100 protein-coding genes (2 of these 100 running past the window's edge) are annotated in these 114,481 nt (G+C 71.3%); 57 read left to right on the forward strand and 43 right to left on the reverse strand.

Features of this window, described 5'->3' with window-relative positions:
* Positions 1–718, forward strand: partial view of an alkaline phosphatase D family protein gene (locus Pph01_RS12440; RefSeq protein WP_204073208.1) — the end only. 965 nt of this gene lie to the left of the window's left edge; the window shows 718 of its 1,683 coding nt (coding positions 966–1,683); its start codon lies off the left edge, out of view; the stop codon is at positions 716–718.
* Positions 719–746: 28 nt separating this feature from the next.
* On the opposite strand, the gene Pph01_RS12445 is transcribed toward Pph01_RS12440, so the two are convergent.
* Positions 747–986, reverse strand: coding sequence for an anti-sigma factor family protein (locus Pph01_RS12445; RefSeq protein ID WP_204073209.1), 240 nt, complete (start codon positions 984–986; stop codon positions 747–749).
* Positions 983–1,681 carry an RNA polymerase sigma factor gene (locus Pph01_RS12450; RefSeq protein WP_204073210.1) on the reverse strand — a complete coding sequence of 233 codons (699 nt, stop codon included), beginning with the start codon at positions 1,679–1,681 and terminating at the stop codon, positions 983–985. Before Pph01_RS12450 ends, Pph01_RS12445 begins: the two co-directional genes overlap by 4 nt.
* A gap of 163 nt (positions 1,682–1,844) precedes the next feature.
* Between Pph01_RS12450 and egtA the strand changes: the two genes are divergently transcribed.
* Genes egtA through egtD form a run of 4 tightly spaced genes read left to right on the forward strand, consistent with a single transcriptional unit; the run spans position 1,845 to position 6,161 of the window.
* Positions 1,845–3,128 carry an ergothioneine biosynthesis glutamate--cysteine ligase EgtA gene (gene egtA, locus Pph01_RS12455; protein ID WP_239116639.1) on the forward strand — a complete coding sequence of 428 codons (1,284 nt, stop codon included), beginning with the start codon at positions 1,845–1,847 and terminating at the stop codon, positions 3,126–3,128.
* Positions 3,125–4,435 (forward strand): ergothioneine biosynthesis protein EgtB, encoded by a 1,311-nt coding sequence (gene egtB, locus Pph01_RS12460; protein WP_204073212.1) that lies wholly within the window; start codon positions 3,125–3,127, stop codon positions 4,433–4,435. The genes egtA and egtB overlap by 4 nt, the downstream gene beginning before the upstream one ends.
* On the forward strand, positions 4,435–5,193 hold the full coding sequence (gene egtC, locus Pph01_RS12465) for an ergothioneine biosynthesis protein EgtC (RefSeq protein ID WP_204073213.1): 759 nt from the start codon (positions 4,435–4,437) through the stop codon (positions 5,191–5,193). The genes egtB and egtC overlap by 1 nt, the downstream gene beginning before the upstream one ends.
* Positions 5,190–6,161 (forward strand): L-histidine N(alpha)-methyltransferase, encoded by a 972-nt coding sequence (gene egtD / locus Pph01_RS12470; RefSeq protein WP_204073214.1) that lies wholly within the window; start codon positions 5,190–5,192, stop codon positions 6,159–6,161. Before egtC ends, egtD begins: the two co-directional genes overlap by 4 nt.
* A gap of 42 nt (positions 6,162–6,203) precedes the next feature.
* Here egtD and Pph01_RS12475 read toward each other — a convergent pair whose 3' ends face one another.
* Complete coding sequence (locus Pph01_RS12475) at positions 6,204–6,500, reverse strand: hypothetical protein (RefSeq protein ID WP_204073215.1); 297 nt, start codon at positions 6,498–6,500, stop codon at positions 6,204–6,206.
* A gap of 276 nt (positions 6,501–6,776) precedes the next feature.
* On the opposite strand from Pph01_RS12475, the gene Pph01_RS12480 reads away from it, so the two are divergent.
* Both Pph01_RS12480 and Pph01_RS12485 read left to right on the forward strand, forming a co-directional pair.
* Entirely contained in the window at positions 6,777–9,110 is a 2,334-nt protein-coding gene (locus Pph01_RS12480; RefSeq protein WP_204073216.1) for a peptidoglycan recognition protein family protein, read from the forward strand.
* A 250-nt stretch (positions 9,111–9,360) separates the two neighbouring features.
* Complete coding sequence (locus tag Pph01_RS12485) at positions 9,361–10,389, forward strand: serine hydrolase (RefSeq protein ID WP_204073217.1); 1,029 nt, start codon at positions 9,361–9,363, stop codon at positions 10,387–10,389.
* A gap of 46 nt (positions 10,390–10,435) precedes the next feature.
* Here the strand turns inward: Pph01_RS12485 and Pph01_RS12490 are convergent, their stop codons facing one another.
* Positions 10,436–12,454: a LamG-like jellyroll fold domain-containing protein gene (locus Pph01_RS12490; RefSeq protein WP_204073218.1), complete on the reverse strand. Its 2,019-nt coding sequence runs from the start codon at positions 12,452–12,454 to the stop codon at positions 10,436–10,438.
* A gap of 365 nt (positions 12,455–12,819) precedes the next feature.
* Here Pph01_RS12490 and Pph01_RS12495 point away from each other — a divergent pair, with 365 nt between their 5' ends.
* Entirely contained in the window at positions 12,820–13,236 is a 417-nt protein-coding gene (locus tag Pph01_RS12495) for a pyridoxamine 5'-phosphate oxidase family protein (protein ID WP_239116640.1), read from the forward strand.
* Here the strand turns inward: Pph01_RS12495 and Pph01_RS12500 are convergent.
* Complete coding sequence (locus tag Pph01_RS12500; protein WP_204073220.1) at positions 13,233–15,203, reverse strand: S41 family peptidase; 1,971 nt, start codon at positions 15,201–15,203, stop codon at positions 13,233–13,235. The genes Pph01_RS12495 and Pph01_RS12500 overlap by 4 nt on opposite strands.
* A gap of 227 nt (positions 15,204–15,430) precedes the next feature.
* On the opposite strand from Pph01_RS12500, the gene Pph01_RS12505 reads away from it, so the two are divergent.
* Positions 15,431–16,594 (forward strand): F420-dependent hydroxymycolic acid dehydrogenase, encoded by a 1,164-nt coding sequence (locus Pph01_RS12505; RefSeq protein WP_204073221.1) that lies wholly within the window; start codon positions 15,431–15,433, stop codon positions 16,592–16,594.
* Positions 16,595–16,619: 25 nt separating this feature from the next.
* On the opposite strand, the gene Pph01_RS12510 is transcribed toward Pph01_RS12505, so the two are convergent.
* Both Pph01_RS12510 and Pph01_RS12515 read right to left on the reverse strand, forming a co-directional pair.
* On the reverse strand, positions 16,620–18,080 hold the full coding sequence (locus Pph01_RS12510; RefSeq protein WP_204073222.1) for an outer membrane protein assembly factor BamB family protein: 1,461 nt from the start codon (positions 18,078–18,080) through the stop codon (positions 16,620–16,622).
* Positions 18,077–19,057: a hypothetical protein gene (locus Pph01_RS12515; protein WP_204073223.1), complete on the reverse strand. Its 981-nt coding sequence runs from the start codon at positions 19,055–19,057 to the stop codon at positions 18,077–18,079. Before Pph01_RS12515 ends, Pph01_RS12510 begins: the two co-directional genes overlap by 4 nt.
* 431 nt (positions 19,058–19,488) lie before the next feature.
* Between Pph01_RS12515 and Pph01_RS12520 the strand changes: the two genes are divergently transcribed.
* Both Pph01_RS12520 and Pph01_RS12525 read left to right on the forward strand, forming a co-directional pair.
* The gene (locus Pph01_RS12520) at positions 19,489–19,677 is read left to right on the forward strand and encodes a hypothetical protein (protein WP_204073224.1); all 189 of its coding nucleotides are present in this window, start codon (positions 19,489–19,491) and stop codon (positions 19,675–19,677) included.
* A gap of 84 nt (positions 19,678–19,761) precedes the next feature.
* Positions 19,762–21,174: a sensor histidine kinase gene (locus Pph01_RS12525; RefSeq protein WP_204073225.1), complete on the forward strand. Its 1,413-nt coding sequence runs from the start codon at positions 19,762–19,764 to the stop codon at positions 21,172–21,174.
* A 51-nt stretch (positions 21,175–21,225) separates the two neighbouring features.
* Here Pph01_RS12525 and Pph01_RS12530 read toward each other — a convergent pair whose 3' ends face one another.
* Complete coding sequence (locus Pph01_RS12530; RefSeq protein WP_204073226.1) at positions 21,226–21,594, reverse strand: VOC family protein; 369 nt, start codon at positions 21,592–21,594, stop codon at positions 21,226–21,228.
* 556 nt (positions 21,595–22,150) lie between these two features.
* Between Pph01_RS12530 and Pph01_RS12535 the strand changes: the two genes are divergently transcribed.
* Positions 22,151–23,998, forward strand: a complete 1,848-nt coding sequence (locus Pph01_RS12535; RefSeq protein ID WP_204073227.1) for an AMP-dependent synthetase/ligase — start codon at positions 22,151–22,153, stop codon at positions 23,996–23,998.
* A 77-nt stretch (positions 23,999–24,075) separates the two neighbouring features.
* On the opposite strand, the gene pgm is transcribed toward Pph01_RS12535, so the two are convergent.
* On the reverse strand, positions 24,076–25,716 hold the full coding sequence (gene pgm / locus Pph01_RS12540; RefSeq protein ID WP_204073228.1) for a phosphoglucomutase (alpha-D-glucose-1,6-bisphosphate-dependent): 1,641 nt from the start codon (positions 25,714–25,716) through the stop codon (positions 24,076–24,078).
* A 216-nt stretch (positions 25,717–25,932) separates the two neighbouring features.
* Between pgm and Pph01_RS12545 the strand changes: the two genes are divergently transcribed.
* Complete coding sequence (locus Pph01_RS12545) at positions 25,933–26,892, forward strand: MBL fold metallo-hydrolase (protein ID WP_204073229.1); 960 nt, start codon at positions 25,933–25,935, stop codon at positions 26,890–26,892.
* 52 nt (positions 26,893–26,944) lie between these two features.
* Here Pph01_RS12545 and Pph01_RS12550 read toward each other — a convergent pair whose 3' ends face one another.
* Together Pph01_RS12550 and Pph01_RS12555 are read right to left on the reverse strand one after the other, a co-directional pair.
* The gene (locus Pph01_RS12550; RefSeq protein WP_239116641.1) at positions 26,945–27,748 is read right to left on the reverse strand and encodes an SAM-dependent methyltransferase; all 804 of its coding nucleotides are present in this window, start codon (positions 27,746–27,748) and stop codon (positions 26,945–26,947) included.
* A gap of 79 nt (positions 27,749–27,827) precedes the next feature.
* A complete protein-coding gene (locus tag Pph01_RS12555) occupies positions 27,828–29,027 on the reverse strand; it encodes a sensor histidine kinase (protein WP_204073231.1) in 1,200 nt (399 codons plus the stop codon).
* Positions 29,028–29,330: 303 nt separating this feature from the next.
* Here Pph01_RS12555 and Pph01_RS12560 point away from each other — a divergent pair, with 303 nt between their 5' ends.
* The 5 genes from Pph01_RS12560 (at position 29,331) to Pph01_RS12580 (ending at position 33,464) form a co-directional block, all read left to right on the forward strand.
* Positions 29,331–30,296, forward strand: a complete 966-nt coding sequence (locus tag Pph01_RS12560) for a UDP-glucuronic acid decarboxylase family protein (protein ID WP_204073232.1) — start codon at positions 29,331–29,333, stop codon at positions 30,294–30,296.
* A gap of 77 nt (positions 30,297–30,373) precedes the next feature.
* Positions 30,374–30,832 carry a MarR family winged helix-turn-helix transcriptional regulator gene (locus Pph01_RS12565; protein WP_239116642.1) on the forward strand — a complete coding sequence of 153 codons (459 nt, stop codon included), beginning with the start codon at positions 30,374–30,376 and terminating at the stop codon, positions 30,830–30,832.
* The gene (locus tag Pph01_RS12570) at positions 30,829–31,635 is read left to right on the forward strand and encodes an ABC transporter ATP-binding protein (RefSeq protein ID WP_204073233.1); all 807 of its coding nucleotides are present in this window, start codon (positions 30,829–30,831) and stop codon (positions 31,633–31,635) included. The genes Pph01_RS12565 and Pph01_RS12570 overlap by 4 nt, the downstream gene beginning before the upstream one ends.
* Positions 31,595–32,425, forward strand: a complete 831-nt coding sequence (locus Pph01_RS12575; RefSeq protein WP_204073234.1) for an ABC transporter permease — start codon at positions 31,595–31,597, stop codon at positions 32,423–32,425. Before Pph01_RS12570 ends, Pph01_RS12575 begins: the two co-directional genes overlap by 41 nt.
* A 133-nt stretch (positions 32,426–32,558) precedes the next feature.
* Complete coding sequence (locus Pph01_RS12580) at positions 32,559–33,464, forward strand: DMT family transporter (protein ID WP_204073235.1); 906 nt, start codon at positions 32,559–32,561, stop codon at positions 33,462–33,464.
* On the opposite strand, the gene Pph01_RS12585 is transcribed toward Pph01_RS12580, so the two are convergent.
* Complete coding sequence (locus tag Pph01_RS12585) at positions 33,418–34,512, reverse strand: MGDG synthase family glycosyltransferase (RefSeq protein WP_204073236.1); 1,095 nt, start codon at positions 34,510–34,512, stop codon at positions 33,418–33,420. The two genes, Pph01_RS12580 and Pph01_RS12585, sit on opposite strands and share 47 nt — an antisense overlap.
* A gap of 32 nt (positions 34,513–34,544) precedes the next feature.
* Between Pph01_RS12585 and Pph01_RS12590 the strand changes: the two genes are divergently transcribed.
* From Pph01_RS12590 to hpnH, 8 genes are all read left to right on the forward strand, one after another.
* The gene (locus Pph01_RS12590) at positions 34,545–35,255 is read left to right on the forward strand and encodes a polysaccharide deacetylase family protein (RefSeq protein ID WP_204073237.1); all 711 of its coding nucleotides are present in this window, start codon (positions 34,545–34,547) and stop codon (positions 35,253–35,255) included.
* A gap of 405 nt (positions 35,256–35,660) precedes the next feature.
* Positions 35,661–36,479 (forward strand): squalene synthase HpnC, encoded by an 819-nt coding sequence (gene hpnC, locus Pph01_RS12595; protein WP_239116643.1) that lies wholly within the window; start codon positions 35,661–35,663, stop codon positions 36,477–36,479.
* A gap of 4 nt (positions 36,480–36,483) precedes the next feature.
* Complete coding sequence (locus Pph01_RS12600) at positions 36,484–37,332, forward strand: phytoene/squalene synthase family protein (protein WP_204073239.1); 849 nt, start codon at positions 36,484–36,486, stop codon at positions 37,330–37,332.
* On the forward strand, positions 37,329–38,660 hold the full coding sequence (hpnE, locus tag Pph01_RS12605; RefSeq protein WP_204073240.1) for a hydroxysqualene dehydroxylase HpnE: 1,332 nt from the start codon (positions 37,329–37,331) through the stop codon (positions 38,658–38,660). Before Pph01_RS12600 ends, hpnE begins: the two co-directional genes overlap by 4 nt.
* Positions 38,657–39,670 (forward strand): polyprenyl synthetase family protein, encoded by a 1,014-nt coding sequence (locus tag Pph01_RS12610; RefSeq protein ID WP_204073241.1) that lies wholly within the window; start codon positions 38,657–38,659, stop codon positions 39,668–39,670. The genes hpnE and Pph01_RS12610 overlap by 4 nt, the downstream gene beginning before the upstream one ends.
* Before the next feature lies 1 nt (position 39,671).
* Positions 39,672–41,600: a squalene--hopene cyclase gene (gene shc / locus Pph01_RS12615; RefSeq protein ID WP_204073242.1), complete on the forward strand. Its 1,929-nt coding sequence runs from the start codon at positions 39,672–39,674 to the stop codon at positions 41,598–41,600.
* Positions 41,597–42,505: a phosphorylase family protein gene (locus Pph01_RS12620; protein WP_204073243.1), complete on the forward strand. Its 909-nt coding sequence runs from the start codon at positions 41,597–41,599 to the stop codon at positions 42,503–42,505. Before shc ends, Pph01_RS12620 begins: the two co-directional genes overlap by 4 nt.
* A complete protein-coding gene (gene hpnH / locus Pph01_RS12625) occupies positions 42,505–43,509 on the forward strand; it encodes an adenosyl-hopene transferase HpnH (RefSeq protein WP_204073244.1) in 1,005 nt (334 codons plus the stop codon). The genes Pph01_RS12620 and hpnH overlap by 1 nt, the downstream gene beginning before the upstream one ends.
* On the opposite strand, the gene Pph01_RS12630 is transcribed toward hpnH, so the two are convergent.
* From Pph01_RS12630 to Pph01_RS12680, 11 genes are all read right to left on the reverse strand, one after another.
* Positions 43,475–44,287 (reverse strand): SDR family NAD(P)-dependent oxidoreductase, encoded by an 813-nt coding sequence (locus Pph01_RS12630; protein ID WP_204073245.1) that lies wholly within the window; start codon positions 44,285–44,287, stop codon positions 43,475–43,477. The genes hpnH and Pph01_RS12630 overlap by 35 nt on opposite strands.
* Before the next feature lie 60 nt (positions 44,288–44,347).
* Positions 44,348–45,169, reverse strand: a complete 822-nt coding sequence (locus Pph01_RS12635) for a carbohydrate ABC transporter permease (RefSeq protein WP_204073246.1) — start codon at positions 45,167–45,169, stop codon at positions 44,348–44,350.
* Entirely contained in the window at positions 45,166–46,131 is a 966-nt protein-coding gene (locus tag Pph01_RS12640) for a carbohydrate ABC transporter permease (RefSeq protein WP_204073247.1), read from the reverse strand. The genes Pph01_RS12635 and Pph01_RS12640 overlap by 4 nt, the downstream gene beginning before the upstream one ends.
* Positions 46,128–47,510: an ABC transporter substrate-binding protein gene (locus tag Pph01_RS12645; RefSeq protein WP_204073248.1), complete on the reverse strand. Its 1,383-nt coding sequence runs from the start codon at positions 47,508–47,510 to the stop codon at positions 46,128–46,130. The genes Pph01_RS12640 and Pph01_RS12645 overlap by 4 nt, the downstream gene beginning before the upstream one ends.
* 27 nt (positions 47,511–47,537) lie before the next feature.
* A complete protein-coding gene (locus Pph01_RS12650; protein ID WP_204073249.1) occupies positions 47,538–48,605 on the reverse strand; it encodes a glycoside hydrolase family 99 protein in 1,068 nt (355 codons plus the stop codon).
* A 186-nt stretch (positions 48,606–48,791) separates the two neighbouring features.
* Positions 48,792–50,543, reverse strand: a complete 1,752-nt coding sequence (locus Pph01_RS12655; RefSeq protein WP_204073250.1) for a substrate-binding domain-containing protein — start codon at positions 50,541–50,543, stop codon at positions 48,792–48,794.
* A gap of 48 nt (positions 50,544–50,591) precedes the next feature.
* Positions 50,592–51,479 (reverse strand): NAD-dependent epimerase/dehydratase family protein, encoded by an 888-nt coding sequence (locus tag Pph01_RS12660; RefSeq protein ID WP_204073251.1) that lies wholly within the window; start codon positions 51,477–51,479, stop codon positions 50,592–50,594.
* Between the two features lie 236 nt (positions 51,480–51,715).
* Positions 51,716–52,486: a GNAT family N-acetyltransferase gene (locus Pph01_RS12665; RefSeq protein WP_204073252.1), complete on the reverse strand. Its 771-nt coding sequence runs from the start codon at positions 52,484–52,486 to the stop codon at positions 51,716–51,718.
* Positions 52,487–52,689: 203 nt separating this feature from the next.
* Entirely contained in the window at positions 52,690–53,769 is a 1,080-nt protein-coding gene (locus Pph01_RS12670; protein WP_204073253.1) for a LacI family DNA-binding transcriptional regulator, read from the reverse strand.
* Positions 53,766–54,944: an MFS transporter gene (locus tag Pph01_RS12675; protein ID WP_204073254.1), complete on the reverse strand. Its 1,179-nt coding sequence runs from the start codon at positions 54,942–54,944 to the stop codon at positions 53,766–53,768. The genes Pph01_RS12670 and Pph01_RS12675 overlap by 4 nt, the downstream gene beginning before the upstream one ends.
* Complete coding sequence (locus tag Pph01_RS12680; RefSeq protein ID WP_204073255.1) at positions 54,941–55,864, reverse strand: ABC transporter substrate-binding protein; 924 nt, start codon at positions 55,862–55,864, stop codon at positions 54,941–54,943. The genes Pph01_RS12675 and Pph01_RS12680 overlap by 4 nt, the downstream gene beginning before the upstream one ends.
* 189 nt (positions 55,865–56,053) lie before the next feature.
* On the opposite strand from Pph01_RS12680, the gene Pph01_RS12685 reads away from it, so the two are divergent.
* From Pph01_RS12685 to Pph01_RS12700, 4 genes are read left to right on the forward strand one after another with little or no spacing between them, the layout of a single operon-like run.
* Complete coding sequence (locus tag Pph01_RS12685) at positions 56,054–57,340, forward strand: amino acid ABC transporter substrate-binding protein (RefSeq protein WP_204073256.1); 1,287 nt, start codon at positions 56,054–56,056, stop codon at positions 57,338–57,340.
* 22 nt (positions 57,341–57,362) lie between these two features.
* Positions 57,363–58,241: a branched-chain amino acid ABC transporter permease gene (locus tag Pph01_RS12690; protein WP_204073257.1), complete on the forward strand. Its 879-nt coding sequence runs from the start codon at positions 57,363–57,365 to the stop codon at positions 58,239–58,241.
* The gene (locus tag Pph01_RS12695) at positions 58,238–60,139 is read left to right on the forward strand and encodes a branched-chain amino acid ABC transporter ATP-binding protein/permease (RefSeq protein ID WP_204073258.1); all 1,902 of its coding nucleotides are present in this window, start codon (positions 58,238–58,240) and stop codon (positions 60,137–60,139) included. The genes Pph01_RS12690 and Pph01_RS12695 overlap by 4 nt, the downstream gene beginning before the upstream one ends.
* 1 nt (position 60,140) lies before the next feature.
* Positions 60,141–60,926, forward strand: a complete 786-nt coding sequence (locus Pph01_RS12700) for an ABC transporter ATP-binding protein (protein WP_204073259.1) — start codon at positions 60,141–60,143, stop codon at positions 60,924–60,926.
* 33 nt (positions 60,927–60,959) lie between these two features.
* On the opposite strand, the gene Pph01_RS12705 is transcribed toward Pph01_RS12700, so the two are convergent.
* On the reverse strand, positions 60,960–62,528 hold the full coding sequence (locus Pph01_RS12705; protein WP_204073260.1) for a phytoene desaturase family protein: 1,569 nt from the start codon (positions 62,526–62,528) through the stop codon (positions 60,960–60,962).
* A 108-nt stretch (positions 62,529–62,636) separates the two neighbouring features.
* On the opposite strand from Pph01_RS12705, the gene Pph01_RS12710 reads away from it, so the two are divergent.
* From Pph01_RS12710 to Pph01_RS12735, 6 genes are all read left to right on the forward strand, one after another.
* Positions 62,637–63,695 (forward strand): alpha/beta hydrolase family protein, encoded by a 1,059-nt coding sequence (locus Pph01_RS12710; RefSeq protein WP_204073261.1) that lies wholly within the window; start codon positions 62,637–62,639, stop codon positions 63,693–63,695.
* 120 nt (positions 63,696–63,815) lie between these two features.
* The gene (locus Pph01_RS12715) at positions 63,816–64,781 is read left to right on the forward strand and encodes an NAD(P)-dependent oxidoreductase (protein ID WP_204073262.1); all 966 of its coding nucleotides are present in this window, start codon (positions 63,816–63,818) and stop codon (positions 64,779–64,781) included.
* Positions 64,778–66,022, forward strand: a complete 1,245-nt coding sequence (locus Pph01_RS12720) for a M24 family metallopeptidase (protein WP_204073263.1) — start codon at positions 64,778–64,780, stop codon at positions 66,020–66,022. The genes Pph01_RS12715 and Pph01_RS12720 overlap by 4 nt, the downstream gene beginning before the upstream one ends.
* Before the next feature lie 26 nt (positions 66,023–66,048).
* Positions 66,049–67,509, forward strand: coding sequence for an NAD-dependent succinate-semialdehyde dehydrogenase (locus Pph01_RS12725; RefSeq protein WP_204073264.1), 1,461 nt, complete (start codon positions 66,049–66,051; stop codon positions 67,507–67,509).
* Positions 67,510–67,633: 124 nt separating this feature from the next.
* Entirely contained in the window at positions 67,634–68,764 is a 1,131-nt protein-coding gene (locus tag Pph01_RS12730) for a sensor histidine kinase (protein ID WP_239116644.1), read from the forward strand.
* The gene (locus tag Pph01_RS12735) at positions 68,761–69,411 is read left to right on the forward strand and encodes a response regulator (protein ID WP_204073265.1); all 651 of its coding nucleotides are present in this window, start codon (positions 68,761–68,763) and stop codon (positions 69,409–69,411) included. Before Pph01_RS12730 ends, Pph01_RS12735 begins: the two co-directional genes overlap by 4 nt.
* On the opposite strand, the gene Pph01_RS12740 is transcribed toward Pph01_RS12735, so the two are convergent.
* On the reverse strand, positions 69,408–70,091 hold the full coding sequence (locus Pph01_RS12740; RefSeq protein WP_204073266.1) for a DUF2306 domain-containing protein: 684 nt from the start codon (positions 70,089–70,091) through the stop codon (positions 69,408–69,410). The genes Pph01_RS12735 and Pph01_RS12740 overlap by 4 nt on opposite strands.
* A gap of 185 nt (positions 70,092–70,276) precedes the next feature.
* Between Pph01_RS12740 and Pph01_RS12745 the strand changes: the two genes are divergently transcribed.
* The 4 genes from Pph01_RS12745 to Pph01_RS12760 all read left to right on the forward strand — a co-directional run bounded on the left by Pph01_RS12745 (position 70,277) and on the right by Pph01_RS12760 (position 73,345).
* Positions 70,277–71,263, forward strand: a complete 987-nt coding sequence (locus Pph01_RS12745) for an NAD(P)-dependent alcohol dehydrogenase (protein ID WP_204073267.1) — start codon at positions 70,277–70,279, stop codon at positions 71,261–71,263.
* Positions 71,264–71,500: 237 nt separating this feature from the next.
* Positions 71,501–72,223, forward strand: coding sequence for a CPBP family intramembrane glutamic endopeptidase (locus Pph01_RS12750; RefSeq protein ID WP_204073268.1), 723 nt, complete (start codon positions 71,501–71,503; stop codon positions 72,221–72,223).
* 62 nt (positions 72,224–72,285) lie between these two features.
* Positions 72,286–72,609, forward strand: a complete 324-nt coding sequence (locus Pph01_RS12755; RefSeq protein WP_204073464.1) for a PadR family transcriptional regulator — start codon at positions 72,286–72,288, stop codon at positions 72,607–72,609.
* Complete coding sequence (locus tag Pph01_RS12760) at positions 72,599–73,345, forward strand: hypothetical protein (RefSeq protein ID WP_239116645.1); 747 nt, start codon at positions 72,599–72,601, stop codon at positions 73,343–73,345. Before Pph01_RS12755 ends, Pph01_RS12760 begins: the two co-directional genes overlap by 11 nt.
* Positions 73,346–73,370: 25 nt before the next feature.
* Here the strand turns inward: Pph01_RS12760 and Pph01_RS12765 are convergent, their stop codons facing one another.
* The gene (locus Pph01_RS12765; protein ID WP_204073269.1) at positions 73,371–73,889 is read right to left on the reverse strand and encodes a MarR family winged helix-turn-helix transcriptional regulator; all 519 of its coding nucleotides are present in this window, start codon (positions 73,887–73,889) and stop codon (positions 73,371–73,373) included.
* 219 nt (positions 73,890–74,108) lie between these two features.
* On the opposite strand from Pph01_RS12765, the gene Pph01_RS12770 reads away from it, so the two are divergent.
* Positions 74,109–74,531, forward strand: coding sequence for a hypothetical protein (locus Pph01_RS12770; protein ID WP_204073270.1), 423 nt, complete (start codon positions 74,109–74,111; stop codon positions 74,529–74,531).
* A 1-nt stretch (position 74,532) separates the two neighbouring features.
* Here Pph01_RS12770 and Pph01_RS12775 read toward each other — a convergent pair whose 3' ends face one another.
* Both Pph01_RS12775 and Pph01_RS12780 read right to left on the reverse strand, forming a co-directional pair.
* A complete protein-coding gene (locus Pph01_RS12775) occupies positions 74,533–75,690 on the reverse strand; it encodes an FAD-dependent monooxygenase (protein ID WP_204073271.1) in 1,158 nt (385 codons plus the stop codon).
* Between the two features lie 52 nt (positions 75,691–75,742).
* Positions 75,743–78,883, reverse strand: a complete 3,141-nt coding sequence (locus Pph01_RS12780) for an AfsR/SARP family transcriptional regulator (RefSeq protein WP_239116646.1) — start codon at positions 78,881–78,883, stop codon at positions 75,743–75,745.
* Between the two features lie 43 nt (positions 78,884–78,926).
* Here Pph01_RS12780 and Pph01_RS12785 point away from each other — a divergent pair, with 43 nt between their 5' ends.
* On the forward strand, positions 78,927–79,490 hold the full coding sequence (locus tag Pph01_RS12785; RefSeq protein WP_204073272.1) for an ArsR/SmtB family transcription factor: 564 nt from the start codon (positions 78,927–78,929) through the stop codon (positions 79,488–79,490).
* On the forward strand, positions 79,487–80,758 hold the full coding sequence (locus Pph01_RS12790; RefSeq protein ID WP_204073273.1) for an MFS transporter: 1,272 nt from the start codon (positions 79,487–79,489) through the stop codon (positions 80,756–80,758). Before Pph01_RS12785 ends, Pph01_RS12790 begins: the two co-directional genes overlap by 4 nt.
* Here the strand turns inward: Pph01_RS12790 and Pph01_RS12795 are convergent.
* Genes Pph01_RS12795 through Pph01_RS12820 form a run of 6 tightly spaced genes read right to left on the reverse strand, consistent with a single transcriptional unit; the run spans position 80,741 to position 85,253 of the window.
* The gene (locus tag Pph01_RS12795; protein WP_204073274.1) at positions 80,741–81,121 is read right to left on the reverse strand and encodes a type II toxin-antitoxin system death-on-curing family toxin; all 381 of its coding nucleotides are present in this window, start codon (positions 81,119–81,121) and stop codon (positions 80,741–80,743) included. The genes Pph01_RS12790 and Pph01_RS12795 overlap by 18 nt on opposite strands.
* On the reverse strand, positions 81,118–81,321 hold the full coding sequence (locus tag Pph01_RS12800) for a CopG family transcriptional regulator (protein WP_203881494.1): 204 nt from the start codon (positions 81,319–81,321) through the stop codon (positions 81,118–81,120). Before Pph01_RS12800 ends, Pph01_RS12795 begins: the two co-directional genes overlap by 4 nt.
* Before the next feature lie 52 nt (positions 81,322–81,373).
* Positions 81,374–83,506: a xanthine dehydrogenase family protein molybdopterin-binding subunit gene (locus tag Pph01_RS12805; RefSeq protein WP_204073275.1), complete on the reverse strand. Its 2,133-nt coding sequence runs from the start codon at positions 83,504–83,506 to the stop codon at positions 81,374–81,376.
* Complete coding sequence (locus tag Pph01_RS12810; protein ID WP_204073276.1) at positions 83,503–83,997, reverse strand: (2Fe-2S)-binding protein; 495 nt, start codon at positions 83,995–83,997, stop codon at positions 83,503–83,505. Before Pph01_RS12810 ends, Pph01_RS12805 begins: the two co-directional genes overlap by 4 nt.
* Entirely contained in the window at positions 83,994–84,683 is a 690-nt protein-coding gene (locus Pph01_RS12815; RefSeq protein WP_204073277.1) for a GntR family transcriptional regulator, read from the reverse strand. The genes Pph01_RS12810 and Pph01_RS12815 overlap by 4 nt, the downstream gene beginning before the upstream one ends.
* A gap of 39 nt (positions 84,684–84,722) precedes the next feature.
* Complete coding sequence (locus tag Pph01_RS12820; protein ID WP_204073278.1) at positions 84,723–85,253, reverse strand: VOC family protein; 531 nt, start codon at positions 85,251–85,253, stop codon at positions 84,723–84,725.
* Positions 85,254–85,397: 144 nt separating this feature from the next.
* On the opposite strand from Pph01_RS12820, the gene Pph01_RS12825 reads away from it, so the two are divergent.
* From Pph01_RS12825 to Pph01_RS12835, 3 genes are all read left to right on the forward strand, one after another.
* The gene (locus tag Pph01_RS12825; protein WP_204073279.1) at positions 85,398–87,578 is read left to right on the forward strand and encodes an alpha-ketoacid dehydrogenase subunit alpha/beta; all 2,181 of its coding nucleotides are present in this window, start codon (positions 85,398–85,400) and stop codon (positions 87,576–87,578) included.
* An 11-nt stretch (positions 87,579–87,589) separates the two neighbouring features.
* A complete protein-coding gene (locus Pph01_RS12830) occupies positions 87,590–88,933 on the forward strand; it encodes a 2-oxo acid dehydrogenase subunit E2 (RefSeq protein ID WP_204073280.1) in 1,344 nt (447 codons plus the stop codon).
* 153 nt (positions 88,934–89,086) lie between these two features.
* Positions 89,087–89,950 carry an aldo/keto reductase gene (locus Pph01_RS12835; RefSeq protein ID WP_204073281.1) on the forward strand — a complete coding sequence of 288 codons (864 nt, stop codon included), beginning with the start codon at positions 89,087–89,089 and terminating at the stop codon, positions 89,948–89,950.
* 129 nt (positions 89,951–90,079) lie between these two features.
* Here the strand turns inward: Pph01_RS12835 and Pph01_RS12840 are convergent, their stop codons facing one another.
* The 3 genes from Pph01_RS12840 to Pph01_RS12850 all read right to left on the reverse strand — a co-directional run bounded on the left by Pph01_RS12840 (position 90,080) and on the right by Pph01_RS12850 (position 94,344).
* The gene (locus tag Pph01_RS12840; RefSeq protein ID WP_239116675.1) at positions 90,080–91,789 is read right to left on the reverse strand and encodes a glycerol-3-phosphate dehydrogenase/oxidase; all 1,710 of its coding nucleotides are present in this window, start codon (positions 91,787–91,789) and stop codon (positions 90,080–90,082) included.
* A 147-nt stretch (positions 91,790–91,936) separates the two neighbouring features.
* Positions 91,937–93,445 carry a glycerol kinase GlpK gene (gene glpK, locus Pph01_RS12845; protein ID WP_204073283.1) on the reverse strand — a complete coding sequence of 503 codons (1,509 nt, stop codon included), beginning with the start codon at positions 93,443–93,445 and terminating at the stop codon, positions 91,937–91,939.
* Between the two features lie 59 nt (positions 93,446–93,504).
* Positions 93,505–94,344: an MIP/aquaporin family protein gene (locus Pph01_RS12850; protein WP_204073284.1), complete on the reverse strand. Its 840-nt coding sequence runs from the start codon at positions 94,342–94,344 to the stop codon at positions 93,505–93,507.
* A 309-nt stretch (positions 94,345–94,653) separates the two neighbouring features.
* On the opposite strand from Pph01_RS12850, the gene Pph01_RS12855 reads away from it, so the two are divergent.
* The 3 genes from Pph01_RS12855 to Pph01_RS12865 are packed head-to-tail and all read left to right on the forward strand — an operon-like array spanning position 94,654 to position 97,958.
* Positions 94,654–95,421, forward strand: coding sequence for an IclR family transcriptional regulator (locus Pph01_RS12855; protein WP_204073285.1), 768 nt, complete (start codon positions 94,654–94,656; stop codon positions 95,419–95,421).
* 57 nt (positions 95,422–95,478) lie between these two features.
* Positions 95,479–96,993 carry a glycerol kinase GlpK gene (gene glpK, locus Pph01_RS12860; protein WP_204073286.1) on the forward strand — a complete coding sequence of 505 codons (1,515 nt, stop codon included), beginning with the start codon at positions 95,479–95,481 and terminating at the stop codon, positions 96,991–96,993.
* A gap of 2 nt (positions 96,994–96,995) precedes the next feature.
* Positions 96,996–97,958, forward strand: coding sequence for an aldo/keto reductase (locus Pph01_RS12865; RefSeq protein ID WP_239116647.1), 963 nt, complete (start codon positions 96,996–96,998; stop codon positions 97,956–97,958).
* Positions 97,959–97,983: 25 nt separating this feature from the next.
* Here Pph01_RS12865 and Pph01_RS12870 read toward each other — a convergent pair whose 3' ends face one another.
* Positions 97,984–98,442 carry a hypothetical protein gene (locus Pph01_RS12870; RefSeq protein ID WP_204073288.1) on the reverse strand — a complete coding sequence of 153 codons (459 nt, stop codon included), beginning with the start codon at positions 98,440–98,442 and terminating at the stop codon, positions 97,984–97,986.
* A 240-nt stretch (positions 98,443–98,682) separates the two neighbouring features.
* On the opposite strand from Pph01_RS12870, the gene Pph01_RS12875 reads away from it, so the two are divergent.
* The 4 genes from Pph01_RS12875 to Pph01_RS12890 all read left to right on the forward strand — a co-directional run bounded on the left by Pph01_RS12875 (position 98,683) and on the right by Pph01_RS12890 (position 103,874).
* Positions 98,683–99,537 (forward strand): hypothetical protein, encoded by an 855-nt coding sequence (locus tag Pph01_RS12875; RefSeq protein WP_204073289.1) that lies wholly within the window; start codon positions 98,683–98,685, stop codon positions 99,535–99,537.
* Positions 99,524–100,672 (forward strand): helix-turn-helix domain-containing protein, encoded by a 1,149-nt coding sequence (locus Pph01_RS12880; RefSeq protein ID WP_204073290.1) that lies wholly within the window; start codon positions 99,524–99,526, stop codon positions 100,670–100,672. The genes Pph01_RS12875 and Pph01_RS12880 overlap by 14 nt, the downstream gene beginning before the upstream one ends.
* Before the next feature lie 85 nt (positions 100,673–100,757).
* Positions 100,758–101,183 (forward strand): GerW family sporulation protein, encoded by a 426-nt coding sequence (locus Pph01_RS12885; protein ID WP_204073291.1) that lies wholly within the window; start codon positions 100,758–100,760, stop codon positions 101,181–101,183.
* Between the two features lie 135 nt (positions 101,184–101,318).
* Complete coding sequence (locus Pph01_RS12890) at positions 101,319–103,874, forward strand: glycosyl hydrolase family 18 protein (protein WP_204073292.1); 2,556 nt, start codon at positions 101,319–101,321, stop codon at positions 103,872–103,874.
* 41 nt (positions 103,875–103,915) lie between these two features.
* On the opposite strand, the gene Pph01_RS12895 is transcribed toward Pph01_RS12890, so the two are convergent.
* Both Pph01_RS12895 and Pph01_RS12900 read right to left on the reverse strand, forming a co-directional pair.
* The gene (locus tag Pph01_RS12895) at positions 103,916–104,488 is read right to left on the reverse strand and encodes a hypothetical protein (RefSeq protein ID WP_204073293.1); all 573 of its coding nucleotides are present in this window, start codon (positions 104,486–104,488) and stop codon (positions 103,916–103,918) included.
* 3 nt (positions 104,489–104,491) lie between these two features.
* Positions 104,492–105,250 (reverse strand): bestrophin-like domain, encoded by a 759-nt coding sequence (locus tag Pph01_RS12900; protein WP_204073294.1) that lies wholly within the window; start codon positions 105,248–105,250, stop codon positions 104,492–104,494.
* Positions 105,251–105,528: 278 nt separating this feature from the next.
* Here Pph01_RS12900 and Pph01_RS12905 point away from each other — a divergent pair, with 278 nt between their 5' ends.
* A complete protein-coding gene (locus Pph01_RS12905) occupies positions 105,529–107,412 on the forward strand; it encodes a multicopper oxidase family protein (RefSeq protein WP_204073295.1) in 1,884 nt (627 codons plus the stop codon).
* Positions 107,413–107,433: 21 nt separating this feature from the next.
* Positions 107,434–108,096, forward strand: a complete 663-nt coding sequence (locus Pph01_RS12910) for an SDR family oxidoreductase (RefSeq protein WP_204073296.1) — start codon at positions 107,434–107,436, stop codon at positions 108,094–108,096.
* 42 nt (positions 108,097–108,138) lie between these two features.
* Here the strand turns inward: Pph01_RS12910 and Pph01_RS12915 are convergent, their stop codons facing one another.
* Complete coding sequence (locus Pph01_RS12915) at positions 108,139–111,018, reverse strand: ATP-binding protein (RefSeq protein ID WP_275412827.1); 2,880 nt, start codon at positions 111,016–111,018, stop codon at positions 108,139–108,141.
* A gap of 225 nt (positions 111,019–111,243) precedes the next feature.
* Between Pph01_RS12915 and Pph01_RS12920 the strand changes: the two genes are divergently transcribed.
* Positions 111,244–112,749 carry a HAMP domain-containing sensor histidine kinase gene (locus Pph01_RS12920; protein ID WP_204073298.1) on the forward strand — a complete coding sequence of 502 codons (1,506 nt, stop codon included), beginning with the start codon at positions 111,244–111,246 and terminating at the stop codon, positions 112,747–112,749.
* Positions 112,750–112,917: 168 nt separating this feature from the next.
* Complete coding sequence (locus Pph01_RS12925) at positions 112,918–113,265, forward strand: SPW repeat protein (protein ID WP_204073299.1); 348 nt, start codon at positions 112,918–112,920, stop codon at positions 113,263–113,265.
* A 169-nt stretch (positions 113,266–113,434) separates the two neighbouring features.
* Here Pph01_RS12925 and Pph01_RS12930 read toward each other — a convergent pair whose 3' ends face one another.
* Positions 113,435–113,860, reverse strand: coding sequence for an ester cyclase (locus Pph01_RS12930; protein WP_204073300.1), 426 nt, complete (start codon positions 113,858–113,860; stop codon positions 113,435–113,437).
* Positions 113,860–114,481 carry the final stretch of a sensor histidine kinase gene (locus Pph01_RS12935; RefSeq protein ID WP_204073301.1) on the reverse strand. 800 nt of this gene lie beyond the right edge of the window, so only the last 622 of its 1,422 coding nucleotides appear in the window; its start codon lies off the right edge, out of view; the stop codon is at positions 113,860–113,862. Before Pph01_RS12935 ends, Pph01_RS12930 begins: the two co-directional genes overlap by 1 nt.

Consider the following 114,481-nt stretch of genomic DNA (forward strand, 5'->3'; position numbering starts at 1 on the left):
CGACACGCGTCAGTTCCGCGACGACCAGGGCTGCGGCGACGGGTACGACGACTGCCCCGAGGCCGTCGACCCGGCACGCTCCATCACCGGCGCCGAGCAGGAGGCGTGGCTGCTGGACGGCTTCCGCAGGTCCCAGGCCCGGTGGGACGTCATCGGCCAGCAGGTCTTCTTCGCCCAGCGCGACAACAACGCCGGGCCGGCCAAGGTGACCAGCCAGGACGCCTGGGACGGATACGTCGCCTCACGTCAGCGCATCACCCAGGGATGGGTGGACGCCGAGGTGCGCAACGCCGTCGTGCTCACCGGGGACGTGCACGCCCACTGGGCCAGCGACCTCAAGCTCGACTACGACGACCCGACGGGCCCGTCGGTGGGCTCCGAGCTGGTCACCACCTCGATCAGCACCGGCGGCGACGGGGCGGACTCCGACCCGGCGGCCCATCCCTTCCTGGCGATCAACCCGCACCTGAAGTTCTACAACAACCAGCGCGGATACGTCCTGACGAAAATCGAGCGGGACGCCATGACCGCCGACTTCAAGGTCGTGCCGCACGTGCAGACCCCCGGCTCCGAGGCGTACGTCAGGGCCACGTTCGTCGTGGAGGACCGGGTGCCGGGCGTCCAGCAGACCTACCTGCGCCCGCTCGACCCCGCCCTGAAGGCGACGGCCGGGATCACCGCCGACCTGACGGTGCGACTGGAGACCGAGCGCCCCTGACCCACCGCTGACCCACCGCTGAAAGGCCCTACCTGGCCGACCAGTCGCGGAACGCGTCGAGCAGGGTTTCGCGTGTCTGGTCGGTCAGGTCGTGGGCGGGCATACGACGGAGCTCGGCGACGGTGACGCGGATCTGCCGGAGGTAGACGTCACAGCCGCCGCACTCGGCGATGTGCCCGGTGAAGCGTCGTTCCGTCCCGGTCTCGAGCTCCTCGTCGAGATAGGCGGTGACCAGGCCCACGAACTCCGCGCAGTTCATCGTGGTCATCGCGTCGGCTCCTTGCCGGACTGGGCCGTCAGGTAACGGTCCAGCGTGCCGCGCAACGACGCCCTGGCACGGTGCAACAGCACCCGCTGGTTCGCCGCGGTGATCTCAAGAATCGCGCAGACCTCGTCGCTGCTGTACCCCTGCATGTCACGCAGTGTTATCACGACCCGCTGCCGGGCGGGCAGCGAGTCGAGCGCACTCGCGATGTGCTGGTGGACCTCGAGGGCGAGGATCTCACCCTCGGGGGACGGCCACGCGACCGGGGTCTGCGGCAACGCGACGGGATCGTCGGCGCCACGCGAACCCCCACGCGAACCACCACGGGGACCGCCGGGATCGACGGCGGGGTCGAAGTCCTCCTTGGCGGTGGTGAGGCTCGTCATGGGCACCGTGCGGGCGTCGTTGACGCCCCGGGTCTTGGCCCTGTTGATCACGATGCGGTACACCCAGGTGCGCAGGGCGGACCGGGCCTCGAACTTGTCGATGCCGCGCAACACCCCCACCCACGCGTCCTGGACGACGTCCTCAGCGGTGTGCTCGTCCGCGACGTACGCGCGGGCGACCTGCAACATCCCCGGCGACCACGCCGTGAGAAGCGCCGCGAACATGTCCTCGTCGCCGCAGCGCAGGGCCTCCACGACGACGTCGTCTGCCGGAAGGGCGGGGCCAGGTGACTGCGGGTCGGCCTCGGGCATGCTCCGCACTCTAACCGGCCCTCCTGACATTCCGGCGGGCGGCGAGTCTCCCCGGCCGATCCGATGGACCGATTCCGAACAACCGATATCCGATGAAGAAACAGATGAAGAAACAGTCGAAGATGTCCGTAACGCTTGGCCGTCCTCCCGAGACCAATGGGGCGTGCATCGGGGATCAGGGGAGCAGGCGCCGCCGTACGCGACGAGTTGGAGCGCCGACGACGCCATCGAATACATCGCGACGACCTGTCTGACACCCGGCGTGCCGGGAACGGTCGGGGTCGAGCTGGAATGGTTCGTCCACGACGCGCGTGATCCGTACGCGCGGGTCGACCCGGCCCGCGTCACGGCGGCGCTGCCCGCCGAGGGCGAACTGGCCGGCGCCCTGTCGCGCGAGCCCGGCGGCCAGGTGGAGCTCAGCTCCGCCCCGGCGCCCTCGCTGGGCGAGGCCGTGGCCACCGCCGCGGCCGACATGGCGAGCCTGCGCTCCGGTCTGGACGCCGCCGGTCTGCGCCTGTCCGGCGGCGGCGCCGATCCGTACCGCCCGCCGGTGAGAGTGCGGGACGCCCCCAGGTACGTCGCGATGGAGAGCTACTTCGACCGCGCGGGCCCGCATGGCAGGACCATGATGTGCGGGACCGCGTCCGTCCAGGTGTGCCTCGACGCGGGGCTGCCGGGAGCCGGCCCCACGGGGATGGCGCGGCGGTGGCGGGTCGCGCACGCCATCGGACCGGTCCTGGTCGGGGCCTTCGCCGACTCGCCGTGTCACGCCGGCCGGCCGACCGGATGGAAGTCGACGCGGCAGGCCGTGTGGGCCCGGATCGACCCGCGCAGGACGTCGCCCCCCACCGGCTCCGACCCGGCCGAGGCGTGGGCGAGGTACGCGCTGGACGCGCCCGTGATGTGCGTCCGCGGACCGGCCCCGTGGCAGGTGCCGGTCGGTCTCACCCTGCGCGACTGGCTGGCGGGCGCGGGGCCCCGCCCGGTCACCCGCGAGGACGTCGACTACCACCTCACCACCCTGTTCCCGCCGGTTCGGCCGCGCGGCTGGATCGAACTGCGGATGATCGACGCCCAGCACGGCGAGGACGGCTGGCTCGTGCCCCTGGCCGTGGCCACCGCGCTCGTCGAGGATCCCGTGGCCGCCGACCTGGCGCTGGCCGCGACGGAGCGCTGGGACCCCTTCGACCCCGGGCCCTGGCGGCGTGCCGCCGCGCAGGGGCTGTCCGACCGCGCGACGGCAGACGCCGCGACCGCCTGTTTCGCCGCGGCGCTGGACGCGCTGGACCGGATGGACGCGCCCGCCGCGGTCCGCACGGCGGTCGAGCGCTTCACCGATACCTATGTCAGCCGGGGCCGATGCCCGGCCGACGATCCCGATCGCCTCTCTCACGACACCCCCCGCTCCGAGATCCACGACCCGATCCGAACGGAGGCCGGGACATGACCGGCGAAGACATCCGCAGCCGCGCCTACGACCTGCTCACCGCCGCCCGTGAGCGCAGCCTCGCGCTCACCGGCTGCGTCGGCGAGGACGACCTGATCAAGCAGCACTCGCGGCTGATGTCCCCCCTCGTGTGGGACCTCGCCCACGTGGGCAGCCAGGAGGAGCTGTGGCTGCTGCGGGCCGTGGGCGGCCAAGAGCCCATGCGCCCCGAGATCGACTCCCTCTACGACGCGTTCGAGCACCCAAGGGCCGAGCGTCCGAGGCTTCCCCTGCTCTCCCCCGAGGAGTCACGCCGGTACATCGCGACGGTCAGGGAGCGCGTGGTCGGGCTGCTGGAGCGCTCACCGATCGAGGGAGACCCCCTGGTCGAGAACGGCTTCGCGTTCGGGATGATCGTCCAGCACGAGCAGCAGCACGACGAGACCATGCTCGCCACCCACCAGCTGCGCGAGGGGGTGCCGGTGTTGTCGGCGCCGCCGCCCGCGGCGAGTTCGGGATGGTGGCCGAAGGAGGTGCTCGTCCCCGCCGGCGCGTTCACCATGGGCACCTCGACGGAGCCCTGGGCCCTCGACAACGAACGGCCCGCGCACCAGGTGCACGTGCCCGCGTACTGGATCGACACGGTGCCGGTCAGTAACGCCGACTACCTGGCGTTCATGGAGGCGGGCGGATACGAACGGCGGGAGCTCTGGTCGGCGGGAGGCTGGGCGCACAGGCAGGATGCCGGGCTGACCGGGCCCAGGTTCTGGTGGCGCGAGGGCGGCACATGGCTGCGCAGGCGGTTCGGGCACGTCGAGCCGGTCCCGCCGGACGAGCCGGTCGTGCACGTGTGCTGGTACGAGGCCGAGGCGTACGCCTCGTGGGCGGGCAGGCGGCTGCCCACCGAGGCCGAGTGGGAGAAGGCGGCCAGGCACGACCCGGCGGCCGGCCGCTCCCGCCGCTACCCGTGGGGTGACGAGGAGCCGGGCGCCGCGCACGCTAACCTCGGCCAGCGTCACCTGCAGGCCGCCCCGGTGGGCGCCTACCCCGCCGGGGCCTCCGCCTACGGCGTGCGCCAGCTGATCGGGGACGTCTGGGAGTGGACCTCCAGCGACTTCCGCGGATACCCCGGCTTCGCCGCGTTCCCCTATCGGGAGTACTCGGAGGTGTTCTTCGGCGACGAGTACAAGGTGTTGCGCGGCGGCTCGTTCGCCACCGACCCGGTCGCCTGCCGGGGCACGTTCCGCAACTGGGACTACCCGATCCGCCGGCAGATCTTCTCGGGATTCCGCACGGCACGCGACGCCGCTCCCGGCGAGGGCGTCTGATGTGCCGTCACGTGGCCTACCTGGGCGACCCCGTGTCCCTGCGCGAGGTGCTGATCGATCCGCCGTTCGGGCTGCACCGGCAGGCCTGGGCGCCGCGGCGGCAGCGGTACGGCACGGTCAACGCCGACGGGTTCGGCGCCGGCTGGTACGCCGAGGGCGACCCGGTGCCCGCCCGGTACCGTCAGGCGGTTCCGATGTGGGCCGACGACTCCTTCGCCGACGTGGCGCGGGTCACCCGCACCCGGGCGCTGCTCGCCGCCGTCCGCTCCGCGACCGAGGGCACCGCCCCGGACGCCTCCGCGGCCTGCCCGTTCCGGGACGGCCCCTACCTGTTCAGCCACAACGGCGTCGTGGCGGGCTGGCCGGGCTCGGCGGCCCGGCTGGCCGGGCTGCTGCCCGCAGCGCTGCTCCTCGACCTGCCGGCCCGCACGGACTCCGCGCTCGTGTGGGCGCTGGTCAGGCACCGGCTGGCCGGAGGGGCGACCATGGCCGGCGCGCTCGCCCGCACCGTCCGTGACGTGGCCGCGTACGCGGACGGCCGGCTGAACCTGCTGATCACCGACGGCGAGGCGATCGCCGCGACGGCCTACGGCGACACCCTCTCCTACCGGGTGGACGGCCGGGGGGTCGTGGTGGCCTCGGAGCCGTCCGACGACGACCCGGGCTGGGTCGACGTCCCGAATGCGAGCCTGCTCGTCGCCCGCGGCGGCGAGGTGTCGGTCTCCCCCATCGAAGCCGCGGCCACGGAGGAAGCATGACCACGCTGACCATCGACAACCACCTGTCCGCCGGCTACCTCGACGCGGCGCTGCGCGCCGACGTGCTCGACGGCCTGACCTCCGCACCCAAGCGGCTGCGGCCCGCGTGGTTCTACGACGCCCGCGGCAGCGAGCTGTTCGAGGAGATCACCCGGTTGCCCGAGTACTACCCGACGCGCGCCGAACGGGAGATCCTCGTGGCCCACGCGGGCGACATCGCCGCGTTCGCGGGTGCGCAGACGCTCGTCGAGCTCGGCTCGGGGTCGTCGGAGAAGACCCGGCTGCTGCTCGGGGCGATGCGTTCCGCGGGCACGCTGAGCAGATACGTGCCGGTGGACGTGAGCGAGAGCGCGCTGATGAGCGCCGCGCACGCGCTGCGGGCCGACTACCCCGAGCTCGCCGTGCACGCGGTCATCGCCGACTTCGGCGCGCACCTCAGCGAGCTTCCCCGTGCGGGCCGCCGGATGGTGGCCTTCCTCGGCAGCACGATCGGCAATCTCGTGCCCGACGAGCGGGCGGCGTTCCTGCTCGACCTGTACGGCACGCTGTCGCCGGGTGACGCGCTCCTGCTGGGAACCGACCTGGTCAAGGACCCGGCCGTCCTCGTGGCGGCGTACGACGACGCGGCCGGCGTGACGGCGGAGTTCAACGCCAACGTCCTGCGGGTGCTCAACCGGGAGATGGGGGCCGATTTCGACCCGGCGGCCTTCGCCCACCGCGCGGTGTGGGACGCCGAGAACGAGTGGATGGAGATGCGGCTGCGCTCGCTGCGGCCGCAGTCCGTACGGCTTCCCGCCGTGGACCTGATCGCCGAGTTCGCCGAGGGAGAGGAGATCCGTACCGAGATCTCCGCGAAGTTCCGTCCCGAGGGGGTGCGCGCCGAACTGGCCGCGGGCGGGTTCGACCTGCGCCACTGGTGGACGGACCGGGCGGGCAGGTTCGGGCTCTCGCTGTCCTTCAGGCGCTGATCGGGCTCGCACCGGACGGGTGACCCCGTCCCCCGGATCCGATCAGGCGGCCTCGGACCGGGGTGCGGGGCTCGCCATCCAGGCGTACCTGCCGAGCCGCCGGCGCAGCACCCGGTCGACGCTCCAGGTCGAGCCGGCCGCGGCGCAGAACAGGGCGAGTGAGGCGATGACGTAGCCGATCGAGGCGCCGAGGTCGGTCATGCCGGGACGCGTCCACGGCATGTGGAAGTGCTCGGCGGTCGACCAGATGCCGAAGGAGAAGACGGCGCTGCCGATGAACACCACATTGGAGAACGCGCCGAGGATCAGGGCGGCGGCGATGAGCGTCTCGACGGTCAATGTGTGCTACGTCACACAGGAAATATGCAGGATTCATCCGAATTAGCCCCTCACCAGCCCAGGCATGCGCCTGCGACGTGTCTGCCGCCCCCAGGGCCCGTCGCATTCCCCGGCGAGCGGTGAATCGGGCTGTCGCATTCCGAACGAAGGATCAGGTCTATTTGTGATAAACCAGGCACGGTACTGCCTGGCTCCCGGCCGCAGACTTCCCCCGATATCCCCCGGCGACGACCTGCCGCGGTGGACGGGATCAGTCCACCGAATGATCGGAGATTCATGAAGAGGCGCATGATCGTCGCGCTGAGCACGATCGCACCTGTGGCGGCCGCAGCAGTGGCCTTCGTGGTGGTCAGCGGTCCCTCCTCGACCGCGTCGCCGGCGACGCAACCCCCCGCCCCGGGCCAGGTGAACACGCTCGCGCTGCGCGACCTGCCCTCCGGCGAGTCGGGCGGATCCGGCAAGCGGTCGGTTCAGGGCCTGCCCGCCGCGGCCACCAAGCCGTTCAGCCTGCTGGGCGTGAGCTGGGACAATGCCCACGAGGCCATCGACGGCGCGGTGGAGGTGCGCACGCGCGCCGCCGCCTCCGGCACCTGGTCGTCGTGGCGTCCGGTCGAGGCCGAGAGCGACGACCTGCCCGACGCGGGCAGCAGGACCGACCGGCAGGCCCGCGGCGCCACCGCACCCCTGTGGGTGGGCCCCTCCAACGGTGTGGAGGTCCGCGTGACGGGCAAGAGCCACACCCTGCCCCGTGGACTCCGCCTCGAACTCGTCGACCCGGGGAACGGCAAGCGGAAGACCGGGGTCCGGGCCGCGGGCGCCCAGTTGGGCGATGTGACTCTGGCGGGAGCCGTCAGCACCACCGAACCGGACGCGCCGGCCGATCCGGCGTCCGAGCCGAGCCCGTCGACCGTGGACACTCCGCCGCCGGCGGAACCGGCCACGACACCGACACCGGCCACGCAGCCCGCGACGACACCGGCCGCGACCCCGACGCCCACGCCCCCCGCACCGCCGTCCCCGAGCGCCTCCCCGAAGACGACGCCGACGCCGACGCCGAAGGTGACGGCGAAGACGCTCGCGGCCACCCCGGCAAGCACCGCGCCCCGCCCGGCCATCAAGACCCGCGCGTCGTGGGGCGCCGACGAGAGTCTGGTCACGGATCCGCCCGAGTACGCGCCCACGGTCAAGGAGGTCTTCGTCCATCACACGGACGGGGTCAACACCTACTCCTGCGCCGACTCCCCCGCGATCATTCGGGGAATCATGCTCTACCACGTCAAGACGAACGGGTGGAACGACGTCGGCTACAACTTCCTGGTCGACAAGTGCGGCACGATCTTCGAGGGCCGCGCAGGCGGCATCGACAGGCCCGTGATCGGCGCGCACACGCTGGGCTTCAACACGTCCTCCTCCGGAATCGCCCTGCTCGGCAGCTTCAACGAGGCGAGCGACCCCGCCCCGTCGACGGCCGCCCTCGAGGCGATCTCCAAGCTCGCCGCGTGGAAGCTCGGCCTCGCCGGCGGCAACCCGACGGGTAAGGTCACGCTGACGATCACCGCTGACAACGGGAAGTTCAAGCCGGGTTCGTACAGCTTCAACACGATCTCCGGCCACCGGGACGGCTACGCCACGGCGTGCCCGGGCACGAAGCTCTACGCCGCGCTCCCCACCATCAGGACGACGGCCAAGCAGTGGACGACCCCGGTCACCTCCCTCGCCCTCAGCACGATCACGGGCGCCACGAAGGTGGGGTCGACCTACTACACCAAGGGAACGGTCTCGCTCGGCTGGACCGCCAGGAAGGCCGCGCTGTTGAGGTACGAGGTCGTGGTGGACGGAAAGGTCGTCTCCACGCCGTACACCACGGCCAGCTCGGCGAGCGTGACCCTCGCGACCGGCTCCCACAAGGTGCAGCTGCGCGCCGTCAACATCAACGGAACGACGGCGACGTCGCCGACCTACACGGTGGTGACGGACAAGACGGCCCCGACCTTCAGCCCCCAGGTGTCTCTCGGCATCAGGAGCGGAACGGTCGCAACGACAGGCGTGATGCCCGTCAGCCTGCGGTGGAAGGCCACGGACAACACGCTGCTGCGGTCCCTGAAGGTCGCGTCGCCGTCCAAGGTCACGCTGTCGACGACCGCGACCTCGTGGGCGTACACGTCGAAGAACCAGGCCTGGAACACGTGGTCGGTGACCGCGGCCGACGCGGCCGGGAACTCGAAGACCTCGTCGGTGACCCAGTCTGCCGCCCTTCAGTACGAGTCCAGCGCCAAGCGCGTCGGAACGTGGAAGACGACGACCTCCAAGTCCTACCTCGGGGGCAGCATCCTCTACAGCACCGCGAAGACCGCGAGCGCCACCTACACCTTCACCGGCCGCTCGGTCGGCCTGATCGTCAAGCGGGCGACGAACACCGGCGCCTTCACCGTCTACGTGGACGGCGTCAAGACGTCCACGGTCGACAGCAAGGCGTCCGCGACGAGCTACCGGAACATCGTCTGGACGAAGAGCTGGACCAGCAGCGCCAAGCACACCATCAAGATCGTGGTTGCGGGCACCGCCGGTCGGGCGACCGTCGCCACGGACGGCATCGCCTACGTGAAGTAGGCCTGCCCGGCGGGGCGGATCGCCCTGCTCGTCACATGGCGTAAGCCATGCGGAGGCTCCGTACGGATGTCCGTACGGAGCCTCTGCTTTTGGTACGGCGGGGCCGCATGATCACGCAGGAGGGGCGGGAGGGAGGGCCGAGGGGTGCGGGTGTGACCAGGGAGTTCTCATGGGTCACTAGTGGCATTGGTCAGGAAATTTGTAGCTTTGGCCAAGGTTGGGCCAATATGCGTCCATAAACCTGTCTGGCATGACGTTCAAGCGGCCCCGTGACGCCCCCGGAGCCGCTTTGCAGCCTGCGCCCAGACACGGGGCGGTCCTGCGCGCCGCGGTGGCGCTCGTGACGGTCGCGGTCCTCATCGGAGGCGGCTCGCAGTTCACCGCCTCGCACTCCGGAGCGGTGCACATGGCCGCCCCCTCCGCGACGATCCAGGCCGTCGTCCCCGCGATGACGCCGACGCCGGCGCCGAGCCCCACGCCGAGCCCGACGCCGACCCCCGCTCCCAAGCCGGTCTTCTCGAAGTCGGCACGCAAGGACCTCAGCCGCCGCGTCGGGTCGTACCTGAGGGGCCGGTCCGGCCAGGTCTCGGTGCAGATCCAGGACCTGTCCACAGGACTGTCGTACGGCTACAACGCCGACATGCGGCACGCCACCGCGAGCATCGTCAAGGTCGACATCCTGGCGACGCTCCTTCTGCGCGCTCAGCGGGAGAAGCGGGCGCTCAGCCGCGACGAGCGCGCCCTGGCCACCCGTATGATCACTGAGAGCGACAACAACGCCGCCGACGCGTTGTGGTACAAGGTCGGCGGCTCATACGGCGTGGCGGCCGCCAACAAGAAGCTCAAGCTGCGCCATACGACGGTTGGCCCGGCGGGCTACTGGGGCGCCACCATGACTGACGTGGCCGACCAGATCCGCCTCCTGAAGTCGCTGACGTCGGACAAGAGCCCGCTCAACGCCAAGAGCCGCCGATACGCCCTGGGCCTGATGGGCGACGTCGTCTCGTCGCAGGACTGGGGAGTGAGCGCCGCCGCGGGCCGGAAGGACACGACGGAGCTCAAGAACGGCTGGCTGCCCCGCAAGATCGACGGCGACCTGTGGACCATCAACAGCATCGGCCGGGTCCAGGGCGACGACCACGACTACCTAATCGCCGTCCTGTCGAGCCGCACCCGCTCCATGGGAGACGGCATCGCCACCGTCGAGCACGTCGCCGAGATGGTCAGCATGGCCCTCACCAAGGCGATCTCCGCCCCCTCCACCTCAAAGGACGCGTGACCGGCGCGGCGCACACCACGTGCCGCCGCGCCGGTCGCACAGCCTCCTAACCGGCGGAGCAGCCGGACTCGGGAGGGTCGGCGTAGAGGTCCGCCCAGGCCCCCCGGCCGTCGATGTCCAGCGTGGTGCTCCCCGACCGCGGGCAGGCACCGCCTGTGGTGGCGAACAGCGTGTAGGTCCCAGGCGGGAACCCGTCGAACGCGAACCTGCCGTCGGCGCCGGTGACTGTCGACAGCCCCGCCGGCTCCAGCGTGACGGTCGCTCCTGCGACCGGCAGGGACGTGATGCCGTCCAACACCATGCCGGTGACGCGGACCTGACCGCTCTGGCCCTCCACCGTGTACGTGCCCCGGGTCATCTGTGAACGGCGGCCCGCCTCGTCCTCAGCCACGGCGTAGATCCCGCGTTCACCCGTCACCGTGCCCGCGTCGATGGAAATCGTGATCGGCCCTCCAGGCACTTCCGGTTCCGCGGTATCGCTCAGGGACAGGTCGCCTACGGAGTAGCGGAACCTCGTGACGTTGGTGTCGCCACCCGCGTCGAACCGGACGGTCAGTTTCCCGCCCTGCGATACCGTGTCGCCGTCGGGGAACGTGATGGTCGGCTGGAGCGGTGCGGCGAAGCCGGTCAGGTGGGAGTCGGTCTCGGCGTAGTCGTAGACGCGGACGTCGTCCAGGGCTCCGCTGAGGAAGCCGGTTGCGGCTCCGGCGGCCTTGGCGCGGCCGATGGCGACCGGCCCCGTGGCGCGGAAGCCGCCTTCGAGGGTGGCGGTGGACGACTGGCGGACGCCGTTCACGTAGAGCCGCAGCTGATGGGTGACCGAGTCGTAGACGCCCGCGAGGTGCGTCCACTTGCCCGTCGTCGCGGCGGCGTCGGAGGAGACGGTGGCCGAAGCGGGGGCGTCGGTGTCGGATGCCGCCATCCGGAAGGTCCACCGGTCGCCGGACTGGCCCAGTACGTACGCGGAGGTGAGGGCGCCGTCCTGGGACACCGCGGCGACCTCGCCGGCTCCGATGGAGGCCGGTTTCACGCGTGCGGTGACCGTGAAGGTGTGGTCGGTGCGCACCTTGGTCATCGTGCCGGTGTCCGGGTTCGGGGCGCGGACCGGGCCGTTGGTGGCGGCGAACGCGGAGACGCCGTCCAGGGAGAGGGCGGTGCCCGTGCCGCCTCTGCCGTCGGTGTGGGTGGCGCCGCCGGCCAGGACGGCCGTGTTGCCGTGCGCGGTGAGGTCGGCGGCGTCGCCGGTCTCGTCGAACGTCCACTCGGCTGCGGGGCCCGCGGGCGCGCGGACGGTGAAGATGTAGGTGAACGGCGTGGAGCGCCGGCCGGCGCGGTCCTTGGACCACACGCTCAACGTGTTGTCACCGGCGTGCTCCGGCGCGACGGTGAAGGTGGCGCCGTGGTCCTTCGCGCGAGCGGCGACGTACGTGCCGCTGGTCGTGGAATCGAAGCTGTACTCGTAGCCCGCGATGTCCTCGGCACCCGTCGTCGGCGCGGTGACCTCGAAGACTCCGGGGACGCCCACTCCGCTGTGGAGACCCTCAGTCGGGTAGTCGCTCGAGGTGACGCCGCCCGGCGCGGGGGGCGGAGTGAGGTCGACGGTGAACTGGCATTTGACCGACCACGGTCCGAAGGCGGCGCCGTCGAAGGTGCGCGCCTGCCACACGTACGACGAGCCGTCGGTGAGCCTGCCCTCGGGGATGGCCTGCGAGACCCCCGAGGGGTTGCCGGAGGATTGGGACAGCACGTCGGTCTCGTTGCGGGTTCCGCCGAGTGGCCACCAGTAGAAGAACGTGGTCAGCGACTGCTTGCCGGGGGTCGGGTGTTGCTGTGTCGCCGCCAGAACCGGGGTGTCCGTCAGCACCCACGGGCGCGACTCGCCGGTGGCGCAGGGCTTGCCGTGCGACATCAGGTTGGTGGGCGCCAGGGGCACTTCCGCGGCGGCCGCGGGGAGCGGGATGGCCAGCAGTGACGCCGTCAGGGCGAACGCGGCGGATGCACCCAGAAGTCGAGAGCGCTCACGGCCGCCGTTTCGGCCGGTGCGTCCCGGCCACAGGAGTCTCATGTCACCTCACGAAAAAGATCGGTCCAAAGAGCTTTGATCGTAAGAAGGTGACCGAAACCGCGAAAGCTGACAGTCGGTAAACCGTCCGACACTCCGTAACATCCCGGCGGCGAGATCCGATAAGGATGGCCGCAATCCCGTGGAGCCTCCCGAGTAGATTAAGGCCACCTGTGTGGACACATGACTCATCTCACTAATTGGGACGCAAACATGGACATGTCAGGCGAGAGCGTCGACCGTGATTGTGATGCTTGTCACACCGGATTCGCCCCGGGGGCTACCCAAGCGTCTTCCGGCGGGAGACTGCATGTCGGCGAGCCGTAGGACGGTCTTCGGCGGAAGAGGGCTGACGTATGTCGAGAGCGATGAGCGGCCGGGAGCGCGAGACATTCCTCGCGGAGGCGCGGGTCGCGGTGGTGAGCGTCGTCGACGGAGACGCCCGCGGCCCGCTCACCGTGCCGATCTGGTACGGCTACGCGCCCGGGGGCGAGATCGTCCTGATCACGGCGCGCGACAGCCGCAAGGCACGCCTGATCAGGCGGGCGGGGCGGTTCAGCCTCTGCGTCCAGACCACCGAACCCCCCTATCGGTACGTGTCGGTTGAGGGGCCGGTGACCGTGATCGACGAGTCGGTGACCCGGGACGAGCGGCGCGACTTCGCCCGGCGCTATCTGGGCGAGGAAGGCGCCGGCCGGTACGTAGCCTCCACCGAGGAGGCGACGGACCGGATGATCAGGATTCGCATGCGCCCGGAGGTCTGGCTGTCGGAGGACCAGGGTTAGAGACCGATGCGCTCGCGCACGAAGGAGGTCTTGCCGCCCTCGTCCGCGCCGTCCGCCGCGCTGAAGAGCAGGTTCCTCGCGGCCGACAGCACGGTCCCGTCGTAGCCGAGCAGCCGGACGGTCACCTGCTCCGCCTCGGGCGCGGTGAAGGAGATCGTGTTCGTCCCGTCCGCGACGGCGACGACCGCGACCGGGCGGTCGTTGGCGTAGGCGTCGACGCCGGTGAGCGCGCGGGTCGTCAGCGTGAGCATGATCTGGGCACCGTCGACGGCGACGTCGTCGACCTCCAGGGTGCGCGGCCTGCCCTCGCGCAGCAGCGCGACGGCCCGATCCATCAGGTCGAGGTTGCCCTCGAGCACGTCACGCCTGGTCAGCCGGTACAGGTGGTCGGGAACGACGCCGAAGTCCTCGATGATCTGGCCTTCGTGGGTGCCCACCCGGAGCGTCCGCCGAATGGACAGACGGAAGTCGGCGCCGCCGGGGAGCGCCCGGAGCGGACCTTCCGGCCAGTCCCGCAGGATGGCCGAGTGGGTGCGGACCTCCGCGCCGCCCGCGCCCGTCGCCTCGTCCACCCCGAGCACCGGGCCGACGCGGTTGTCCTGGAAACCGGCCGCGAACGTGTCGGTCGCGCTGTAGCAGAGCGCGTCGGTGACGAGCACGACCGGCCCGTGGTAGAGCTGCCCCGCCGTGTTGATGAAGTCGGCGTCGTCCAGCGGCACACCGCTGGAGTACTGCGCGCCCGTCTGCACCGAATCGGCGATCGACGCCCGCCAGTCGGCCATCTCGTCGAGCGCCTGGGTGAAGGCGGCGGTCGTCGGGGTGCAGACGAACTGGGTCGGGCTGGGGGCGATCCGGTTGGGTGTGAGCATCTGCAGCAGGTATTCGGCCGCGACCACGAAGCCGCCGCCGTTGTCTCGGACGTCGACGACGAGCCCGTTCTCCGGCATGAGGGTCAGGACCCTCGCCACCTCGTTGAGGAAGCCGATGATGTCGTCGACGAAGTCGCCGTCCGCGCTCAGGTCCTCGAGGTGGAAGGAGAAGATCCGCAGATGGCCGTACTCGCGGCCGTCCGAGGCTCGGATGATCCTCGCCTTCAGCTCGGGCCGGGTGGTGGCGATCTCGCGGGCCGCCGCGGCCGTCCCGGAGCCCGGCGTCTCGTCCGACGCGCTGAACAGTCGCTTGCGCAGCCTCTGCGCGAGGCTCGTGCGCAGGTCGTAGCCCACCGCGGTCGGGACCGCGCCCGCCACGGTCGGGCGGAGCCCGAGGAACTCGCGGAGGTCCTGGATCGAGTCGAAGACCCGCCACGGGATGCGGACGTCACGCGTCACGCCGGCCTGCGTCCGGTACCTGATGTCCGCCCAGTCCTCGTCGAGCAGCGCCGCGGTGACGAACGGGCGGATCGCCATGGCTTGCAGCCCGCGGGCGAGCCGGGCGGCGGGGTTGCCCCCGAACTCGCGCTCGGCGTTCCTGGCCACGGCCAGTTCGATGGGCATGCCGTTCCAGTGGGTGACCTCCACCCCGGGAACGAGCTGCGCGTCGCCGGTCAGCTTGTCGTACCGGCTCGTGACGAGGTACCGGGGCGTGTCGCCGTCCCAGCACCGTTCGACCCGGATGCCGAGGAAGGCGACCGGACCCTGGTACGCCTCCGGGAGGACGTACTCGGTGTGCCCGTCGCGGAGCTGGTTGAAGATCTTGACGAGCTCCACGTGGAAGTCGGCGTCCGACAGCGTCGGCAGCTTGGCCCGCAGCAGGCGCAGCCGCTGGCTCGGATCGATCGCGTACATCGCGCGCTTGTGCAGCAGGTGCGCGTAGAGCCCGTCGAGGACGACGGCGGCCTGGTCGACCAGCAGCGCCCGGTCGGCCGGGGTGAGCGGGCTGGACTGGACGATCTCCCGCATCCGCGGCATCTCGTGAACCGCGCCGAGTGCGTGATCGTCCGCCAGGCCGAGAACGGGAATCTCTGGCATGGGCCCCCCTTTGAGGTCTCTCACGAGGAGTCATCCCGGTGGGATCACCACCTCTTGGAGGGAGGCTAAGCCGACGTCGCCCTGAACGTCGTGAGTACGCCCCTACTCACGTTCCGCGTCGTGCCCTTTAATCGCCATGGCCCGATATATCGCTATTTCTTCTGTTTGTACGGAATAGGTCGGGGTATGGGGCGACAACTCGTGCCGATGTCGGGGGGAGAACGACGATGAGCGGACACGAGAGCGAACGGCGTCCCGAAACGGACAGATCGGCGATGATCTCCCGGCGGCGGTTCTCCATGCTGGGAGCCGCCGCGGTGGGCGGCGCGGCACTGGGCCCGGGCATCCTGCGGGGATCCGGCGCGGCGGCGACGCCCAGCCCGTCGCCGCCGGGCGCGGGCAGGCCACCGGCGTCGCCGGTCGGGTTCGTCCTCGGGCACGAGCAGTTCCGGACACAGGACCTCGTCCGTTTCGCCGAGATGGCCGAGCGCGCCGGGTTCGGACACGTGTGGACGAGCGACCACTCCCAGCCCTGGCAGGACGACGAGGGCCACAGCATGTTCCCCTGGCTGACGCTGGCCCTCGTCGGCGACCGCACGTCACGGCTGACGTACGGCACGGGCGTCACCTGCCCGCTGTACCGCCACCATCCCTCGCAGGTCGCACAGGCGTTCGCCTCTCTCGGCATCCTGACGCCCGGACGGGTGTTCCTCGGCGTCGGCTCGGGGGAGGCGCTGAACGAACTGGCCTCGACAGGCCGGTTCGACCGTTATCCCGAGCGTCACGAGCGGCTGATCGAGGCCATCGGGCTCATCCGCAAGCTCTGGACCGGCCAGCGGGTCACCCACAAGGGCCGCTACTACCAGACCGAGCAGTTCAAGCTGTACGACGTGCCGAGCCGGCCGGTGCCGATCTACGTGGCGGCGAGCGGGCCGAAGAGCGCGTACCTGGCCGGACGGTACGGCGACGGCTGGGTGGTGCAGACGCACGACATCACGGACAAACGCATGGTCGACGCGTTCAACGAAGGCGCCCGGGCCGCCGGCAGGAACCCGGACGCCATGCCCAAGCTCGTCGAGACCTGGGTCGTGGTGGGCGGCCGGGCGGAGGCCGAACAGGCGGCGCAGAAGTGGCGCTTCACCGTTCACGGCTTCGGCGACCTGCTCTACCAGCCCAACCCCGTGACCATCCAGCGTCTGGCCGAGCAGCGCTGGCCGCTGTCGAAGGTGTACGAGTCATGGCCGCGCGGCACGGACCCGCAGGTGCACATCAAGGCCGTACAGCGTCTGCTCGACCTCGGCGCCACTCCGTTCATCCACTCCGGCCAGAACGACCAGCAGAAAGTGATCGACTTCTACGGCCGGGAGGTGCTCCCCCACGTCCACGGCTGATCCGGTGTGATCACGCAGGGGGTGATCACGGGCCGAGGGGAACCGCGCGCAGTTCCTCACCCGTACGAAGCAGGAGCATGCCGTCCACGAGAAACAGGGAGACGTCCCCCTCCGCGCCGACGACCGGACGCTCTCTTCCGTCACTGAGCCGCCAACTGCGGATCGCGGCCGAGCCGCCTTCGTCGAGCATGTAGACGACGTCTCGTGAGGCGACGGGCGCTCCGCGCAGACCGTGCGCTCCGTGATGAGCCGCCCAGACCCTCCTGCCGGTGCTGGCGTCGAGGGCGAGGATCCCGTCCTGAGACCCCGCGCACAGGACGTCTCCGTCGATCGCGAGCGACGACGCAGCGGGGATGAGGATCTTCGCGTCGTCGCCCTCAGGCGTGAACGTCCAGATGTCCCGCCCGGTGCGGGCGTCCAGTCCGTGGATTCGCGTGGGCTCTTGCGCCGAAGAGGCGACGACGTAGATCGCACCCGCTCCGATCACAGGTCGCGACAGCGTCTCGGCGGGGAGGGCCCACGTGCTCCGGCCGGAGCCGACGTCGATGCCGACCAGTTCCGACGTGGTGGAAAGCGCGAAATTCGGGTCTCCAGAAGGAGCGGCGATCGTCCGGACGACCTGCGCGAATCCGGGGACCTCAGTGCCGAGCCAATCGATCAGGCCCTTTGTGCCGGGCCGCCCGCCTCCCGCGTGCGGCACCACGGTCCACTCGGCGGCGGCCACGTCGGCCGTCCACCTCGTTGTGCCGTCGGCGCCGTCGACGCCCCTGAACCACTCGGTGTTCGGGTGGGTGACCGGGTCGCCCGTATCGGCCCGCAGCGTGCCGCCGAAGGTCTCCAGGACGACCGAGCCGCTGACCGCCAGCCGATCGACGCTGAAGAGGTGGAAAGCGTCAGACGTGAACGCGCTCCGCCAGACGACCTCGCCGGTGGCGACGTCCAACAGCAGGAGCACACCGGCGGCATCGTGCACCAGAACCGATCCGGGCCGAGGACCCCGATGGAAACCGACCTGGCCGGCCGTGTCGCGACGCCAGACCTGCTTGCCGGATCCTCTGTCCAGCGCGATCACGACGCCGTCCAGCGCTGTCTGTCCGGCGACCAGTAGCACGTCTCCTGACAGTTCGACGCCCTGCGACAGCGAGATGCCGCAGTCCGCCTTCCACGTCGTCTCGCCCGTCGCCACGGCCAGGGCGTAGACCGAGCCTGACTCGTCGTACAGGAAGAGATCATCGCCGCTGCGGAGCGGCGTGCAGAGATGCTGCACCACGATGGGCACGCGCCACCCGGCCAAGGTCACCGTCGGCGTCGGCGCCGGCGACCGGAACTCACGTCTGGGGGGCGGCCCGGGCGGCGAGTCCCCCAGCCCCGCGACGTACCAGGCGAGACCGGCCACCCCCAGTCCCGCGGTGACCCCGGTAACGATGATCTGCCGGCGCGAGAGCGCCCGCCGGTCCTCCTCCTCGTCCTCCTCGTCCCGCGTCACGGCTGGGCCAGCCGACGGTAGTAATCGATCATCGCGGTCACGCCGGGATGGACGACGAGGGACGGGTCGGCCGTGAAGCTCTCCAGGCCTTTCAGGACGTCGGCCGCACAGGACCGGACCTTGTCGTCGACGGGCTCGGGAGGGTCACCCAGAACATAACGGGCGTAATCATCGTCGGACATCTCGTAGTAGTCGGTCCAGACGCCGTCTCCCCAGTACGCCTCCTTGCCTCCCTTGGACACCCCGTACACGGAGAAGCGCCACATCAGCGTCATGCCCGCCTCCTCCTCGGGGCCCATGGTGATCGACAGGGCGTCCACGTCGTGAGGTGTCACCGCGAAGACCTGAGGTTCGGTGTGCGTCCACGGCCCCTGGAGGTCCTTCGGGAAGCGGAAGTCGTAGTTGAGGGTCGTCTTGACGCCTTCACCTGCGGGCGAACCACACGCCAACGGCACGAAGGTCGAGTGGACGACCAGTTTCACCCCGGTCAACAACGCCGTGTCCTCATCGGAGTTGCGGAGGGTCACGACCAACGCGCGACTTTCCCTGGACTCGTCGCCCGGCGCCGTCGGGACGGCGGTCCGATTGTTGGACACGTACGCGGAGACCGGAACGTCCACCGGTTCGCGCGACGGCGACAGAGCGACCAGTTCCAGCCTCTCGTCGGCGGGGACAGCAGGCACGCCAGAGGTGGTGGGCTCGGCCGACTGGGACGGCGCCACCGCCTGCAACACGCCGAAGACGACGGCGGCCACCAGGCCGGCGATCGCGGTGATGCCTCCGACGGCCTCCCAGGTGAGCCGGGAGCGTTTCTTGGCCGTCCCCTTCGCGGCCGGGCCCTGCGACGCCGGGCTTTCAGCGGCCGGGCCCTGCGACGCCGGGCCCTTCGCAGCCGGGGCGTCGGAGGGCGGGGTCGGCCTCTCGGCGCTCCGATCGGGGCCGTCTTCCGGCTCCGGATTCCCGGACAGCATTGTCACCGGCCTCCAAGAACTCGCGACCCGCGGAAATCGAGATACGCCAAGGGCAGATTAATGCAACGCCAAAGATCCGCAAATAACGTAAGGAACCCGGTTTGGGGACGCTAGGCCAAATGTGTCGCATTACCGCCCTGAACTTCGGCCATCCGACCCGCGACCGCCGCGTCGAACGGGATACCGGCCGTAGATCGTGGGTTCTCCACTTTTACGAAGCGTGACCGCGACCGGCCGATCGCGGCCGCCCGCATGGGGGCATTCCACCGTCCGCCGGGAGGAGCGACGGGGCGGGCCCAACCTCCCTAGGTGCAGGACATGCGGACTACACGTACTCCCCATCTTGCACTGTCCTACACAATGTTCACATATCCCTACATCTAGGCTAGGTGTAACACAGCCACCCAAATACCACTTTTAGTTCATACAGTTACGAAATGGACTTCAACGGACCCGGCGGAGGCATCCGCCACACCGTGCGCCCGGCCACGGGCTTCGCACGCGAGGGCCGCCCCGCGGCGACCGGTGTCGCCTGGATGCGGAAGACCCCGCTCTCCTCCTGGTTCGGGCCCGTTCGCAACTCCGGCAACGGCGACTGTTCAGCGGAGGGTGCAGGTGACTCCTAGCCCATCACGACCCCCTCTCCCGAACCCGGCACGCACGCCCCGGGCCGTCGCCGGCCCGTTCGCGCCGGTGCACCGGAGGGCGACATGGTGAGCCGCGCCCTGTCCGCCGGCGCGACCGGTGGCCCGAGATTCCGCTGGACCATGTACCGGCCGCATTCGCTCCGCGCGCGCTACACGATGGCCGCGACCATGTTGTCGTTCCTGGTCCTGACCGGGGCGGGCGCGAGCCTGGACATGGTCATCCGGCACAAGCTCGAGACCGACGCGTGCGCCGAGACCAGGCGCGTCGCCGGACTGTGGAGCACGGCGTTGCGCAACGGCGAGGTGCCGCACACGATCCCCATCTTCAACCAGGTCAAGCTCGTCCAGGTCGTCGACGCCGGAGGCCGCGTCGTCGAGGCCAGCAAGCCGGCCGCCGGCATGCCGCCGCTCTCGGCGGTGCGTCCGCCACCGGACAACCCGATCCAGAAGCTGACCGAGTGCGGCCCGGGCGGATGCTCGCTTCTCAGCGCCATCAGGACATCCCGGGAGGCCGACTCCGCCTTCGTCTACGCCGCGCTTCCGTCGCCGTCCATCCTGATGAAGCACCGTCTGGAGTTGTGGATCGCGGCCGCGGCCCTGCCGCTGCTGGTGGCGATCTCCCGGCTGACGTGGACGCTCCTCGGCAGGTCCCTGTGCCCGGTGACGCTGAGCCGCGCCAAGATGTCGCAGATCACTCCGAACGACCTGAGCCTGCGGCTGCCTCAGCCTCCCGGCCGCAACGAGATCTCTCAGCTCGTCGACACCGCCAACGAGGTCCTCGACCGGATGGAGACGGCGGTGCGGCACCACCGTCGTTTCGCCTCCGACGCCTCCCACGAGCTGCGGACTCCGATGGCCGGAATGCGTCTCCAGCTGGAGGGCGCCCTTCTCGATCCGGAAAATGTTAACGCGCACGATGCCATCCGCACGGCGCTCGTGGGCGTCGACCGCCTCCAGGCGATCGTCGACGACCTGCTGGTCCTGGCCCAGCTCAACGGGGCTGAACCGCCCCCGCCCGGGCCCATCGACATCGACGACCTGGTCAGAGAGGCAGTCGCGCGGCGCGAGGGCGGCGTGCCCGTGCACGTCCGCCCCTCGGGCCGCGCCTACGTCAGCGGCACGGGCGTCCAGCTCATGCGGGTCGTCGAGAATCTGCTCAACAACGCCCAGCGCCATGCGGAGACCCGGGTGGACGTCACCGTCGAGTCGGTGAACGGCGACGTCGTCGTCACCGTGTCGGACGACGGCGACGGCATCGCGCCCCGCGATCGCGAGCGCGTCTTCGAGCGCTTCACCCGGCTGGACTCCGGCAGGCGGCGCGATCCCCGTGGTAGCGGCCTCGGGCTGGCCATCTCCCGTGAGATCGCCGAAGCCCACGGAGGAACCCTGTGCTGCGAGGACTCGGTGCTGGGCGCCCGGCTCGTTCTCCGGTTGCGGAGCCTCGACCAGCGAAGCGATCCGCTGACCGCCGCCTGACCTCCCTCCCCCCGGGGGCGCGGAGGCCCGCCTGCCGTCGCGGCGGCCCGATCAGCCGATGCCCTTGGCGGCCACGAGAACGCGGTTGCCGTCCGGGTCTTCGACCATGGCCATGCGCTCGCCCCACTCCTGATCGGCCGGCTCCCGCAACACCGGTACACCCGCGTCACGCAGTTCGGCGATCGCGGCGTCACAGTCGTCCGCATAGACCCACAGGGTGATCCGATCGTTGACGAGCGTGCCCGGCTCGTCCTGCCGGCCGATTCCCAGTGCCGACTCACCGATCCGCAGCGAGACGTACACGGGCTCTCCGACATCGGGAAATCGGTACGTCACCTCACCACCGATCAGGTCGCGGTAGAACCACAGCGCCTTGGTCATGTCAGTCGTGGTCAGGATCGGAAACAACTGCGTGAACATGGCCACCTCCCGCACTCAGGATGAAGCGCTTCGAGGCCGCCCGCACCCGTTCTCGTGTCACGAAAGACCTGACGCGCGACCGCCGTTCGCGTGAAAGCGGACCGGTCACGTGAAAGCGGACTCTCCATTCGGTACGGCGCCGGCGCGGGGATTACACACGATCGCCCGTGAACAGTGCCGGGAAATCCTGACGGACGCGGTCGCGAGCACGCTCCGAGTTCGAGATCCCGGCTGAAACACACGCGGACCACTGCTCCGCCGCCCCCGGAATCCCCTGGACTCCCGATCCCCACGGCCTCCCGCCCCCCACGGGCTCCCGCGAAATGTCGACGGCCAATGTCGGATTTCTCCACGGCGCCGTGAATGGTCTAGGCCAATGGGAATTCCGGCGGCATCCGCCTTCTCGAGTGCGCGGGAAATGGCGTCTCAGCTGGAAGGACGCACTCTGGGGCGCACACCGGAAAAGGCAGTCAGGTGAACCTCTTGTAACCCATTTGACCGCGTGATGCGATACGTGCCAAGTCAGATGCCATCCCCCACACAAAAAGGCTCATCTATGACGAAAGCCGACATTCTGCACGAGCGTTCTCTGATTGAGGACCAGATTCGCGAATTCACCCTCTGCAGCCGGCTTCAGGACATCACCGAGGCGCACCCCGACGCGCCCGCGTACTCGATGCGCGCCGGAGACGGCTGGGAGACGCTGACCTTCGCCGAGGCCCGCGCGCAGGTGCTGGCGATCGCGGCCGGCTTCGCGGCGCTGGGCCTCGAGGCGGGCGACACCGTGACGCTCATGATGGTCAACCGCACCGAGCACGTGCTGGCCGACCTGGGGGCCGTGCACGCGGGCGCCACCCCGATCTCCGTCTACGCCACGCTCGCGCCCGAGCAGGTGACGTACATCTCGGCGGACGCGAAGGCGAAGATCGCTGTGCTCGGCGGAGCCGACGAACTGCGACGCTGGGAGCACGCCCTGGGCGAACTCCCGCACCTGACCAAGGTGATCGTGCTCGACGCCGAGGCGTGCCCCACCGGCGACCGCTTCCTGACGTGGGACGCCTTCGTCGCCCTCGGCGCCGAACGGCACGCGGCCGATCCCGCGCTCGTCGAGAGCCGCCTGCGGGCGGTGCGGCCCGGCGACACCGCGACGGTGCTCTACACCTCGGGCACGACCGGCAACCCCAAGGGCGTGCCGCTGAGCCACCGCAACATCAGCTACGAGGTCGCCGCGATCGAGAACACCTCCTCGCTCCCCGACCTCGGCACGCAGATCTCCTATCTCACCTACGCCCACATCGCCGAGCGGGTGCTGAGCCTCTATCTGCCCCTGTTCAAGGGCTCGCACGTCCACTTCTGCCCGGACCTCACGCAGCTCAGCACGGTGCTCCGCGAGGTGCGGCCGGTGTTGTTCTTCGGCGTCCCGCGGGTGTGGGAGAAGATCATGGCGGGGCTGCTGGCCGTGCTGGACACCCAGCCCGAGGAGCAGCAGGAGCAGGCGCGGGCCGCGATGGCCGCCGGAGTGGCCTACATCGAGGCGGGCCAGAACGGCGCGACGCCCCCGCCCGAGATCGTCCAGGCCTACGAGGCGGCCGACGCGGGCCTGCTGTCGCTCGTCCGGTCGCTGATCGGCTTCGACCGGGCGGGCTGGCTGTCGTCGGGCGCCGCACCGCTCTCCATCGAGGTGCAGCGCTTCTTCGCCGGCCTCGGCCTGAACATCCTCGAGGTCTACGGCATGACCGAAACGACCGGCGCGTGCACGGTCAACACCCCCACGAGGTACAAGCTCGGCTCGGTCGGCCCGGCGCTGCCCGGCGTCGAGCTCAAGATCGCCGATGACGGCGAGGTGCTGATGCGCGGCCCCATCGGGACGTCGGGTTATCTCAACCTGCCGCAGGCCACCGCCGACCTCCTCGACGAGGACGGCTGGCTGCACACCGGTGACGTCGGCAGCCTCGACGAGGACGGGTTCTGCAAGATCATCGACCGCAAGAAGGAGCTGATCATCACGGCGGGCGGCGAGAACATCTCCCCCGCCAACATCGAGAACCTGCTCAAGGAGCACCCCCTGGTCGGCCAGGCCCTCGCCTTCGGCGACCGCCGCCCCTACCCGGTCGCGCTCATCACCCTGGACGGCGAGGCGGCCCCGGCCTGGGCCCGCGGCCAGGGCCTCACCTTCACCGGGCTCGCCGACCTGGCCGAGCACCCGGACGTGCTCGCCGCGGTCGAGGGCATCGTGGCCAGGGCGAACGAGCGCCTGGCACGGGTCCAGCAGATCAAGAAGTGGAAGCTCCTGCCGGTGGAGTGGTCGACCCAGACCGACGAACTCACCCCCAAGTTCTCCCTGCGCCGTCGGATCATCCACAGCAAGTACTCCGACGCGATCGACCTGCTCTACGGCGACTGATCACGAACGACTGAGCGGATGCCCGCCGCGGGCGCGAAGGTCCCGCGGCGGGCATCCGGCCGTTTCGACCCGAGGGGTCAGGCGGACAGGGCCGCGTCGACGAGGGCCCGGGCCTCCTCCTGCACCTCCGCGAGATGGTCCCGGCCGCGGAACGACTCGGCGTAGATCTTGTAGACGTCCTCCGTGCCGGAGGGGCGTGCGGCGAACCAGGCGTTCTCCGTGGAGACCTTCAGCCCGCCGATCGCGGCGCCGTTGCCGGGAGCCGACGTGAGCACCTCGGTGATCGGCTCGCCCGCGAGGGTGTCCGCCGTGACCTGCTCCGCCGACAGTCTGCCGAGGACCGCCTTCTGCTCGCGGGTCGCGGGCGCGTCGACCCGGGCGTACGCCGGGTCGCCGAACCGGGACACCAGGTCCGCGTAGTGCTCGCTCGGCGAACGGCCGGTGACCGCGATGATCTCCGAGGCCAGCAGGGCCATGACGATGCCGTCCTTGTCGGTGGTCCACGCCGAGCCGTCGCGGCGCAGGAACGAGGCGCCCGCGCTCTCCTCGCCGCCGAAGCCCAGCGATCCGTCGAGCAGCCCGGACACGAACCACTTGAACCCCACGGGGACCTCGACCAGGCGCCGGCCCAGATCGGCCGCGACCCGGTCGATCATGCCGCTGCTGACCAGGGTCTTGCCGACCCCCGCCTCCGGCCGCCATCCGGGCCTGTTGCCGTACAGGTAGGAGATCGCGACGGCGAGGTAGTGGTTGGGGTTCATCAGGCCGGCGTCGGGGGTCACGATGCCGTGCCTGTCGGCGTCGGCGTCGTTGCCCGTCGAGACGGCGAAGGCGTCTCGCGCGCCGATCAGGGACGCCATCGCGTACGGCGAGGAGCAGTCCATTCTGATCTTGCCGTCCCAGTCGAGCGTCATGAAGCGCCAGGTCGGGTCGACGAGGGGATTCACCACGGTCAGGTCGAGCCCGTACCGGTCCGCGATCTCCCCCCAGTAGGCCACGCTGGCGCCGCCCAGCGGATCGGCCCCGATGCGGACGCCCGCTTCCCGGACCGCCTCGAGATCCACCACCGATCCGAGGTCGCCGACGTACTCCGCGACGAAGTCGTAGCGCCCGGTCGTGGCGGCCGACAGCGCGCGGGCGTAGGGGACGCGCCTGACCTCCTTCAGCCCGCCGGCGATCAGCGCGTTGGCCCGGTCCTGGATCCACGACGTGGCGTCGGTGTCCGCCGGGCCGCCGTTCGGCGGGTTGTACTTGAAGCCGCCGTCCGTCGGCGGGTTGTGCGACGGCGTGACCACGACCCCGTCGGCGAGCCCCGCCCGGCGGCCGCGGTTGAAGGTGAGGATCGCGTGGGAGACGGCCGGCGTCGGCGTGTACCCGTCACGGCTGTCGATCAGCACCGACACGCCGTTGGCCGCGAAGACCTCCAGTGCGCTGACCCGGGCGGGCTCGGAGAGCGCATGGGTGTCGATGCCGAGGAAGAGCGGCCCGTCCACGCCCCTGCTCGCCCGGAACTCGCAGATGGCCTGGCTGGTCGCGAGGATGTGGTCCTCGTTGAAGGCGGCGTTGAGCGCCGATCCCCGGTGTCCCGACGTCCCGAACGCGACCCGCTGGCCCGCCTGCTCGGGGTCGGGGTGCAACGCGTAGTAGGCCGTCACCAGACGGGCCACGTCAACGAGGTCGGAGGGGCGGGCGGGTTGTCCGGCGCGTGGGTCGGCCATGGGCTCTCTTGCTCCTGCGGTTCGCCGTCAGACGGGGGCATCCGCCAGTCTGCCCCATAACCTCCGGCTCTCCCCTCCGGGAGGTGCCTCGGGTTCCTGAGGGCATGCCGTCCAGCGGGAGCGCTTCATCGAATCACCCAAACGGGTCGTATCGTAACCAAGGCACGCGAGCGCCCGACGGGCCCGCGACCCGGCGGTACACGTACGAACAGAGGAATGACGACGGTGACATCGACGCACGACCGAGCCGGCTCCGCACCCGAGGCGGCGGCCCTGCATGAGATCGTCGAGGGCGTCTTCGCCTGGGTGCAGCCCGACGGCACCTGGTGGATCAACAACGCCGGCGCGGTGAGCGGCCCCGACGGCACGATCGTCGTCGACACCTGCGCCACGGAGGTGCGCACGCGCCGGTTCCTGGCCGCCGTCGGCGCGGCCACCGGCGACGCGCCGCTGACCATGGCGGTCAACACGCACCTGCACGGCGATCACACGTACGGCAACAGCCTGCTGCCGAGTTCGACGGTGCTGATCGGGCACGAGGCCATGCGTGAGGGGCTGCTGGCCGACCCGATCATCGACGGCTGCCCGCCCGTCTGGCAGCCGGTGCCCGACTGGGGACAGGTCACGCGGCGGGTCCCCTCGGTCGTCCTGCGCTCGGATCTGACGTTGTTCACCGGCTCACGCCGGGTCGACCTCCTGCACCCGGGTCATCCGGCGCACACGACCGGCGACGTCGTGGCCTGGCTTCCCGAGGAGCGGGTCCTGTTCACCGGCGACCTGATCTTCCACGGCGTCACGCCGCTGGTGTTCATGGGCTCGGTCGAGGGGGCGATCGCGTCGCTGGGCTGGCTGGCCGACTTCGGCGCCGACCACGTCGTCCCCGGCCACGGCCCCCTCATCGACGGGGCCGCGCTGCCCGGTGTGCTCGCCGATGTGGAGCGTTATCTCCAACTGGTGCTGCGGACCGCGCGTACCGGGCTCGAGGAGGGCCTGACGCCGTTCGAGGCCGCGCAGCGTTGCGACCTCGGGGAGTTCGCGGCCTGGCCGGACGCGGAGCGGCTCGTGCTCAACCTGCACCGCGCGTACGCCGACGCCGCGGGCCGGCCCTTCGACCTCATGGCGGCGATCGGCGACGCCGTGCGGTACAACGGCGGGCCCATGGCCAGCGCCGTCTGACGGCCGAACCCGGGCCCGGTTGTCAGACGGCGGGGCCTGGGTGCGGGCGCGCTCAGCGGCGCAAGGCCACCCCGCTGAAGCCGTCGATGCCGGGCAGCTTGGGGATCCTGGGCTCGTCCGGCTCGGGGCGCCACTCCCCCGTGGACACCAGGCCCGGCTCGGTCAGCTCGAACCCGTCGAAGAATCCCAGGATCTGCGCGCGGGTCCTGGGCGTGACCGAGCCGGTGGCGGTCCGGCGGTAGACCTCGCGCCCCTCCTGGAGCTTCCCGTCGTCGATGTCGCCGAAGGAGAGGTGGTTGACCACCAGGCCGCTTCCCGGGGCGAGCCGGTCGCGCAACGTGCGCACCGCCCTCTCGGCGACGTCGTCCTCCGGGATGAAGTGCAGCACCGCGAGCATCAGCAGCCCGACCGGCCGGTCGAAGTCGATGTGCGCGAGGACCCGCGGGTCGCTCAGGATGGCCTCGGGCTCGCGGAGGTCGCCGTCCACGAGGATCGACCGCGGGTCGTCGGCCAGCAGGCGGCCGCCCTGGGCCAGCACGATCGGGTCGTTGTCGACGTAGACGATCCGGGAGTCCGGTGCCGCCCGCAGCGCGACCTGGTGGACGTTCTCCTGCGTGGGCAGGCCCGCGCCGACGTCGAGGAACTGCCGGATCCCGTTATCGGCGAGGAAGCGCACCGCACGGCTGAGGAAGCGGCGATTGGCCTGGACGCCCTCCCTGATGTTGGGGGTCAGCTCGGCGAGCTTGTCGGCCGCCGCCCGGTCGGAGGCGAAGTTGTCCGTTCCGCCGAGGAGGTAGTCGTAGATCCGGGCGACGCTCGGAATCGCGGGATCGACCCCCAACGGTGCCTGCTCCATGTTCATCTGCCCCTCGCCCGCGTCCGATGTTGATCACAACGTAGCCAACAAATCCGGATATTTACGGGAATCCGAGGGATCACCGAAGGCCGGCGGCGGATCCCACCGTCCCCCGCCGCACGGGCGGCAAATAGCCCAGCTCCCTGGTGCGGGGGATGCGGGCGGTCAGCACGAAGCCGCCCTCCTCCGTCGGAGCCCAGGCGAGCAGGCCTCCCATCAGGGCGACGCGTTCCTTCAGCCCCTCCAGCCCGTAGCCGGGCCCGGCGTACTCGAGGATCATTCCGGCCGGGCTCGGCCCGTCACCGGTCTCGCCGTTGATCACCGACACCCTGGTCACGTCGCCCGCGGTCTCGCAGACCACCCGCACCTCGGATCCCGGCGCGTGTTTGCGGACGTTGTTGAGCCCTTCCTGGACGATCCGGTAGCACGCGTGGCCGGCCTCCCGGGAGAGCGTTCCCGTGTCGAGCCGGAGATCGACCCGCAGGCCCGTCGCGACGCACTCGTCGACGAGCTGGGGGATCGAGTCGACCCCCTTGGCCGCGGCGGGGATGTCTCCGCGCCGCACCACCGTCAGCAACTCCCGCAGCTCCGACAGCGCCCGCACGCCCTTGTCCTCGATGATCCTGGCAAGCGACCTGACCTCCGTCCGGTCCTCGGTGTCCCTGATGACCCCGGCGTGCAGAACCATCACCGTGACCGCATGGGTGACGGTGTCGTGCAGCTCCCCCGCCAGGCGACGGCGCTCATCGGACGCGGCCCGCTCCTCCCTGAGCCACAGCTCCGCCTGCATCGTGCGATATCCCCGGACCCAGGTCCCGATCATCGCGGGAAGGTAGACCAGCGCGACGGCGCGGATGGCGTCGGCCCAGAGCAGATGAAGCGGCGCCCGGGCCAACACGCTGATCGCCAGGTAGGCGACCGCCGCGGCTCCGGCGACCCGCTCCCACCTCCGCACGGTGGCGTGCGCCGTCATCGAGTACGCCGCGACGGTCAACGGCAGGAACTCCCCGGTGGCCGCGAGGCAGATCACCGCGGCGACCAGGGGCGGCCAGGCCATGCGACGCCGTACCAGCATGGACAGGGACGCGACGACGGCGGTCAGGACGGCGAACCAGCGGGGGGCGCTCACCCACGATGCGGGCGCGCCGATTCCCAGTAGGGCCGGCGGAAGGCTGCAGACCAGGACCGCCGCCGCCAGCGCGACGTCGACGAGACCCTCTCGGTGCCGGTCGGCGAATCCGCGCCATCCGCCTCGCGAATATCTGATTCCGTCCTCCATGGCGCTCCTCCGGGGGATCCGGCGATCTCTACCCCGAGCGCTAACTTTTGCGGCGTTTGAATACTTTCGTCCGATTAGCGTTACCCAGGGCGGCGGAGGTCTAACCTGCGCCAAGAGGTCTTTAACCAGGCGCGCCGCGGCCCCCATGGGCCGCCGCTCTCCAACCGGGCCGCCTAAAGTCCTATTTCGGTTGAATTATCAATAAAAGTCCGTTTAGTCGTGCCGTGTGCGGCAACCAACCATCACACGCGACGGAGGCGATCCATGCGGACGCGGCCCGGGGTCGCTGGAGGGGGTCGCACGATGACGGGTCTCCGCGCGGTGATCACGGGCGGCGCCGGGTTCCTCGGCTCCCACCTGTGCGAGCGACTGCTCGACCAAGGTGCCGCGGTCACCTGCATGGACAACTTCCTCACCGGGTCACCGCGCAACGTCGGGCACCTGATGGGCCGGCCGGGCTTCCGCGTCACGGAGTGCGACCTCACCGGATTCGTCCACGTGCCGGGGCCGGTCGGCCTGGTGCTCCACTTCGCCTCGTCCGCATCCCCCGCCGACTACCTGCGGCATCCGATCGAGACGCTCAAGGCCGGCAGCCTCGGCACGCTGCACGCGCTGGGGCTCGCCAGGGAGAAGAGCGCCCGCTTCGTCCTCGCCTCCACCAGCGAGGTCTACGGCGACCCGTTGGAGCACCCGCAGCGGGAGAGCTACTGGGGCAACGTCAACCCGGTCGGGCCGCGCAGCGTGTACGACGAGGCCAAGCGCTTCGCGGAGTCGCTCACCACGGCCTACCGGGATGCCCACGGGGTGGACACGGGCATCGTCCGCATCTTCAACACCTACGGCCCGGGGATGCGGCCCCACGACGGCCGGGCGGTTCCCACGTTCATCCGGCAGTCCCTGACCGGGGAGCCCATCACCGTGGCGGGAGACGGCACCCAGACGCGGTCGATCTGCTACGTCGACGACACGGTGAGCGGCGTGCTCGCGCTGGCCGCGAGCCACTTCGCGGGCCCGGTGAACATCGGGAACCCCGCCGAGATGTCCGTACTCGAACTGGCGGAGACGATCCGCCGCCTGACCGGGTCCTGTTCGCCCATCCGTTTCGTGGAGCGGCCGGTGGACGACCCCGACGTCCGCCGGCCGGACACCTCGCTGGCGGCCCGCCGGCTTGGATGGCGGCCGCGGGTCGATCCCGAGACGGGGCTGCTGCGGACCATCGCCTGGTTCGAGCGGGAGCTGAGAGGGTCGGACGCCGCGGCCGTCTCCTGATCTCCCGCGCCTCTCCCGGGTCACAGTGATCCAATTTGTCCTGATTATACCTCTTAATAAGAGGTATAATGCATTTTATGTCTCCGATGAGGACTCCCGCCACGGCGGACGAGGTGATGGCCGTCGTACTGGCGCTGCGCCGCGTCGTGCGGCGCCGACTGCGCGCCGAGCTGCCCGGCCCGCTGCTGCGCGGCGGGCAGGTGGAGCTGCTGCAGCTCGTCGAGACCGAGCCCGGCATCGGCGTCGCGGCGGCCGCGCGGGCCCTCCATCTCGCGGGCAACTCGGTCAGCACACTCGTGAACCAGCTCGGCGCCTCAGGGCTCCTGCGCCGCGAGATCGATCCGACGGACCGCCGCGCGGCCCGGCTCTACCTCACCGACTCGGCGGTCGCCCGGCTCGCCCGCTGGCGCGACACCCGCAGCCGGCTCGTCGGCGACGCCTTCGGCCGGCTGAGCGAGGACGAGGCCGCCACCGTCGTGGCGGCCCTGCCCGCCCTGCGGCACCTGCTCACGGAACTCGCGGAGGACGCCGAATGACCCCAGCGCTGCGCTGCGTCGGGCTGCGCCAGAAGTTCGGCGACACCGTCGCCGTCGACGGGCTCGACCTGGAGGTTGAGCGCGGCGAGGTGTTCGGCCTGCTCGGGCCGAACGGCGCCGGCAAGACCACGACGATCCGGATGATCACCACGCTGCTGCCCGCGCCCCCCGGCGCGATCCAGGTGATGGGCCGCGACGTCGCCCGCCAGCGGACGGCCGTGCGGCGGCTGATCGGATACGTCCCCCAGCAGCTGTCCGCGGACGGGACCCTCACGGGCAGGGAGAACGTCGCCCTGTTCGCCCGGCTGTACGACGTGCCGCGCGCCGCCCGTGCGGCCCAGGTCGCTGCCGTGCTCGACGCCATGGACCTCACCGAGGTGGCCGACCGCCCGAGCAAGACCTACTCCGGCGGGATGGTGCGCCGGCTGGAACTGGCCCAGGCCCTGGTCAGCGCCCCGCAACTGCTGATCCTCGACGAGCCGACCGTCGGGCTCGACCCCGTGGCCCGCGACGGCGTGTGGGACAGGATCGCCTCGATCCGCGCGGCCACCGGAATGACCGTCCTCGTCACGACCCACGCCATGCAGGAGGCCGACGAGCACTGCGAGCGCGTCGCGCTCATGCACCGCGGCCGTATCCGCGCACAGGGTTCCCCCGGCGAGCTGAAGGACGCCCTCGGCCCCGACGCCACCCTCGACGACGTCTTCCGGCACCACACCGGCAACGCCCTGACCGGCGACAACGAGAACGGAGGGATGCGCGATGTCCGCGCTGCCCGTCGCACCGCCCGCCGCGTCGGTTGAGACCGAGCCCGGACCACTCGCCGTCGCCCGGACCGTCGCCTCGCGCATCGCCACGACATGCCTGGTCGAGCTGCAGAAGCTCCGCCACGACCGGACGGAGCTGGTCACCCGGGCCATCCAGCCCGCGTTGTGGCTGCTCGTGTTCGGCCAGGTGTTCACCCGGATCCGGGCGATTCCCACTGGCTCGACGCCGTACCTGGACTTCCTGGCTCCCGGCATCCTCGCGCAGTCCGCGCTGTTCATCGCGATCTTCTACGGCATCCAGATCATCTGGGAGCGTGACGCCGGAGTGCTCGCCAAGCTGCTGGTGACGCCGACGCCGCGGATCGCGCTGGTCGGCGCCAAGGCGTTCGCGGCCGGGGTGCGCGCCGTGGCCCAGGCCGTCGTGGTGCTCGTCCTCGCGCTGGTCCTCGGCGTCCACCTCGCGACGAACCCCCTAAAGATCATCTTGTTGGTCGTCGCGCTGCTGCTGGGGTCGGCGTTCTTCTGCTGCCTGTCGATCACGATCGCCGGCCTGGTGTTGTCCAGAGACCGGCTCATGGGCATCGGGCAGGCCATCACGATGCCGCTGTTCTTCGCGTCGAACGCGCTCTATCCGGTGCAGCTCATGCCGGGCTGGCTTCAGGTGATCAACCACGTCAACCCGCTGAGCTACGAGGTCGACGCCCTGCGCGGGCTCCTGGTCGGCACCTCCGCCCGGCTCCTGCTCGACTTCGGCGTGCTGCTCGCCTCGGCCGCGGTCATGATCGCCGTCGCCTCGGCCCTGCTCCCCCGCCTAGCCCGCGGCTGACCCCTCTGGGGTGACCAGCGCGAACATCGTTCGCGCTGGGGGTGTTTGGGCAGGTCGGGGGGTATTTGCTCGTGGGACTACCCTTCGGGGGGTATTGCACCACTCAGCGGACGGGGAATCCGGGGGGCACATCATGATCGCTGTTCCTCTCGCACTTCTGGCGGCGGTGTGCAACGCCCTCGCGTCCGTGCTGCAGCGCAAGGCCGCCCGATCCGCCCCGCCGAGTGAGGCGTTCCGCCTGGCGTTGATGTGGGATCTGGTCCGCCGCCCGGCATGGCTTCTCGGCATCCTGGCCCTCATCGGCGGCTTCCTCTTCCAGGCGACCGCGCTCGGCTTCGGAGGACTGGCGCTGGTGCAACCCCTCCTCGTCGTGGAGTTGCCCATCACGCTGCTCATCGCCGCGTGGCTGTTCAAGATCCAGCTGGGACGGCAGTCGTGGCTGGCCGTCGGCGCCGTCACCTCGGGCCTGGCCCTCTTCCTCGCCGCGGCGTCCCCTTCGAACGCCGACAAGCTGCCCGGGTTCATGGGCTGGGTGATCTCCGCGGCGGTCACGGCCGGGCTCGTGGCGGTGGCGGTCACGGTCGGCGTGGTCAGCGGCAGGATGCCCGGCGGGCTGGGGCTGCGCGGCGTGGCGCTCGGCATCGCGGCCGGGCTCACCTTCGCCTACACCGCGGTGCTGATGAAGCGGACGATCGACATCCTCGAGCAGGACCCGCCCGGCGTGCTGACCTCGTGGCCGCTCTACACCATGGTGGCGACCGGCCTGTGCAGCGTCTTCCTGTTGCAGAACGCCCTGCAGTGCTCGCCCCTGGTCGCCGTCCAGCCCGCGCTCACCGTCACCGACCCGGTGGCGAGCACCGGGTACGGCGTCGCCCTGTTCGGCGAGGACATCAGGACCGGCCCGTGGGTGGTGCCCGAACTCGTGGGGATCGGCCTGATCCTCCTGGGCAGTGTGCTGCTGTCCCGATCGGTGGCCATCCGGGGAGACCAGGTCATCGAGGCAGGGAACCCAGAAGAGACTCGGGGGACGCCTCGCTGAACAGGGCGGCCCCTCTGGCGATCAGCTCTGCGCGCTCGGGGGTGCCGTCGAGGCGGTCGAGCGCGCCGATGAGCTCGGCCGCGTCCCGCGCGTAGACGCTCAGCCCCGCCCGCGCCATGGCCAGCGCGCCGTCGCGCCCGTGCCCCGCGATGGGCCGGTAGGAGACGACCGGCACCCCGGCGGCGAACGCCTCCCTGCAGGTCAGACCGGCCGCGTTGTCGACCACCGCGTAGGCGGCGGCGAAGACGCCGGGCATGTCGTCGCACCAGCCGAGGGCCAATCCGGTTCCGGCGTCCCGCAGGCGGCGCAGGAGGCGGTCGCTCCGCCCGCAGAGGACGACGGGCACATAGCGGCCGGACGCCGCCAGGACGCGGGCCGTCTCCTCCACCTCCCCGACCCCCCAGGCTCCGGCGGAGACGAGGACCGGCCGGTCGCCCTCCCGGACGCCGAGCCGCGCGCGTGCCCGTGCCGCGGCCCACGCGGCGTCGGCGTCCCGTTTGAGGAACTCGGGCCGGACGAGCGGGGCGTGGCACAGGACGGGGCGGCCGGTCGCCTCCGCGACGGTGAGCGCCGTCACGGGATCGCCGCACAGGTACGTGTCGTTCCCGGGATGCAGCCACAGGCGGTGCGCGGCGAAGTCGGTGACGACGACCACGCTCGGTACGGCGAGCCGGTCGCGTTCGCGCAGGTGACCGGTGACCTGTGCGGCCAGGTGGAAGGTCGAGACGACCGCCTCAGGCGCGCGGAGCCGTACGAGCTCACGCAGCGGCCCCGCGGCCAGGAGGGTCAGCGGCGAGGTCGAGGGGGCACACTCGGACACGAAGAAGACCTGGTAGATCGCGGCGTACAACCGCGGCGCCGAGCGGATCATCCAGCCGTACCCCCGGCGCAACGACGCCCCCAGGCCCACCGGGAGCAGATCGAGGATGTCGACCACCTCGGCCTCGACGCCCTCGGCCGTCAACCGGCGGCCGAGCTCGGTGGCGACGCCGTCGTGCCCGGCGCCCATGCTCGCGCTCAGGATGAGTATTTTTCGGCCCTTTGACATCACGAGCACCTTCCCTGAGAACACTTGAGGGGATGACTCGCGCTGCTCTCGCGCTCGGGCTCGGCGGTGCGGCCCTGCTGCACGCCGGTCCCGGGGCGACCTGGCTGCCCGCCGTCCGCCGCCTGACTCCCGGGCTCGCCGGCGAGGGGACGCCCGGCCATGTCGCGCTGACCTTCGACGACGGGCCCGATCCCCGGTCCACGCCGCGTTTCCTCGACGAACTCGACCGGCTGGGATGCCGCGCGACCTTCTTCGTCCTCGGTGAGATGCTCGAACGCCACCCCGGCGTCGCCCGCCGCGTCGCCGAGGCCGGCCACGAGATCGGCGTGCACGGCTGGCACCACCGCAACGCCCTCATGACGCCTCCGGGCCGGGTCACCGCCGAGATGGGCCGGGCGGCCAGCCTCGTGGGTGAGGTCACGGGCGTCCGACCGGTCTGGTACCGGCCGCCCTACGGGGTGCTCAGCGCGGAGACCCTCATCGCCGCGCGGTGGTGGGGGTTGCGTCCCGTGTTGTGGACCGTGTGGGGACGGGACTGGACCGAGCGCGCGACCCCGGAGTCCGTGCTGGCGAGCATCGCCCCCGGCCTGCGCGGCGGGGCGACGATCCTGCTGCACGACTCCGACTGCACCTCGGCCCCCGGCGCGTGGCGCTCGGCGCTCGGCGCCCTCGGGCAACTGGTCGATCACTGCCGCTCCGCGGGACTGCGCGTCGGCCCGCTGGCCGAGCACGGCGTCGACTGACGGCCGGCTCGCGTCCGGCCGGCTTTCCGCCGGGCTCCTACCCGGCGTCGCCCGGCCGTACGAGCCGGGGCCGCTCAGGCACGCGAAGCTTTTACCTCACGCTATTACGGCAAAAGCATTGGAAAGCGACCACATTTACTGACCTGTACCGACAATAAGGATTTTGAATTCCCTCGACGTCCCCGGCCGTGATCAAACATTTCGTCTGCCCGACCGGCCACGTGCGTAAAGTCCGCCGAGCTCATGCCATGTTTTGTGGCGAATCGCGAGGGAGATCCTCCTGTCATGTTGTCGGGGGGAGGCGTGCTCCGCCACATTCGCAACGCCCGCAATGTCAGCAATTTCGGCGCTGTGGGAAACGTTGCGAGTGCTGGCGATGTCAGCGACGCCTGTGATGCGGCGCCGGTGCGGCGGGAGAACTTTCCTGTCGCCTCCCGGCTGCTGCCGCGTCGCTACCGGCGCCACCTCATCGCGGTCTACGGCTTCGCCCGCCGCGTGGACGACATCGGCGACGCGGGCTCCGAAGGCGACCCGGGTGAGCCGCGCGAGCGCCTCCGCCTGCTCGACGCCGTCGACGCCGACCTGACCCGCCTCTACGACGGCGGCGAACCGCGACTGCCCGTCATCCGGGCGCTCGCCCCGACGATTGAGGCCTGCGCGATCCCCGCCGAACCGTTCCACCGGCTCGTCGAGGCGAACCGGCGGGAACAGACCGTCACGCGCTACGAGACGTTCGAGGACCTGCTGGCCTCCTGCGCGCTGTCGGCCAACCCCGTCGGGCACATCGTGCTGCACGTCTTCGGCCTCGCCGTACCCGAACGGATCGGCCTGTCGGACCGGATCTGCTCGGCCCTTCAGGTCATCGAGCACTGCCAGGACGTCGGCGAGGACTTCGCGCGGGGGCACGTCTACGTGCCGGGCGAGGACCTGCGGCGCTTCGGATGCGTCGAGGCCGACCTGGTCGCGCCCTCGACCTCGCCGTGCCTGCGCCGGGTCGTCGCGTTCGAGACGCGGCGCGCGGCGGCCCTGCTCGACGAGGGCACGCCGCTCGTCCGCACGCTCGGCGGGTTCGCCCGCCTGGCCGTGGCCGGCTACGTCGCGGGAGGGCGCGCCACCGTCGCGGCGCTGGAGCGCGGCCGTCACGACGTCCTTGGAACCGCCATCCGGCCGCGGCGGGGCCGGCTGCTGATCGAGTGGTTGCGCGTCCTCGCGAGAGGGAGGTGAGCCGGTGGACCCGTCCGACGCCTATCGGCAGTGCGAGCAGATCGTCCGGGCCAGGGCGCAGAACTTCGCCTACGGCATCCTGCTGCTGCCGCCGCCGAAACGGCGCGCGCTCAGCGCCGTCTACGCGTTCGCGCGTCGGATCGACGACATCGGCGACAGCAAGGGTCCCGCGGACGAGCGGCTGGCGGCCCTGACCGACGCCCGGGCGGCCCTCAGGGTGCCCTCCGGCGACGACCCCGTCCTGGTGGCGCTGCACGACGCGGCCGGCCGGTATCCCATCCCGCTCCCCGCGTTCCACGAGCTCATCGACGGGTGCGCCGCGGACGTGCGGGGTGTGACCTACGAACGCTTCGACGACCTGCTGACGTACTGCAGGCACGTCGCCGGGTCGATCGGCCGGCTGTCCCTCGGCATCTTCGGGTCCGAGGAGCCCGCCGCGCCCAAACTGGCGGACGCGCTCGGGGTGGCGCTCCAGCTGACGAACATCCTGCGCGACCTGTCGGAGGACCGGCTCGCCGGACGCGTCTACCTGCCCGCCGACGATCTCGACCGGTTCGGATGCACACTCGACCTCGATCACGCGGGCAGGTTCACCGATCCACCCGAACGGCTGGCGAACCTGGTGCGCTTCGAGGCTCATCGCGCGCTCGGCTGGTACGAGGACGGGATGCGCCTGGTGCCCCTTCTCGACCGCCGCAGCGCGGCGTGCACCGCGGCGATGGCGGGCATCTACCGGCGGCTGCTCGGCCGCATCGCGGCGGACCCGGCCGGCGCGCTGTCCCGGCGGCTGTCCCTCGCCCCCTGGATGAAGGCGATGGTGGCCGCGCGCGCCGTCGCCGGAGCCGGCCGGTGACCGCGCCGCCCGCGCGGGTCGCGATCGTCGGGGGCGGGCTCGCGGGCATCGCCGCGGCGGTCGCCCTGTCGGAGGCCGGGATCCCGGTGACCCTCTTCGAGGCACGCCCCCGGCTCGGCGGGGCGACGCACTCGTTCGAGCGGGGCGGGCTCCTGGCCGACAACGGCCAGCATGTCTTCCTCCGGTGCTGCACGGCCTACCGCGGGCTGCTCGAACGACTGGGACAGACCGGGAACGCGGCCCTCCAGGACCGGTTCGACATCCGGGTGCTCACCCCCGAGGGCCGTACGGGGCGGCTGCGCCGCTCCGCCCTGCCGGGGCCACTCCATCTGCTTCCCGCTCTGGCGACGTACTCGCTGCTCACCCCGGGGGACCGGCTGCGCGCGATGCGCGGCTCGCTCGCCCTGCGCAGGCTGGATCCCGCCGATCCCCGTCTCGACCGGACCGGCCTCGGAAGCTGGCTGACCGCGCACGGGCAGAGCGACGCCTCCAGGCGCGACCTGTGGGACCTGTTCACCGTGGCCGCGCTCAACGTGTGCACGGAGGAGGCCGCGCTGGGTCCCGCGGCGATGGTCTTCAAGACCGCGCTGCTCGGCCGGGCCGGCGCCGCCGACATCGGCGTCCCCTCCGTGTCCCTCAGGGAGCTCCACGGGACGGCCGCGAGGTTCGCCATCGAGCGCGGAGGCGGCGAGGTGCGGCTGTCGGCGAAGGTCGAGGGGATCGAGCCGGGGCCGACCCTCGTGGTGAACGGCACCCCGGTCGAGGCCGCGGCCGTCATCGTCGCGACGCCGCACGAGCAGGCCGCGAAACTCGTCCCCGTCGACGCGGCACCCGACCGGGACCGGTGGAGCGCGCTCGACTCCAGCCCGATCGTCAACGTCCACATCGTCTACGACAGGCCCGTGACCGACCTGCCGTTCGCCGCCGTGACGGGCTCGCCCGTGCAGTGGATCTTCGACAAGACCCGAGCCGGAGGGCTTCGCGAGGGGCAGTACCTGGCGATCTCCGTCTCGGCCGCCCGCCGGTGGATCGACGCGGCGACCGCCGAGGTGCGCACCGCGTTCGTCCCGGAGCTCGAGCGGCTGCTGCCCCGCGCCCGCGGGGCCAGGATCAGAGATTTCTTCGTCACCAGGGAACGGCGGGCCACGTTCCGCCAGAGCCCGGGCAGCGGCACGCTCCGGCCCGGGGCGACCACCCTGATGCCCGGGCTGTACCTCGCCGGCGCGTGGACCGCCACGGGCTGGCCCGACACGATGGAGGGCGCCGTGCGAAGCGGGCTCACGGCGGCGGGCCTCGCCAGACGCCACCTGAAAGAGGCGAGGCCATGACCGGAGTGACCCCGCCGTCGGCGTCGGAGGCGCGGGAGCTGGTCGAGCCCGTGCTGCGCGACGCCGTCGCCCGCCTCGACCCGCTGTCGGCCCGCGTCGCCGCCTACCACCTGGGATGGACGGACGCATCGGGACGCCGCACCGAGGGTGGAGGCAAGGCCCTGCGGCCGGCCCTCGCCGTGCTGTCCGCACGTGCGGCGGGAGGCGACGAGGAACGCTGCCTGCCGGTCGCCGCCGCGGTCGAGCTGGTGCACGCGTTCTCCCTGCTTCACGACGACGTCATGGACCGCGACCCGACCCGGCGGCACCGTCCCGCCGCGTGGACCGTGTTCGGCGAGTCGGCGGCGATCCTCACGGGCGACGCCCTCCTCGCGCTGGCCCAGGAGCTCGTCCTGGACGAGACGGATCCGGCGCGCACGCGAGCCGCCCGCAGCCTGCTGACCGCCACCCGGCGGCTGATCGCCGGCCAGGGGCTCGACCTGGACTTCGAACGGCGGGACGACGTCGACCTGGAGGAGTGCCGCCGGATGTCCGCGGACAAGACCGGTGCCCTGTTGGCCTGCGCCTGCTCGATCGGCGCGATCGCGGCGGGAGCGCCGCAGCGGCTCGTGACGGCCCTCGCGTCCTTCGGGGCGGAGACAGGGCTGGCATTCCAGCTCGTGGACGACCTGCTCGGCATCTGGGGCAGCCCGGAGACGACGGGAAAGCCGGTGCTGTCCGATCTGCGCAGCCGCAAGAAGACCCTCCCGGTCGTGGCCGCCCTCACCGGCGGGACCGCGGCGGGCGACGCGCTCGCGGCGCTGCTCGCCACTCCCGGACCGCTCACGGAAACCGACCTCCGCGAGGCCGCGCGGCTCGTCGACGAGGCGGGCGGGCGGGACTGGGCCGAGACCGAGGCCAAGCACCGGCTCGACACCGCCGAGCGCCACCTCGCGCGGGCGGACATGCCCGCGGCCGTCCGCGCGGAGTTCCTCGACATCGCCCACTTCATCACCTCCAGGGATCACTGACATGACCACTGCTCCCGCCGCCCCGCCCGCGTCCCGCGCCGAACGCGCCCTCGACGCCGCCCGCGACCACCTGCTCGGCCTCCAGTCGCCGGAGGGATGGTGGAAGGGCGAGCTGCAGACGAACGTGACCATGGACGCCGAGGACCTGCTGCTGCGCCACTTCCTCGGCGTCCGCACGGAGGAGGACACCGCCGAGGCGGCCCGCTGGATCCGGTCCCAGCAGCGGGACGACGGCACGTGGGCCAACTTCCACGGCGGTCCGGGCGACCTGTCCACCACCATCGAGGCCTACGCCGCCCTGCGCCTGGCGGGCGACCCCGCCGACGCGCGGCACATGAAGACCGCCGCCGAGTTCGTACGGCAGGCGGGCGGGATCGAGCACAGCCGGGTCTTCACCCGCATCTGGCTGGCGACGGCCGGGCAGTGGCCGTGGGACGACCTTCCGGTCCTTCCCCCGGAGCTGATGTTCCTGCCCTCCTGGTTCCCCCTGAACGTCTACGACTGGGCGTGCTGGGCCCGGCAGACCATCGTGCCGCTGACGATCGTGAGCGCGCGCCGCCCGGTCAGGCCGCTCCCGATCGACCTCGCCGAGCTGCGCACCGGCCGTCCCGCGCCGCGGCGGCCCCGTGCCGGCTGGGACGCCGTGTTCACCGTGCTCGACGGGGTCCTGCACCGCTACCAGCGGCGGCCGATTCCGGGGCTGCGCCAGGCGGCGATCCGGCGGGCCGCCGACTGGATCGTGGCGAGACAGGAGCTCGACGGGTCGTGGGGCGGGATCCAGCCACCCTGGGTCTACTCGCTGATGGCCCTCGACCTGTGCGGCTACGGGCTCGACCATCCGGTGATGGCGACAGGCCTCAGGGGACTCGACCGCTTCACGATCCGCGACGAGACCGGCCGCAGGCTCGAGGCCTGCCAGTCGCCGGTGTGGGACACCGCGCTCGCGATGAACGCCCTGCTCGACGCCGGGTTGCCCGGCGACCATCCCGCCCTGTCCAGCGGCGCCGACTGGCTGCTCGCCGAGGAGGTCAGGGGGCCCGGCGACTGGGCGGTCCGCAGGCCGTCGCTCGCGCCCGGCGGCTGGGCGTTCGAGTTCGACAACGACGGCTACCCGGACACCGACGACACGGCCGAGGTCATCCTCGCGCTGCGCCGGACGGATCATCCGGACGCCCGCCCGGCCATCGACCGGGGCATGCGGTGGATGGCGGGCATGGCGTCCAGGGACGGCGGGTTCGCCGCCTTCGACGCCGACAACACCCGCGAGCTGTGCACACGGCTGCCCTTCTGCGACTTCGGCGCCGTCATCGACCCCCCGTCGGCCGACGTCACGGCCCACGTCGTGGAGGCGCTGGCGGCGGAGGGCCGCGCCGAGTCGGCCGTCGCACGCCGGGCCGTCCTGTGGTTGCTGAAGGCGCAGGAGCGGGACGGGTCGTGGTTCGGCCGCTGGGGCGCCAACCATGTCTACGGCACCGGCGCCGTGCTGCCCGCCCTCGTCGCCGGAGGCGTACGGCCGGACGCGACCTGTGTACGGCGGGCGGTCGCGTGGCTGGAACGCCACCAGAACGGCGACGGCGGATGGGGCGAGGACCTGCGCTCCTACGACGACCCCGCCTGGATCGGGCGCGGTGCGTCGACGCCCTCCCAGACGGCGTGGGCCCTGATCGGCCTGCTGGCCGCGGGCGAGTCCGGACCCGCGGTGGACCGGGGCGTGGCGTGGCTGGTGGACAACCAGCGTTCCGACGGCACCTGGGACGAGGACTTCTTCACCGGGACGGGCTTCCCCGGCGACTTCTACATCAACTACCACCTCTACCGGCTCGTCTTCCCGGTCAGCGCGCTCGGGCGCTACCTGCGCCTCCAGAACGGCGAACAGGGGGGCCACGACGAAGGCCGGGACGGCGGGCTGGTGCGGGTGAGAACGTCATGACCGGACCGCTCGTCTGCGTCGCGCTGGGGATCGAGGCCCGGGCGGTCCGCGGCGGCCTGCCCGACGGCCGCGGCGAAGTGCTCAGGCTCGGGATGGGCCCCCGCCGCGCGGCACGGGCCGCCGCCGGGCTGCCGCCCGGAGTCCCCCTGGCCGTCACCGGCTTCGCCGGCGCCCTCGACGACGAGCTTCGCCCGGGCGAGGTGCTCGTGGCGAGCGAGGTCCGATACGACGGGCAGGTGTGGCCCTGTCCGTCCGCTCCGCTCATCGCCGGGGACCTGGCCCGCGCGGGCCTGGCCGTACAGACCGGCCCCGTCGTCACGACGCGGCACATCGTCACGGGCAGAGTGCGCGAGGAGCCCGACGCGGGTCCCGGGGACGGACGGGCGCGCGCGGCCGACATGGAGAGCGGCCCGGTGGCCGCCGCCCGCGCCGGTCTGCCGTTCGCGGTGGTGCGAGTGATCGTCGACACCCCGTCGAGGCCCCTGCTCCGCCCCGCGACCATCGGCCGCGGCCTGGCCGCCCGTCGTGTCCTGACGCGGCTCGCCCCCGTCCTGGCGCGCTGGTCCGCGGCCACGGGCGCGCGGCACGTGCTCCTCGGCGCTCCCGCGGATGAGGTGAACGGCGGCGCTCGCTCCACGCCTGACCTCACCCTCGTGGTCAGGCCGGACGCCAGTCCGCCACATCCCCTGCGGTCCGAAGCACCCGAGCCCGGTGGCCTGCGCGCGGTCGGCGCGCCGGAGGACGTCCCGCTCGGCTGGCTCGCGGGCGCCCGGACGATCCGGCTGGCAGGCGGGCCGCCCGCGCTCGTGCGCGCCGTCCTCACGGCGTTGGAAGGACTCGGCCCGCTCACGGTCGAGAGGCGGCGGGCGGAGACGACCGTCCTACCCGAGGAGGCCTGGCCCTGATGCCCATGCCGATCCGTCAGAGCCTGCGCGTCAGCGCCTACATCCTGAGCCAGAAGCTGCGCGGACGCCGGAGGTTCCCGCTGCTGGTCGAGCTCGAGCCGCTGTTCGCCTGCAACCTCTCCTGCGCGGGCTGCGGCAAGATCCAGCATCCCGCCGACGTGCTGAAGCAGCGCATGCCGGTCGAGCAGGCGGTCGCCGCCATCGAGGAGTGCGGCGCGCCCATGGTGTCGATCGCGGGCGGCGAGCCGCTCATGCACCCCCAGATCGGGGAGCTCGTGGACGAGCTGGTCGACCGGAAGAAGTACGTGTACCTCTGCACCAACGCGCTGCTGATCCCCAAGAAGATCGACCAGTTCACGCCGTCGGAGTACTTCGCGTGGACGGTGCACATCGACGGGCTGCGCGAGCGGCACGACGCGTCCGTCTGCAAGGAGGGCGTGTTCGACGAGGCCGTCGCGGCCGTGCGCGAATGCCAGCGCCGCGGGTTCCGGGTCACCACGAACACGACGTTCTTCAACACCGACAGCCCGCGGACCATCGTCGACGTGCTCGACTACCTCAACGACGACCTGCACGTCGACCAGATGATGATCTCGCCGGGCTACGCCTACGAGAAGGCTCCCGACCAGGACTGCTTCCTCGGCGTGCGCGAGACCAGGGAGTTGTTCCGCAAGGCGTTCGCCGACGGCAACCGGCGCAGGTGGCGGTTCAACCACACGCCGTTGTTCCTCGACTTCCTCGAGGGCAAGACCGACTTCCCCTGTACGGCGTGGGCCATCCCGTCCTACTCGCTGTTCGGCTGGCAGCGGCCCTGCTACCTCATGTCGGACGGTTACACCCAGACCTATCGTGAGCTGGTCGACGAGACCGACTGGGAAGCCTACGGCCGGGGCCGCGACGCCCGCTGCGCGAACTGCATGGCGCACTGCGGCTACGAACCCACGGCGGTCTTCGCCACGCTGGGCTCGCTCAAGGAGTCGATTCGGGCGCTTCGCGGCGACTGACCGGCCGTCCCGGCATCGCCGTCCGCGCCGCGAGCGCCCGGAAGGGCCCGGGCGAGGCCCCCCGCAGCCGGGCGGGCAGGCGGAGCCAGCCGGGGACGTAGCATTCGGCCCGGCCGCGCTCCACCGCCGTGACGACCGCGCGTGCGACCCGTTCCGGCGGGATCGGCGCGGGGCGGCGCCGTCCGTACGGCACGCCCCGCCGGGCGAAGAACGGCGTGTCCACCACCCCGGGCACCACCACCGTCACCCCGATCCGCGGCGCCGGGTCCCCGGCGCGGGAGGCCCCGAGGCCGCGCAGTTCGTACCGGAGAGCCTCGGCGAAGGCCATGAGCCCGGCCTTCGTCGCGGAGTACACCGCCTCCTCGGCCACGCCCACCGCTCCGGCGATCGAGGCGACGAAGACGAGATGCCCGCGGCCGCGTTCGATCATGGCGGGCAGCAGCAGGCGGGTCAGGTGGACCGGCGCCGTCAGGTTGACGCCGACGAGGCGCTCGACCGCCTCTTCCGGCATCCGCGTGAACGGCCCGCACCACCCCTCCCCCGCGTTGCTCACCAGCACGTCGACCGGACCGGCTGCCGCGGCGAGGCGGGCCGCGCCGTCCGGAAGATCGGCCACGACGACCTCCCCGCCCGTGCGTACCGCGACCTCGGCGAGCCTGTCACCGTCGCGGCCGGCCAGAACGAGGCGGGCGCGCCGACCGGCCAGGGCCAGGGCGGTCGCCGCGCCGATGCCCGACGACGCGCCCGTGACGAGCACCCGTGCTCCCGCGAGTCCCATGTGCGCTCCCCCGGTTCTCCTCGGCGGACTCCTGCACAGGGTCTACCCTCATGCCGCCGGTCAGCCCTTGATCGCCCCCACCAGGCCGTTGACGAAGTAGCGCTGGAGGAAGAGGAACAACACGATGACCGGGATCACGATGATCAGCGAGGCGGCCATCACCTCGTTGTACCGGGGCACCTCGCTGGAGATCAGGGACTCCAGGCCCAGCGGCAGGGTGTAGCGCGACGGATCGGAGATCGACACCCGGGTCAGGACGTACTCGTTCCACGTCGGCACCGCCGTGAGGACGGCGACCGTCACGTGGGCGGGCCTGGCCAGCGGCAGGTAGACCGACCAGAAGATGCGCGGCTCGCTCGCGCCGTCCGAGCGTGCCGCCTCGTGCATCTCCCTGGGGACGGAGCCGTAGGCGTTGGTGAGCAGGAGCACCGTCAGCGGCGCGGTGCCGTTCACGAAGGGCAGCACGAGACCGATGTGCGTGCCGAGCACTCCGAGCTGCTTCTCCAGGATCACCACCGGCAGCAGCATGGTGATGCCCGGCACGAACAGCAGCGCCACGAAGAACCAGAAGAGGATCCGCCGCCCGGGGAAGTCGAGCACGGCGAACGCGTAGGACGCCAGGCTGTAGACCACCAGCACGCCGATCACGGTCAGCCCGGTGACCTTCAGGCTGTTGAGGAAGTAGTCGAAGAAGTGCAGCCGTCCCCAGGTCTGCGTGAGCGTGTCGAGGGTGAAGGCGCGGGGCAGGAACCCGCCCTCGAGGATCTCGGTCCTGCCCTTGAAGGCGCCCGAGACCATCCACAGGAAGGGATACAGGCTGATCAGCGCGTACACGAACAGGGCGGCGAAGACGACCGCCCGGACCACGCGCCGCCCGATCACTGGACCCTCCGCAACATGCGGGCGTTCACCAGGGTCAGGAGCACGGCCCCGGCGAACAGCAGCCAGCCGAGGGCGCTGGCCAGGCCCAGGGTCTGGGCCAGCCCCTTGAAGAACGACAGCCGGTAGGCCATCAGCGCCAGCACGTCGGTGTGCCCGCCCGGTCCGCCCCGCGTCATGACGAGGAAGATCTGGAAACCGTGCAGCGTGTCGCGCACGCCGAGCAGGACGATGGCGGCGGTGATGGGCCGCATCAGGGGCCAGATCACCCGGCGCAGGACGTGGCGGGGGGCGGCGCCGTCGATCTGCGCGGCCTCGAACAGGTGGGGGTCGACCGCCTGGAGCCCGCTCAGGTAGAGCAGCGTCGCCACCGGGACGCTCGACCAGACCAGGATCAGGATCAGGGTGGGCAGGGCGGTGCTCGGGTTGCCGAGGAACCCCTGCGGCTGGGAGAGGGTGCCGAGACCGAGGGAGCGCAGGAGCGTGTTGATCGCGCCGTCGGGCTCGAGCACGTACCGCCACGCGAAGTAGATCGCGACGCCGGTGGTGACGTAGGGCAGGAAGTAGACCGAGCGCAGCAGCCCGCGCAGTCGCCGGATCGAGTTGAGTGCGACGGCGAGCGGCAGCGAGATGACCACGGTGAGCAGCGGAACGGCGATCATGACCTGCAGGGTGTTCCACCCGGCCCGGCGGAGCTCGGGGGCCAGCACCGGGTCGGCGTAGAGCAGGTCGAGGTAGTTCTGGATCCCGACCCAGTTCCATGTCGGCGTGAAGCCGTTCCACTTGGCGAAGCTGAGGGCCAGGCCGCTGCCGATCGTGTAGACCCCCATGACCGCGAACAGCGCGACCGCGGGGAACACGAAGGCCCATCCGGTCAGCCAGCCCGGCCAGCGGCGGGGGGACCGCCCCCGGGACGGCTCACCGCGGAGCCGTCCCGGAGGGTCCTGCACGGAGAGCGTGCTCACTCCGTGGCCTTCCACATGGAACCCATGATCTTGTCGAGCTCGGTTCCGGCCTGCTGCGGCGACACCTCCTGGAGCGGCGTCAGCCTGACCATCAGGTCGCCAGGCTTGACCTGGTCGTAGTCCGAGGGGAAGAAGCTGACGTCGGCGGCGTCGTAGGCGCTCTCCGGCGGGCCGGTGAAGTACTTCTGCAGCGCGGCGAGGTCGGCGCCGAGCAGCGACTCGGCGCCGGCGCCGAGATCGGTCGCTGGCAGGTCGAGGGACTCCTTGGCGACGGCGCCCGCGCCCTTGGGCGAGGTGAGCCAGTCGATCCACTTGACCGCGGCCGCGCGGTTCTTCGTGGTGGCCGTGACCCCGAGCCCCGTAAGGGCCAGCGGGGACATCGAGATCTCCTTGTTCGCGCCGTCGGCCGACGGCGGGATGGGGAAGGTGAGCACCTTGTCGGGCGACATGCCGTTCTGCGCGAGGAACGCCAGGGTGAAGGTGCCGCCGACGTCGAACGCCGACTTGCCCTGGGCGAAGGCGATGTCCGCCTCGTCGATGCCGAGCGTGGTGCTCCCCGGCATCCAGTACGGCGTCAGCCTGCTGTAGACGTCGAGGGTCTTGACCCCGTCAGGGGAGGCGAAGCCCTGCGCGGCGCCCTTGGCGAACAAGGCCTGGAAGCGGTCCTTGCCCAGGTAGGCGTGCGCGAGCGGCTGGTAGATCCAGTTGTAGCCGGTCTGGCTCACCTTCAGCCCGAGGGACAGGCCGCCCTGCTGGGAGTCCTTGCCGGTGGTGGCCTTCAGGGCGTCGAGGAACTCCTCCCAGGTCTTCGGCGGCGTGTTCGGATCGAGGCCGGCCGCCTTCAGCTTGTCCTTGTTGGCGTAGACGATGCCGAACGCCCCCGCGGTGAAGCCCACGCTGAAGCGCTGGCCCGCCTTGGTGCTCTTGAACGGCGAGTCGTTGGCCGCGTCGTCGATCCGCTGCTGGGTCATCACCCCGCTCTCCTGGGTGGTGGGCAGCAGCCGCTGCTTCCACGCGCCGGTGACGTCGCCCTGCAGGTCCTGCAGCAGGCCCGAGGCGCCCATCTCGAGGTCCTCGCCGCCCGCGTGCATCTCGAGCACGTCGGGCAGGCCGCCCGTCTGCGCCGCGCTCTGCACCTTGCTGACGAACACGTCGTCCGGGGTGACCGCCTCCACGCTGACGGTGATGCCGGTCTCGCTCTTGAACTGGGCGGCGACCTTGTTGAGCGCGTCGGCGTGGGACTTCTTGAACGTCCACATCGTCAGCGTCTGCTCGCCGCCCTGCTGCTGCTCGCCCGCCCCGCCCCCGCAGCCCGCCACGACCACTCCGACGACGAGCGCCGCGGCCGCGCCGAGCGCCCGCTTCCGCACTGAACTCATGTCGTGTCTCCTTCTGCTCGCGTACGGCTAGCGCCGCTTCTCGAACGCCTTGACCCAGTACTTCGTCCGATCGAGATAGGCCGTCTCGGCCGCCTTGCCCTGCTTGCCGTACGCGCCGGCGAAGGTCTGGTAGCCGAAGCCCGCCGGCGGCTTGCTGGAGGCGGGCTCGATGGAGCTGCCCTCGTGCCACTCGTTGAACGAGGTGACCGACACCCACGTGGGGTCGCCGCCGATCACGGGGTCGAGGGCGTTGGACCACTCCTTGTCGTAGGTGGCGCCGCCGTCACGGCCGAGCGTGGGCGTGGTGTTGCCCGGCACGGCGCGGTCGTCGACGTATCCGGGGGCGACCGAGGGCGCCCAGATCAGGCCGTGCTCCTTGGCGTAGGCGCCGGCCTCCTTCCAGCCGGGGGCCGTGGCGCCTGCGATGCCGTCGTAGGTGTACATGCCGGAGAAGTGCGCGATCTTGGAGGTGTCCGTCGTCTGCGCCAGGATCACGTTGTCCCGGTTGACCTGGTCGAGAGCCGTCCAGTCGGCGATCTGCAGGCTCCAGAAGATGTAGAAGACCGGGCGCCTTCCCTGGTCGGGGGCGCGGAAGTAGGCCGGGTGGGAGCCGTAGGTCTCGTTGAGGTACGCGATGTCGGCGACGACCGACTCGGCGGTGCGGCCTTCGTACGGCTCGATGTGCCAGGCCACCTTGACTCCCCGCTTGGCGGCGGCGTCGAGCACTCCCTCGGCCATGCGGTCCTCGTAGCTGCCTCGGCCCCACCAGCTGTAGACGATGACGCCCGCGCCGCTGCGCTGGATCCACTTCATGTGCTGGGCGACCGCGCCGCTGACGTCGCCGGAGTCGTAGGCGCCGAGCTTCGGGTAGAGGTCGGCGCCGACGTCGGCGGGAGGGGTGTGGCCGCCCTGCTGCCAGTGCCGCCATTCCCCGCCGATCTCGGGGTTGCCGTACCACGGGTAGTAGAAGAGCTGGACCTTGGTCGAGAGCTTCGCGGCCTCGGCCGCCGGCACGGGCTGCGCCCACAGAGCGCAGAGGACCATCACGAGCATCGCGACGATCACGGGGTTTCGACGTTTTGCACGGGCTGACATCGGCGTCCTTTCGTCACTGGCCTGGGGGGTAGATCACACGTGCCGGCGGGACGCGGAAGGCACCGGCCTGGCCCTTCTACCGGGCTGGTTCTTCGCGCAAATCGTTAAGATTGATCCCGAAATCTACACGCAACACAGGGCCTGTCAAGAGTCCCTGTGCGCTCCAGGCGGGACGCCGCGGGCGTCTCAGGCGGACTGACGCCGGACCAGCCGGGCGGGGATGACCACTTCGCGATATCCGGCGGCCTGCCCGGACAACCGGTCGAGGAGAAGCCGGGCGCACGCCTGGCCGATCTCGCGCGCCGGGTTCGCCATGGTGGTCAGGCCGGGCGAGATCAGGCCGGCGGCCTCGATGTCGTCGAACCCCATGACGGCCAGGTCATCGGGCACGCGCAGCCCGCGCCGGGCCGCCGTCTCCAGGGCTCCGATGGCCATGATGTCGTTGGCGCACAGCACGGCGTCGGGAGGCTCGGGCAGGTCGAGCAGCGCGGCCGCGCCCTCTCTCCCCCCGGCCCTGCTGAAGTGCGTGTGCACCACGAGGCGGGGGTCGGCGGGCGCCGCGGCCTCCGCCAGCGCGGCGCGGTAGCCCGCGACCCGTTCGGCCGCAGGCCCCTCGGCCTCCGGGCCGCAGACGAACCCGATCCTGCGGTAGCCGCGTTCCAGCAGGTAGCGGGCGGCCTCGGCGGCCCCGCCCTCGTCGTCGCTGTGCACCACGTCGACGCCTTCCTGAACGAGGCGGCCGCCGAGCCGTACCACCGGAATGCCCGCCTCGATGGCGGGCAGCAGGTCCTCGGCGTGCGTGTGGAACACCGCGAAGGCCAGCCCGTCGACCTGCCTGGCGATCATCTGCTCGATCGCCGCCCGCTCCATGCCGCGGTCGCCGTCGGTGTTGCTGATGATCTCGTCGTAGCCCGCCGGCCCCAGGACGTCCTGCAGGCCGCGGGCGAGCGCCGGGTAGAACGGGTTGGTGATGTCGGGGATGACCAGCCCGATCGTCTGGCTCCTGCTGGTCCGCAGACCGCGGGCGAGGACGTTGGGGCGGTAGCCGAGCCGTTCGATCGCGTCGAGCACGCGCCGCCTGGTCGAGTCGGCGACGGGCCGGCGCCCGTTGAGCGTGTGGGACACGGTGGTCGCGCTCACCCCGGCCAGTTCGGCCACGCGGGTGATGCTGGGCCGTTCCCCCCGGTTCGCCCGCGGAGCCGGAGCGGCCCCGGGAGCGCCGCCGGGAGAGGGAGAGCCCTGGCCGGAAGCGGGGAACCCCTGCCCGGAAGCGACGGACCCGCCGCCGGGCATGACGGGCCCCTCGACTGGCATCTCGCCTGGCATGACGGGCGCGAGGGTGACCAGGGCCGCGGTGAGGCGCCCCCTTCCCTCCGCGACCGCCTCGGCGTCCGGGGCTCCGGCGGCGACGGCCGCCAGGGTCGACTCCCAGACCTCGCGGACGGCGGCGAGCACGACCGCCGCCACGACGCCGGGGGAAGGCGTGCCGGGACGTTCGCCGAACTCGGCCTCGATCGCCCCGGCCAGCCCGGCCTCCCACCCGGAGAACAACGTCCGTGCGTGGGCGCGCAGAGTGGGGCTGCCCGCATAGACGCGCGCCCATGTCGCCTGGTCACGAGTGACAGAACCGCTGTCGGCCGGACCGGAAAGCAGGCCCTCGATCGCCTCCGCGACGGTCGCGCCGGGCACGCGGTCCGCGACCAGCGCGCCCGGCTCTCCGCGAAGGAGCGGCTCATCCTCGAAGAACAACTGCTCCTTGGCCGCGAAGTGGTTGAAGACCGTCTTCGCCGAGACGTCCGCCGCGTCGGCGATCTCGGCCACGGTCACCGCGTCGAATCCACGCTCGGCGAACAGCCTGAAAGCCGTCGCGACTATCGCGTCGCGGGTCTGCGCCTTCTTCCGTTCGCGCCGCGCGATGGATCGGCCTTCGGGGGACATGTCCCGGATCTTACAGTCGATGACTCCTTATGCTCACTGAAAAAGTCCTCAGGATGCCTCCGCCTCCCGTTCGTCCGGGACGGCGACGGGATAGGGGTGCTGGGCGGAGAAGCCCAGCAGGCGCTCGGCCACCCCGAGGTCGACGGGTACGGCACGGCCGGGCATGGGCGCGCGGCGCTCGGACCCGGGATGGAACCGTTCGACGAGCTCCTCCGTCGGCTGGGCTGCCAGGGTGGTGGGGGCGGTGACGAAGGCCGCGTGGTAGCCCTCGAAGGGCCGGGTCAGCCCGAGCCAGCAGGCCAGGGCCGCGTCACGGGTGTCGAGGTAGGTCCACAACTCCTTGGCGCCCGAGCCCGGGTCGTCGGCGTACCGGGCGACCGTCTTGTCGAACTTGTCGCCGGGACCGCCGAGCAGCGGGAACCGCAGGGCCACGACGGCCATCGCGTACCGGCGGGCCATCATCTCCGCCGTGGCCTCGTCGACCTGCTTCGACAGCCCGTACGGATCCTCGTTCTGCAGGGGAAGGGATTCGTCGACCGGCACGTAGGCGGGGTGCCGGAGCGTCGACGCCCACGGCAGGCCGAGCACCGAGAAGCTGCTGGCGACCACCGCCCTGCGCACCCCTGCCGCGCCCGCCTCCTCGAGGACGACGAAGGTCGCCCTGGTGTTGCCGCAGAACACCTCCTCCGGGGTGCCGAGGCTGGGCGCGGGGATCGCCGCCAGGTGCACCACCGCGTCGACCCCGTCGAGCGCCTCGCGCACGGCCGCGGTGTCACCCGCGTCGGCGGTCACCACACGGTCGGCGGGCAGCCCTCCTGGATCCCGCAGGTCGAGCCCGGTAGCGGGCACGCCGCGCGCGGCGAGCACGTCGAGCACCGCCCGCCCCAGCCTGCCGGCCGCGCCTGTCACCAGAACGCGACGCGGTTGGTCGGTCATGCGTTCCCCTTTCTTTGGTCGTCGGCCTTCTCGGCCCGGTCGTTTCGCAAAACGATTTGCCCAGCCCGAGCAGGATGACCCCCACCGGATTGCCTGTCAATGCTCTCCCCCGCGCGTACGCAGGGCTCACCCAGCGTGATCATGCACGTGTGACCGTACGGCAGGCAGTGGAACGACTCCGCCGAGGGGACCGACGCGCCCGGGCGAGGACGCCGTGAACGGCCGAGCTGGAGACCTCAGCCGCGCTGGAGATAGGTCCACGTCTCGACGACGCGGAAGCCGAGCAGTTCATAGAGGGGCAGGCCGTCGGAGCTGGCCTGGAGGAACGCCACACGCGCACCGGCGGCGAACCCGTCCCGCATGACGGCCTCGGTGGCGGCCCTGCCGTACCCCCGGCGCCGGTGGCGCGGCGGGGTCGAGATGTTGAACACCCCGATGTGATCCCCCACGAGGATGCCGAATCCCGTTGAGACCGGCTCGCCGTCCGCTTCGACGAGATAGCCCGTCGCGCCCGGCATGTCCAGGATCTCCGGCTTGCTCAGCGCCGCCATGATGTCCACGGGAGCCTCGAAGCCGGCGGCGAGAGTGTCGCGGTAGATCTCGTGCTCTTTCCCGTCGACCGTCCGGATCGAGTGGCCTCCCGAAGTGAGCGCCACCGGCGCCACCGGCATCGCCATGAGCGGAAGGTGCATGCGGTGGGTGAGCCCGAAACGCGCGGCCACCTCGACGAGCTCCGGAGCGGGCTCGCCGCGCACCTGGATGCTCCACGGGACGGCACCCGCCGTCATCAGGCGGGCGAACTCCGCCACCTCGTCGACGTCGGGCTCGCGGCTCTCGGTGAACACCCCGTTCAGGTGAGGCAGCGGAATGCCGGACGTGATCAGTCGAGTGCCGTGCTCCCCTCGCGGGCTGTCCACCCCCATGCCGACCGTGAGCAACTGCTCGAAGGACTGCAGAAGGGCCTTCGCCGCTCCATCGGCCAAGCCGTCCACGCCGATGTCACCCATGAGGAGACCACACCGCTTTCACATAGTGAGATACACATGGCGGAGATTGGACGGACAAACGTAGCAGATCCGAAAAACACCATGTTTCATCACATTGGCGCACCGAGGAGGGCAGTCACCTCCCGCGGCGGGCGGCCCCCGAATGCATGATCACGGATGGAGGATCCGCAGACCAGGCGGCCTTTCTGCGAGTCTGCGCATGATCACGCCGAGGGGAGTGGGCGGGGGCGGGTGGTCGAGTCGCGGACGACCATCGTCACGGGGAGGAGCAGCGACCTCGGGCGCCGGTCGGGTTCCTCGATGCAGTCGAGGAGCATCCGCGCGGCCTCGGCGCCGATGTCGTGGTGCGGCACCGCCACCGTCGTCAGCGGCGGGCGCAGCTTGTCGATGAAGGGCATGTCGTTGAAGCCGACCACGCTCATCTCGTCCGGGCAGGAGATCCCCCGCTCGGCGAACACGTCGTAGCAGCCGAGCGCGATGAGGTCGTTGCCCGCGACGACGGCGGTGAACCGGTCGTCCCGGTCGAGCAGTTCCCGCATCGCGGCGGCCCCGTCGGCCTCGTTCCAGTGGGCGCACTCGACGATGAGCGAGGGGTCGTCCTCCAGCCCGTGATCGCGGATGGCGTGCCTGAACGCCCTGGACCGCACGACCCCCGTCGAGGTGCTGTGCGGGCCGGCGAGATGCGCGATCCGCCGGTGCCCCAGCTCGGCCAGGTGCCTCACGGCGAGGGCGATGCCCGTGGCGTCGTCGGCCGTCACGCAGGGGACCTCGAGGTTCTCGACCCGCCGGTTGACGAGCACCATCTTGACGCCCTGCTCGTGCAGCGCCTCGAGGAACGGGTGCTCGACCCGCGCGGTCGCGATGATGAGGCCCTCGACCTGCCGGGAGCGCAGGGAGTCGATGCGCACCCGCTCCCGTTCGGGGTCGTTGTCGGTGTTGACGATCCAGGCGCTGAAGCCCTCGGCCTCGAGGACGTCCTCGATCCCCCGGACGATCGGCGGGAACAGCGGGTTGGTCAGGTCGGGGATGACCAGCCCGACCGTGCTCGACTTGGCGGTCTTCAGGCTCCGAGCGATGGGGTTGGGCTGATAGCCCAGCGTCTTGGCCGCCTTGATCACGCGTCTGGCCGTCTCGGCGCTGACGAGACGGCGCGTGCTCGGGTTCAGGGCGCGTGAGGCGGTGGCGGCGTGCACCCCCGCGGCCTCGGCGACGTCCCGGAGCGTGGGAGGCTGAGCCCGCTTGACCTCCCCGGCAGGGGTTAACGAAGGCTGGTTGGGTCTCATCGACCGGGTTCTCCTTCAGGTCGGATCCATCGCTTGCGTCCCAGCGTGGCGAACAGGCCCAGCGGTACGGCGAGAGCCGCCGCCAGGCCGAAGATCTCCGTGTATCTGTGGCTCTCCGCGAGGCCCCCGACGAGCACCGCCGCGACGGCGCTGCCGAGGAACAACGCCCCGGCGAAGGCCGACACGACCGTCGCACGAGCGTCCGGCAACACCTCGGTCGCCCAGGTCTGCAACGACGAGTGCATCGATGCCCAGGCGAGGCCGAGCAGACCCGCGGCGACCAGTGCCATGCCCGGCGAGCGGGACAGGGCGGTCAGCCCGCATGCGGCCGCGGCGGCGAGCGCTCCGAGTGCGATGAGCCGGGACGCGTGCGTGCGGCGCGACAACGCCCCGACCACACGAGCGAACCCCAGTACGGCAACACCGTACACGGCGGTGACGGCACCGGCGACGGAAGCGCTCACACCTGCGGCCTCGACGGCCGGTGGCAGCAGCGTCAGCGAACCGAGCAGGACGGCTCCCTCGACGAACGCCAGCGTCAGCACCAGCCGGGCCGGGCCCGAACGGGCGACGGCCGCCAGCGGGGCGAGCATGCCGGCGTGCGACCGGACGAGTTCCGGGCGCGGAAGCCGTCCGAGCGCGATGACGAGCAGCAGCGCGGCCGCACCGGTGAGGACGAACATGACCCGCCAGGTCGAGAACTGCGCCAGCGCCCCCGCGCCCGTCGAGGCGACCGCCGTGCCCAGCGCCACACCCGCCATGAGAGCGGTGACCTCCCGCTGCCGCCGCTGGGCGGGGACCGTGTCGCCGACGTAGATCAGGCTCGCGGGGACGGCGGCACTGAAGCACGCCCCCGCCAGCCCCCTGGCCACGCCGAGGCTGAGCGCCGACCCGGCGAACGCCGCCGCGGTGGAGCAGACCGCCGCGAGCAGCAGCGCGAGCCGCATGGTCCTGACCAGGCCGAGCCGGTCGGAGATCATCCCCCACAGCGGCTGCATCAGGCCGTACAGCAGGAAGTAGACGCCGGCGGCGTTGACCACCTCCGCCAGCGGCGCCCCGAGGTCGCGGGCCATCGCGATCAACATCGGCGGCATGGCGAACCGGTCGAGGGTGCTGACGAAGGAGACGTACTGCAGCAGCCGTGGCGACCGTTGCCGGGTGGCGAGCGCGGTCATCGTCCCGTCGCAGCAGGCGGGTCGATCAGGCCGCGCGAGGGGTCGAGGGCGGCGGCGAGCACGTCCGTCCCGTCCACGACCGCGGGGATGTACCTGCGGCGCAGCCCGACGATCGTCTCCATCGACTCGAGGTCGGCGACGCCGTCGGCGACGAGGCCCTCTTCGGGGTCCTTGAGCCGTTCGAGGTAGCGCACCGCCAGGGCCTCGGGCAGCCGCAGGGCCTCCACGGCCTCCTCGAGGGTCACCTGGTCGGCGCGGCCCGCCCGGATCTCGCCGGCGGTCTCGAGGAGGGCGGCGGCGAGCGCCTCGACGAGCGGCCTCTTGCGGTCGCCCGCCACGCTCACCACCGTGCCGAGGTACGGCCGGCAGACGTCGACGAGCCGTCCGATCCGCGCCGAACCGGCCGCCTCGGCCCGCAACTCGTTGCCCGCGTTGAGCATGGTCGCGTCGCAACCGCCCGCCAGCAGAGCCTCCAGCCGGCGGGGGGTCGAGCCGAGGGTGGCGATCTCGTAGTCGCCGCGGTCGAGGCCGAGGGACTCGAGCAGGGCGTACAGGCCGAGGGCGAACCCGGAGCCCGGCACGTCGACGCCGATGGTCGCGCCCTTCAGGTCGGCCGCGGACTCGATGCCGGGCCGGGCGTAGACGCCGAGGCCGAGGCCGCGGTCGACGGCCGAGACGATGCGGACGTCGGTGGTCTCGCCGAGCGGGTTGCCGGGGTCGAAGCGATAGGCGACCACGTTGTCCGGGCTGGTGAGGGCCACGTCGAGCTCACCGTCGATCAGCGAGCGGAACTGCGCCGGCGACGAGGGGACGGGCCTCTCCTCCACGTCCAGGTCGTGCTCGGCGAGCACGCCGGTTCGCCGGCTGACGCGCAGCAGGACGGACGGGCTGAAGGCCCCGACCACGAGGTGCCGTGTCACGATTTGGTAGCTCCCGTTCGGCTCGGTTCAGCTGGACGGACCCGCCCATGATAGCCCGCACTCGTTTGCAGCCCACGCGTCGAGTCCCGTCCGACCTCTTGACACTGACAGGATGAAACCGCATGCTGCTGGCCATCGCAATCGTTTGCGGTTAAATCTATGCGGCAAAAAGCTCACAGAGGAGGGCTCATGACCGCTTCATCCCCCAGCGGCAACGAGACCCATGCTAGATCCGGCCTGCGTGTTCCGCACCGGCGCGGCCGAGGTTTGAAAGCGGTGGCGCTGGGCGTCGTGGCGGCCCTGGCGCTCGCGGCGTGCGGAACGCGGCCGTCGGAGTCGGCCGCCGCCGGCGACACCAGCAAGCCGATCGTGGTGGGCATCTCCCTCCCCCTGACCGGCGACTTCGCCCAGCCCGGCAGTGAGGCCAAGCGCGGCTACGAGGTCTGGCGCGACATGGTCAACGCCAAGGGCGGCGTGCTGGGACGCAAGGTCGAGCTGAAGATCACCGACGACGCCAGCAACCAGGACACCGTCGTCGCCGACTACACCAAACTGATCACACAGGACAAGGTCGACCTGCTCCTGGGCACGTTCTCCTCCCTGCTCAACTACGCCGCCTCGGCCGTGGCCGAGAAGAACGGCATGGTCTTCGTGGAGCCCGCCGGCGGCGCCCCCAACATGTTCGAGCGCAACTTCAAGTACCTCTTCTTCGCCCAGCAGGCGACCGCGCCCCACCAGGCCGACGTGTTCGTGGACTGGATCAAGTCGCTCCCCGAGGCCGACCGCCCCAAGACGGCGGCCTACCCCACCCAGGACGACCCCTTCGCCAAGCCGGTGATCGAGTCGATGCAGAAGCAGCTCGAGGCCCTCGGCGTGCAGACGGTGTACAGCGAGGTCTATCCCGCGGACGCGACGAACTTCCAGACCATCGCCAGCAACCTGGCGGCCAAGAAGCCCGACCTGGTCGCGCAGGGCGCGGTGTTCGAGGACGGCGTCGGGCTGGTCCGCAGCCTCAAGCAGCTGAACTTCTCGCCGAAGGTCCTGTTCCAGACCTCCGCCCCGAGCAACGCCGGCCAGTACAGCGACGCCGTCGGCCTGGACAACACCGAGGGCGTCTTCTACACGGTCAGCTGGAACGAGAAGGCCACGACGCCGCTGAACGCCGACTTCGTCGCCGCGTACAAGAAGGCCTACAACGCCGACCCCGCCGAGGACGCGGCCGACGCGTTCGCCTCCGCCCAGGTCCTGCAGACCGCCACGGAGAAGGTCGGCTCGATCGACCAGGACAAGATCCGGGACTGGCTGCACGCCAACACCGTCGACACGATCCTGGGCCCCCTGTCGTGGGAGGCGACGGGCGAGCCGAAGGGCCAGTTCCTCCTCGCCCAGTGGCAGTCAGGAAAGGTCGAGGTCGTGGCGCCGTCCGACGTGGCGACGTCCACCACCGTCGTCAACCCCAAGCCCGCCTGGAAGTGACGGCGGCCGAGGAGTTCCCCAGATGACACATCTAGTCCAGGCGATCGCACTGGGCCTGTTGATCGGGGGGGTCTACGCGCTCATGGCGTCCGGACTCACCCTGATCTTCGGGGTCATGCGGATCATCAACATCGCGCAAGGCGCCTTCCTCATCCTGGTGGCGATGCTCACGTGGTGGCTGTGGCACGAGACCGGGATCGACCCGATCCTCGCGTCGGTGGTCACCACTCCGCTCATGTTCGGCTTCGGCTGGGTGGCCTACCGCCTCCTGCTGTCGCGGATCCGGGGCTCCTCGGCCTCCATGTCGGTCCTGCTGACCTTCGGCTTCGCGCTGGTCATCGAGGGCATCCTGAACATCACCGCGGGCAACAAGTTCAAGTCGGCCACCCCCTCGTACTTCGAGGAGTCGTTCCGCGTGGGGGGCGTCTCGCTGCCCAAGGCGCAGGTCTTCGGCTTCCTCGCGGCCATGGCCGTCCTCGCCGTCCTGTATTTCGTGCTGACCAGGACCTGGACCGGGCGGGCGATCCGTGCCGCGACGCAGAACCCGTCGGGCGCGGCGCTCGTCGGGGTGGGCGCCGCCAGCACGGCCGCCCTGGCGTTCGCCATCGGCACCGCCACGACGGGCGTGGGCGGGTCCATCCTGTCCGTGCTCTATCCCTTCTTCCCCGCGTCGCACTACGACTGGATCTCCCGGCTGCTCGGGATCGTGGTCCTCGGCGGGATGGGCAGCCTGCCCGGCGCGCTCATCGGCGCGGGCATCCTGGGGCTGGCCGAGACCCTGACCGCGACCTACGGGTCGCTGAACTGGTCCACGCTGGTCTTCTACATCGTGATCATGGTCGTCCTGCTGTTCCGCCCGCAGGGGTTGTTCGGCGCCAAGCTGCGCGAGGACACGGTATGAGCCGGCTGCGATCCCTTCCCCGCGCGCACCTCATCGCCGGGCTCTGCCTGGTGTTGCTGCTGCTGTACCCGGTCGTGAACCCGTGGCAGCCGTACCCCCAGGGGGTCATGCTGCTCGCGTTCCTGCTCGCCATCCAGGCGTCGAGCTGGAACATCATCTCGGGCTACGCCGGATACATCTCCCTCGGCCACAGCATGTTCCTCGGCCTCGGCTCCTACACCGTCGGCGTCCTCGCCGTGCGGTTCGGCGTGAACCCGCTCTGGGTGGCGCCGCTGGGCGGGATCACCGCGGTGGTCATCGCTGTGCTGATCGGCTCGGTCGTGCTGCGCACCCGGGGGCACGCGTTCGTCATCATCACGATCGCGATGCTGCTGGCCGCGCAGATCTTCGCGGTCAACCTGAAGAGCATCACCCAGGGGTCGGACGGGATCACCCTCGAACTGCCCTTCTGGGACAGGGACTTCCAGAACATCCCGTTCTATTACGTCTATCTGATCCTGATGGTGCTGACGGTCCTGTTCAGCGCGTGGATCAGGCGGACGAAGTTCGGCACGGGCCTGGTGGCGATCCGCGAGGACGAGGGCAAGGCCGCCTCGATCGGCGTCAACACGACTCGCTTCAAGATCGTGGCCTACGCCGCGAGCTCGTTCTTCATCGGCATGGCGGGCGGCGTCTACGCCTACTACCTGACCTTCATCAACCCGGTCGGGTCGTTCGCGATCCTCGGCAGCGTGACCATCGTGCTCGCCACCCTCACCGGCGGCAGGGGCACCCTCTACGGGCCCGTGATCGGCGCCTTCATCGTCCAGCTCGTCAGCGAGGGGGCCACCGTGTACGGCGGTGGCAGCAACGCCCGCGTGCTGGTCTTCGGCCTGGCCCTCATGCTGGTGGTGCTGTTCCTCCCCAAGGGCATCCTGCCGACGATCGAGGCGTGGTGGCGCCGGCGGCACCCCGAGAAGGTGGAGTACACCGACCAGGCCGGCGCCCTCAGCCGGGTGCCCGTCACGGCGACCGAGCGGGTGCGCGCCGAGATCGCCGCCGTGAACGAGAAGGACGAGGTCGCCCCCGGCGAGATCCTGCTCGACGTGCGCGGGGTGTCGAAGCGGTTCGGCGGCCTGACCGCGGTCGACAACGCCGACCTGACCGTCCGCAAGGGCAGCATCACCGCGTTGATCGGGCCGAACGGGTCGGGCAAGACGACGTTGTTCAACCTCATCAGCGGCGGCATGGCGGCGGACTCGGGCGAGATCTGGTTCGACGGCAGGCGGATCGACGGCATGCGCCCCTGGCGGCGCGGCCACCTGGGCCTGGGCCGCACCTACCAGGTGACCCGGCTGTTCAAGGAGATGACGGTCCAGGAGAACGTCGTCGCCCCGCTGCCGGACTCGCGCTGGCGGACGATGTTCTCCGACGCGGTCCGCGGTCACGAGGCGGCGCGGGCGAGGGAGCTGCTCGACATCGTCGGACTCGGCCGGTTCGCGAACCAGCCCGCCGGCGCGCTGTCGTACGGCCAGCAGAAGCTCGTCGAGCTCGCGCAGGTGCTGATGCTCGAGCCCAAGCTGATCCTGCTCGACGAGCCGGCCGGCGGCGTGAACCCCAGCCTGCTCGGGCAGCTCACCGAGGTCATCCGCGAGCTGAACCGCAGCGGGGTGACGTTCCTCATCGTCGAGCACAACATCCCCCTCGTGCTCGACCTGTGCGACCCGGTCGTCGTGTTCTCACACGGCGCGCCGATCGCGGAGGGGCCGCCCGAGCGGATCCGGACCGACCCGCTCGTCCTCGACGCCTATCTCGGCGACGACTGGCGGCCCGCGGACGGCGACGAGGGCACGGGCGACCCTGCCGACGACCGGGCCGACGACCGGGCCGACACGACGACGCGAGAGGCGGTGCAGTGACGTGCTGTCCCTGAAGGGAGTCGTCGCGGGATACGGCGGAGGCAGCGTGCTCCAGGGCGTCGACCTGGAGTGCGCCCCGCAGACGATCACGTGCATCGTCGGCCCCAACGGCGCGGGGAAGTCGACCGTGCTCCGCGTCATCAGCGGGCTGCTCAAGCCGAGCAGCGGCGAGATCTCCATGAACGGCGAGGCGATCGCCGACCGCTCGCCCGACGAGATCCTCCGCAGGGGGATCACGCAGGTGCCGCAGTCGCACGCGCTGTTCCCCACCATGTCGGTCAGGGAGAACGTCCTGATGGGCGGCTACCTGATCCGCAAGGACCGGGCGCTGCTGCGCGAGCGGCTCGACATGGTCCTGGAACGCGTCCCCATCGTGGCCACCCGCGCCAACGACAACGCCGGGAACCTCAGCGGCGGCCAGCGCCGCATGGTGGAGATCGCGCGCTGCCTCATGCTCGACCCCAAGCTGATCCTGCTCGACGAGCCGTCACTGGGGCTCGACCCGCGCAGCCTGGCGGGGGTGGCCGGCCTGATCAACGAGCTCAACCAGGCCGGCACGACGGTGCTGCTGGTCGAGCAGAACGTACGGCTCGGGCTCGGCCTGGCCACCCACGGCGTCGTCATGGAGGGCGGCAAGGTCCGGCTCACCGGCACGGCCACCGCGATCAAGGACGACCCGGAGATCGCGTCGCTGTATCTGGGCGGCGCGAGCGGCTCGTCCCCGGGCGGTCCGTCCTCCGGTGGCCCGTCCTCCGGTGGCCCGAAGACGGAGACGACCAGCGTCTGACCGGGCGGTGGGCCCGGTCGGACGCCGGTCGTCTCAGATCGGGCCCATCACCTTCGCGGGATCGATCCCGAGGTCGGTCAGCACGGTCCGGGCGGCGTTGCGCCCGGGCCTGCCGGAGACCGATCCCCCGGGATGGGTCGTGGCGCCGGTGAGGAACAGGCGGGGAATGGAAGATCGGTACGAGAGCCAGCCGGGGATCACCTCCCCGGACGGCGTCAGGAACTCACCACCGTGGCAGGAGCCACCGAGGTTGTGCACGTTGTGGGCGGCGACGTCGACCGGCGACTCCGCGCGCATCGCGAGGATGTTCTCCGGTTCGAGCCCGGTGGTCCTGGCGCGGACCAGGCCGACCAGCGCCTCCGCGTGCTCGTCCTTGCTCTCCGCCCACGAGCGGCCGTCCGCGCGTTCGTACGGCGCGATCGTGAGGATCTTGAACGTGGCGCCGCCGTCCGGCGCGCGGCCGGGATCGACCACGGTCTGGTCGACCACGAGCAACCAGGGGTCGCTCGCGTCGGGCTCTCCGCGCTCGAAGGCCTCCATCTGGCGGGCGATGCCCTCCGTGGTGCCGAACCCCGCCGCCGCGCTCGCGACCGGCCCGCCCTTCGAGGTGACGGCGATGTCGCGGCGCAGCGCGGCATGGACGGCGAAGACGCTGAGCCCCGGCCGCCAGGTGTCCCTGGCCCGCACGAGATCGGCGGGGGCCTCGGCGCCGGTCAGCATTCCGGCGAGGCGGGCCAGATGCGCGCTGGAGACCACCGCCTCCCTGGCCCGCACCTCGCGGCCGTCGGCCGTGCGGACCGCGACGGCCCGGCCCGCCTCGACCTCGATCGAGGAAACCGGCGCCGAGCAGACGACCCGGCCGCCGTGGGCCTCGATCTGGCGGATCAGCGCCTGGGGAAGCGCGCTCGACCCGCCGATCGGTGTGGTCCAGCCGAAGTTGAGACGGCCCGCCGTGATCGAGGCGGGCAGGACGCCGGTGCCCGGCCTGCGCGGGTCCTGGATGGTCGCCAGCGCCAGCCACACCATGAACGAGCGGACGACCGGGTTCTCGAACCGCTCGTGCACGACGTCCCAGGCGGACCGGCGGCGCAGGGCCTGGTATCGCCCGGCCGCGTCCCCGTCGCCCGGAGGCAGGTCAGAGCTCCATCGGGCGTGCTCGGCTGCCAGGCCGTCCGACCACTCCCCCATCAGCCGCCTGAAGGCCTCCGCGTCGGCGCGGGACCAGCGGGCGATCTCGTCGGCGGTAGCGCCGAGGTCGCACCGCATCACCAGCGCGTCGCCGTCGGCCTGGGGCAGCACGACGGCGGGGTCGGTCATCGTGTACTCGAGTCCGTACGTGCCGAGCAGGCCGAGCTCGTCGTCTCTGATCAGCGGGTTGGACTGGATCAGCACGTGCGCGCTGGAGCACGAGTCGTGCGCGAAGCCCGGCAGCGTCAGCTCCTCGGTGACGGTGTCGCCGCCGGGGACGTCCCTCGCCTCGACGACGAGCACCTCCAGCCCGGCGGCGGCCAGGTATCCCGCGCACACCAGGCCGTTGTGGCCCGCCCCGACGACGACCACGTCGGCCGAGCCGGGCAGGTCGTTTCCGTTCGCCGCATCCATCGACGCCTCACCAGTCTTCCCATCGGGATCAAACGGCTGATTCCTTGACAGTTCACCCACAATGAGCGAGATTGCACTCGTTTGCAAGACGCCAGAAAGCAGGACGACATGGACGATCGAGTCGCCTCAGCCATCGCCCACTGGGGCCCCCGATTCACCACGAATGGTGTGACGGTCCACGACTTCCAACGGGTCACGCGAGGCCTGGAGAACTGGGCCGACTGGTGTTCGGCCTGGTCGAAGGTCGCCGCCGAGCACGAGGGCCTCGGCCGTGACGCGCTCGCGGCCGAGCGGCTCCTGTCCGCGGGCCAGCACCTCTCGCGCGCCGCCGTCTACTACCACTTCGCGAAGTTCGTCTTCGTCGACGACCTCGACCAGATGCGGGAGGCGCACGGCCGCGCCGTGGCCTGCCTCAACGACGCCCTGCCGCACCTCAGCCCCGCCGGCCGGCGGGTCGAGATCGACTTCGAGGGGACCACGCTGCCCGGCGTGCTCCGGCTCCCCGCCGGACCTGGCCCGCACCCCGTGGTGCTCATGTTGTCGGGCCTGGACTCGACCAAGGAGGAGCTGCGCTCGACCGAGGAGACCTTCCTCGATCGCGGGCTCGCCACCTTCAGCGTGGACGGCCCCGGCCAGGGTGAGGCCGAGTACGACCTGCCGATCAGGGGCGACTGGTCGCTTCCCGGCAAGGCGATCCTGGACGCCCTGGCCGCCGAGCCGGACATCGACGAGAACCGGATCGCGGTCTGGGGGGTCAGCCTGGGCGGCTACTACGCGCCCCGGGTCGCCGCCGCGGTCGGCGACCGGGTGAAGGCCTGCGTCGCCCTGGCCGGGCCGTACAACTTCGGGGACTGCTGGGACGGGCTCCCCCTGCTCACGCGGCAGACGTTCCAGGTCAGGTCGGGCGCGGGCTCGCAGGAGGAGGCCCACGCCATCGCCTCGACCCTGAACATGGACGGATCGGCGGAGGCCATCAGCGCGCCGCTGCTCATCGTCTTCGGGCGCAAGGACCGCCTCATCCCCTGGCAGCACGCGGAGCGCCTCGCGGCCACGGCGGGCGGCGACACCGAGCTGCTCATGCTCGAAGAGGGCAACCACGGCTGCGCCGACCTCGCTCCCTGGCACCGCCCCTACACCGCGGACTGGGTGGCCGACCGGCTTCGCTGACCGCCGACGGCCGGGGCCGGAGGGCGTCTGACCACCGGCCCCGACCGTGAGCGGCGTCATATTGACAGCGATATGATCAGCTCCTACTTTGAACAGCAAACGATTGCAGAGGCGGACCAGATGACTGATTCGACTACGGACGCTTCCGGCCCCCGGGTCGGCTGGATCGGAACCGGCCGCATGGGTGTCGCGATGGCGGAGCGGCTCGCCAAGGCCGGCGTAGACCTCACCGCCTGGAACCGCACCCTCGCGAAGGCGGAACCGCTCAAGGAGCACGGCGCCGCGGTGTGCGAGGCCGTCGCCGACCTCAGGGACAGGGACGTCGTGTTCACGATGGTCTCCACGTCGGCCGATCTCGAGAAGGTGCTCTTCGGCGAGGGCGGCCTGCTCGCGGGCGACCAGGTGCCCGGCGCGGTCGTCGACTGCTCCACGATTTCCACCGAGGCGTCGGCCGCGGTCCGCGCGGCCTGCGACGAGCGGGGCGTCGACTTCCTCGCCGCCCCGGTCAGCGGCAACGGCAAGGTCGTCAGGTCCGGAAACCTGAGCCTGGTCGTCTCCGGACCTGAGGCGACCTACGACAAGGTGGCCCACCTGCTGGAGCACATCGGCAGGTCGGTCACCTACGTGGGAGAGGGCGACCTCGCCCGCCTCGTGAAGATCGCGCACAACCTGATGCTCGGCGTGGTCACCCAGTCGCTGGCCGAGATCACCGTCCTGGTGGAGAAGGGCGGCGTCTCACGGCACGCCTTCCTCGAGTTCCTCAACAACAGCGTCATGGGCTCGACGTTCACCCGCTACAAGTCCCCGGCGTTCGTGAACCTCGACTACACCCCGACGTTCACGCCGATCCTGCTGCGCAAGGACTTCGACCTCGGCCTGGCCGCGGCCCGCAGCCTCGACGTGCCGATGCCCGTCACGGCGATCACGGCCCAGATGGTGCAGGCCAGCGTCGGCAGCGGCCGGGTGGACGAGGACTTCTCGATCCTGCTCGACCTTCAGGCCGCCGCCTCCGGCATCGAGCTCAAGCCCGAGAGCGTCCATGTCGACGACGGCCTCGGCACCCCGCGTGAGGACGGCCGGTCATGACGTCAGCGATTCCGATGCCCGCCCCCGGGCACATGGGGGTCGACTACGAGCAGCGGGTCGACTTCGGCAGGCTCAGGGACTATCGGCTGAGCCGGGCCAGGGCGTCGCTCGAGGCCAGCGAGTGCGGCGCCTTCCTGCTCTTCGACTTCTACAACATCCGCTACGTCACCCAGACCTGGATCGGCGGCGCCCTCGGCGACAAGATGACCAGGTACGCGCTGCTCACGCGGGGCGGCGAGCCCATGTTGTGGGACTTCGGGTCGGCGGCACGCCACCACCGGCTGTACAGCCCGTGGCTCGACCCGGCCAACTGCCACGCGGGCATGCTCGGGCTCCGCGGCGCGATCGCGCCGACGGCGGGGCTCATGGAGGACGCGGTCCGCCAGATCAAGGGCCTCCTCGAGGGCGCGGGCCTCGCAGACGCCCCCGTCGGGGTGGACATCGTCGAGCCGGCGTTCCTGTTCGAGATGCAGCGCCAGGGCCTGACGGTGGTCGACGCGCAGCAGCTCATGCTCGACGCGCGGCAGATCAAGTCGTCCGACGAGATCATGCTGCTCACCCAGGCCGCCGCCATGGTCGACGGCGTCTACCAGGACATCGTCGAGGCCCTGAAGCCCGGCATCCGCGAGAACGAGATCGTGGCCCTGGCCAACAAGCGCCTCTACGAGATGGGCTCCGACCAGGTCGAGGCCGTCAACGCGGTGAGCGGCGAGCGGTGCAACCCGCATCCGCACAACTTCTCCGACCGGCTGATCCGGCCCGGCGACCAGGCGTTCTTCGACATCATCCACTCCTTCAACGGCTACCGGACCTGCTACTACCGGACGTTCAGCGTCGGCAGCGCGACCCCGAGCCAGCGGGACGCCTACACCAAGGCGCGAGAATGGATGGACGCCTCGATCCGCATGATCAAGCCAGGGGTGGGCACCGACCAGGTGGCCGCCGTGTGGCCCGCGGCGACCGAGTTCGGCTTCGAGAACGAGATGGCCGCCTTCGGCCTCCAGTTCGGCCACGGCCTGGGGCTGGGGCTGCACGAGCGGCCGATCATCTCGAGGCTCAACAGCATGCGGGAGCCGGTCGAGCTCCAGGTCGGCATGGTGTTCGCCCTGGAGACCTACTGCCCCGCCAGCGACGGCTTCTCGGCTGCGAGGATCGAGGAGGAGGTCGTCGTCACACCTGACGGTGGGCGCATCCTCACCCTGTTCCCGGCCCAGGACCTGGTCGTCGCCAATCCGTACTGATTCCTGCCACGCGAAAGGCGTTTCCGATGGGAGACAACAGCCAGGCACTCGTGGGCGACCTGCTCACCGAGCTCTACATCGGGGGTGAGGCCGTCCCCGCCGGCGACGGCGGCCGTTTCGACGTGCTCGACCCCGCCACGGGAGACGTCGTCGCCTCGGTGGCCGACGGCACCGTGGACGACGCGATCGCCGCGGTCGACGCGGCGGACAAGGCGGCGGCCGCGTGGGCCGCGACCCCTCCGCGCGCCCGCGCCGAGATCCTGCGCAAGGCCTTCGAGCTGATGTCGGCGCAGAGCGAGGACCTCGCCCGGCTGATCTCGCTCGAGAACGGCAAGGCGCTGCCGGACGCCCGGGGCGAGGTCGCCTACGCCGCGGAGTTCTTCCGGTGGTACGCCGAGGAGGCCGTCAGGGACATCGGCTCGGTCACCACGGCGCCCTCGGGGGCGAACCGCATCCTCGTGGTGCACCAGCCGGTCGGCATCTGCGTGCTCGTCACCCCGTGGAACTTCCCCGCCGCGATGGCCACGCGGAAGATCGGCCCGGCCCTGGCGGCCGGGTGCACGGTGATCCTCAAGCCCGCCAGCGACACCCCCCTGACCGCGCTGGCCATGGCGCGGATCCTGGAGGCGGCCGGCGTGCCCGCGGGCGTGGTCAACGTCCTCCCCGCACGCAGGTCGGGAGCCGTCGTTTCGGCCATGCTGCACGACCCCCGGGTCCGCAAGCTGTCCTTCACCGGCTCGACCGAGGTGGGGCGCGTCCTGCTCAAGGAGGCGGCCGACCAGGTGATCAACACGTCGATGGAGCTCGGCGGCAACGCGCCGTTCGTCGTCTTCGCCGACGCCGACCTCGACGCGGCGATCGAGGGCGCGATGGTCGCCAAGATGCGCAACGCCGGCGAGGCGTGCACCGCGGCCAACCGGTTCTACGTCGAGTCGTCGGTCGCGGACGAGTTCGGCCGGCGTCTGGCGGAGCGCATGTCCGCCCTCGCCGTCGGCCCCGGCACCGACGAGGCCACCCAGGTCGGCCCCCTCGTCAACCAGGACGCGGTGGACAAGGTCGACAGCCTGGTCCGCGGCGCGGTGGACGGGGGCGCGAAGGCGGTCGTCGGCGGCGGCCGGCCGGACCGTCCCGGCTTCTACTACGACCCGACCGTGCTGGTGAACGTGCACCCGGACGCACCGATCCTGAAGGAGGAGATCTTCGGCCCGGTGGCCCCGATCGTCACCTTCGACGACGAGGACGAGGCGATCCGGCTGGCCAACGACACGGAGTACGGGCTGGTCGCCTACGTCTACACCGGCGACCTGGCCCGCGGGCTGCGAGTGACGGAGCGGATCGAGTCGGGCATGGTCGGGCTCAACCGCGGGCTGGTCAGCGACCCGGCCGCGCCCTTCGGGGGCGTGAAGCAGAGCGGCATCGGCAGGGAGGGCGGCCACGAGGGCATGCTCGACTACGTGGAGGCCAAGTACATCGCCGTCCAGTGGTGACCTTCCGTACCGCGTGGAGTCGATGACGGCCCGGCCGGGCGCGACCCGGCCGGGCCGTCGCACCTGAGCACTCCGGCTCAAGATGCATCTGTTCTGAGCGGCGAGGCTTTCCTACGATGTGGGGGTGCTCGCCCTTCTTCGCTCGGTGTGGGACGAGCCGCGTCCCTCCCCCGTGCCGGCCCGCGTCTGGCGAGACTGGGTGCTCGTCGGGGTGCTCGTGCCGCTCGCGGTGCTCGAAGGGGTCCTGCGACCGGATCTTCCCTGGCGGGCCTTCTCGGTGATCGTCGCCGCCGGGCTGGCGCCCACCTTGTTGTGGCGCCGGACCAGACCGCTGGCGATGCTCGTGATCTGCTTCGTCACCACGAGTCTGGTCCCCGCGTTGCTGGGCGGGCCGTCCTCCGAGATGTACACGGCGGCGTATCTGCTGATCCTGCCGTACGCGTTGTTCCGGTGGGGATCCGGCCGCGAGGCCGTGATCGGGTTCGCCGTCATGCTCGTCTCGGTCGGCGTCTCGACGGGCCTCCACGGCGACGACACGGTCGGCGCGTTCGCCGTCATGTTCGCGACCATCGCCCTGGGCGGCGCGTTCCGGTACCGGGCCAGGGCGAGGATGCGTGAGCTGGACCAGGTCAAGCTGCTCGAACGCGAACAGCTGGCCCGCGACCTGCACGACACCGTCGCCCATCACGTCTCGGCGATGGCGATCCGCGCCCAGGCCGGTCTCGCCACAGCGGCGTCGGGACCGGAGGCCGCCACCGAGGCGCTCCGCGTGATCGAGGCGGAGGCGTCACGCGCGCTCGCCGAGATGCGCGCCATGGTCCGCGTCCTGCGTCGCGACCAACCGGCGGACCTGACTCCCGGCCGGGGCATCGACGACCTCGAAGAGCTCACGAGCGGAGGCGGCTCCGGTCCGTCCGTCGCGGTGGAGATCTCGGGCGACCTCGCCGGCCTCCCCCCGTCGGTGGGGTCCGCGGTCTACCGGCTCGCCCAGGAGTCCGTCACCAACGCCAAACGGCATGCGCGTCACGCCACTCGCGTCGTGATACGCGTCGTCGCCGACGACACCTCGGTGCACCTGCGGGTGAGCGACGACGGCGACAGCAGCCTCATCCGCCCGAACGCGTCGCCGGGATACGGGATCCTCGGCATGATCGAGCGTGCCGACCTGCTCGGCGGCACCTGCGCGGCCGGCCCGGATCCCGGCGGAGGCTGGACCGTGACCGCCGTGCTGCCCCGGACGGGGCCGGCGACGTGAGCATCCGGGTGCTCGTCGCCGACGACCAGGAGATCGTGCGCACCGGTCTCACCATGATCCTCAACGCCCAGCCGGACATCGACGTCGTCGGCGAGGCCGCCGACGGGCGGCGGGCCGTCGAGCTCGCGCGGCGCCTGCGGCCTGACGTTTGCCTGTTCGACATCCGCATGCCGGGCATGGACGGCATCCAGGCCACCCGCACCCTCGCCGGGCCGGGCGTCGCCGACCCTCTCGCCGTCGTCGTCATCACCACGTTCGACCTCGACGAGTACGTCTACGCAGCGCTGAGATCCGGCGCCCGGGGCTTTCTGCTCAAGGACGCGGGCACGGAACTGCTCTCCCAGGCCGTCCACGCCGCCGCCGCCGGCGACGCGCTCATCGCCCCGAGCGTCACCGCGCGGCTGCTCAGGACCTTCGCCCGGACGACGACCGGCTCAGCCCCGGTGCGGCCCGTCGAGGCGCTCACGGAGCGGGAGGAGCAGATCCTCGCCACCGTGGCGCGCGGACGGACCAACAGTGAGATCTCCGAGGAGCTCCACATCTCCCTCAGCACGGTCAAGTCCCACATCGCCAGCCTGATGGCCAAGCTCGGCGCCCGCAACCGCGTCGAGATCGCCATGTGGGCCTATGAGACCAACCGCGTCTAGAAGGGCCGCCTGCGGATGACCCATTCGGCCACGGCGAGGTTGATCATCCATCCGGCCCCTAGGAGCAGTGCTCTGGGCACCCCGACGGGCGTCCCGGCGACCAGGACCCAGGGCACGTGGACCAGCGCCTGCGTCCCCGCGCCGACCCCGATCGCGTAACCCCGGGTCATCCAGGCACGGTGCCGGGCGACGTCCCGCCGCCTGATGGCGGCCAGCCCCAGGGCGATGAACACGACCATCGCGGTGCCGAACAGCAGCCGGAGGCCGGCGAGGAGGTCGCCGTCGCCCTCGGGCCGGGGATAGAACAGGGTCATCCACAGGCCCGTGAGCCCCGCGGCGATTCCGCAGGGAACGAGCAGCCGTCCGGCGGCGCGATGCCAGCGGGGCCTCCGGCGGCGGAACCCGCGGGCGAACTGGAGGGCGCCGAGCACGCTGTAGAGGCTGGCGCTGACGATGTGCAGCACCACCGGAAGGGGCACCGCGAAGTACCGCGCGTTCTCCGGCGTGATCGCCGCTCCGCCGCTCAGCTCGGTCAGGCGTGCCGCGCCGGCGACCACCGGAACGGCGCTGAGCATGATCAGCGCCGTGGGGACGACCCATCCCGCCTTCGTGGGGGAGGCCGTCCCGGCCCTGTCGCGGTCGTCCGTCGGCGGGCGTCCCACCGTGTTCTCGTCGGTCATGCCCCCGATCGTGGCCGGTGGGGCGATGGCGGTTCATCGGGAGAAGGGCCGGATCCGGGTCGGCCGATCGTTCGCCAAACGGGCGTACTTTCGGCCGATGAGCCCTTTCTCCTGGACTTTTACAGTGAATTTCCGGCTCGAGACCCGCTCGTCGCCGCCCCCACCCCGGTGGATGAGGAGAAGTGATGAAGGCATTCGTTCTGCGCTCGTACGGCTCCCCCGACGTCCTGGATCTGACCGAGATCGACCGGCCCGTTCCCGGCGAGGACGAGGTGCTCGTCCGGGTACGCGCCACCTCCGTCCAGCCCTACGACTGGCACCACATGAGAGGTGAGCCGTACATCGCGCGCCTGATGGGCGGCAGCCTCGGGCCGCGCAGGCCGAAGTTGGGCATCCTGGGCGCGGACGTGGCGGGGCAGGTGGAGGCCGTCGGCGGGCGCGTCACGGGGTTCCGCCCCGGCGACGAGGTGTTCGCGCAGCTCAAGCAGGGAGGCTTCGCCGAGTATGTCTGCGTCCAGGCCGGCGAACTGGCGCCGAAGCCGAGGAACCTGTCGTTCGAGCAGGCGGCGGCGGTGCCAATGGCGGCCAACACCGCCCTGATCGGCCTGCGTGACGTGGGGCGGATCCAGCCGGGCCAGAAGGTGCTCGTCAACGGGGCCTCCGGCGGTGTCGGCACGTTCGCCGTGCAGATCGCCAAGGCGTTCGGCGCGGAGGTCACCGGTGTCTGCGGGCCGCGGAACGTCGGCATGGTCCGGTCGCTGGGCGCGGACGAGGTCATCGACTACACCAAGGAGGACTTCACGCGGGACAGGCGGGGTTACGACCTGCTGCTCGACAACGCGGGAAGCCGCCCGGGGTCCGCATGCCGGCGGGTGCTGAAGCCGAAGGGGACCTACGTCGCCGTCGGCGGACCCGCGAGCCGATGGTTCCAGCCGGCCGTCCGCGTGTTCTCGGCGGTCGCGATGTCCCCGTTCGTGTCACAGCGGATGGCCGTGGCGGACGTGGTCGCCTGCACGGAGAACAGGCGCAACCTGATGACGCTGACCGAGCTCATCGAGGACGGCAAGGTCACCCCGGTCATCGACAGCTGTTATCCGTTCGAGCAGATCCCGGCGGCCGTCGAATACCAGGAACGGGGGCACGCCTCGGGCAAGGTCGTCGTCACGGTCTGACCGGGCATGCCACGTCCACGACGGCCGACCGGAGAACCAGCCCCCACGTACCTGCGGCAGATACGCCACGGCCTCCGCGGCAGATCTGCCGCACAACGTTCGGCAAATCTGCCACACACAAGGATTTGACCTCTTCTTCGCACGCCCCTCTGACCCAGTGGCCGATGCAGCAATCTAGATTGCATCCCTAACTAGCTTGCTTTACCTTCTAGGTAGCACTGCACCTAGGAGTCCCCGATGTCCTTCACTCCCGTGACGCTCGTCCTGTCGGCCGCCCTCGTCTGCCACCTCGCCGTCGTCAGCCCCCTGCTCGGCAAGCGCTCCTACGACCGGCTGGCCCGCACCCGCGACCAGGACCCCACGGTCTACCGCCGGATGAGCACGCTGTGGTCCGCCGAGTTGTGGGCGCTGGCCGCCGCGGCGCTGCTCATCGTCGCGGTGGAGCCGAACCTCGACGCCGCAGGCATCGGCCTGGTCATCAGGGAGCCGCCGGCCGACACCCTGGGAGCGGTCGTCGGCTTCCTGTGCGCGGCTTCGGTCGGCGTGCTCGTGTTCCAACGACTGGCGGCCGGCGGGAAGTCCGTCCCCGGCCAGCAGGCCGTCGCACATCTGCTGCCGCGCACCGCAACCGAGCGCTGGTACGCGGCGGGCCTGTCGGTGACCGCCGGCGTCACCGAGGAGATCGTCTACCGGGGACTGCTCATCGCGGTCGGCACGGGCGCGCTCGGCCTGAACAAGGAGGCGGCCGCGTTCCTTGCCCTGGTGGTGTTCGTCGCCGGCCACCTCTACCAGGGATGGCGCGGCATGCTCATGGTCGCCCTGATCGGGCTCGGCCTGACCGTGCTCTATCTCAGGACGGGCAGCCTGCTCCTGCCGATCCTCCTGCACGCCCTGATCGACCTTCGCGGGCTGCTGCTCTCCCCGCGGCCGCGGCGTGAACTAGTCGGTCAGGCAGGCTAGATAGGATCGCTACCGTGACGAGCGACCGACGCGCGAGCTGGCTGAAGGGCGTGCTCGACCTGATGGTCCTCGCCAGCCTGACGGCCGGTGAGAACTACGGATACGAGATCGTCAAGGACCTCGCGGAATCCGGCCTCGGCCAGATCAAGGGCGGCACCCTCTATCCCGTGCTCAACCGGCTGGAGGAGGCGGGCCTGGTCGCCGCGGAGTTCCGGGTGACCGAGCGGGGACCCGGCCGTCGTTACTACCAGCTCACCGACCTCGGCAGGCGGACGCTCGCCGAGCAGGGCGGGCTGTGGCTGAGCTTCGGCGAGTCGGTGCGCACCGCGCTGATCAAGGGCGGCGTCGAGCCCGCCCCACGCGGAGGGGGGCCCGGTGAGCGGTGAGACGGCACAAACGGCCGGCGCCTACTTCGACGAGCTCGCCGTCCTCCTGGTTGAGGCGGGCATGCCCGCCGACCGGGTCGGCGCCACGCTGGACGAGCTCGCCGGCTACCTCGCCGAAAGCGGCGGCGACCCCGAGGAGGAGTTCGGCCAGGCGGCCGAGTTCGCCCGGGAGCTGACCGCGTCTCCGGCCGCCGAACCCGCCGAGCCCGCCGCCGACACCCAAATCTGGCGCTGGACCGCCGACCTGTTCCACGACGTCAAACGGCTCAACGAGTACGGCGCGCAGGGCTGGGAGGTCGACACGGTCGACGCGAAGGGCCTGTTCGTCTGCATCCGCGATCCCGAGCACCCGCAGCAGTGGGAGTACCGCAGAGAGCTGATCGCACCCGGCCGCCGGGCACAGGTGCTCGGCCGGCTCGCCCCCGATGGCTGGGAACCCTGCGGCACGTGGGTGCGCTTCGAGTACTTCAAGCGTCCCAGGGCCGCCAGCATGGGCCCCGCCGCGGAGCTGGCCACCCCTCCGGGGAAACCGCGCCGCAGCCTCTTCCTCAGCCCCGGGTTCTACGGCCTCGTCGCCGTCATGCTCACGCTGGCGGCGACGACACTGCTGACGCGGCTCGGCGACCTGGACGACGGCCTCGACACCATCGCGGGCCTGCTGTGCGGCGCGGCCGTGGGCGCACTGGTCTCGATGGTCGCGGTGTGGCTGGCCGCCCGGCGGCGCGACAGGCGCTGACCTCGGCGGCTCACCCGAGAACGCGTCAGGCCGGAACGTCCAGCACGGATTGGACGGCCACGCACGGATCCGTTTCCGGCGACGCCTCGTGGATCCTCGTCGCCGCGAGCGAGGCGATCCGGTGGAAGGCCGCCCGCTCGGCAGGCGAAACTCCGCCCAGGACACGCTCTTCCACGGCGGCGACCCGGCTGTCCGCCTCGGCCAGCACCCGCCGTCCGCGCTCGGTGGCGACGATCCGGCGCGCACGACGGTCCTGGGGATCGAGCTGCCTCTCGACGAGGCCGGCTTCGACGAGGTCGTCGAGGAGGTAGACGAGGACGGTGCGGTCGATCGCGACGAGTTCGGCCAGCTCCTTCTGCCTCTTCGGCTCGCCGTCCGCGACGGCGGACAGGACGTGGTAGCCCCTGCTGGTTCCCGGCATGCCCCGGAGCACCTCGTCGACTTCCTCCTGCCACCTGCGCAGGACCATGCCGAGGGACCAGCCCAAGTTGGCGACTGCGGGACGGTCTCCCGCCGGGAGTGCGTTCGCCGGGTCTTCTACCATCCCTCAAGGCTACCAGGAATGTGCTGTGCCACAGATATGTTGACGCCAATCACAATTGGCGGCCGGGTGCACCGGGCGAAACGACCTCCCGAACCCCGAAGATGTATTCCCGGTTAATCGACGCGTACGAAATAACGCGGGCCTCGATCTTCCGTATTAGCGGACATATTCTGAAAGAGAATTCATGCGACAAAGGCGCCGACCCTTGGGAGAGCATTCGTGCGACCGAACGCCGGTGACATCCACAGTGTCGCCTTGACGGGCAAGCCTCCCCGCAGACGTTTCGGCATCCGCATCGCGTTCACGCAACCCGCGTTGCGCGTCTCCTACATCTCCGTCACCGGCGACGACGGGGACGACTGGATCTGTGTCCTTCCGCTCGACAAGGACGTTCTGGGCACCCGGCTCAACCCCAACGACCTGGTCTGGGTCCCCGTGGGCAACGTCGGCGCCCACCTGTCCTCCGTCGACCAGGCGTCCTACGACGTGATCTACAAGGTCCTCCACGGCGAGGACCCCCGGTACCCGTGGATCGAGGCGGAGTTGTCGGACCACGCCGCCCCTCCGCCCCGGACCGGGCCCGAAGGCCCGGAAAGATATCCCGCAATGCGCGAGGCGCTGGGCGACCTCATAGAGGAATGAGTCAGCGGCGGACCAGGGACGAATAATCCTTGAGCGTGATGTCGGTGGCAAACTTGTCCGTCATCTTCATCATGAGCTTGAACAGGAAGCCGGCCTTGAAGACCCGGTTGCGCATCCGGATCCGGCCGCGCGTGCTCGGAGCGAGGAACCCGCCCGCGTTGCCGCTCTTGGCGATCTTGGCGTAGCCGCGGAACTCCTCCTCGTAACGCCGGAAGGCGACACGGTGGTCTCCCCCGGCCTCGGCGAGCTCGCCGGCCAGCACGTACGCCCCCACCATGGCCAGCCCGGTGCCGAAGCCGCCCAGCGTGTTCCCGTACGCCGAGTCGCCGAGCAGCACGACGCGGCCCTTGGCGTAGTGGTCCATCCGGACCTGGCTGATCGAGTCGAGATAGAGGTCGTCCGCCTGCCGCACCGCCTCGATGACGGCGGGGGTCCGCCAGCCCATCCCCGCGTAGGCGTCGGCCACGATCCGCTTCATCTCCTCGGCGTCGTACCGGTCGTAGTCGAGCGGCGGCGAGGCGAAGACGAAGAACGCCGGGGCGGACGGCCCCCCTACGGAGACCAGCCTGCCGGGCTCGTTGTACATCGCGGGCCGCCCGAAGTCCTGGCTGACGCCGGCCAGCGCGTAGTAGTAACCGAGGAAGCGGACGTAGTCGGTCTCGGGGCCGAACGCCAGGCGGCGGACGTTGGAATGGATGCCGTCCGCGCCCACCACCAGGTCGAAGGTGCGCGGTGCGCCGCGCCCGAAAGTGACGTGCACGCCGCTCGCGGTCTCGGTGAGTGAGGTGACGGAGTCGCCGAAGACGTACTCGCATCCGGCGGCGCGCGTCCTCTCGTACAGCAGGCGGGACAACTCGCCGCGCGGGATCTCCACCTCGCCGCCGCTGAACTCGGCGGGCATCACCGCCAGCGTGCGGTCGTCCGCGTCGACGATCTCCTGGTCGGTCCCGCCGGTCTGCAGGCGCCGTACGTCGTCCAGGATGCCCATGCGCTCCAGGACCGTGAGGTGCGTCTCGCCCTTGAAGTCCACGGCCTGGCCGCCGAGGCGCGGAGCGGGGGCCTTCTCGACCACGGTGACGCTGAAGCCGTAGCGGCCGAGCCAGAGGGCCAGTGCGGGGCCGCCGACGCCGGCGCCGGAGATCAGGATGTTGGTGTTCATGTCACCGAGGCTCGCGGCGCGCGCTGACAGTCCGGAGACAACCCGCTGACGGTCACGACAGCGCTGTCAGCGCGCCGTCCCTGTCCAGTGCCGCACCCCTGGCGAAGGCCGACGCGAACGCCTCGGATCCGATGACCTCCGTGGCGCCCGCGGCGATCCCGGCCACGTCCCAGTCCCCGGTGACGGCCATGCCGCGCAGCGCAACCGCCACCCCGAGCAGGAACGCCGCCCGTTCGGCCGCCCCTTCGAGCAGGGCGAGACCGGCCTCCCCCTCGGCGAGGCCGGCGAGATCCATCGCCGGCATGGCGTGGGCCCCCGCGCGCACCTCGGCGTGACGGAGCCTGGCCTCCTCGAGGTCGCCTTCCGCCTGCGCCAGCCGTCCCAGCCCGGACAGCGCCGCCAGCCTGATGCTGTCGCCGACGTACGTGCCGGGACCGACGCCGGCCAGCGACTCCGTATAACAGGCGCGGGCCTCCGTGTGCTCGCCCCGGAGGCGGGCCAGGTCGCCCCGGCCCAGCGCGACCAGGGACCAGCGGTGCGACCTGCCCGTTCTGCGCTCGATCTCGGCCGCGCGCCGCAGGTCCGCGTCGGCCGCGGCGAAGTCGCCCTCGCGCAGCAGCCCGCCCGCCCTCTGGCAGAGCACGTCCACCACCTCGTCCAGCGCGCCGAGCTGCTCGTGCAGGTCCAGGGCCTGCCCCCACAACAGTCGGGCCCGCGTCCAGTCACCCCGCCAGCTGGAGATCGTCCCCAGCCACTCCAGCCCCTGCGCCGTGCCCCATCGCTCGCCCACCGAACGGAAGCTCCCCAGGGCCGCCTCAAGTTCCCGCTCGGCCTCGGCGAGCCTGCCGTCGAGCAGGTGCATCGTCCCCTGCCCCAGCATCGCCATGGCCCGGCTCCACGGGTCGGCGCCGAACTGCCGCATCCTGGCCGAGCCCTGCTCCGGCGGCCCCGCGATCATTCCCCACATGACCGCCGCGAACGGGTGGCGCAGCTCACGGTCCAGCGAGCGCATGATCTCCTCGGCCCGCGCCCACTGCGCGGGAGAGGCGTCCGGTACGGCCTGCAGCACGCACAGGACGTACTCCTCCTCCAGCCCCGGGGGTGGTTCGGGTGCGCCGGCGCCGAGCCGCCCGAGTCGCTCGAGCAGGCCGAGCGCCGACGAGGCCGCCTGCCCGCGCCGCCCGCTCAGCCACCAGTACGCCGACAGGGCGGCGATGAGCCGCAGCGCCGTCTCCGGGCCGGCCTGTACGGCATGGCGCAGCGCGGCCTCGAGGTTGCTGTGGTCCGCCGACAGCCGCGCCAGCCAGTCGAGCTGCTCGGCCCGGCGCAACCACGGGTCTGCGCGTTGCGCCAGGTCGAGGAAGCAGGCCGCGTGCGCGTCGCGCAGCCGTTCCTCCTCCCCCGCGTCCGACAGCCGCTCCGCGCAGAACAGACGGATCGTGTCGAACATCCGGTAGCGTCCGCCGCTCACCTCGATGAGGGACTTGTCCACCAGGTCGGCCAACACGTCGGCGGGGCCGCAGACCCGTTCCACCGCCTCGATCGAGGCTCCTCCGGAGAAGACGGAGAACCGCCTGGCCATCGCCTGCTCCTCCGCGCCGAGCAGGCTCCAGCTCCACTCCACCACCGCGTGCAGGGTCTGGTGGCGTGCCGCCGCGGTGCGGTCGCCGCGTGACAGCAGCGCGAACCGGCCGTGCTCGTTCAGGCGGGCGGTGATCTCCTCCACGGTGAACGACCGCACCCTCGCCGCGGCCAGCTCGATGGCCAGTGGAGACCCCTCCAGGGCCGCGCAGATCTCGACCGCCTCGGGCCGCATCTCGAAGCCCGGTCGCACCGCGGCGGCCCGATCCGCGAACAGCCGTACGGCGCCGTAGCCGAGCGCCTCGCCGAGTTCCGTGCCCGGCGGCGGCACGGCCAGCGGCGGGAGGGGGACGAGCGTCTCCCCGGTGAGCCCGAGCGGCTCGCGACTCGTGGCCAGGACGGCCAGTCCCGGACAGCCGTCGAGCAACCGGCGCACGAGGACCGCGGCCGGTGCGATCACGTGCTCGCAGTTGTCCACGATGAGCAGGAGCTCACGATCCGCCAGGGCGGCCGCGACCCGCTCGGCGGCGTCGCTCTGGCCGGGATCCGGCGACCGCAGGCCCGTCTCCCGCAGCCCGAGCGCGCTCAGCACCGCCTGCGGGATCTGCCCGCCGTCGTCGAGCGGGGACAGGTCCACGAAGCAGACGTCCCGCCCGCGGCGGCGAGCGGCCTCGACCGCCAGCCGGGTCTTGCCGGAGCCGCCGGGGCCGGTCAGGGTGACCAGCCGCGCGTCCCGCAGCGCGTCGATCCGGTCCAGCTCCGCCTCGCGGCCGACGAAGCTGGTCAGCCGCGCCGGGAGACCGCGGCCCGCGGCCCGGCCGCGTGACGGTTCGCCGCGCAGGATCGCCACGTGCAGCGCCGCCAGCTCGGGCGAGGGATCGACGCCGAGTTCCTCCGCGAGCAGCCGCCTCCCCTCGTCGAACACGGCCAGCGCCGCCGCCTGCCTGCCCTCGGCGTGCAGCGCCCGCATGAGCTGGCCGCGCATCCGTTCTCGCAGCGGGTTGGCCTCCACCAGGTGCCACAACTCGGCCGTCGAGGTGCCTTCGGGCAGGGCGAGCTCGGCTTCGACCAGGTCTTCCCGTGCCGCCAGCCGTACCTCCTCCAGGCGTGTCACCTGCGACGGCGCGAAGGGCGCGTCGGCCACGTCCGCCAGCGCGGGACCTCGCCACAGCCCGAGCGCGTCCTTCAGCGACCTCGCGGCGCGCTCGTGGTGACCCGCGGTCAGGAGCCTGCGCCCCTCCCGGGCGAGCCGCTCGAAGCGATGGACGTCCACGTCATCGGGGTCGACCGCGAGCCGGTACCCGGCACCGTGGAACTCGATCAGGTCGGCGGGCAGGTTGCGGCGCAGGCGGGACACGTGGGCCTGGATCGCGTTGGCCGCTCCCGCCGGCGGATGGTCGCCGTACTGGCCGTCGACGAGGCGCTCCACACCCACGAGCCGGCCGGCGTCGAGCAGGAGCAGCGCGAGGAGGGCGCGTGGCCGCGGCCCGCCGACGGAGATCGACTCCCCCGCGGACGTCCGGACCTCCAGCGGCCCCAGGATGCCGAACTGCACGAGACCGATTCTGACCCATGCGCGGTGGATCGCGGTGATCAGCTTGAAGATATACACAAGAGCTCTTGTACAAGGAGTGTTGTACGACTAAGGTGACCGCATGCCTGATCGCCCTATTCGCGAAATCCGCGACTCGAAGGTGCTCGCCGCGATGTCGCATCCGCTGCGCCGGCGTCTGCTCGACGTCCTGCGCGTCGACGGCCCGTCGACGGCGTCGGTGCTCGCCGACAGGACCGGGCAGGCCGTCGGGAACATCAGCCATCACCTGAAGGTCCTCGCGGCGAGCGAGCTCGTCGAGGAGGTGCCCGAGCTCGCGCGCGACCGCAGGGAACGCTGGTGGCGCGTGGCGCCGGCCAGGACCGACTGGTCTCCGTCGGACTTTCCGGACGACCCCGTCGCCGAGGCCGCCGAGTCACTGGTCCTCGAACGGCAGACCGCCATGGCGAGACAGTGGTTCGCCGAGCGTGACGGTTACCCGGAGCCGTGGCGGCGGGCGGCGTTCACCTCCGACCACTGGGCGCGGCTCTCGGTCGCGGAGCTCGCCGAGCTGGAGGAGCGGATCCTCGATCTGCTGGCGTCGCTGGCCGACCGGGAGATCCCCGACGACGGGCAGGAGCGCATGACCGTCTTCCTGACCGTGCGGGCCGTCCCGGGCCGGCCGTGACCGCGCCGCCGACGGCGGCCCCGCGCGGTGAACTGCTGCGCATGCGGGACTTCCGGCTGCTGTGGGCCGGCGAGACCACCAGCATGCTCGGAAGTGCGGTGGCCGGCGTGGCCCTGCCCCTGGTCGCGGTGGTGACGCTGCACGCGAGCACGCTCACCGTCGGGCTGCTCACCGCGGCCGCCTGGCTCCCCTGGCTGCTGATCGGGCTGCCCGCCGGCGCGTGGGTGGACCGCCTGCCGAAACGGCCGATGATGCTGGCCTGCAACTCCGTCTCCATGGTGGTGTTCGCGAGCGTGCCCATCGCGGCCTGGCTGGGCGCGCTCACGATGACGCACCTTCTCGTGGCGGCCACCGTGGGCGGGGTCGCGAAGGTGTTCTTCACCCTCGCCTACCGGGCGTACCTGCCGTCCCTGGTCGGAGGCGAACGCCTGCTCGAGGCCAACACGAGGCTCCAGGGCAGCGAGTCGGCCGCGCAGATCGCAGGCCCGGGGCTGGCCGGCCTGCTCGCGCAGGCGTTCGGCGCGGTCAGCGGCGTGCTCGCGGACGTGGTCGGCTTCGCGGTCGCCGTCCTGTGCGTGCGCTCCGTACGCGCCCGGGAGGCACGGCCGGACAGGACGGAGCGACGGCGGCTGGTCGCGGAGATCCGCGACGGACTGCGGTTCGTGACGCATGACCCCTACCTGCGCACGCTCACCACGTTCAGCGCGATGTCGAACATCGCGCTGATGGGCTTCAAGTCCATCCAGGTCGTGTACCTCTCCCGGCATCTCGGCGCGGGGCCCGGGCAGATCGGCGTCGTGCTGGCGCTGGCCGGGGCGGGCGGCCTGTTCGGCGCGGCGCTGGCCGGCCGCGTCGCCGGGCGGTTCGGCACGGCACGGGGATTCCTGCTCTGCGAGATGTTCGCCGCGCCGATGATGCTGCTCGGGCCGATCGGCGACGGCGGCGTCGGCCTGGTCCTGTTCACCGCCGCGGGCGTGGGCGCCGACGCGGGCTTCGTCGCCTCGAACATCCTGACCGGCACCTTCCGCCAGCAGTACTGCCCCGCCGAGCTGTTCGGGCGGATCACCGCGAGCACCTCGGCGCTGAACTACGGGGCGATCCCCCTCGGCGGGCTGCTCGGCGGCGTGCTCGGGGAGACGATCGGCGTCCGGGAGACCCTGTGGCTGATGGCGTCCGCCCAGGTTCTCTCGGTCGTCATCCTGCTGTTCGGCCCGATCCGCCGACGCCGCGACTTCCCGCCTCCACGCGGGTCAGGCGCCCCGGCGTAGCCGGCGAAGCCGGCGGGCCAGGTCGGGGATGTCGTCCAGTTCGCCCTTGGCCAGGGAGACGACGACACTCTCCGCCTCGTCCACATCCTCGTAGTCCAGGATCTCGCCGTTGTCTTCGAGAAACGCGACGGCGGCGGCCCACCCGAGTCGTTTGTTGCCGTCCACCAGCGGGTGGCCGAGAACGATGCTGTGCATGAGCGCGGCCGCCTTCTCCCACAGGTCCGGGTAGGCGTCCTCACCGAACACCGACGTTTGCGGACGCAGCACCGCCGCATGCAACTGGCCGCCGTCGCGCAGGGCGACAGTCGGCAGAACGGCGCCGGCGAGAGCGAGGATGTCGTCCGTCGTGGGGAAGGACGTCATCGGGCGAGACGATCCAGCAGTTCCCGATCGCGTTGCGCGATCTTCCTGCCCATCGACTCGTAGCGCTCACGCCGACGCCGGGCGATGTACTCCTCGATCGCGACGACCATCGCGGAATTGACGCTCTGCGCATCGCCACCGGCGATCTGCTTGATCTGCTCGTAGGTCTCGTCCGGGAGACGCAGTCGGGTCTCAGCCATACTTCACACGGTACCGCTTTCCGGTACCACTTCTTGACCCCATCCCTCTGGCCTAGCCTTCTGCCGCCTCGATGGCGGCGACGACCGCGTCGGCCGTGAGCGGGAGATCGCGTACGCGCACCCCGATGGCCGCGGCGACCGCGTTCGCGATGGCCGCGGCGGTCGGCCCCTGGGCCGCCTCTCCCGCTCCCACCGACGGGGCGCCCGGCGTCTCCACGATCTCCACGAAGACCTCGGGCGCCTCGCTGAACCGGAGGATCGGGTAGCTCTCCCAGTCGTCGCTGGTGATCCGGCGCCGGTCGAAGCGCACCCGCTCCTTCAGCGTCCAGCTCGCGGCCTGGGTGGCGCCGCCCTCGATCTGGTTGCGCACGCCGTCCGGATTGACGACCCTGCCGACGTCGACGGCGATGGTCAGGCGGCGGAGCCGGATGTCGCTCTCGGCCTCCACCTCGGCGATCACCGCACAGTAGGCGCCCTTGTCCTTGTAGCGGGCGAAGCCGAGGCCGAGGCCCACCCCCTCCTCCATCGGAGTCTCCCAGCCCGCCGACCGGGCGGCGGCCTCGAGGACGCTCCGCGCGCGGGCGTCGCCGAGATGCCTGAGCCGGTACTCCAGCGGGTCGGCCCCGGCGGACAGGGCGAGCTCGTCCATGAACGACTCGATCGCGAACACGTTCATGTACGCGCCCAGGGCGCGCATCGCCGAGGTGCGGATGGGCGTCTCCAGCAACCGGTGGCCGGTGACGCCGCGATCCGGGAAGTCGTAGATCGGCACGCCGTTGCGCACCGTGCCCGCGCCGGCGGCCGCCGGAGGGTCGCCCGGCGCCGGGTAACTCCAGGGCTGTTCGAGGTAGGCGCCCGCGAGCAGGCCGGGCACCCCGAGATAACCGGGCCTGCTGGTGTGTCCCTGGCTCCACACGTCGTACCGCCAGGACAACACCGACCCCGACTCGTCGACGACAGCCCGCACGTCGGCGGTCATCGCGGACGCGAGCGGCGACCAGGCGAGCTCGTCCTGCCTGCTCCACTGGACCTGCACGGGCCGTCCGGGCACCTCGCGGGCCAGCAGGACGGCGTCGAACGCCGCGTCGTCGGCGCCGTTGTGGCCGTAGCAGCCGGCGTTCTCGGCGTGCTCGACCTCGATGCGCTCCGCGTCGATGTCCAACGCCTGGGCGATCGCGGCGCGCAGACCGTGGATGCCCTGGCTGTGGCTCCAGACGGACAGGGTCCCGTCGTCGTTCCAGCGAGCGATCCCGCAGCTCGGCGCCATCGACCCGTGAGCGAGGAAGGGCCTGCTGTACGTCGCCGAGATCGTGCGTCCTTCGGGTTCGGGCCCCTCGGGGGTCAGCACCTCGACGGTCTCGTGCGGCCCGGATCGCAGGAAAGCGGACAGGTCGTCCTCGTCGGGCAGCGAGTCGGACTCCTCCCAGGTCGTCGCGTCCCCGAGAACCTTCACGGCACGCATCGTCTCGGCCTCGTCCGCTCCCACCACGCCGACGAACGAGCCGTCCCTGACCAGTCGAACGTCCAGGTCCGCGAGCCGGCTCTCGTCGACGCGCAGCAGCCTCGCCTCCGGCGACGGCGGGCGCAGAACCCGCCCGGACAGCTGCCCCGGCAGGGCGAGGTCGTGGATGTACCGGGGGCGACCGGCGATCTTGTCGGGAAGGTCCAGACGGGCGGCGCTCATGCCGACCAGGACCGAGCGGTCGCCGCTGGTGAGCGGCGCGCCGGGATCGGCCGCCACGTCGAGGTCGACCAGTCCGGCCAGCTCGCCGTACGACACGGCACGCTCGTCGCAGCGGAACACGCCCTGCCGTACGGTGACCCGGTCGGGGTCGACGTCCCAGCCCCGGGCCGCCTCGGCGGCGAACTTCGCCCGGACCTGCGCGCAGGCCGCCCGTACGGCGGACCCCGAGTGGATGATCGACATGCTCCCGGAGGTCTGGCCCTCGTTCGGGCCGCGTGCGGTGTTCGCCGGCGGCATCCGGACCTGCTCGATGTCGACGCCGAGCTCTTCCGCGGCGATCTGCGCGAGGGCGGTGAGGATGCCCTGGCCGAGCTCGACCTTCCCGACGCGAACGTCGATCGTCCCATCGGAGTGGACCGTCACCCAGCGCGACAGGACGGGGTTGGCCGCCAGATCCTGAGGGAGCGTGGGCGTCGCGACGATCTCGCGCTGGACGGTCATTCGGCGTCCTCCGGTGTCACATGGCAGGGTCCCTCGCAACGCGCCTTCAGCACGGCACGCACCACGCGGCGCTGCACGCCGCAGCGGCACAGGTTCCGGTCGAGCGCCTGCACGACGGTCGCCTCGTCCGCGTCGGGATTCGTGTCGAGGAGGGTCGCCGCGTTCACGATGATCCCGGAGACGCAGAAGCCGCACTGGGCCGCCTGCTCGTCGAGCAGCGCCTGCTGCACTCGGTGGAGGCCCTCCCCCGGCTCCAGCCCCTCGACGGTGACCACGCTCCGGCCCTCCGCCGACCACATGGGGGTGTCACAGGCCGCCACGACCTGGCCGTCCATCCGCACGAAGCACGCGCCGCACAGGCCGAGCCCGCAACCGAAGCGGGTGCCCTTGAGACCCAGGTCGTTGCGCAGGGCATGGAGCAACGACGTGTCCGGATGCGTCTCGATCCGGACATGCTCCCCGTTGACGGTGAGCTCGAACGCCTGCGTCATTCAATCGGTCCTTCGAAAACCTCGGGATGCCTGGACAGCTCGATGCGGGTGCGCCGGATGTGGCCGGCGAGATGCCGCTCGGCGTCGACGGAGTCGCGTCGCTCCATCGCGTCGAGCAGCAGCCGGTGTTCCGCGTTGATCACCCATCGCCGGCTCGACCCGCTCACCTTCATGAAGGCCCTGCGGTAGTGCTGCGTGGAGTTCCACAGCCGGACGACCATCATCGAGAGCTGGTCGACCTGGCAGCCGGTGTAGGTCATCAGATGGAATTCACGGTCGAGCGTGAGGAACTCGCTGATGCCGGTGTCGGCCTCGATCCGCCCCTGCAGCCGGTCGAGCTCACGGAGATCCCTCCCCGACAGGTTCGGGATGCTCTCCGTGAGCGCGAGCGGCTCGAGCCGCTCACGGATCTTGTAGATGACGTTCAGGTCCTGCATGGACAGCGACGGCACCCTGGCGCCCTTGTTAGGCAGGTGCTCCGTGAGCCCCTCCGCCTCGAGGATCCGCAGCGCCTCCCGCACCGGCAGGCGGCTGGCGCCGAGCCGTTCGGCCACGTCCTCCTGGCGGATGCGCTCGCCGGGCCCGATCTCCCCGCTGAGGATCGCGGTGCGCAGATAGGCGGCGACGCGGTGACTCGCCGCGTGGTTCTGAATGCCGCTCACCGTTCCCTGGGCCTGTACTGGCACGACTGATCCTCTTACCTGTCGGAGTCCGTGTGGCCGGTCCTATCGAGCCGGGAGGCCCGGGGCCGCGGCGTCCTTCGCCTGCTTGTCGAAGGCCTTGCCGCCGGGGTACGAGACGAGCTCGAACTGCATCCCCCAGGGGGTGAGGAAGTACACCCACCGCTGGCCCTCGCTCGGTCCCCTGCTGGCCGTCGGGTCGCCGAGCATCGTGACCCCCTTGCTCACGAGGTACTCGACCGCGGCGTCCAGGTCGTCGACGTACAGCGCCACATGGTGGCCGCCGATGTCGCTGTTCCTGGGCATCACGGCGTTCTGGTCCGGCGCGGAGTACTCGAACACCTCGAAGATCGCCTGCCCGCCGCAGCGGAAGAAGTGCAGCTGCCGCATCACCGCTCGGGGGTGGACGTTGAGGTGCTCGGACATCCACTCGCTGTCGTCATGGCGGTAGGGACCCAGCGTGTACATGTACTCGCACCCGAGCACATCGACGAGGAACCTGCTCGCCTCTTCGAGGTCCGGCACCGTGAAACCGATGTGGTCCACGCCGCTCAGCCCCGGAAGTCCCACGTTCATCCTGAAACTCTCCACGAGGGGAACATTGGATCCAAATTAGCATAGAGCGCCCAGGAAACCGGTGTCCACGGCTCGGCGATGGCTGGATATTGGATCCACTTTGTGCAACGCTTGACCTTCTGCGAACGATTGCATGGGAGAGTCATGACCGAGCACAACCGGCTCGAACCCGCCGCGCCATGGGTCGAGATCGTCGCCACCGAAGCCGACTGGGACGCGGCCGAGCCGGCTCTGCTCACGTCGATGCTCAGCCAGCTCGTGCTCATCAGGACCTTCGAGGAGTACGTCCTCGATCTCGCGCGGGAGGGCCTGGTCCACGGTCCCGCGCACTCGAGCATCGGGCAGGAGGCCGGCGCGGTCGGCTCGATCCTCCCCCTCACCAGCGCCGACACCGTCAACGGCTCGCACCGGGGTCATCACCAGTTCCTCGCCAAGGTGCTCGCCCATGTCGAGCCGAAGGGCATCGACCCCGCCAAGGAGTTCTCCGCCGACGTGCGCGCGGTGCTGCTCAGGAGCCTCGCCGAGATCTGCGGCCTCGACCGCGGCTTCAGCCACGGCCGCGGCGGCTCCATGCACCTGCAGTGGAAGGAGGCGGGCGCCATCGGGACCAACGCCATCGTCGGCGGCGGCGTCCCGCTCGCGGCAGGATCCGCCTGGGCGCACCGGCAGGCCGGCACCGACGCGGTGGCGGTGACCTACTTCGGCGACGGTGCCGCCAACATCGGCTCCACGCTCGAGACGTTCAACCTGGCCTCCGCGTGGCACCTGCCGCTGTGCTTCTTCATCGAGAACAACCGCTACGCCGTCTCGACCAACGTCGAGGAGGCCACCGGCGAGCCGCGGCTGTCGGCGCGGGGGCCCGGATTCGGGATCCCGAGCTGGAAGGTCGACGGAATGGATCCACTCGCGGTCCACCTCGCCATGCGGGAGGCCCTCGCCCACATGCGGGCCGGCAGGGGGCCGACCGTGATCGAGGCCGACGTCTACCGCTACTTCCACCAGAACGGCCCCTTCCCCGGCAGCGCGTTCGGCTACCGGACCAAGGAGGAGGAGAGGTCGTGGCGCGACCGGGACCCGATCAGGCAGCTCTCCGGTCATCTCGTACGGCGCGGCATCCTCCGCGACACCGAGATCGACGCCGTGACCGAGCGCGCCAGGGCGCTGATGGCGGACATCGGCGGCGTGCTCCTCGAGCCCCTGCCCGGCGGGAAGGCCGGTCAGCGGCGGATCAGGCCGGACGAGTGGCCCGACCCCGCCTTCGCCGACGTGGGGGTCCGCGGCGACCTCAGCGAGTTCGCCGGGGCCAGGATGGCCGACCGCGAGTCGTTCACCGGGGAGATCGCCGAGCAGAAGTTCATCGACGCCGTCGCCGGCGTGATGGGGCGGCGGATGGAGACCGACGAGACCGTCGTCGTGATGGGCGAGGACGTGCACCGGCTGGGCGGCGGCACCAACGGCGCCACCCGCGGGCTCAAGCAGGCCTATCCCGACCGGGTCCTCGGCACTCCGATCAGCGAGAACGCCTTCACCGGCCTCGGTGGCGGGGTCGCGCTCGACGGCCGCTACAAGCCGGTGGTCGAGTTCATGTACGCGGACTTCATGTGGGTCGCGGCCGACCAGCTCTTCAACCAGATCGGCAAGGCGCGGCACATGTTCGGCGGCGACGGCGAGGTCCCCTTCGTGCTCCGCAGCAAGGTCGCGATGGGCACCGGCTACGGCTCGCAACACTCGATGGACCCCGCGGGGATCTTCGCGACCGCGCCGGGCTGGCGCATCGTCGCCCCCTCGACCCCCTTCGACTACGTGGGCCTGATGAACAGCGCGCTGCGCTGCAAGGACCCCGTGCTCGTCCTGGAGCACGTCGACCTGTACGCGTCGACGGGCGAGGGGCCGGTCGGCGACCTCGACTACTGCATCCCGGTCGGCAAGGCCGCGGTCCGGCGGGCCGGGTCGCAGGTCACCGTCATCTCCTACCTCGCGATGACCAACTACGTCCTGGAGGCGGTCGAGTCGCTGGACGGCGTCGACGCCGAGGTGATCGACCTGCGCTGGCTCGACCGCGCGAGCATCGACTGGGACACCATCGGCGAGAGCATCAGGAAGACGAACAACGTGGTCGTCGCCGAGCAGGGAGCGATCGGCACGTCATACGGCGGCTGGCTGGCCGACGAGATACAACGCCGCTTCTTCGACTGGCTCGACCACCCGGTCCAGCGGGTGACGGGCGGCGAGGCGTCACCCAGCATCAGCAAGGTCCTTGAGCGCGCGGCCATCGCGAGGACCGAAGAAGTGGCCGCCAAGCTCACCGAGATCACGCGGTACTGAGAGGTCCTGACATGGCCAAGCTCCTGCGCATGCCAGAACTGGCCGCGAACGCGGTCGAGGCCGTCCTCCAGGGATGGCCGCTCCCCGAGGGCGCCGCGTACGCCAAGGGCGACGTGATCGCCACCGTCGAGACCGAGAAGGCCGTCGCGGACGTCGAGGCCGACGCCGACGGCGTCATCCTGAAGACCCTGGTGCCCGAGGGGGCAGGGGTCGAGGTCGGCGCTCCCATCGCCGTCATCGGCGGGCCCGGGGAGATGGCGCCCGACATCGACGCCCTGCTCGCCGAACTCGGCGTCGCCTCCCCCGCCGCGAACGACCCCGCGCCGGCGCCCTCCTCCCCCGCCGGCGCGGTCCCCACTCAGCCGCCGTCCTCGTTCGGCGCGATCCCCGCTCAGGCGCCGGCGGCCGGACCCACAGGGACGGGGACGACCAGGCGGATCTTCTCCAGTCCGCTCGCCCGCCGGATGGCCAAGGAGGCGGGCCTGCGGTACGAGCAGATCACCGGCACCGGCCCGAACGGCCGCATCATCCGCAGGGACGTGGAGGCGGCGATCGCGAGCCGAGACCGGGCCGGGTCCGTCCTCGTGGCGCCCGCGGAGCGGGCCGCGGCGGCGAGTGCGGCGCCGGTGGCGCCCGCGGCGGCGGTGTCCGCCGCGGTCCCCGCGACGGGTACGGCGGCCTTCACCGAGATCCCCCACTCGCGCATCCGCAGGGCCGTCGCCTCGCGGCTCACCGAGAGCAAGCAGACGACCCCCCACTTCTACGTGCGCGGCACCGCGCGGGTCGACAGGCTGCTTCGCCTGCGTGAGGAGCTGAACGACGGCGCCCCCGTCCGCGTCTCCGTCAACGACCTGGTGATCAAGGCGGTCGCGGGCGCGCACCTGCTGGTTCCGGCGATGAACGTCGTCTGGGCGCCGGACGCGGTCCGGTCGTTCTCCTCGGTCGACGTGTCGGTGGCGATCGCGACCGAGCGCGGCCTCGTCACGCCGGTGCTCAGGTCCGTCGAGCGGATGACCGTCACGTCCGTGGCCTCGGCCGTGAAGGACTTCGCCGAGCGGGCCAGAGCCGGGCGGCTCCGCCAGGACGAGCTCGAGGGCGGGGCGATCAGCGTGACGAACCTCGGCATGTACGGCACCGAGGACTTCGCCGCCATCATCAACCCGCCCCAGGCCGCGATCCTCGCCGTCGGAGCGGCACGTCAGGAGCCGGTCGTCCGGGACGGCGGGCTCGAGGTCGGCACGGTCATGCGGGTGACGCTCTCGGTGGACCACCGTCCCGTCGACGGCGTGGTCGCCGCCGAGTGGATGCGCGCCTTCCTCACCCTGGTCGAGAACCCAGTGCGGATCCTCGCCTGACGCGGACGCCCGGGGCCGGGGAGACGCCCCGGGTTTCGATCGCCGGGGGCCGGGGGCGATGCTCCGGATTTCAATCATTAGAGTCGAAAAGACCTGTCCTCCGCGGGCCGGATCCCACCGGCCCGCGGAAGAGCATGCGAGTTGGGGGATTCAATGCAGACACGCACCATCGGCGACATCCCGGTCAGCGCGATCGGTCTTGGCGGAATGCCCATGTCCATCGAGGGACGGCCGGACGAGTCGCGCTCGATCGCGGCCATCCACGCCGCTCTCGACGAAGGCGTGACCCTGATCGACACCGCCGACGCCTACCACATCCACGCCGACGAGGTCGGACACAACGAGTCCCTCATCGCGCGTGCGCTGGCGAGCTACGGCGGCGACACCTCCGAGGTGCTGGTCGCCACCAAGGGCGGCCACGTCCGCCCCGGCGACGGCTCCTGGACGGTCGACGGATCGCCCGAGCACATCAAGCAGGCGGCCGACGCCTCGCTGAAGCGGCTGGGCGTGGACGTGATCGGGCTCTACCAGTTCCACCGCCCCGACCCGACGGTCCCCTACGAGGAGTCGGTCGGCGCCGTCCGCGACCTGCTGGACGCGGGCAAGATCCGCATGGCCGGCATCTCGAACGCCAACCCGGAGCAGATCCGCTCGGCGAACGAGGTCCTCGGCGGCAGGCTGGTGAGCGTGCAGAACCAGTTCTCCCCGCTCTTCCGGTCGAGCGAGCCCGAACTGGACCTGTGCGCGGAGCTGGGCATCGCCTTCCTGCCGTGGGCGCCCTTCGGCGGCAGCTCGCGCGCCGGCGAGCTGGGCTCCCGGTTCTCCGCGTTCGGCGAGGTCGCCCAGGCCCACGGCGTGAGCCCGCAGCAGGTCTGCCTCGCGTGGATGCTGGCCAAGGCCCCCGTCGTGATCCCGATCCCCGGCTCCTCGCGTCCCGAGTCCGCCCGCGACTCGGCCAGGGCCGTCGACCTCAAGCTGTCCGCCGACGAGCTCGCCCGGTTGGACGCCGCCAAGTAAGCGTCCCGATGACGCCCGGCGAACGGTGACGTCCGGCGGACGAGCAACGCGAAGGGGCCGGCGATCGCACCTTTCGATCGCCGGCCCCTCACGTGTGGCGGGCGGGCCCGTCGCGGCACCGGCCGCTGATCAGCTCATCGCCGCCGACGGGGTCAGGCCGCCCAGCCGTACGGCGTTCGCGGCCGCGTCGTCGGGCTCCCGCCTGGCCGCGGTGTCGGCCTCGACGTACTGCCGATACTCGTCGATCTCCCTCTTCACCCGGTCGTCGTCCCAGCCGAGGACCGGCGCCAGGAGTGCCGCGATCCCCTGCGAGGCCTCCAGCCCGTGGTCGCGTTCCTCGATGAAGATGCGCGTGCGCCGGACCAGGACGTCCTCCAGGCGCAGCGCGCCCTCGTGCGAGGCCGCGTAGACCGCCTCGACCTTCAGGTAGCCCTCGGCGCCCGGGATCGGGTCGCCCAGACCGGGCGCCATCCCGACGATGTCGAGGAGTTCCTCCGTGCGGGAGCCGTACCGGTGCAGGAGGTGCTCCACGCGCCCGGTGGAGAGCCCGGCCCGCTCCGCGAGCCGCCCCTTGTTGTTGCGCACGGCCTCGAACCCGGCCGCGCCGATGATCTGCACGCGCTCGGTGATCGACGGGGGCACGGCCTCGCCCAGATCCCTGACCGCGGCGTCGACCGCGTCCTTGGCCATGATCCGGTAGGTGGTGTACTTTCCGCCCGCGACGACGGTCAGACCGGGGAGCGGCCTGGTCACGGCGTGCTCGCGGGAGAGCTTGACGGTGCTCGCCCCCGACCGCCCGATCAGCGGGCGCAGGCCCACGTAGACGCCCTCGATGTCGTCGGTGGTCAACGGCGTGTTCAGCACGGCGTTGACGTGGTCGAGGATGTACTCGATGTCCGCGTTCGTCGCGGAGGGCTCGGCCTTGTCCAGGTCCCACGCGGTGTCGGTGGTCCCGACGATCCAGTGCGGCCCCCACGGGATGACGAAGAGCACGCTCTTCTCCGTGCGGAGGATCAGACCGGTGTCGAGCCTGATCCGGTCCCGGGGCACCACGATGTGGACTCCCTTGGACGCGCGCACGGAGACGCCCTCGGCCGGCCGCGCCGTCGCGGTGCCCTCGACGCCGGCCATCCGCTGGAGCTCGTCGGTCCAGACGCCGGTGGCGTTGATCACCTCCCGCGCCCTGACCTCGATCTCCGCTCCGCTCTCCAGGTCGCGCACGCGCGCCCCGGTCACCCGTGCCCCCTCACGCAGGAAGCCGATCACCGGCGTCCTGGTGGTGACGCAGGCGCCGTACTGGGCGGCGGTCCTGGCGACCATCATGGTGAACCGGGCGTCGTCGACCTGCGCGTCGTAGTACTGGATGGCGCCGACGAGCGCGTCCTTGCGCAGCGCGGGGGCCTTCTCCAGCGTCCGCCGCAGGCTGAGCTGGCGGTGCCTGCGCAGGCCCCACCGCCCGGCGAGGGTGTCGTACAGCGTGATCCCGGCGCCGACGTAGAACCGTTCCCAGACCCGATGGTGCAGCGGGTAGAGGAAGGAGACCGGCCGGACGAGGTGCGGAGCCAGCCGGTTGGTGAGCAGGCCGCGCTCCTTGAGCGCCTCGCGCACCAGCCGGAAGTCGAGCTGCTCCAGATAGCGCAGTCCGCCGTGGATCAGCTTGCTCGACCGGCTGGACGTTCCCGCCGCCAGGTCGCGAGCCTCCACGAGGGCGACGGACAGGCCGCGCGAGACCGCGTCGAGCGCGGCTCCCGCCCCCACCACGCCGCCGCCCACGACGAGCACGTCGAACTCGTGCTCGCCGAGGGTGCGCAGCGCCGCGGCCCGGTACCGGGGTCCCAGCACCTGCCCGGACGATGATCCCCGAGTCGGCTCCGGAGATGGTGCGGAAGTCGGCCCCGAATATTCAGACATCGTGTTTCGTGCTCCTCATCGATCGAGGGGAGGTGCCGGGCCGCCGCCCTGGCGGACAGGTGGCCCGGCGACGTTTCACTGGACGTCGACCCAGTCGAGCGTGCGGGTGACGGCCTTCTTCCAGCCGGCGTAGCCGCGCTCGCGCTGCTCGTCGTCCCACTGGCTCTCCCAGCGGCGAGCCTCGTTCCAGTTCTGCTTGAGATCGTCGGTGGACTGCCAGAAGCCGACGGCGAGCCCGGCGGCGTAGGCGGCGCCCAGCGCGGTGGTCTCGGCCACGACCGGCCTCGACACCGGCACGCCGAGGATGTCGGCCTGCATCTGCATGCACAGCTCGTTGGCGGTCACGCCGCCGTCGACGCGCAGCACGTCGAGGACGACGCCCGAGTCCTGCTGCATGGCCTCGACGACGTCGCGGGTCTGGTAGCAGATCGACTCCAGGGTCGCCCGCGCCAGGTGGGCGTTGGTGTTGAAGCGGGACAGCCCGACGATCGCGCCGCGGGCGTCCGACCGCCAGTACGGGGCGAACAGGCCCGAGAAGGCGGGCACGAAGTACACGCCGCCGTTGTCCTCGACCTGTCGCGCCAGCGCCTCGCTCTGCGCGGCCCCGGAGATGATCCCGAGCTGGTCGCGCAGCCACTGGACGGCCGAGCCCGTCACCGCGATCGACCCCTCCAGCGCGTAGACCGGCTTGGCGTCGCCGAACTGGTAACAGACCGTGGTGAGCAGGCCGTTCTGCGAGCGCACCGGCTCGGTGCCGGTGTTGAGCAGCAGGAAGTTGCCGGTGCCATAGGTGTTCTTGGCGGTGCCGGGCTCGAAGCAGACCTGCCCGACGGTCGCCGCCTGCTGGTCGCCGAGGTCGCCGGACAGCGCCACCTCCCCGCCCAGCAGGCGGGTGGTGCCGTACAGGTCGGGGTTGGAGGAGGGCTTGATCTCGGGGAGCATCTGGCGGGGGATGCCGAAGAAGGAGAGCAGCTCGTCGTCCCAGTCGAGCGTCTCCAGGTTCATCAGCATGGTGCGGCTGGCGTTGGTGGGGTCGGTGACGTGCACGCCGCCGTCGACGCCGCCGGTGAGGTTCCACAGCAGCCACGTGTCGGTGTTGCCGAAGATCGCCTCACCGCGCTCGGCCGCCTCACGGACGCCGTCGACGTTCTCGAGGATCCACTGGATCTTTCCGGCCGAGAAGTACGTGGCCGGGGGCAGGCCCGCCTTGCGCCGGATGACGTCGCCCTTGCCCTCGCGCTCCAGCGCCGAGGCGATGCGGTCGGTCCGGGTGTCCTGCCACACGATCGCGTTGTAGTACGGCCGGCCGGTGCGGCGGTTCCACACGACCGCCGTCTCCCGCTGGTTGGTGATGCCGAGCGCGGCGAGGTCGGAGGCGTGGAGATCGGCCACGCGCATCGCGGTGTCGGCGACGGCGCGGGTCCGCTCCCAGATCTCGGTGGGGTTGTGCTCGACCCAGCCCGCCTGGGGGAGGATCTGCTCGTGCTCAAGCTGGTGGCGGGCCACCTCGTTGCCGCCATGATCGAAGATCATGAAACGGGTGCTCGTCGTGCCCTGGTCGATCGCTCCGACGAAGTCGGCCATCGGTCGTCTGCCTCTCGTGTCGTGGGGGTCACACCGATCTAATACCGGGTCGAGATTCTTCAGCGGGAGGCGGCGGCCGCCTCGTAGTCGGCGGGGGGAGGAGTGCGGCCGGGCTCGGGCGCGCCCTCACGCGGCAGGAAGCGGTCGACCAGGAGCTGGTACAGGCCGGCGCCGATGATCCCGCCGATGACGGGCGCGACGATCGGCACCCAGAAATAGAGGTCCCCGTACTGGTCGCGCCACGCGGAGCCGTACCCGGTGAGGAAGGACGCGAGGCGGGGGCCGAAGTCGCGTGCCGGGTTGATGGCGTATCCGGCGTTCGTCCCCCACGCCATGCCGATCGCCACCACGATCAGGCCGACGATGAACGGCGCGAGGTTCGCGAGCGGGGCGGAGTTGCGGACGTCGGTGACGGCGAGGATCAGGAACAGGAGGATCGCGGTGCCGATGATCTGGTCGCGGAAGCCGCCCCACATGTGGACCGGCAGCGTGCCGTTGCCCGGCAGGGTCGAGAAGACCCCCTGCGTCTTGACGGTGTGCCCCGGGTCGACCTTGGCGAGGACCTCGCTGTAGTTCCAGCGGACGATCAGCGCCGCGAGGAAGGCGCCGAGGGTCTGCGCCAGCGCGTACGGCAGGACCTTGCGCCAGGAGAATCCCTTGAAGACGGCCAGGGCCACGGTCACGGCGGGGTTGAGGTGGGCGCCGCTCAGGCGGGACGCCGTGTAGACGCCGAGGACGACCGCGAGTCCCCACGCCCATGCGATGCTGTCGTGGTCGCCGATCCCGCCGCCGACGACCTGGGCGACGACGCCCACCCCGAACAAAATCAGGATCAGCGTCCCCGCGAACTCGGCCGCCAGCTCACCCAGCAGCCCTCGGTTTGCGAACCGTTCCGCCATGTCTCCTCCTAAGACCATGTCCGCCTCTTAAGGGCGCGGACGGGCGGTGGTATGGGGACCCCCACAGGGGATGCAACGGGACGTTAAGCTTCGCTGTGAAGTACGTCAACGAATGAGTGTCGACATTGTCGAACACTAGTCAGGCTCACTGGTCCGTATTAGGCTCGTCGCGTGACGCAGGCCACTCCACTTCCGTCTATAACGCCCCGGCCGGTCGTTCATCGAAGGAAACCCGGTGAGGTAAAACCTCACGGCAAGATCCTGCGTCGGCATTGTCGAACACTTTTCGCCAGAGATACGATCCGCCCCATGCCTGGTCCAGTTCAGTCCATCGAGCGAGCGGCCGCCATCCTGCGCCTGCTCGCCCAGGGGTCAGGACGGCTCGGCCTCAGCGAGGTCGCCAACTCGCTCGGCCTCGCCCGGGGCACCGCACACGGCATCCTGCGCACGCTCCAGATGGTCGGCTTCGTGGAGCAGGACGAGGCGACCGGCAAGTACCAGCTCGGCGCCGCGCTGCTACATCTCGGCACCAGCTACCTCGACGTCAACGAGCTGCGGTCCCGCGCGATCAACTGGGCCGACGCGCTCGCGTCCCGCAGCGGCGAGGCCGTGCGCATCGGCACCCACCTGCAGGGCAAGCTCCTGGTGGTCCATCACGTCTTCCGCCCCGACGACACCCTCCAGACGCTGGACGTCGGCATGCTGCTGCCCATGCACGCGACGGCCATGGGCAAGGTGCTGCTCGCCTACGACGCCAACGCCGCCGCGGCCGTGCCCGAGGGCGACCTCGAGCAGTTCAGCCGCCGCACGATCCGCACGACCAAGGAGCTCACGCGCGCCCTGTCCGGGATCCGCGAGGTCGGCTGGGCGGCCGACGTCGAGGAGACCACCGTGGGCGAGGCGAGCGTGGCCGCCCCGATCCGCGGATACGGCGGCCTGGTCGTCGGCGCCATGGGGATCTCCGGGCCCGTCGAGCGGGTCTGCGACCCGCACAACCGCCCCCGGCCCGATCTCGTCACCTTCGTGCGTGACGCCGCGCGGGCGGTGTCGCGCGATCTCGGAGCTCCTCGCTGGTGATCTCGCTCGGAGAACCCGGTGAAATCCGCTGCCCGCCTGACACGGAGGTAGGTCACCGTGGCTGAGCGTTATGTGATGTCCATAGACCAGGGAACGACCTCGACCCGCTGCATCCTCTTCGACCACGGCGGCCGCCTGGTGTCGGTGGCGCAGCGCGAGCACAAGCAGCACTTCCCGCGTCCGGGCTGGGTGGAGCACGACGCCACCGAGATCTGGCGCAACCTGGAGCAGATCGCCCCGAAGGCGCTCGCACAGGCCGGGGCCGACCCCGGGCAGGTGGCCGCCGTCGGCATCGCGAACCAGCGGGAGACGACGGTCTTATGGGACCGCCACACCGGGATCCCCGTCACCCGGGCCGTCGTCTGGCAGGACACCCGCACCGACATGGTGGTGGAGGAGCTGGCCCGTCGCCCCGACGCGTACATCGTCGAGGAACTCTGCGGTCTCCACCTCGCCACCTACTTCTCGGCCCCGACCATCCGCTGGCTGCTCGACCACACCCCCGGCCTGCGGGAGCGCGCGGAACGGGGCGACGTCCTGTTCGGCACGATGGAGAGCTGGCTCATCTGGAAGCTCACCGGCGGCCCCGAGGGGGGCGTGCACATCACCGACGTGACCAACGCGAGCCGCACGCTCCTGATGAACATAAACAGCCTGAGCTGGGACGACACGCTCCTGGACTTCTTCGGTGTGCCCCGCGCGATGTTGCCGGAGATCCGGCCGTCGACCCAGACGTACGGCGTGGCCACGCGCGTCATGCCCGGCGTGCGCATCGCCGCCGCCCTCGGCGACCAGCAGGCGGCGCTGTTCGGGCAGACCTGCTTCGCCGTCGGCGAGGCCAAGTGCACGTACGGCACGGGCAGTTTCCTGCTGCTCAACACCGGCCACGAGCCCATCCGCTCCACGCACGGCCTGCTGACCACCGTCGGCTACCAGATCGGCGACGAACCCGCCGTCTACGCGCTGGAGGGGTCGATCGCGATCACCGGCGCGCTGGTCCAGTGGTTCCGCGACGGCCTGGGGCTCATCGGCACCGCGCCCGAGATCGAGACGGTGGCGAGGACCGTCGACGACAACGGCGGCTGCTACATCGTGCCCGCCTTCTCCGGGTTGTTCGCCCCCCACTGGCGCAGCGAGGCGCGGGGCATCATCGTCGGCCTCACCTCCTACATCACCAAGGGCCATCTGGCCCGGGCCGTCCTTGAGGCGACCGGCTGGCAGACCCGCGAGGTCGTCGACGCGATGAACGCCGACTCCGGCCTGAACCTGCGGACCCTGAACGTCGACGGCGGCATGACCGCGAACAACCTGCTCATGCAGTTCATCGCCGACGTGCTGAACGTGCCGGTGGTCCGGCCCATGGTCGCCGAGACGGTGTCCCTCGGCGCCGCCTACGCCGCCGGGCTCGCCGTCGGCTACTGGCCCGACCTCGAGGGTCTGCGCCGCAACTGGCACCGCGCCGCCCAGTGGCTGCCGGCCATGGATCCGGAGCTCCGCGCCCGGGAGTACGACAACTGGCAGCGCGCGGTCGAGCGCACCTTCGACTGGATCAAACCGCACGACGAGGAATGACCATGCTTGCTGAACGCCCGCTGGGCCGTACGAGACTGGTGGTCACCTCCGTCGGCTTCGGCCTGGCCGCGGTCGGGCGCCCGGCCTACATCACGCTCGGCCGGGACGAGGACCTCGGCGACGACCGCAGCGTGGCCGCGATGCGCGCGCGGAGCTGGGCCGTCCTCGACGCCGCGTGGGCGGCGGGCGTGCGCTACTTCGACGCCGCCCGTTCGTACGGCAGGGCGGAGGAGTTCCTCGCCGGCTGGCTGCACGACCGGGGGATCGCCCCGGGCGCCGCGACGATCGGGTCGAAGTGGGGATACGAGTACGTCGGCGGCTGGCGGATGGACGCCGAGCGCCATGAGGTCAAGGACCTGTCCGCCGAACAGCTGCACCGCCAGCTCGACGAGACGCTCGGCCTGCTCGGCCCGCACCTGTCGCTCTACCAGATCCACTCGGCGACGGTGGAGAGCGGGGTGCTCGACGACGACGACGTTCTCGGCGCGCTGAGCGCCCTGCGCGCGGAGGGCGTCGCGGTCGGGCTGTCGACCACCGGACCTCGGCAGGCGGACACGATCGACCTGGCCGTGGACACCGAGGTCTTCGACACGGTGCAGTCGACCTGGAACCTGCTGGAGCGCTCGGCGGGCCCCGCCCTGGCCCGGGCCCACGCGGCCGGGCTCGGCGTGATCGTCAAGGAGGGCGTGGCGAACGGCCGATTGACTGCGCGCACGGCTCCCGCGCCGCTCGCGGCGGCCGCGCGGGAACGCGGCGTCCCCGCGGACGCGCTCGCGCTGGGCGCGGTGCTCGCGCGGCCGTGGGTCACGACCGTGCTGAGCGGCGCGGCGTCGACGGCCCAGTTGCGCGACAACCTGGAGGCCGTCACGGTCCCATGGGACGACGGACTGGAGGAGCGGCTGGACTCGATGGCCGAGGATCCGGACCTCTACTGGGCCACACGCGGCTCGCTGGCCTGGGCTTGAGCCCCTTCCGGGCGATCGGCGGGTGTCAGGGCACGTAGCCCGTGCCGGAACCGCCCGACCCCGCGTCGCCGGAGCCGGAGCCGTCGGAATCGGCGAACCCGTCGAAGTCACCGGAGTCCTCGGACTCGTCGAACCCGTCCGGCGAACCGCCGTGACCGGACTCGTCGGACGACCACGACGACGCATGCTGGTGACCCCTGAGGCCGGGAATGATGATCTTCTGGGTACCCGGCACCGCGCCATCGGCCGGCGGCCACACGATCACGACGTCCTGGGGTGTCGGCGCGTGGAATGTCAGCGCGTCAGACGGGGTCGAAATGGGATCGTCGATCCAGGCGAGCTGTGACAACACCCCTCGCTGCGCAGGACCGGAGACGGAGACCGGCACGGACGCGGGCCCCTGCGCGTTCACGGCCGGAGCCGGGTCGGCGGACGTTCCAGAACCCGTGGCGAGCAGGACTCCCGCCACAATCACGGTGCACACAGGCATGATCTTCCCCCAACAGCAACAACAGTATTAGATCGACAGTAAGCACCACAGACCGCGCGATCTACGACCAGATGATCAATGTCCGGTCAAACATTCCCGGAGTGATCAGCGAGGTTCCGGCGGCACAGGGCGAGGACAACATCAACTACACCCGTGCCGGGAGTATGATGCGCGGAACTGAAGTGTCGGCGGCGGCGTCCGGGCAGCGGGCGAAGCCGGATCGGAGGTCGCCGGGTGTATCCGAGTCCGTCCCCCCAGGGCTGGGCCGCCGGACGTTTCGGCGACCGGGCCGGCGCCGTGCGCCGCCAGATCGTCGCGTCGCTGACCGAGGCCGTCGCCAACGCCCAAGATGCGCAGCGCTGGTCGCGCAGCGACAAACATTTCACCTACGGCCATACCCTGATGACCAGGCGGTACGAAGCGCTCGCCGAAGGATTCCGGCATGAGCCGGGATTCCAGACGGTCAGGCCGTACGCCTCTCCGCACCGCCTCGTGCTGCTCGACGGCAACCTGCTGCTGCCGTTCCGCTACGCCGAGGACGACACCACGCCCGTCTCCACGGCCCGGATCAGCGACGGCCGCATCTCGGCCCTGGTGCGTGAGCTGTTCAACCGGTTCGGCCCGGCGGCCGCCTACCGCCAGGAGGAGCTCGACCTGTCGATCGGCTGGGACGGCGAGCGGAATCCGGACGACCGGCCATCCACGGAAGGGGCCGACGGCCGGCAGGCGGACGGGGCCGCGATCCGACCGTCGCTGCCCCACCTCCCCGAGGACACCCGGCTGGTCCCCGTCGCATACGCGGGCAACGCCCATACCGGGCTGCTGCGGCTCTACTGGGGCGAGGCCGAGCTCCTCGACGACCTCGGTCACCTCCGGTGGCTCCATTGCGAGCCGATCCCGCTCACGATCGCGCCCTCGTCCGGCGGAGTCCCCGAGGCCGTCGGCGCGGCGCGCTTCGACCAGGGTGCGCTGCCCGATCTGGCCCTGCGCGCCAGGCCGCCGGTCGAGCGGGCGAATGAGACGATGTTCCCCGTCCACAGCGAGGCACAGCAGGAAACCGCGGTCACCGCCGACGATGAGCACCCGTAACCAGAGCCACCCGAGCCCGCAGGCCGTCGCCGACGCGTTCGCCCCGAGCCGGCTCACCCAGGCGCGGCACCTCGCGGGCCTGACCAAGAAGGACCTGGCGGAGCGGATCGGGGTCACACCCGCCGCCGTCGGGCAGTACGAGACGGGCATGACCCGGCCGCGCCCGGCGCTGGTCCCCCAGCTCGCCGACGCCCTCGCCGTACCGCCGGCGTTCTTCCTGACCGGCCGCCCGCACGGCAAGCTCGACGGCTCGATGGCGCACTTCCGCAGCCTGCGCTCCACACGTGCCCACCAGCGGGCCAAGGCCGTCGCGTTCGTGGAGCAGGTGTGGGAGCTCGCGCACGCGCTGGAGAAGCGGGTGCGACTCCCCCACGTCGACCTGCCCGGTTTCTCCGGCGGCGAGGTGCACGCGGGGGTGGACCTCCCCCGCGACCCCGCGCAGGCGGCCCGCGCGCTGCGCCGGCTCTGGGGACTGGGCACCGGCCCGCTGTCCCACATCGTCAGGCACATGGAGGCGCACGGCGTCATCGTCGTGTTCCCGCCTCCCGACGAGGACTCCGCGACCGTCGACGCGTTCTCCACCTCACAGCTGCCCCGGCCGATCGTGGTGCTGACGGCCAACCGGTTCGACGACATCCATCGGTACCGCTTCACCGCGGCGCACGAGCTCGGCCATCTGGTCCTCCACGGCGACACGGCGTCGGGGGACGCACAGCAGGAGCGGGAGGCGGACGTGTTCGCCGCGGAGTTCCTCACCCCCCGCGACAGCATCCTGCCCGACCTGCCCAGGCGGCTCGACCTGCGCCGTCTGGGGCAGCTCCGGCACACCTGGGGCGTCTCCGTCGACTCGCTCCTCTACCGCTGCCGGGAGGTGGGCCTGCTGTCCGACTCCGCGGCGAGCCGCGCCTACCAGCGGCTCAGGGAGCTGCGCGACCAGCCCGGCTTCGCCGCCGAGCCGATCAGCGGCTATCCCGGCGAACAGCCGACGCTTCTGCGCCAGGCCTTCGAGCTGGCGGTGGCCGAGACGGGGCTCACGATGGCGCAACTCGCGGGCGCGCTGGCCTGGCCGGCCGGCCGCGTGCGCGAACTGCTCGGCATGCCCGACCAACGCCCGGCTCTGCGCATCGTCCCCTGACAGCGGCGGCCGTCGTACGGCCCTTCCTTGCGAACGTGCCGCGAACGACCATGGGGGGCGCGGGTGCTACGAAGGGAGTCAAAGCATGGAGGTCACGAAACTGATCTCGCGGATCCAGGACCACGTGACGGTCCGGCGGGTCTTCGGGGAGCCGATCACGGTGGACGGCGTGACGGTCGTCCCTGTCGCCAGGGTCGCCGCCGGCGGCGGTGGCGGTGAAGGCTCAGGACCGGGGGTGCGCGGCGACGGCGGGTCCGCCACGGGCGGTGACCACACGGGCGAGGGGCAGGCCGAGGGCTTGGGGGCGGGCTTCGGCATGGCCGCCAGCCCGGCGGGGGTCTACGTCATCAAGGAGGGCAAGGTCAGCTGGGAGCCCGCCCTCGACATCAACCGCATCGTGCTGGGAGGCCAGATCGTCGCCGTCGTGGCGCTGCTCACTCTGCGCGCGATCGTCCGCAGCAGGGCCAAGGCACGCGCCGGCGCGCACGGTGCGCCACGCCGCGGGCGCTGATCTCCGCGACCGACGCCGCCTCACGCCCCGGCCGGGCGGAGGCGGCGCCGCTGTTTTGGGTCTTGCCGGGAGAAAGGGCCGGGATTACGATCCGCGCAATTGTTAGGAAACTTTCCTGTAAGGAAGTGCTTCCACATGCGCCGATTAGCCGCCGTGTTGTCGGTAATCGTCCTGGCGATCGCCCTGGCCTCCCCCGCCTCCGCCGCCGACCGCCTGATCGCGACCTTCACCCTGAACGGCACGCAGGGGAAGTTCGTGGTGAGCAACCCGGGCTCCTCCGCCGTCAGCGGCTGGTCGATCGAGTTCGACCTGCCGGCCGGGGTGACCGTCAGCAACGCCCAGAACGCGACGACCTCGCAGTCCGGGACCCACGTCACGCTGACCCCCGCCTTCTACATCGACACCGTCCGGGCGAACGGGAACACCGAGCCGTTCAGCCCCACGTTCACCCTCAGCGCGGCGGCCCAGCCGTCCGGATGCACCATCGCCGGCGCCCGCTGTGACGGCACCGGCGATCCCGCTCCCCCGCCGCCCCCGCTCACGGCGACGTACTCGGCCAACGGCACTCAGGCGAAGTTCGTGGTGAAGAACAACTCCGGCACCGCCCTCAACGGCTGGTCGATCACCTTCGACCTGCCCGCCGGGGTCACCGCGAGCGCCGCCCAGAACGGCGCGCTGACCCAGACGGGCCGCCAGGTCACGCTGAACCCCGCTTTCTACAACTCGACGGTGGCGGCGCACGGTTCGACCGAGCCTTACAGCCCGTCCTTCACGCTCAGCTCCGCCGCGCAGGCGACGAACTGCCGGGTCAACGACGTCAGATGCGACGGCTCGGCGGACACGCCGCCCGGGGCGCCGGCGAACCTGCGCTCACCCGTCAAGACCACCAGGACCGTCTCCCTGGCCTGGGACGCCGCGACCCCGGGGAGCCTGCCCATCACCGGCTACGAGGTCTACAACGGCACAGCCCTCGTCACGACGGTGACCGGGACGGCCACCACGGTCACGGGGCTGTCCCCGAACACGGCCTACTCCTTCACCGTCAAGGCCAGGGACCGCAAGGGCGGCCTGTCCGCCGCGAGCGCCGCGCTGGCCGTCCGGACGAACAACCCGGCCGACGACACCCAGCCGCCGACGGCTCCGGCGAACCTGCGCAGCACCGGCACGACGTCGTCGACGGTCGCGCTCGCGTGGAACGCCTCGACCGACGACAAGGGCGTCGCGGGATATGACGTCTACGTGGGCGGCACGCTCACCACGACCGTCGCCGGCACCACGACCACGGTGACCGGGCTGTCCCCGTCCACCCAGTACACCTTCCAGGTCCGCGCCCGCGACCTGTACGACAACACCTCCGCGCCGAGCAACGCCGTGACGGCGTCCACCGGCGACATCATCGGCAGCGGGTACGCCCGGGTGGGCTACTTCGTGCAGTGGGGCATCTACGGGCGGCAGTACTTCGTCCGCAACCTGGACACCACCGGAGCCGCCGCGAAGCTGACCCACCTCAACTACGCCTTCGCGAACATCGACCCGGTGAACCTGACCTGCCTGAACGGTGTCACCAAGGGCACCACGGCCAACCCGCAGGATCCGAACCAGGGTGACGGCTCAGGCGACGCGGACGCCGACTACGGCAGGCCGATGAGCGCGGCGCAGTCCGTCGACGGCGTCGGCGACACCGGCTGGGAGGCGCTGCGCGGCAACTACAACCAGCTGCGCAAGCTCAAGGCCAAGTACCCGAACCTGAAGGTGCTGATCTCGATCGGCGGCTGGACCTATTCGAAGTACTTCTCCGACGTGGCGGCCACCGACGCGTCCCGCCGGAAGTTCGTCAGCTCGTGCATCGACATGTACATCAAGGGCAACCTGCCGGTGTACAACAGCGCGGGCGGGCCGGGCAGCGCGGCCGGGATCTTCGACGGCATCGACCTCGACTGGGAGTGGCCGGGCTCGGACGGCCATCCCGGCAACCACGTCAGCCCGAACGACAAGGCGAACAACACCCTCCTGATCGCCGAGTTCCGCAGGCAGCTCGACGCGCTGACCACGGAGACGGGCAAGCGCTACCAGCTCACCGCCTTCACCCCGGCCGACCCGGCGAAGATCGCGGCGGGATGGGACCTGCCGCAGGTCGCCAAGTCCCTGGACATCTTCAACATCCAGGGCTACGACTTCCACGGCGCGGGAAGCGACAACTCGTGGGAGCCGAACCGCACGGGGCACCAGGGCAACCTCTACGCCGACGCCGACGACCCGTACTCGTTCCACTTCAGCGTGGAGAACGCGGTCAACGCTTATCTCCAGGCCGGGGTGAATCCGCGCAAGCTCACCATCGGGCTCGCCTACTACGGACGCGGCTGGCAGGGCGTCGCCGACGGCGGCAAGGCGGGCGAGTGGCAGGCCGCGGGCGGAGCGGCCGCCGGCCAGTTCGCCGAGGAGGCCGGCACTCGCGGGTACTCGAACCTGGTGGCCGGCGTGCCCGGCTGCACGGTACGTCATGACGAGCAGGCGGTCGCCACCTACTGCTTCACCGGGAACGGCGGCCAGTGGTGGAGTTTCGACGACGCCTGGTCGATCGGCCGCAAGACCGAGTGGCTGAAGAGCAAGGGCCTGCTCGGCGCGATGATCTGGGAGATGTCCGGCGACACCGGATCCCTGACCAGCGCCCTCGACGCCGGTCTGCGATAGCGCGACCCGGGGCCGTCTCCGCTACGGGAGGCGGCCCCGGCTCAGCGGAAGGCCGCGAACGCCACGCCCGCCGCGGTGGCGATCACCGTGGAGAAGATGACGAGCACCATGATCGTGCCGAGCGGGTTGCGATGCTTGCGTGTGAAGGCCGCCAGCGGCGTGCGCACGGGATAGGCGGAGGCGACCGTCGAGGGCTCCGGCCGGGGAGACGACGGTTCGGGCGTCGGCGTCGGCGTCCGGTGCCGTACGACGGGCGCCACCGGCGGCGGGGCGGGCCTGGCGGGTGCGGGAGGCGTGACCCGCCGCGTGGGCGAGGGGGCCGGCCGCGGAGTCGGAGGCTCCGGCGACGGCGGGGGAGCCGGGCGGGCGCACTGAGGCCGGGACAGAATGCCGACCTCGGCCTTCAGCCGCACCAGCGTGTGGAGGTCGACGCAGACGGCGATGCCCAGGCCGTCGTCGTCCGGAGGTTGCGGGCCCGCCTTCACCCTGACATCGGCTCTCACCAGGGGATCGGGTGGAGGCGCGGCCGCGGCCGGCATGGCGACCCCGGCGGCCGCGAGCGCGCAGCCCGCGAGGACGCCGCCCACCGCCGTGAGGGTCCGTGTGAAGCCCATGGGTCACCGACTCTCGGGGATTCGCTGGAATTCCTGCAGCGCGGCCGAGAAGGCGTCGGGCGTGACCGCCAACCCGCCGGTGAACACGCGGGAGATGTCCCAGGCCAGGTAGACGCCGACGCCCAGCATCATTGCCATCGCGAGCATCGGCACGAGGGCGAGACCGCGAGGCCGGGCGCCCGCCAGGAACGGGAAGACCAGGACCACGGCTCCCGTCAGGATCGTCAGCACCATGACCCCGGCCGGAGGTGCGGCCTTCGCGTCGGCCGCCCTCTGACGCCGGGCGGCGGACAGGTCGGCCAGCCGGTCGAGGGCCGCTCCCTTGGCCCCCCGCGCGTCCTCGTCCGTCACGTTGAGCGCGGCCACCTGGGTGCGCAGGGAGTCGAGCCGCCAGGAGCCCTCGGGGCTGAGCCGGCCCGACGCCATGAGGGGCCACTCGTTGTCGAGCACGAAGCCGACGTAGTCGCGCAGTCCCGCCTGCACCTCGGCGCCGGCCGGAGCCGGCAGCGAGGCCGCGGACCAGTAGGTCTCCACCGCCGCCTGGGACTCGGTGTAGGTGTTCTGCCTGGCCGAGTCGACGGTCGTCCACGGGACGACGATCGCGATGGCGAACACGAGCAGGAACAGCGAGGAGACCATCGCCCCCGCGTGCCCCGAGGAGGTCTCGTCTCCCGTCTTCCCCCGGGCCAGCCTCCGGAACAGGAATGCGGACGCGGCCACGAGACCGACCGCCGCCACCACGGCGAACACGCAGACGAGCATTGACCATCCCCATAGACGACGAGAGCCGGGCAGGCCGGAGGCTTTCCCGATCACTTTGTGTTACATGACTACCACATGAAGTCACCATAGGGCTCGCCTTACCGCAAGACCGGACGCGCAGTTCGGGCCCGTTTGAGGCGTTATTGACGAGATGGTCGCTAGCCTCGGATGGGAAAGAGGCCAGGTGACGGGCACGTCGTCCCGCTCACCTGCTCCAGCCGTTCTGTGGCCACGGGGGCGGCCGGCGGCCGCCGGCGGAACCGAGCGGAGGCACGGCGATGCGGCTCACCAGACGGGAATTCGCGCGCCTCGCGGCGGGAGCGGGGATCGCGGCCTCGTGGCCGGCGAAGCCGGGCCCGGCGTTGCGGAAGTTCACCGACCCGCTGCCCGTTCCGCCTGTGGCCGTACCGGACAGGTCGGCCCATCGGGGCGCCGACTACTACGACGTGACCATGCGGCAGGCCCCCTGGCGCTTCCACCGCGACCTCGGCATGACCATGGCGTGGGGATACTGGGCCGCCGATCCAGGGGATCCGGCGCGCCCCCTGGGGCTGGGCTGCCTCGGGCCGACGCTGGTGGCCCGGCGCGACAGGCCGGTGATCGTCAGGTACCGCAACCGGCTGCCCACCACCCACCTGCTGCGCGGCTCCGTCGACCCCAGCCTCTGGCGGAGCGTCCCCGGCGTCCCGCCGGACCCGCCGGGAGGGCGGCGGATGACCGACCTGCCCCGCGACGTCACCGTGTGGAACGTCGTCCACCTGCACGGGGGCCTCAACCCCCCGCAGTCGGACGGCAACCCGGAGAGCTGGTTCACGTCCCACGGGCTCCACGGCCCCATGTACGGCTCGCTACCGGGAGCCGCGGCCGACGAGGCGATCTACGCCTACGGCAACGCGCAGCGGGCGGCCATGTTGTGGTACCACGACCACGCCATGGAGCTCACGCGGCTCAACAACTACGCGGGGCTGTCCGGCGCCTACATCCTCCGCGATCACATCGAGGACGCGCTCGGCCTGCCCCGCGGCAGGTTCGAGGTGCCTCTTCTCATCCAGGACCGCACGTTCCGCGCGGACGGCTCGCTCTTCTATCCCACGAAAGGCGGCGGCCGCCACCATCCCGTCTGGGTCCCGGAGTTCTTCGGCGACACCCCCGTCGTGAACGGCAAGGCGTACCCCTTCCTGGCGGTGGAGCCGCGCCGCTACCGGTTCCGCGTGCTCAACGCGTCGAACGCGCGCTTCTATCACCTGTGGTTCGCACGAGACGCGTCCCGGCTGCCCTTCTGGGTGGTCGGGTCCTCGGGCGGCCTGCGGTCCTTCCCCCTGCGCGCCGACCGGATCCTGCTGGCGCCGTCGGAACGGGCCGACATCGTCGTCGACTTCGGCAGGCTGCCGATGGGCGCCGCCGTCACGCTCATGAACGACGCCGCAGTGCCGTACCCGGGCGGAGGCGGCGGGCCGGCCATCCCCGAGATCATGCGCTTCCACGTCTCCGACCCGCTGACCGGCCGTGACGACAGCACGCCGCCCGGCGCGCTCGCCCTTCCGCCGCTTGAACCGCTCCGGCCGGGGCCGGAGACCCCGGTTCGCGCGCACGTCCTCACCGAGACACTCGACCGGCAGGGCGCCCCGATCCACATGCTGATCGGCGACCGCTACTTCTTCGAGCCGGTGGACGACTTCGTGAAGTCGGGCGCGACCGAGATCTGGGAGTACGTCAACACCACGGAGGACGCCCACCCCATGCACGTCCACCTCGTGCAGTTCCTCATCCACAACCGCCAGCGGTTACGGGTGGAGGAGTACGCGAGGGACCACGCCCGCTGGGTCGCGGCGGGCCGCCCTCCCGGCGGCGGACCCGACCCGGCCCGCTATCTCCTGGGCCCGCCGGTGCCGCCGGAGCCCGACCAGCAGGGCTGGCGGGACACCTTCGTGGCCTATCCGCGGATGGTCAACCGGATCGTCGCCCGGTTCGACCCGGCGCCCCCTGTTCCCGGCGTCGGCGGAACCGCCACCGCGTTCCCCGCCGGGTACATCCATCATTGCCACATCCTCGAACACGAGGACAACGACATGATGCGGCCATGGCGGCTGGTGACGTCCCAGCCCGCGCCTCCGGACACGCCACACGCGGGCGGGCCCGGGGCGCCTCCGCGCACCGGCTGATCGTCGACGGAGGTGATCCACATGCGCGTGGTGATCGCGGGCGGGCACGGCAAGATCGCTCTGCGGCTGGAACGGCTGCTCGCGGAGCGCGACGACGCCCCGGTCGGCCTGATCCGCGACCCGTCCCAGGCCGGCGACCTCAGGTCCGCCGGCGCGGAACCCGTGGTGTGCGACCTGGAACGGGCCGGAGTCGACGAGGTCGCGGAGATCGTCCTGGGTGCGGGCGCCGTGGTTTTCGCGGCGGGCGCCGGCCCCGGCAGCGGGGCCGCGCGCAAGCACACCGTCGACCGGGGCGCGTCCGTCCTCCTGGCCGACGCCGCCGAACACGCCGGGGTGCCGCGGTTCATCCAGATCTCCACGATGGGCGGCGGTTCCCCGCGCGCACCCGGGACGGGTGAGTCGTGGAGCGCCTACATCACGGCGAAGGCCGCGGCCGAGGAGGACCTCCGGGCCCGCGAGCTGAGCTGGACCATCCTGCGTCCGGGGCGCCTGACGGACGAGCCGGGGACGGGGCTCGTCACGCTGGCGGACCCGCCGCTCCCCTATGGCGAGGTGTCGCGGGACGACGTGGCGGCGGTGATCGCGGCGCTGATCGACCGCCCGGAGACCCGGCACCGGACGCTGGAGCTCATCGGCGGAGGCGTTCCCATCGACCAGGCCATGCGCCTGCTGGTCTTCCGCTGACACCTGGTCGCGGCCCCTCCCGGCCGAGCGGCCGCGGGCGGGTCAGCGCGGGCGCGGGCGACGGTCGGAGGAGGGCTGCGCCTGGGCGTCCGCCTCCTCCGGCGCGAGCTCGGCGGCGAGCCTGGCCAGCTCGACCCTGGAGCCGATGCCGAGCTTGCGGAAGACCTGACGCAGATGGAATGAGACGGTGTGCGGCGACAGGAACATGCGCGTGGCGACCTGACGGTTGGTCAGCCCGTGGGCCACGAGGGAGGCGACCGTGCTCTCGGTCTCGGTGAGGCTGCCCCATCCGGTCGACGGCCGCTCGGCGTAGGTCCAGTGCCTGCGGCGGACCCCGAGCCGGCGCAGCCGCGCGCGCACGCGGGCGACGTCGCGAAGGGCGCCGACCTGGTCGTAGCCCTCCAGCGCCTGCTCCAGGCAGAGGACGGCGGCGTCGGTGTCGGGCGCGCCGGCCGTGCTCCCCAGCAGGGCGCCCAGATCCTCCGATGCGGAGGAGCGGCTCCACGGGTCCCTGAAGGACGCCGCCGCACGGGAGAGCTTGGCGGAGTCGCCGTCGAGGAGCCCCCGGGCGTGGTCCGCCGCCGCGGCGAACACCGGGAAACCCGGGTTGTCGAGCTTGAGGCGCTCGGCGGCCAGCACGATCTCTTCGGCCCACTCGCGGTCGCCGGTCATCAGCGCGATCCGGGTCATCCACGCCGCGGAGGGGGGCTCGACGACGAGCAGCCACATGCGCCGTTGCGCGTCGGCGCTCTTGAGCGTCTCCTTCGCCGCCTGTGGGCCTCCCGTGGCCTCGGCGAACAGGGCCACGGCCCACAGTCCCCACACTGATCCGAACCGCAGGCCGAGCGTGGTCTGCTCGGAGCGGTAGCGCTCGACGTGGCGGGTCGCCGCCGCGATGTCACCGGTCCGCACGGCGACGATGGCGAGGACGGCATGGCCGAACAACTCGAACGCGTGCGTGCCGAACTCGTCGGCGAGGGCGAGGCCGGTCTGCGCCTCGGCGGCGGCGTCCTCCATCCGGCCGGCGACGAGGCGGAGGCGGGCGCGGAAGAACGCCGGGTTCGCGGCGTAGGGAGTGTGGCCGGCGGCACGGACCTCCTCCTCCGCGGCCTGGATGTTCGTCTCGGCCTCCTCGAGCCGCCGCATGCAGGTGAGGATCCGGGCCAGCAGCAGCCGGGGATGCGCCAGGCGGGCCGCGACCGATCCCTCGTTCGCGGCGAGGACGGCCTCCCTGAACTGGTCGAGTCCGGCCTCGACTCGCCCGCCGAGGAAGTTGAGGTGCGCGAGCAGCAGGAGCGCGCCGACCCTGGCGTCGAGCGACCTGCCCGGATCGGCCAGGACGGCCTCGGCCCGCTCCTGGCCGCGCCTGAAGTCGTTCAGCGCGATCAGCGCCTTGAACCAGGCGAGCTCCACCACGCCCTGCAGGTGCGGGGAGAGGTCGGGCTGGGCGAGGACGATCTCCGCCTCGGCGACGGCCTGGCCCGGCTGGCCGCTGAGCAGCATGATGATCGCGAGCTTGCAGCGCAGCTCCACGGACTTCGCGTCGGGCAGCGTGGCCAGGGACTCGCGGGCGAGATCGGCCGCCTCGATGAGCCGTCCGGTGACGGTGAGGGCGTCGACGGCGGCCGCCGTGCGTTCCAGCCGGTGGGAGTCGTCGTCGGCGGTGAGCTCCAGAGCCCGGAGGGCGAGATCGGCCGCGGTCTGCGGAGAGGAGCAGAGCACCTCGCGGGCGGCCCGGTCGAGACCGTCGAGCGCCCGGGTGTCGCCGGGCCGGGCGCTGTGCACGAGGTGCGCTGCGGCGGGGACGGTGCTGCCTCCCCGGTTCAGGAGCATCTCGCCCGCCTGCCGGCGCAGGGCCAGGCGCACCGGAGGGGGGACGGCGTCGGTCACGGCCTGGCGCAGGAGGTCGTGCCGGAACGCCAGCAGGTCACCCGACGTCACCAGGACGCCGGACGCCGTCGCCTCCTCCAGCCCCGGCAGCAGGCGGCTCGCCGGCTCGCCGAGCATCTCGGCCAGATCGTGGACGGCGAACGAGCGGCCGAGGATCGCCGCGACCTGGAGCATGTGGCGCGTGCCCGCCGACAGCCCGTCCAGGCGCTTGCGCGTGATCGCGCGGACCCAGGGCAGCTCCGCCCACGCCAGCCGCGCGTGGCCGCCGTCGATCTGGACCGCGCCCTCCTCGTTGATCTTTCCGAGCAGTTCGACCAGCAGGAAGGGGTTGCCGCCCGTCGCGCCGGAGAGCGCGAGGACGTCCGGCCCCGGGGACGCCTGCAGGACGTCCGCGACGATCTGCGCCACGGCGTCGTCCGAGAGCGGGCCGAGCTGAACCGGTGCGGCGCCGTCGCGCTCCAGCGCCTCGTACAGCCGATCCAGGCGGGGAGGGTCGTCTCCCGCCCCCCGGGCGAGCGCGAGCATCCACACCAGCGGATAGCTCGCGAGATCCGCCGCCAGCGTCCGGAGGGCCAGCATGGTCGTGGAGTCCGCCCAGTGGAGGTCGTCCAGGGTGACCAGCACGGGTCCCTGCGTCGCCCGGCCCTCCAGCCGTGTACGGAGCTGCTCGGTCATCAGCAGGCGGAGGTCGATGACGTCCGAGACGGCCGTCCCGGTGAGCAGGGCGTGCGGCGACTCCCCCAGCGCCGATATCAGCGGCATCAGGGGCATCATCTGGCTCAGTTCGTCGGCCGTGCCCCGCAGTACGGTGAAGCCGCCGCGTTCCGCCACCTCGGCGGTCTCGTGCAGGAGCCGGCTCTTGCCCATGCCCATCTGACCTTCGACGAGCAGGACGCCGCCCCGGCCCTCCGTCGCGGCCCGCAGAACCCTGGACACGGCGGCCCATTCCCGCTCCCGGCCACGCCAGCCTGGCCTCGACGACGACGTGAAGTCGGCGGCGGACCCCGGGTCATGCGAGGACGAGCCTCCCATGAAGTCATGACACCATCTCCGCCGTCCGCGGTCGCACGTGGGGGCCTCGGCGGCGGCACCTCGGACGAAATGGCATGAAATAGCACGAAATTGCCAGCCTGTGACCTCAAGCTACGCGGACGTGCGATGTGGAGGAGGAGCTTCCCGGGCCAGCATGAGAAGGACTCGCCGGACGCCCCGGCGAGCCGGGCGCACCGACGAGCACGCAGGGGGGACTACGGGGTCATGCCGCTATCCGCGCGTCTCCCCGGGCCACGAACGATTCGTGGCCGTGTCACCCTGCTCGTCACCGTTTTGGCCGCCTTCCTGCTGGCGCCCGCGGCCGTGGTGGGCGCCGTGGTGGCCCGCGAGGCCTTCACCCGGGCCGCCTGGCTGGACGCGAGGAGCCAGGCGACCCTCGTCGCGGCCGAGATCCGTGCGGGACGGCCCGTCGGCGCGATCACGCCGCAGGTCCCCGGCATCGATCTCATCCAGGTCGTGTCGCCCGCCGACCAGGTCATCGCGTCCTCGGACGCGGCCCGGGGCATGGGCCCGCTGGCGACGGTCAGGCCCGCCGGCGGCTCGCTCCGGAACGTGGAGACCTGCGATCACCCGGGTGTGGGCTGCGTGCGTATCGCCGCCGCCCGGGTCGGTCCCTCCGCCGACTCCCCCGTCGTGTACGCGGGCCGGGCCACGCCGCACGGGTTGTCGACCGGCGTGCTCGACCTGCTGTTCGGAGCGCAGGCACTCGCCCTGCTGCTGCTCGCGTCCCTGACGACGTGGAAGGTGACCGGCCGGACGCTGCGGCCGGTCGAGACCATCCGCGTGCAGCTCGCCGGGATCAACGCCGACAACCTGAGCAGCCGGGTGCCCGAACCCGCCGGAGACGACGAGGTCACCCGGCTCGCACAGACCGTCAACAACACCCTGCGTCGGCTGGAACGCTCGCAGGAACGCTCGGAGCGGGCGCTCGAACAGCAGCGGCGCTTCGCCTCCGATGCCTCACACGAGTTGCGCACCCCCATCGCGGACGTTCGCGCGCGGCTGGAGGAGGCGCGGCTCGATCCCGACGCGGACGGCGTCCCCGAGATGTTGCGGAACACGCTGCGCGACGTGGACCGGCTCGAAGTGATCATGACCGACCTGCTCCTGCTGGCGCGGGTCGGCGCCAACGAGCCGGTGGAGCGGCGGGAGCTCGACCTGGACTGCCTCGTGCGATCGGGAGTCCCCCCGCGCGACGGCGGGCCGGCCGTCGATCTGCGGCTCACCCCCGGGATCACGGTCGAGGGCGTCCCCGCCCAGCTCGACCGGGTTCTGGTCAACCTCCTCGACAACGCCCGGCGCCACGCCGTACGCAAGGTGCGGGTCGAGGTGCGGCGCGACCGCGACATGGCCGAACTGACCGTCAGCGACGACGGCGCCGGCATCCCCGAGGAGGACCGGGACCGGGTCTTCGACCGGTTCACCCGCCTCGACGCCGTGCCGTGCCGCGACGGCGGCGGCGGCACGGGACTCGGCCTCGCGATCGCCCACGACATCGTGGTGGCCCACCACGGCACCCTGCACGTCGAGAAGTCCGATCTCGGCGGGGCGTGCTTCGTCCTCAGGCTGCCCCTCGCGCCGCCGCGCCGGGAGGAGACCGCCCCCGCGACCGTCCGGACGGCGCCCGGCGGCCGGAGCCGCAGGCCGGAGCGGTCCTTCGCGCCGATGACCCCGATGACGCTGACCGGCAGGGCCGACCCCGCGAGCTGAAGCCGCCGGCATCGACGCACGTGCCCGGCCTCACCCGGCCTCACCCGGCCTCACCGCCGGAGATTACGTATGGTGAGGCAATCCTGACGAATTGGAACATTGACCGGTCGGTCAATCAGGAACATGGTCGGGTCAAAGGGTCATCTCTCCCCATGTTCGGAGGCACGGATGGATCTCACGAGATCGTTGTCCGACGTCGTCGCCCTGCTGGCCGGCCTGGTCGCGGCGCTCGCGCCGTTCTTCTGGGCCGACAACGCCGGTGCGGCGGGCCAGCCACTGCTCATCCTCGGAACACTCCTCATCGTGTCCGCCCTGTGGGCGATCCTGGGCGCCGGTGGAGCGAGTTCCTGGGTCACCGCCGCGTTCGGGGGGCTGTTGTTCGTGTCCCCCTGGGCGTTCGGCTTCGACGGCCAGTCGGCCGCCGCGTGGACGGCATGGCTCGCCGGAGCCGTGACCGTCGTCGTCGGCCTGCTGACCTCCCTCCAAGCCCGCAGCGGGGCCACCGCCCGCGCCTGACCGGAACCCGTCCGCGCCCGAAGCCCCGACTCACGACCTGAGCCCCATCCCCGATCGGGCTCCGCCGTCCCGGCGGCCCGTGAACCACCGTCGGCCCCGCCCGCCCTCGCTCCCGGCGAGCGGCGAGCGGGGCCGTCCGACTGTGGTCACCCGGCGGTCACCCCGATGGTCACCCGGAGATGAGGTCGACGCCGATCTGGCTGAGCATCTCCAACTGGTCGTAATAGACGCGCTGGCTGGCGATCAACCCGCCGTCCATGGTGCGGAAATCACAGCCGCGGATGACGATGTGCCGGCCGGTCGGCTGGGCGAACTCTCCCCCGGGCAGGAGGAACGCCCCCGCATGGGTGCTCGTGACCGTCCACTCCAGCACCACCAGATCCCCCGACACCGCCGTGCTGGTGGGCGTCAGCGTGACGTCCGGGAAGGCCTCGATGTAGAGCGCGAAGTAGGACGCGATCTCCTCCCGCCCCTCGGCGATTCCGCCCGGGCAGACGTACACGCCACGCGGGCTGAAGAAACCGGCCGCCCTCTCGAAATCATGCGCGTTGAACGCGTCGATCAGGCCGTCCGTGACCTCGTGGTCGTCATGCATCAGGAGAACTCCTCGACGGGGATGCCCGGCGTGCTTCCATGCATCGCCGGAATGAGGGGAATCCGGAGAACGAATCGGGCGCCTCTCGGCGAGTCCTCGATCCGCAGGGTTCCGTGGTGGGCATGGGCTATGTCCCGGGAGATGGCCAGTCCGAGGCCACTGCCCCCGGGTTCGCGGCGCCGTCCGTCGTCCAGGCGGACGAAGCGCTCGAAGACGCGCTCGCGGTCCTGCGGCGCGATGCCGTCACCGTCGTCGCACACCGTGATGACGGCCTGGTCGTCCACCCGTTCGGCGACGACCTGGACTCCTGTCCCGGCGTGCCGCCTGGCGTTGGTCAGGAGGTTGTCGACGACCCGGATCAGCTGGATGCGGCTGCCCATGACGATCAGGTCGCGGCACGCGCGGGCCTGGACCGGCACGCCGCCCACCTCCGCCGTCGCCTCCTCGATCACCAGCGCGCCGATGTCGATCGGCTCGTGCGCCGCCGGATCGCCGGCACGGAGGCGGGCCAGCACGAGGAGGTCGTCGACGATCGTCTCCAGCCGTTCGGTGACCGCCAGCGCGTCCCGGATGGTCTCGTGCGGGTCGACCTCGCCGGGGTAGAGCAGCGCCTCCTCGAGC

The organism is Planotetraspora phitsanulokensis, from assembly GCF_016863295.1.
GTDB classification, from domain to species: Bacteria; Actinomycetota; Actinomycetes; order Streptosporangiales; family Streptosporangiaceae; genus Planotetraspora; species Planotetraspora phitsanulokensis.

Bases quoted from the DNA above. Each gene is read 5' to 3' on its own strand.
- Pph01_RS12445 (WP_204073209.1), bottom strand. From the start codon at position 986: ATGACCACGATGAACTGCGCGGAGTTCGTGGGCCTGGTCACCGCCTAT.
- Pph01_RS12450 (WP_204073210.1), bottom strand. From the start codon at position 1,681: ATGCCCGAGGCCGACCCGCAGTCACCTGGCCCCGCCCTTCCGGCAGAC.
- egtB (WP_204073212.1), top strand. From the start codon at position 3,125: ATGACCGGCGAAGACATCCGCAGCCGCGCCTACGACCTGCTCACCGCC.
- egtC (WP_204073213.1), top strand. From the start codon at position 4,435: ATGTGCCGTCACGTGGCCTACCTGGGCGACCCCGTGTCCCTGCGCGAG.
- egtD (WP_204073214.1), top strand. From the start codon at position 5,190: ATGACCACGCTGACCATCGACAACCACCTGTCCGCCGGCTACCTCGAC.
- Pph01_RS12480 (WP_204073216.1), top strand. From the start codon at position 6,777: ATGAAGAGGCGCATGATCGTCGCGCTGAGCACGATCGCACCTGTGGCG.
- Pph01_RS12485 (WP_204073217.1), top strand. From the start codon at position 9,361: ATGACGTTCAAGCGGCCCCGTGACGCCCCCGGAGCCGCTTTGCAGCCT.
- Pph01_RS12490 (WP_204073218.1), bottom strand. From the start codon at position 12,454: ATGAGACTCCTGTGGCCGGGACGCACCGGCCGAAACGGCGGCCGTGAG.
- Pph01_RS12495 (WP_239116640.1), top strand. From the start codon at position 12,820: ATGAGCGGCCGGGAGCGCGAGACATTCCTCGCGGAGGCGCGGGTCGCG.
- Pph01_RS12500 (WP_204073220.1), bottom strand. From the start codon at position 15,203: ATGCCAGAGATTCCCGTTCTCGGCCTGGCGGACGATCACGCACTCGGC.
- Pph01_RS12505 (WP_204073221.1), top strand. From the start codon at position 15,431: ATGAGCGGACACGAGAGCGAACGGCGTCCCGAAACGGACAGATCGGCG.
- Pph01_RS12520 (WP_204073224.1), top strand. From the start codon at position 19,489: ATGGACTTCAACGGACCCGGCGGAGGCATCCGCCACACCGTGCGCCCG.
- Pph01_RS12525 (WP_204073225.1), top strand. From the start codon at position 19,762: ATGGTGAGCCGCGCCCTGTCCGCCGGCGCGACCGGTGGCCCGAGATTC.
- Pph01_RS12530 (WP_204073226.1), bottom strand. From the start codon at position 21,594: ATGTTCACGCAGTTGTTTCCGATCCTGACCACGACTGACATGACCAAG.
- Pph01_RS12535 (WP_204073227.1), top strand. From the start codon at position 22,151: ATGACGAAAGCCGACATTCTGCACGAGCGTTCTCTGATTGAGGACCAG.
- pgm (WP_204073228.1), bottom strand. From the start codon at position 25,716: ATGGCCGACCCACGCGCCGGACAACCCGCCCGCCCCTCCGACCTCGTT.
- Pph01_RS12545 (WP_204073229.1), top strand. From the start codon at position 25,933: ATGACGACGGTGACATCGACGCACGACCGAGCCGGCTCCGCACCCGAG.
- Pph01_RS12550 (WP_239116641.1), bottom strand. From the start codon at position 27,748: ATGGAGCAGGCACCGTTGGGGGTCGATCCCGCGATTCCGAGCGTCGCC.
- Pph01_RS12555 (WP_204073231.1), bottom strand. From the start codon at position 29,027: ATGGAGGACGGAATCAGATATTCGCGAGGCGGATGGCGCGGATTCGCC.
- Pph01_RS12560 (WP_204073232.1), top strand. From the start codon at position 29,331: ATGACGGGTCTCCGCGCGGTGATCACGGGCGGCGCCGGGTTCCTCGGC.
- Pph01_RS12565 (WP_239116642.1), top strand. From the start codon at position 30,374: ATGTCTCCGATGAGGACTCCCGCCACGGCGGACGAGGTGATGGCCGTC.
- Pph01_RS12570 (WP_204073233.1), top strand. From the start codon at position 30,829: ATGACCCCAGCGCTGCGCTGCGTCGGGCTGCGCCAGAAGTTCGGCGAC.
- Pph01_RS12575 (WP_204073234.1), top strand. From the start codon at position 31,595: ATGTCCGCGCTGCCCGTCGCACCGCCCGCCGCGTCGGTTGAGACCGAG.
- Pph01_RS12580 (WP_204073235.1), top strand. From the start codon at position 32,559: ATGATCGCTGTTCCTCTCGCACTTCTGGCGGCGGTGTGCAACGCCCTC.
- Pph01_RS12585 (WP_204073236.1), bottom strand. From the start codon at position 34,512: ATGTCAAAGGGCCGAAAAATACTCATCCTGAGCGCGAGCATGGGCGCC.
- Pph01_RS12590 (WP_204073237.1), top strand. From the start codon at position 34,545: ATGACTCGCGCTGCTCTCGCGCTCGGGCTCGGCGGTGCGGCCCTGCTG.
- Pph01_RS12610 (WP_204073241.1), top strand. From the start codon at position 38,657: ATGACCGGAGTGACCCCGCCGTCGGCGTCGGAGGCGCGGGAGCTGGTC.
- shc (WP_204073242.1), top strand. From the start codon at position 39,672: ATGACCACTGCTCCCGCCGCCCCGCCCGCGTCCCGCGCCGAACGCGCC.
- Pph01_RS12620 (WP_204073243.1), top strand. From the start codon at position 41,597: ATGACCGGACCGCTCGTCTGCGTCGCGCTGGGGATCGAGGCCCGGGCG.
- hpnH (WP_204073244.1), top strand. From the start codon at position 42,505: ATGCCCATGCCGATCCGTCAGAGCCTGCGCGTCAGCGCCTACATCCTG.
- Pph01_RS12630 (WP_204073245.1), bottom strand. From the start codon at position 44,287: ATGGGACTCGCGGGAGCACGGGTGCTCGTCACGGGCGCGTCGTCGGGC.
- Pph01_RS12645 (WP_204073248.1), bottom strand. From the start codon at position 47,510: ATGAGTTCAGTGCGGAAGCGGGCGCTCGGCGCGGCCGCGGCGCTCGTC.
- Pph01_RS12650 (WP_204073249.1), bottom strand. From the start codon at position 48,605: ATGTCAGCCCGTGCAAAACGTCGAAACCCCGTGATCGTCGCGATGCTC.
- Pph01_RS12655 (WP_204073250.1), bottom strand. From the start codon at position 50,543: ATGTCCCCCGAAGGCCGATCCATCGCGCGGCGCGAACGGAAGAAGGCG.
- Pph01_RS12660 (WP_204073251.1), bottom strand. From the start codon at position 51,479: ATGACCGACCAACCGCGTCGCGTTCTGGTGACAGGCGCGGCCGGCAGG.
- Pph01_RS12665 (WP_204073252.1), bottom strand. From the start codon at position 52,486: ATGGGTGACATCGGCGTGGACGGCTTGGCCGATGGAGCGGCGAAGGCC.
- Pph01_RS12670 (WP_204073253.1), bottom strand. From the start codon at position 53,769: ATGAGACCCAACCAGCCTTCGTTAACCCCTGCCGGGGAGGTCAAGCGG.
- Pph01_RS12675 (WP_204073254.1), bottom strand. From the start codon at position 54,944: ATGACCGCGCTCGCCACCCGGCAACGGTCGCCACGGCTGCTGCAGTAC.
- Pph01_RS12685 (WP_204073256.1), top strand. From the start codon at position 56,054: ATGACCGCTTCATCCCCCAGCGGCAACGAGACCCATGCTAGATCCGGC.
- Pph01_RS12690 (WP_204073257.1), top strand. From the start codon at position 57,363: ATGACACATCTAGTCCAGGCGATCGCACTGGGCCTGTTGATCGGGGGG.
- Pph01_RS12695 (WP_204073258.1), top strand. From the start codon at position 58,238: ATGAGCCGGCTGCGATCCCTTCCCCGCGCGCACCTCATCGCCGGGCTC.
- Pph01_RS12705 (WP_204073260.1), bottom strand. From the start codon at position 62,528: ATGGATGCGGCGAACGGAAACGACCTGCCCGGCTCGGCCGACGTGGTC.
- Pph01_RS12710 (WP_204073261.1), top strand. From the start codon at position 62,637: ATGGACGATCGAGTCGCCTCAGCCATCGCCCACTGGGGCCCCCGATTC.
- Pph01_RS12715 (WP_204073262.1), top strand. From the start codon at position 63,816: ATGACTGATTCGACTACGGACGCTTCCGGCCCCCGGGTCGGCTGGATC.
- Pph01_RS12720 (WP_204073263.1), top strand. From the start codon at position 64,778: ATGACGTCAGCGATTCCGATGCCCGCCCCCGGGCACATGGGGGTCGAC.
- Pph01_RS12725 (WP_204073264.1), top strand. From the start codon at position 66,049: ATGGGAGACAACAGCCAGGCACTCGTGGGCGACCTGCTCACCGAGCTC.
- Pph01_RS12740 (WP_204073266.1), bottom strand. From the start codon at position 70,091: ATGACCGACGAGAACACGGTGGGACGCCCGCCGACGGACGACCGCGAC.
- Pph01_RS12745 (WP_204073267.1), top strand. From the start codon at position 70,277: ATGAAGGCATTCGTTCTGCGCTCGTACGGCTCCCCCGACGTCCTGGAT.
- Pph01_RS12750 (WP_204073268.1), top strand. From the start codon at position 71,501: ATGTCCTTCACTCCCGTGACGCTCGTCCTGTCGGCCGCCCTCGTCTGC.
- Pph01_RS12755 (WP_204073464.1), top strand. From the start codon at position 72,286: ATGGTCCTCGCCAGCCTGACGGCCGGTGAGAACTACGGATACGAGATC.
- Pph01_RS12765 (WP_204073269.1), bottom strand. From the start codon at position 73,889: ATGGTAGAAGACCCGGCGAACGCACTCCCGGCGGGAGACCGTCCCGCA.
- Pph01_RS12775 (WP_204073271.1), bottom strand. From the start codon at position 75,690: ATGAACACCAACATCCTGATCTCCGGCGCCGGCGTCGGCGGCCCCGCA.
- Pph01_RS12785 (WP_204073272.1), top strand. From the start codon at position 78,927: ATGCCTGATCGCCCTATTCGCGAAATCCGCGACTCGAAGGTGCTCGCC.
- Pph01_RS12795 (WP_204073274.1), bottom strand. From the start codon at position 81,121: ATGACGTCCTTCCCCACGACGGACGACATCCTCGCTCTCGCCGGCGCC.
- Pph01_RS12800 (WP_203881494.1), bottom strand. From the start codon at position 81,321: ATGGCTGAGACCCGACTGCGTCTCCCGGACGAGACCTACGAGCAGATC.
- Pph01_RS12805 (WP_204073275.1), bottom strand. From the start codon at position 83,506: ATGACCGTCCAGCGCGAGATCGTCGCGACGCCCACGCTCCCTCAGGAT.
- Pph01_RS12810 (WP_204073276.1), bottom strand. From the start codon at position 83,997: ATGACGCAGGCGTTCGAGCTCACCGTCAACGGGGAGCATGTCCGGATC.
- Pph01_RS12820 (WP_204073278.1), bottom strand. From the start codon at position 85,253: ATGAACGTGGGACTTCCGGGGCTGAGCGGCGTGGACCACATCGGTTTC.
- Pph01_RS12825 (WP_204073279.1), top strand. From the start codon at position 85,398: ATGACCGAGCACAACCGGCTCGAACCCGCCGCGCCATGGGTCGAGATC.
- Pph01_RS12830 (WP_204073280.1), top strand. From the start codon at position 87,590: ATGGCCAAGCTCCTGCGCATGCCAGAACTGGCCGCGAACGCGGTCGAG.
- Pph01_RS12835 (WP_204073281.1), top strand. From the start codon at position 89,087: ATGCAGACACGCACCATCGGCGACATCCCGGTCAGCGCGATCGGTCTT.
- glpK (WP_204073283.1), bottom strand. From the start codon at position 93,445: ATGGCCGACTTCGTCGGAGCGATCGACCAGGGCACGACGAGCACCCGT.
- Pph01_RS12850 (WP_204073284.1), bottom strand. From the start codon at position 94,344: ATGGCGGAACGGTTCGCAAACCGAGGGCTGCTGGGTGAGCTGGCGGCC.
- Pph01_RS12855 (WP_204073285.1), top strand. From the start codon at position 94,654: ATGCCTGGTCCAGTTCAGTCCATCGAGCGAGCGGCCGCCATCCTGCGC.
- Pph01_RS12865 (WP_239116647.1), top strand. From the start codon at position 96,996: ATGCTTGCTGAACGCCCGCTGGGCCGTACGAGACTGGTGGTCACCTCC.
- Pph01_RS12880 (WP_204073290.1), top strand. From the start codon at position 99,524: ATGAGCACCCGTAACCAGAGCCACCCGAGCCCGCAGGCCGTCGCCGAC.
- Pph01_RS12885 (WP_204073291.1), top strand. From the start codon at position 100,758: ATGGAGGTCACGAAACTGATCTCGCGGATCCAGGACCACGTGACGGTC.
- Pph01_RS12890 (WP_204073292.1), top strand. From the start codon at position 101,319: ATGCGCCGATTAGCCGCCGTGTTGTCGGTAATCGTCCTGGCGATCGCC.
- Pph01_RS12895 (WP_204073293.1), bottom strand. From the start codon at position 104,488: ATGGGCTTCACACGGACCCTCACGGCGGTGGGCGGCGTCCTCGCGGGC.
- Pph01_RS12900 (WP_204073294.1), bottom strand. From the start codon at position 105,250: ATGCTCGTCTGCGTGTTCGCCGTGGTGGCGGCGGTCGGTCTCGTGGCC.
- Pph01_RS12905 (WP_204073295.1), top strand. From the start codon at position 105,529: ATGCGGCTCACCAGACGGGAATTCGCGCGCCTCGCGGCGGGAGCGGGG.
- Pph01_RS12910 (WP_204073296.1), top strand. From the start codon at position 107,434: ATGCGCGTGGTGATCGCGGGCGGGCACGGCAAGATCGCTCTGCGGCTG.
- Pph01_RS12915 (WP_275412827.1), bottom strand. From the start codon at position 111,018: ATGGGAGGCTCGTCCTCGCATGACCCGGGGTCCGCCGCCGACTTCACG.
- Pph01_RS12920 (WP_204073298.1), top strand. From the start codon at position 111,244: ATGCCGCTATCCGCGCGTCTCCCCGGGCCACGAACGATTCGTGGCCGT.
- Pph01_RS12925 (WP_204073299.1), top strand. From the start codon at position 112,918: ATGGATCTCACGAGATCGTTGTCCGACGTCGTCGCCCTGCTGGCCGGC.
- Pph01_RS12930 (WP_204073300.1), bottom strand. From the start codon at position 113,860: ATGCATGACGACCACGAGGTCACGGACGGCCTGATCGACGCGTTCAAC.